Origin of the sequence: Rubrivivax gelatinosus IL144 (assembly GCF_000284255.1) — a bacterium.
Lineage (GTDB): Bacteria > Pseudomonadota > Gammaproteobacteria > Burkholderiales > Burkholderiaceae_C > Rubrivivax > Rubrivivax gelatinosus_A.
Genome location: NC_017075.1, coordinates 2558130 through 2668428 on the forward strand (window position 1 = coordinate 2558130; position 110299 = coordinate 2668428).

110 protein-coding genes, 1 tRNA gene and 1 riboswitch (2 of these 112 only partly in view) are annotated in these 110299 nt (G+C 72.7%); of the genes, 60 read left to right on the forward strand and 51 right to left on the reverse strand.

The window, feature by feature from the left end:
* Positions 1-562, forward strand: the end of a protein-coding gene (locus tag RGE_RS11815; protein ID WP_014428628.1) for a DEAD/DEAH box helicase. It extends 839 nt beyond the left edge of the window; the window shows 562 of its 1401 coding nt (coding positions 840-1401); the start codon falls outside the window, past its left edge; its stop codon occupies positions 560-562.
* Positions 563-666: 104 nt separating this feature from the next.
* Positions 667-3165: an ATP-binding protein gene (locus RGE_RS11820; protein ID WP_014428629.1), complete on the forward strand. Its 2499-nt coding sequence runs from the start codon at positions 667-669 to the stop codon at positions 3163-3165.
* A 55-nt stretch (positions 3166-3220) separates the two neighbouring features.
* On the opposite strand, the gene RGE_RS11825 is transcribed toward RGE_RS11820, so the two are convergent.
* The 5 genes from RGE_RS11825 to RGE_RS11845 form a co-directional block, all read right to left on the reverse strand.
* The gene (locus RGE_RS11825) at positions 3221-4033 is read right to left on the reverse strand and encodes a peptidylprolyl isomerase (RefSeq protein WP_014428630.1); all 813 of its coding nucleotides are present in this window, start codon (positions 4031-4033) and stop codon (positions 3221-3223) included.
* Positions 4034-4101: 68 nt separating this feature from the next.
* Complete coding sequence (locus tag RGE_RS11830) at positions 4102-4365, reverse strand: BolA family protein (RefSeq protein WP_014428631.1); 264 nt, start codon at positions 4363-4365, stop codon at positions 4102-4104.
* A complete protein-coding gene (locus RGE_RS11835; protein WP_014428632.1) occupies positions 4362-5003 on the reverse strand; it encodes a septation protein A in 642 nt (213 codons plus the stop codon). The genes RGE_RS11830 and RGE_RS11835 overlap by 4 nt, the downstream gene beginning before the upstream one ends.
* A gap of 96 nt (positions 5004-5099) precedes the next feature.
* Entirely contained in the window at positions 5100-5546 is a 447-nt protein-coding gene (gene msrB, locus RGE_RS11840) for a peptide-methionine (R)-S-oxide reductase MsrB (RefSeq protein ID WP_014428633.1), read from the reverse strand.
* Positions 5543-7036 carry a protein adenylyltransferase SelO gene (locus RGE_RS11845; RefSeq protein WP_014428634.1) on the reverse strand — a complete coding sequence of 498 codons (1494 nt, stop codon included), beginning with the start codon at positions 7034-7036 and terminating at the stop codon, positions 5543-5545. The genes msrB and RGE_RS11845 overlap by 4 nt, the downstream gene beginning before the upstream one ends.
* Positions 7037-7109: 73 nt before the next feature.
* Between RGE_RS11845 and RGE_RS11850 the strand changes: the two genes are divergently transcribed.
* The 4 genes from RGE_RS11850 to RGE_RS11865 are packed head-to-tail and all read left to right on the forward strand — an operon-like array spanning position 7110 to position 10820.
* Positions 7110-8135 carry a branched-chain amino acid ABC transporter permease gene (locus RGE_RS11850; protein ID WP_014428635.1) on the forward strand — a complete coding sequence of 342 codons (1026 nt, stop codon included), beginning with the start codon at positions 7110-7112 and terminating at the stop codon, positions 8133-8135.
* Positions 8132-9370, forward strand: a complete 1239-nt coding sequence (locus RGE_RS11855) for a branched-chain amino acid ABC transporter permease (RefSeq protein WP_014428636.1) — start codon at positions 8132-8134, stop codon at positions 9368-9370. The genes RGE_RS11850 and RGE_RS11855 overlap by 4 nt, the downstream gene beginning before the upstream one ends.
* Positions 9367-10131: an ABC transporter ATP-binding protein gene (locus tag RGE_RS11860; RefSeq protein WP_014428637.1), complete on the forward strand. Its 765-nt coding sequence runs from the start codon at positions 9367-9369 to the stop codon at positions 10129-10131. The genes RGE_RS11855 and RGE_RS11860 overlap by 4 nt, the downstream gene beginning before the upstream one ends.
* Positions 10125-10820 carry an ABC transporter ATP-binding protein gene (locus tag RGE_RS11865; protein ID WP_014428638.1) on the forward strand — a complete coding sequence of 232 codons (696 nt, stop codon included), beginning with the start codon at positions 10125-10127 and terminating at the stop codon, positions 10818-10820. The genes RGE_RS11860 and RGE_RS11865 overlap by 7 nt, the downstream gene beginning before the upstream one ends.
* A gap of 1 nt (position 10821) precedes the next feature.
* On the opposite strand, the gene ubiM is transcribed toward RGE_RS11865, so the two are convergent.
* Complete coding sequence (gene ubiM, locus RGE_RS11870) at positions 10822-12024, reverse strand: 5-demethoxyubiquinol-8 5-hydroxylase UbiM (protein ID WP_014428639.1); 1203 nt, start codon at positions 12022-12024, stop codon at positions 10822-10824.
* A gap of 218 nt (positions 12025-12242) precedes the next feature.
* On the opposite strand from ubiM, the gene RGE_RS11875 reads away from it, so the two are divergent.
* The 11 genes from RGE_RS11875 to RGE_RS11925 all read left to right on the forward strand — a co-directional run bounded on the left by RGE_RS11875 (position 12243) and on the right by RGE_RS11925 (position 25375).
* On the forward strand, positions 12243-14351 hold the full coding sequence (locus RGE_RS11875) for a 3-hydroxyacyl-CoA dehydrogenase NAD-binding domain-containing protein (protein ID WP_014428641.1): 2109 nt from the start codon (positions 12243-12245) through the stop codon (positions 14349-14351).
* A gap of 23 nt (positions 14352-14374) precedes the next feature.
* A complete protein-coding gene (locus RGE_RS11880; RefSeq protein WP_014428642.1) occupies positions 14375-15550 on the forward strand; it encodes an acetyl-CoA C-acyltransferase in 1176 nt (391 codons plus the stop codon).
* Entirely contained in the window at positions 15547-17328 is a 1782-nt protein-coding gene (locus RGE_RS11885; RefSeq protein ID WP_014428643.1) for an acyl-CoA dehydrogenase, read from the forward strand. Before RGE_RS11880 ends, RGE_RS11885 begins: the two co-directional genes overlap by 4 nt.
* Positions 17329-17342: 14 nt before the next feature.
* A complete protein-coding gene (locus tag RGE_RS11890; RefSeq protein WP_014428644.1) occupies positions 17343-17633 on the forward strand; it encodes a Dabb family protein in 291 nt (96 codons plus the stop codon).
* Positions 17633-18421 carry an SDR family oxidoreductase gene (locus RGE_RS11895; RefSeq protein WP_014428645.1) on the forward strand — a complete coding sequence of 263 codons (789 nt, stop codon included), beginning with the start codon at positions 17633-17635 and terminating at the stop codon, positions 18419-18421. The genes RGE_RS11890 and RGE_RS11895 overlap by 1 nt, the downstream gene beginning before the upstream one ends.
* A 16-nt stretch (positions 18422-18437) precedes the next feature.
* Positions 18438-19448 (forward strand): NADP-dependent oxidoreductase, encoded by a 1011-nt coding sequence (locus RGE_RS11900; protein ID WP_014428646.1) that lies wholly within the window; start codon positions 18438-18440, stop codon positions 19446-19448.
* Positions 19445-19897 (forward strand): GNAT family N-acetyltransferase, encoded by a 453-nt coding sequence (locus tag RGE_RS11905; RefSeq protein ID WP_014428647.1) that lies wholly within the window; start codon positions 19445-19447, stop codon positions 19895-19897. The genes RGE_RS11900 and RGE_RS11905 overlap by 4 nt, the downstream gene beginning before the upstream one ends.
* Positions 19894-20805 carry an SDR family oxidoreductase gene (locus tag RGE_RS11910; protein ID WP_014428648.1) on the forward strand — a complete coding sequence of 304 codons (912 nt, stop codon included), beginning with the start codon at positions 19894-19896 and terminating at the stop codon, positions 20803-20805. The genes RGE_RS11905 and RGE_RS11910 overlap by 4 nt, the downstream gene beginning before the upstream one ends.
* 40 nt (positions 20806-20845) lie before the next feature.
* A riboswitch (FMN riboswitch) is annotated at positions 20846-20990 on the forward strand.
* A 92-nt stretch (positions 20991-21082) separates the two neighbouring features.
* A complete protein-coding gene (gene ribB, locus RGE_RS11915; protein ID WP_014428649.1) occupies positions 21083-21745 on the forward strand; it encodes a 3,4-dihydroxy-2-butanone-4-phosphate synthase in 663 nt (220 codons plus the stop codon).
* Positions 21738-22949, forward strand: coding sequence for a TIGR03862 family flavoprotein (locus RGE_RS11920; RefSeq protein ID WP_014428650.1), 1212 nt, complete (start codon positions 21738-21740; stop codon positions 22947-22949). The genes ribB and RGE_RS11920 overlap by 8 nt, the downstream gene beginning before the upstream one ends.
* Positions 22950-23035: 86 nt before the next feature.
* Positions 23036-25375, forward strand: a complete 2340-nt coding sequence (locus tag RGE_RS11925) for a Tex family protein (protein WP_043784026.1) — start codon at positions 23036-23038, stop codon at positions 25373-25375.
* Here RGE_RS11925 and mdoH read toward each other — a convergent pair.
* Both mdoH and RGE_RS11935 read right to left on the reverse strand, forming a co-directional pair.
* On the reverse strand, positions 25324-27537 hold the full coding sequence (gene mdoH / locus RGE_RS11930; RefSeq protein ID WP_014428652.1) for a glucans biosynthesis glucosyltransferase MdoH: 2214 nt from the start codon (positions 27535-27537) through the stop codon (positions 25324-25326). The genes RGE_RS11925 and mdoH overlap by 52 nt on opposite strands.
* A complete protein-coding gene (locus RGE_RS11935; RefSeq protein ID WP_014428653.1) occupies positions 27534-29054 on the reverse strand; it encodes a glucan biosynthesis protein in 1521 nt (506 codons plus the stop codon). The genes mdoH and RGE_RS11935 overlap by 4 nt, the downstream gene beginning before the upstream one ends.
* A 121-nt stretch (positions 29055-29175) precedes the next feature.
* Here RGE_RS11935 and RGE_RS11940 point away from each other — a divergent pair, with 121 nt between their 5' ends.
* The 11 genes from RGE_RS11940 (at position 29176) to RGE_RS23700 (ending at position 38600) form a co-directional block, all read left to right on the forward strand.
* Positions 29176-30249: a phospholipase gene (locus RGE_RS11940; protein ID WP_043784028.1), complete on the forward strand. Its 1074-nt coding sequence runs from the start codon at positions 29176-29178 to the stop codon at positions 30247-30249.
* Between the two features lie 174 nt (positions 30250-30423).
* A complete protein-coding gene (gene thrS / locus RGE_RS11945) occupies positions 30424-32331 on the forward strand; it encodes a threonine--tRNA ligase (protein WP_014428655.1) in 1908 nt (635 codons plus the stop codon).
* A gap of 87 nt (positions 32332-32418) precedes the next feature.
* A complete protein-coding gene (gene infC, locus RGE_RS11950; protein WP_014428656.1) occupies positions 32419-32955 on the forward strand; it encodes a translation initiation factor IF-3 in 537 nt (178 codons plus the stop codon).
* 138 nt (positions 32956-33093) lie between these two features.
* A complete protein-coding gene (rpmI, locus tag RGE_RS11955) occupies positions 33094-33297 on the forward strand; it encodes a 50S ribosomal protein L35 (RefSeq protein ID WP_014428657.1) in 204 nt (67 codons plus the stop codon).
* Positions 33298-33327: 30 nt separating this feature from the next.
* Positions 33328-33684 (forward strand): 50S ribosomal protein L20, encoded by a 357-nt coding sequence (rplT, locus tag RGE_RS11960; protein ID WP_014428658.1) that lies wholly within the window; start codon positions 33328-33330, stop codon positions 33682-33684.
* 117 nt (positions 33685-33801) lie between these two features.
* Positions 33802-34857 carry a phenylalanine--tRNA ligase subunit alpha gene (gene pheS / locus RGE_RS11965; RefSeq protein ID WP_014428659.1) on the forward strand — a complete coding sequence of 352 codons (1056 nt, stop codon included), beginning with the start codon at positions 33802-33804 and terminating at the stop codon, positions 34855-34857.
* Positions 34858-34872: 15 nt separating this feature from the next.
* On the forward strand, positions 34873-37281 hold the full coding sequence (gene pheT / locus RGE_RS11970; RefSeq protein ID WP_014428660.1) for a phenylalanine--tRNA ligase subunit beta: 2409 nt from the start codon (positions 34873-34875) through the stop codon (positions 37279-37281).
* Positions 37282-37300: 19 nt separating this feature from the next.
* Entirely contained in the window at positions 37301-37660 is a 360-nt protein-coding gene (locus RGE_RS11975; RefSeq protein WP_014428661.1) for an integration host factor subunit alpha, read from the forward strand.
* 33 nt (positions 37661-37693) lie between these two features.
* Entirely contained in the window at positions 37694-38143 is a 450-nt protein-coding gene (locus tag RGE_RS11980; protein ID WP_014428662.1) for a MerR family transcriptional regulator, read from the forward strand.
* A 40-nt stretch (positions 38144-38183) separates the two neighbouring features.
* A tRNA-Pro gene (locus tag RGE_RS11985) sits at positions 38184-38260 on the forward strand.
* A gap of 124 nt (positions 38261-38384) precedes the next feature.
* Positions 38385-38600 carry an FmdB family zinc ribbon protein gene (locus RGE_RS23700; RefSeq protein WP_014428663.1) on the forward strand — a complete coding sequence of 72 codons (216 nt, stop codon included), beginning with the start codon at positions 38385-38387 and terminating at the stop codon, positions 38598-38600.
* Between the two features lie 587 nt (positions 38601-39187).
* Here RGE_RS23700 and RGE_RS11990 read toward each other — a convergent pair.
* Complete coding sequence (locus RGE_RS11990) at positions 39188-40042, reverse strand: helix-turn-helix transcriptional regulator (protein ID WP_232504922.1); 855 nt, start codon at positions 40040-40042, stop codon at positions 39188-39190.
* Positions 40043-40079: 37 nt separating this feature from the next.
* On the opposite strand from RGE_RS11990, the gene RGE_RS11995 reads away from it, so the two are divergent.
* Positions 40080-40439, forward strand: a complete 360-nt coding sequence (locus tag RGE_RS11995; RefSeq protein ID WP_014428666.1) for a hypothetical protein — start codon at positions 40080-40082, stop codon at positions 40437-40439.
* 36 nt (positions 40440-40475) lie between these two features.
* On the opposite strand, the gene RGE_RS12000 is transcribed toward RGE_RS11995, so the two are convergent.
* On the reverse strand, positions 40476-40730 hold the full coding sequence (locus RGE_RS12000; protein WP_014428667.1) for a hypothetical protein: 255 nt from the start codon (positions 40728-40730) through the stop codon (positions 40476-40478).
* 86 nt (positions 40731-40816) lie between these two features.
* Positions 40817-42211 (reverse strand): TAXI family TRAP transporter solute-binding subunit, encoded by a 1395-nt coding sequence (locus RGE_RS12005; RefSeq protein WP_014428668.1) that lies wholly within the window; start codon positions 42209-42211, stop codon positions 40817-40819.
* Positions 42212-42642: 431 nt separating this feature from the next.
* On the opposite strand from RGE_RS12005, the gene RGE_RS12010 reads away from it, so the two are divergent.
* Positions 42643-43401, forward strand: a complete 759-nt coding sequence (locus RGE_RS12010) for a cobalamin B12-binding domain-containing protein (protein WP_014428669.1) — start codon at positions 42643-42645, stop codon at positions 43399-43401.
* A gap of 18 nt (positions 43402-43419) precedes the next feature.
* On the opposite strand, the gene RGE_RS12015 is transcribed toward RGE_RS12010, so the two are convergent.
* From RGE_RS12015 to RGE_RS24070, 3 genes are all read right to left on the reverse strand, one after another.
* Positions 43420-43794, reverse strand: coding sequence for a hypothetical protein (locus tag RGE_RS12015; RefSeq protein ID WP_014428670.1), 375 nt, complete (start codon positions 43792-43794; stop codon positions 43420-43422).
* A 61-nt stretch (positions 43795-43855) separates the two neighbouring features.
* Positions 43856-44239 carry a NifB/NifX family molybdenum-iron cluster-binding protein gene (locus RGE_RS12020; protein WP_014428671.1) on the reverse strand — a complete coding sequence of 128 codons (384 nt, stop codon included), beginning with the start codon at positions 44237-44239 and terminating at the stop codon, positions 43856-43858.
* An 11-nt stretch (positions 44240-44250) separates the two neighbouring features.
* On the reverse strand, positions 44251-44481 hold the full coding sequence (locus tag RGE_RS24070) for a hypothetical protein (protein ID WP_014428672.1): 231 nt from the start codon (positions 44479-44481) through the stop codon (positions 44251-44253).
* Positions 44482-44773: 292 nt separating this feature from the next.
* On the opposite strand from RGE_RS24070, the gene RGE_RS23200 reads away from it, so the two are divergent.
* The 5 genes from RGE_RS23200 to RGE_RS12040 all read left to right on the forward strand — a co-directional run bounded on the left by RGE_RS23200 (position 44774) and on the right by RGE_RS12040 (position 48193).
* The gene (locus tag RGE_RS23200; RefSeq protein WP_014428673.1) at positions 44774-46567 is read left to right on the forward strand and encodes a sensor histidine kinase; all 1794 of its coding nucleotides are present in this window, start codon (positions 44774-44776) and stop codon (positions 46565-46567) included.
* Positions 46561-46935: a response regulator gene (locus tag RGE_RS23205; protein WP_014428674.1), complete on the forward strand. Its 375-nt coding sequence runs from the start codon at positions 46561-46563 to the stop codon at positions 46933-46935. Before RGE_RS23200 ends, RGE_RS23205 begins: the two co-directional genes overlap by 7 nt.
* A gap of 53 nt (positions 46936-46988) precedes the next feature.
* Positions 46989-47561: a DUF4142 domain-containing protein gene (locus RGE_RS12035; RefSeq protein ID WP_158443092.1), complete on the forward strand. Its 573-nt coding sequence runs from the start codon at positions 46989-46991 to the stop codon at positions 47559-47561.
* Between the two features lie 139 nt (positions 47562-47700).
* Complete coding sequence (locus RGE_RS24290) at positions 47701-47859, forward strand: hypothetical protein (protein ID WP_014428676.1); 159 nt, start codon at positions 47701-47703, stop codon at positions 47857-47859.
* 82 nt (positions 47860-47941) lie between these two features.
* On the forward strand, positions 47942-48193 hold the full coding sequence (locus tag RGE_RS12040; protein WP_014428677.1) for a hypothetical protein: 252 nt from the start codon (positions 47942-47944) through the stop codon (positions 48191-48193).
* A 14-nt stretch (positions 48194-48207) separates the two neighbouring features.
* Here the strand turns inward: RGE_RS12040 and RGE_RS12045 are convergent, their stop codons facing one another.
* Positions 48208-48399 (reverse strand): hypothetical protein, encoded by a 192-nt coding sequence (locus tag RGE_RS12045; RefSeq protein WP_014428678.1) that lies wholly within the window; start codon positions 48397-48399, stop codon positions 48208-48210.
* Positions 48400-48467: 68 nt separating this feature from the next.
* Here RGE_RS12045 and RGE_RS12050 point away from each other — a divergent pair, with 68 nt between their 5' ends.
* Both RGE_RS12050 and RGE_RS12055 read left to right on the forward strand, forming a co-directional pair.
* Positions 48468-48674, forward strand: a complete 207-nt coding sequence (locus RGE_RS12050) for a hypothetical protein (RefSeq protein WP_014428679.1) — start codon at positions 48468-48470, stop codon at positions 48672-48674.
* Between the two features lie 226 nt (positions 48675-48900).
* Complete coding sequence (locus tag RGE_RS12055) at positions 48901-50319, forward strand: sigma-54-dependent transcriptional regulator (RefSeq protein ID WP_043785275.1); 1419 nt, start codon at positions 48901-48903, stop codon at positions 50317-50319.
* Here RGE_RS12055 and RGE_RS12060 read toward each other — a convergent pair.
* From RGE_RS12060 to RGE_RS12070, 3 genes are read right to left on the reverse strand one after another with little or no spacing between them, the layout of a single operon-like run.
* The gene (locus RGE_RS12060) at positions 50271-51302 is read right to left on the reverse strand and encodes a UDP-glucuronic acid decarboxylase family protein (protein WP_014428681.1); all 1032 of its coding nucleotides are present in this window, start codon (positions 51300-51302) and stop codon (positions 50271-50273) included. The genes RGE_RS12055 and RGE_RS12060 overlap by 49 nt on opposite strands.
* Positions 51299-52099 (reverse strand): DUF2334 domain-containing protein, encoded by an 801-nt coding sequence (locus RGE_RS12065; protein WP_014428682.1) that lies wholly within the window; start codon positions 52097-52099, stop codon positions 51299-51301. Before RGE_RS12065 ends, RGE_RS12060 begins: the two co-directional genes overlap by 4 nt.
* Positions 52096-53241 carry a glycosyltransferase gene (locus tag RGE_RS12070; protein WP_014428683.1) on the reverse strand — a complete coding sequence of 382 codons (1146 nt, stop codon included), beginning with the start codon at positions 53239-53241 and terminating at the stop codon, positions 52096-52098. The genes RGE_RS12065 and RGE_RS12070 overlap by 4 nt, the downstream gene beginning before the upstream one ends.
* A gap of 111 nt (positions 53242-53352) precedes the next feature.
* Here RGE_RS12070 and RGE_RS12075 point away from each other — a divergent pair, with 111 nt between their 5' ends.
* Positions 53353-54423, forward strand: coding sequence for a DNA topoisomerase IB (locus tag RGE_RS12075; protein WP_014428684.1), 1071 nt, complete (start codon positions 53353-53355; stop codon positions 54421-54423).
* Between the two features lie 13 nt (positions 54424-54436).
* Here the strand turns inward: RGE_RS12075 and RGE_RS23210 are convergent, their stop codons facing one another.
* The 11 genes from RGE_RS23210 to RGE_RS12130 form a co-directional block, all read right to left on the reverse strand.
* Complete coding sequence (locus tag RGE_RS23210; RefSeq protein ID WP_014428685.1) at positions 54437-57652, reverse strand: response regulator; 3216 nt, start codon at positions 57650-57652, stop codon at positions 54437-54439.
* A 275-nt stretch (positions 57653-57927) separates the two neighbouring features.
* Positions 57928-58884 carry a glycosyltransferase family 4 protein gene (locus tag RGE_RS12085; RefSeq protein ID WP_014428686.1) on the reverse strand — a complete coding sequence of 319 codons (957 nt, stop codon included), beginning with the start codon at positions 58882-58884 and terminating at the stop codon, positions 57928-57930.
* Positions 58877-59920, reverse strand: coding sequence for a glycosyltransferase family 9 protein (locus tag RGE_RS12090; protein WP_014428687.1), 1044 nt, complete (start codon positions 59918-59920; stop codon positions 58877-58879). The genes RGE_RS12085 and RGE_RS12090 overlap by 8 nt, the downstream gene beginning before the upstream one ends.
* Before the next feature lie 2 nt (positions 59921-59922).
* The gene (locus RGE_RS12095; protein ID WP_014428688.1) at positions 59923-60948 is read right to left on the reverse strand and encodes a glycosyltransferase family 2 protein; all 1026 of its coding nucleotides are present in this window, start codon (positions 60946-60948) and stop codon (positions 59923-59925) included.
* Complete coding sequence (locus tag RGE_RS24575; protein ID WP_014428689.1) at positions 60945-62777, reverse strand: carbamoyltransferase family protein; 1833 nt, start codon at positions 62775-62777, stop codon at positions 60945-60947. Before RGE_RS24575 ends, RGE_RS12095 begins: the two co-directional genes overlap by 4 nt.
* On the reverse strand, positions 62774-63889 hold the full coding sequence (locus RGE_RS12105) for a glycosyltransferase family 9 protein (protein WP_014428690.1): 1116 nt from the start codon (positions 63887-63889) through the stop codon (positions 62774-62776). Before RGE_RS12105 ends, RGE_RS24575 begins: the two co-directional genes overlap by 4 nt.
* Positions 63886-64473 carry a D-glycero-alpha-D-manno-heptose-1,7-bisphosphate 7-phosphatase gene (locus RGE_RS12110; protein WP_014428691.1) on the reverse strand — a complete coding sequence of 196 codons (588 nt, stop codon included), beginning with the start codon at positions 64471-64473 and terminating at the stop codon, positions 63886-63888. The genes RGE_RS12105 and RGE_RS12110 overlap by 4 nt, the downstream gene beginning before the upstream one ends.
* On the reverse strand, positions 64470-65744 hold the full coding sequence (locus RGE_RS12115; RefSeq protein WP_014428692.1) for a glycosyltransferase: 1275 nt from the start codon (positions 65742-65744) through the stop codon (positions 64470-64472). Before RGE_RS12115 ends, RGE_RS12110 begins: the two co-directional genes overlap by 4 nt.
* 74 nt (positions 65745-65818) lie before the next feature.
* Positions 65819-66409, reverse strand: coding sequence for a cysteine hydrolase family protein (locus RGE_RS12120; RefSeq protein ID WP_014428693.1), 591 nt, complete (start codon positions 66407-66409; stop codon positions 65819-65821).
* Positions 66409-67176 (reverse strand): SDR family oxidoreductase, encoded by a 768-nt coding sequence (locus RGE_RS12125; protein WP_014428694.1) that lies wholly within the window; start codon positions 67174-67176, stop codon positions 66409-66411. The genes RGE_RS12120 and RGE_RS12125 overlap by 1 nt, the downstream gene beginning before the upstream one ends.
* Positions 67177-67275: 99 nt before the next feature.
* Complete coding sequence (locus RGE_RS12130; RefSeq protein ID WP_014428695.1) at positions 67276-67755, reverse strand: hypothetical protein; 480 nt, start codon at positions 67753-67755, stop codon at positions 67276-67278.
* 63 nt (positions 67756-67818) lie between these two features.
* Between RGE_RS12130 and RGE_RS12135 the strand changes: the two genes are divergently transcribed.
* Genes RGE_RS12135 through RGE_RS12150 form a run of 4 tightly spaced genes read left to right on the forward strand, consistent with a single transcriptional unit; the run spans position 67819 to position 71324 of the window.
* Positions 67819-68988, forward strand: coding sequence for a glycosyltransferase family 4 protein (locus tag RGE_RS12135; RefSeq protein WP_232504924.1), 1170 nt, complete (start codon positions 67819-67821; stop codon positions 68986-68988).
* The gene (locus RGE_RS12140) at positions 68972-69508 is read left to right on the forward strand and encodes a phosphatase PAP2 family protein (protein ID WP_014428697.1); all 537 of its coding nucleotides are present in this window, start codon (positions 68972-68974) and stop codon (positions 69506-69508) included. The genes RGE_RS12135 and RGE_RS12140 overlap by 17 nt, the downstream gene beginning before the upstream one ends.
* Positions 69509-69525: 17 nt before the next feature.
* Positions 69526-70707: a zinc-binding metallopeptidase family protein gene (locus RGE_RS12145; protein WP_014428698.1), complete on the forward strand. Its 1182-nt coding sequence runs from the start codon at positions 69526-69528 to the stop codon at positions 70705-70707.
* Positions 70704-71324, forward strand: a complete 621-nt coding sequence (locus RGE_RS12150; protein WP_014428699.1) for a hypothetical protein — start codon at positions 70704-70706, stop codon at positions 71322-71324. The genes RGE_RS12145 and RGE_RS12150 overlap by 4 nt, the downstream gene beginning before the upstream one ends.
* 51 nt (positions 71325-71375) lie before the next feature.
* On the opposite strand, the gene RGE_RS12155 is transcribed toward RGE_RS12150, so the two are convergent.
* A complete protein-coding gene (locus tag RGE_RS12155) occupies positions 71376-71762 on the reverse strand; it encodes a hypothetical protein (protein ID WP_014428700.1) in 387 nt (128 codons plus the stop codon).
* 99 nt (positions 71763-71861) lie between these two features.
* Positions 71862-72233 (reverse strand): response regulator, encoded by a 372-nt coding sequence (locus tag RGE_RS12160; RefSeq protein ID WP_014428701.1) that lies wholly within the window; start codon positions 72231-72233, stop codon positions 71862-71864.
* Between the two features lie 125 nt (positions 72234-72358).
* Here RGE_RS12160 and RGE_RS12165 point away from each other — a divergent pair, with 125 nt between their 5' ends.
* From RGE_RS12165 to RGE_RS12175, 3 genes are read left to right on the forward strand one after another with little or no spacing between them, the layout of a single operon-like run.
* Positions 72359-72862 (forward strand): hypothetical protein, encoded by a 504-nt coding sequence (locus RGE_RS12165; protein ID WP_014428702.1) that lies wholly within the window; start codon positions 72359-72361, stop codon positions 72860-72862.
* 14 nt (positions 72863-72876) lie between these two features.
* Complete coding sequence (locus RGE_RS12170) at positions 72877-73851, forward strand: SDR family oxidoreductase (RefSeq protein WP_014428703.1); 975 nt, start codon at positions 72877-72879, stop codon at positions 73849-73851.
* 19 nt (positions 73852-73870) lie between these two features.
* Complete coding sequence (locus RGE_RS12175; RefSeq protein ID WP_014428704.1) at positions 73871-74902, forward strand: NAD(P)H-dependent flavin oxidoreductase; 1032 nt, start codon at positions 73871-73873, stop codon at positions 74900-74902.
* A gap of 12 nt (positions 74903-74914) precedes the next feature.
* Here the strand turns inward: RGE_RS12175 and RGE_RS12180 are convergent, their stop codons facing one another.
* Positions 74915-75508, reverse strand: coding sequence for a hemerythrin domain-containing protein (locus tag RGE_RS12180; protein WP_014428705.1), 594 nt, complete (start codon positions 75506-75508; stop codon positions 74915-74917).
* A gap of 109 nt (positions 75509-75617) precedes the next feature.
* Here RGE_RS12180 and RGE_RS12185 point away from each other — a divergent pair, with 109 nt between their 5' ends.
* The 6 genes from RGE_RS12185 to RGE_RS24075 all read left to right on the forward strand — a co-directional run bounded on the left by RGE_RS12185 (position 75618) and on the right by RGE_RS24075 (position 78804).
* Positions 75618-75887, forward strand: coding sequence for a GlsB/YeaQ/YmgE family stress response membrane protein (locus tag RGE_RS12185; RefSeq protein WP_014428706.1), 270 nt, complete (start codon positions 75618-75620; stop codon positions 75885-75887).
* Between the two features lie 11 nt (positions 75888-75898).
* The gene (locus tag RGE_RS12190; protein WP_014428707.1) at positions 75899-76237 is read left to right on the forward strand and encodes a DUF883 family protein; all 339 of its coding nucleotides are present in this window, start codon (positions 75899-75901) and stop codon (positions 76235-76237) included.
* 9 nt (positions 76238-76246) lie between these two features.
* Complete coding sequence (locus RGE_RS12195; RefSeq protein ID WP_014428708.1) at positions 76247-76726, forward strand: phage holin family protein; 480 nt, start codon at positions 76247-76249, stop codon at positions 76724-76726.
* The gene (locus RGE_RS12200; protein WP_014428709.1) at positions 76701-77588 is read left to right on the forward strand and encodes a lipocalin family protein; all 888 of its coding nucleotides are present in this window, start codon (positions 76701-76703) and stop codon (positions 77586-77588) included. The genes RGE_RS12195 and RGE_RS12200 overlap by 26 nt, the downstream gene beginning before the upstream one ends.
* 6 nt (positions 77589-77594) lie before the next feature.
* A complete protein-coding gene (locus RGE_RS12205) occupies positions 77595-78134 on the forward strand; it encodes a DUF421 domain-containing protein (RefSeq protein WP_014428710.1) in 540 nt (179 codons plus the stop codon).
* A 73-nt stretch (positions 78135-78207) separates the two neighbouring features.
* A complete protein-coding gene (locus tag RGE_RS24075) occupies positions 78208-78804 on the forward strand; it encodes a hypothetical protein (RefSeq protein ID WP_014428711.1) in 597 nt (198 codons plus the stop codon).
* Between the two features lie 36 nt (positions 78805-78840).
* Here RGE_RS24075 and RGE_RS12215 read toward each other — a convergent pair whose 3' ends face one another.
* From RGE_RS12215 to RGE_RS12225, 3 genes are all read right to left on the reverse strand, one after another.
* Positions 78841-79299, reverse strand: coding sequence for a ferritin-like domain-containing protein (locus RGE_RS12215; RefSeq protein WP_014428712.1), 459 nt, complete (start codon positions 79297-79299; stop codon positions 78841-78843).
* Between the two features lie 88 nt (positions 79300-79387).
* Positions 79388-81598, reverse strand: coding sequence for a hybrid sensor histidine kinase/response regulator (locus tag RGE_RS23220; RefSeq protein ID WP_014428713.1), 2211 nt, complete (start codon positions 81596-81598; stop codon positions 79388-79390).
* A gap of 69 nt (positions 81599-81667) precedes the next feature.
* Positions 81668-82747, reverse strand: a complete 1080-nt coding sequence (locus tag RGE_RS12225; protein ID WP_014428714.1) for a phospholipase D-like domain-containing protein — start codon at positions 82745-82747, stop codon at positions 81668-81670.
* Between the two features lie 198 nt (positions 82748-82945).
* Here RGE_RS12225 and RGE_RS12230 point away from each other — a divergent pair, with 198 nt between their 5' ends.
* Positions 82946-83266: a hypothetical protein gene (locus tag RGE_RS12230; protein ID WP_043784035.1), complete on the forward strand. Its 321-nt coding sequence runs from the start codon at positions 82946-82948 to the stop codon at positions 83264-83266.
* Here RGE_RS12230 and RGE_RS12235 read toward each other — a convergent pair.
* A complete protein-coding gene (locus tag RGE_RS12235; RefSeq protein WP_014428716.1) occupies positions 83263-84366 on the reverse strand; it encodes an AI-2E family transporter in 1104 nt (367 codons plus the stop codon). The genes RGE_RS12230 and RGE_RS12235 overlap by 4 nt on opposite strands.
* 49 nt (positions 84367-84415) lie before the next feature.
* On the reverse strand, positions 84416-84739 hold the full coding sequence (locus tag RGE_RS12240) for a BON domain-containing protein (protein ID WP_043784037.1): 324 nt from the start codon (positions 84737-84739) through the stop codon (positions 84416-84418).
* Positions 84740-84844: 105 nt separating this feature from the next.
* On the opposite strand from RGE_RS12240, the gene RGE_RS12245 reads away from it, so the two are divergent.
* On the forward strand, positions 84845-85315 hold the full coding sequence (locus RGE_RS12245; RefSeq protein WP_014428718.1) for a hemerythrin domain-containing protein: 471 nt from the start codon (positions 84845-84847) through the stop codon (positions 85313-85315).
* Positions 85316-85346: 31 nt separating this feature from the next.
* On the opposite strand, the gene RGE_RS12250 is transcribed toward RGE_RS12245, so the two are convergent.
* Positions 85347-85925, reverse strand: a complete 579-nt coding sequence (locus RGE_RS12250; RefSeq protein WP_014428719.1) for a hemerythrin domain-containing protein — start codon at positions 85923-85925, stop codon at positions 85347-85349.
* A gap of 338 nt (positions 85926-86263) precedes the next feature.
* On the opposite strand from RGE_RS12250, the gene rpoN reads away from it, so the two are divergent.
* Positions 86264-87685, forward strand: coding sequence for an RNA polymerase factor sigma-54 (rpoN, locus tag RGE_RS12255; protein ID WP_231384681.1), 1422 nt, complete (start codon positions 86264-86266; stop codon positions 87683-87685).
* Positions 87686-87735: 50 nt separating this feature from the next.
* On the opposite strand, the gene RGE_RS12260 is transcribed toward rpoN, so the two are convergent.
* From RGE_RS12260 to xsc, 13 genes are all read right to left on the reverse strand, one after another.
* Positions 87736-88422 carry a CPBP family intramembrane glutamic endopeptidase gene (locus RGE_RS12260; RefSeq protein WP_043784038.1) on the reverse strand — a complete coding sequence of 229 codons (687 nt, stop codon included), beginning with the start codon at positions 88420-88422 and terminating at the stop codon, positions 87736-87738.
* Between the two features lie 175 nt (positions 88423-88597).
* The gene (locus RGE_RS12265) at positions 88598-89587 is read right to left on the reverse strand and encodes a Bug family tripartite tricarboxylate transporter substrate binding protein (RefSeq protein ID WP_043784040.1); all 990 of its coding nucleotides are present in this window, start codon (positions 89585-89587) and stop codon (positions 88598-88600) included.
* A gap of 106 nt (positions 89588-89693) precedes the next feature.
* Positions 89694-90755, reverse strand: coding sequence for an Ldh family oxidoreductase (locus RGE_RS12270; RefSeq protein ID WP_014428723.1), 1062 nt, complete (start codon positions 90753-90755; stop codon positions 89694-89696).
* The gene (locus RGE_RS12275) at positions 90752-91927 is read right to left on the reverse strand and encodes a UxaA family hydrolase (protein WP_014428724.1); all 1176 of its coding nucleotides are present in this window, start codon (positions 91925-91927) and stop codon (positions 90752-90754) included. The genes RGE_RS12270 and RGE_RS12275 overlap by 4 nt, the downstream gene beginning before the upstream one ends.
* Before the next feature lie 4 nt (positions 91928-91931).
* The gene (locus tag RGE_RS12280; RefSeq protein ID WP_014428725.1) at positions 91932-92213 is read right to left on the reverse strand and encodes a UxaA family hydrolase; all 282 of its coding nucleotides are present in this window, start codon (positions 92211-92213) and stop codon (positions 91932-91934) included.
* Between the two features lie 129 nt (positions 92214-92342).
* Entirely contained in the window at positions 92343-94709 is a 2367-nt protein-coding gene (locus tag RGE_RS12285) for a TonB-dependent receptor (RefSeq protein ID WP_014428726.1), read from the reverse strand.
* 16 nt (positions 94710-94725) lie between these two features.
* Positions 94726-96054, reverse strand: coding sequence for an LLM class flavin-dependent oxidoreductase (locus tag RGE_RS12290; protein ID WP_014428727.1), 1329 nt, complete (start codon positions 96052-96054; stop codon positions 94726-94728).
* Positions 96055-96218: 164 nt separating this feature from the next.
* Entirely contained in the window at positions 96219-97475 is a 1257-nt protein-coding gene (locus tag RGE_RS12295; protein WP_014428728.1) for an anaerobic sulfatase maturase, read from the reverse strand.
* Entirely contained in the window at positions 97472-99700 is a 2229-nt protein-coding gene (locus tag RGE_RS12300; RefSeq protein WP_014428729.1) for a sulfatase-like hydrolase/transferase, read from the reverse strand. Before RGE_RS12300 ends, RGE_RS12295 begins: the two co-directional genes overlap by 4 nt.
* A 271-nt stretch (positions 99701-99971) precedes the next feature.
* A complete protein-coding gene (locus RGE_RS12305; RefSeq protein ID WP_014428730.1) occupies positions 99972-100394 on the reverse strand; it encodes a DUF6691 family protein in 423 nt (140 codons plus the stop codon).
* A complete protein-coding gene (locus tag RGE_RS12310) occupies positions 100391-100816 on the reverse strand; it encodes a YeeE/YedE family protein (protein WP_232504925.1) in 426 nt (141 codons plus the stop codon). The genes RGE_RS12305 and RGE_RS12310 overlap by 4 nt, the downstream gene beginning before the upstream one ends.
* A 25-nt stretch (positions 100817-100841) precedes the next feature.
* A complete protein-coding gene (locus tag RGE_RS12315; protein ID WP_014428732.1) occupies positions 100842-102092 on the reverse strand; it encodes an OmpP1/FadL family transporter in 1251 nt (416 codons plus the stop codon).
* Positions 102093-102109: 17 nt separating this feature from the next.
* Positions 102110-103834 (reverse strand): sulfoacetaldehyde acetyltransferase, encoded by a 1725-nt coding sequence (gene xsc, locus RGE_RS12320; protein WP_043784042.1) that lies wholly within the window; start codon positions 103832-103834, stop codon positions 102110-102112.
* Positions 103835-104057: 223 nt separating this feature from the next.
* Here xsc and RGE_RS12325 point away from each other — a divergent pair, with 223 nt between their 5' ends.
* The 6 genes in view from RGE_RS12325 to RGE_RS12350 are tightly spaced (at most 46 nt apart) and all read left to right on the forward strand, a layout consistent with a single transcriptional unit that may run on beyond the window.
* On the forward strand, positions 104058-105386 hold the full coding sequence (locus tag RGE_RS12325) for an aminotransferase class III-fold pyridoxal phosphate-dependent enzyme (protein ID WP_014428734.1): 1329 nt from the start codon (positions 104058-104060) through the stop codon (positions 105384-105386).
* A 46-nt stretch (positions 105387-105432) separates the two neighbouring features.
* Positions 105433-106410 (forward strand): taurine ABC transporter substrate-binding protein, encoded by a 978-nt coding sequence (gene tauA / locus RGE_RS12330; RefSeq protein WP_014428735.1) that lies wholly within the window; start codon positions 105433-105435, stop codon positions 106408-106410.
* A 3-nt stretch (positions 106411-106413) separates the two neighbouring features.
* Positions 106414-107196, forward strand: a complete 783-nt coding sequence (gene tauB, locus RGE_RS12335) for a taurine ABC transporter ATP-binding subunit (RefSeq protein ID WP_014428736.1) — start codon at positions 106414-106416, stop codon at positions 107194-107196.
* Positions 107197-107207: 11 nt separating this feature from the next.
* A complete protein-coding gene (gene tauC, locus RGE_RS12340) occupies positions 107208-108041 on the forward strand; it encodes a taurine ABC transporter permease TauC (protein ID WP_043785317.1) in 834 nt (277 codons plus the stop codon).
* A gap of 8 nt (positions 108042-108049) precedes the next feature.
* On the forward strand, positions 108050-109720 hold the full coding sequence (locus RGE_RS12345; RefSeq protein ID WP_014428738.1) for a GMC family oxidoreductase: 1671 nt from the start codon (positions 108050-108052) through the stop codon (positions 109718-109720).
* A 33-nt stretch (positions 109721-109753) separates the two neighbouring features.
* On the forward strand, positions 109754-110299 hold the 5' portion of the coding sequence (locus RGE_RS12350; protein WP_014428739.1) for an aliphatic sulfonate ABC transporter substrate-binding protein. 414 nt of this gene lie beyond the right edge of the window; the window shows 546 of its 960 coding nt (coding positions 1-546); its start codon is at positions 109754-109756; its stop codon lies off the right edge, out of view.

Sequence of the window (110299 nt, forward strand, 5' to 3'; positions counted from 1 at the left end):
CAAGAGCCAGGGCGCACGCACCAAGGCGCTGGCCGAGTTCAAGGCCGGCACGCTGCAGGTGCTGGTGGCGACCGACATCGCCGCGCGCGGCATCGACATCGACCAGCTGCCGCACGTCGTCAACTACGAGCTGCCGAACGTGCCCGAGGACTACGTGCACCGCATCGGCCGCACCGGCCGTGCCGGCGCCAGCGGCGAGGCCGTTTCGCTCGTCTGCCTGGACGAGGAGATCTTCCTGCGCGACATCCAGCGCCTGATCAAGCGCGAGATCCCGGTCGAGGCGATGCCCGGCTTCGAACCCCCGCCGGGCGAGCGGGCCGAGCCCATCGTGCTCGGCCGCATGACGATCGGCGTCGGCGGCACGCGCCGCAATGCCGGCGGCGGCGGCGCGCCGTCGCGCGGCGGGCGCCCGGGTGGCGGCGGCCGACCGCAAGGCCATGCCGGTGGCCAGAGCGGCAACGGCCAGCGGGCCGGCGGTGGCGCTCGCGGCGGCGCGCCGACGGGCGGCCATGGCCACGGTGGCGGCCGCGCCGCACAAGGGCCGCGCGGCCCGCGCCGCTGAACGCAGGCTTGCTGCGGCGAGGTGGGTTTTCGCGCCGTTGATCGGCGCGCTCCCGCCCGCCTGCCGTATCCTCCCGGCCATTCAAAAGGCCTCGGGGGGAGGCGATGAGCCCACGGGTGCGCGTCGCGCACTGCACGGTCGATTTCGGATCGCACAGCGTCCGGCGTGACGGCGAAGCCGCCAGGCTGGGTTCGCGTGCATTCGACCTGCTCGCCACCCTGGTGGAAGGCCGCTCGCGCGTGATCTCGCGCGCCGAGCTGATCGAACGCGTCTGGCCCGGCCCGACGGTCGACGACCACGCTCTGTCGGCCCAGATCGCCGCGCTGCGCAAGCTGCTCGGCCCCGGGGCGATCAGCACCGTGCCCGGGCGCGGTTATCAGCTCGCTTGCGACGTCGAGGAACTGGCCGACGAGTCGCAGCGGGTCGCCGGCCCCTACCGCGTGGCCGAGCTGCCGGCCGGCCCGGCCGGCTTCGTCGGCCGCGAAACCGAGCTGCAGGCCTTGTCGGCGCTGGTCGACGGCAGACGGCTGACCAGCCTCTGCGGCCCCGCCGGGGTCGGCAAGACGGCGCTCGCGCTGCGCCTGGCGCAGGAGCGCCGGCGTGCCGGGCTGACGGTGGTCTGGGTCGAGATCGGTTGCCACTGCGGCGTCGACGAGATCGCGGCCTCGGTGGCCGACCGGCTGGGCGTGCCGCAGACCCGCCACGTCGGCCCGCTGCCGGCGGTGCTGGCGGCGCTGCGCCAGCATCCGGCGCTGCTGGTGCTCGATGGCGCCGAAGCCTGCGCCGCGAGCGTCTATTCGATCGTCGACCAGTTCGCCGGCGCGCCCGGCCTGCGCATCCTCGTCGGTTCGCAGGTGGCGCTGCACCATCCCCAGGAGCAGGTGCTGGCGCTGGACGGCCTCGCGCTGGCGGCCCCCGGCACGCCGCGCGAACGGCTGACGCGCTGCGACGCGATGCGGCTGTTCCTGGCCCGAGCCGGGCTCGGCGACGGGCGCGAGCTCGACACGCTGCAGCTCGAGCTGGCGTTGCGCGTGTGCCGCCAGGTCGGCGGCTCGCCGCTGGCGATCCGCCTGCTCGCCGCGCGCCTGCGCCGCCTCGGCGCCGAAGGCCTGATGGGGCTGCCCTACCTGAACGACAGCACCCAGCCGGCGCGCCGCCAGACGCTGCTCGCGACGCTGCAATGGAGCTACGGCCGGCTCTCGCCGCTGGGGCAGCTGCTGCTGCGCCGCCTGGCCTGGTGCGTGCGGGGCTTCTCGTTCGAGCTGGCGCTGGCGATCGGGCGCCAGGAGGTCGCCGAGGAAGCCGTCACCGAAGCGCTGGACGCGCTGATCGACTGCGGACTCGTCGGCGTCGAGCCGGGCGAGCCGCTGCGTTTCCGGCTGCCCGAGCCGATCCGCCAGTTCTCGCTGCTGCAGGAGCCGCAGCCGGCCCAGGCCGCCGCCGGGCATGCGCGTGCGGTGCGGGTGGTCTATGCCGACGCCGACAAGGCCCGGCTGGACTGCAGCGAGCGCGTCTGGCGGCACCGCTACGAGCCCGACCTGGACAACCTGCTGGCCGCCTTGCGCTGGGCGAGTAGCCACGACGCGGCGCTCGCCTACGCCCTGCTGGGCGAGACCACGCAGCTGTTCCTGATGACCTACCGGCAGCAGGAGTACCTGGACCTCGTCGCCCGCACCGAGGAGCTGGCGCCGTCGGCGGCGCTGGCGCCGGCCGAGCGTGCGCGCCACTGCCTCGCGCTGGCCCGCGTGCAGGCCATGACCCGGACCCCGAGCGCGCTGGCCGGCGCCCAGGAGGCCTTGGCGCTCTTCAGCGCCCTCGGCGACGCGCGTGGTGCTTTCGCCGCCCGGGTGCAGCTGGTCAGCGGCGTCGACGCCGAGCCGCAACGGCTGGCCGCCGCCGAGGCCGCGCTGCCCGAGCTGATCGCGGCCTGCGGCGAAGGCTTTCCGCCGCTGCTGCGGCGCCAGCGCTACCAGGCCGAGGCGATGGTCTGTTCGTTCCTCGGTCGTCCCGCCGACGCGCTGCTGGCCTGCCGGGCCAGCGTCGCCGCGGCGCGCGAGGCAGGTTGGGGCTTCTATCTGCGCATCGACCTTTCCAACCTGGCCTACCTGCACCTGGAAGTGGGCGACACCGCCGAGGCGATCCGCGTCGGCGAGGAGCTGGTGGCGCTGCACCGCGGGCGCATCGGCCCGCAGGCCTGCTTCGCGCTGGGCAACCACGCCCATGCGCTGCTGCACGGCGGCCGCCTGGCCGAGGCGCGCCAGGCGCTGCAGCGCTACGCCGATGTCGCACGCGCCAGCGACTGGGCGTCGTTCGAGGTGCTGAGCGCGCAGTTCGCGCTCTTCGCCGCGCGCGAGGGGCGGCTGCACGCGGCGGCCTTCCTGCTCGGTTATGCCGACCGCTGCGTCGAGCGCGGCGCACGGCGCTTCGCCGCCTACTCGCGCTCCTACGACGCCGCCGCCGACTGCGTGCGCCTCGGCCTGCCCGCCGCCGTGGCCACGAGCTGCCGCCAGGCCGGGCTGGCCGCCGACCCGCACCAGGTCGTCGTCGTCACGCTGGACGAGGCCGACTACGCGCCGTTCGTGCTGATGGCGGGCGGCGGCTGAGGCGAGCAAACAAAAAGGCCCCTCGCGGGGCCTCGTTCGTCGTGCGGCAGGGGGCTTATTCGCCGCCGAACTTGTAGTCGGTGCGCGCCTTCTTGCGCAGCTCTTCCTGGTACTGCTGCAGGCTGGCCTGTTCCATGCGCTGCTTGAGCTGGTCCTTGACTTCCTCGAAGGCCGGGAACTGCGCTTCGCGGGTGTCGTCGAGGCGGATGATGTGCCAGCCGAACTGGCTCTTCACCGGCGTCTCGGTCATCTCGCCCTTCTTCAGCGCGACCATCGCCTGGCTGAACTCGGGCACGTAGGCGTCGGGCTTGGCGAAGTCCAGGTCGCCGCCGTTCTCGCCGGAGCCCGGATCCTTGGAGTTCTTCTTGGCCAGTTCCTCGAAGCTGGCGCCGGCCTTGATCTGGGCGATCAGCGCCTTGGCCTGGTCCTCGGTCTCCACCAGGATGTGGCGGGCGTGGTACTCGGTGCCGGCGGCCGAGGCCTTGATCTTGTCGTACTCGGCCTGGGCGGTGGCGTCGGCCACCGGGTGCGTCTTGCGGAAGTTGTCGAACAGCTCGCGGATCAGGATGCTCTGGCGGGCGAGCTCCATCTGGGCCTTGTAGTCGGCGCTGGTGGCCAGGCCCTTCTTCTCGGCTTCCTGGACGAAGATCTCGCGCAGCACGACCTGGTCACGGGCCTGCTGCTGCAGTTCCGGGCTGATCTGCTGGCCGGCGCGCGCGGCCTGCTGCAGCAGGGTCTCGACGCGGGCCTTGGGCACGGGCTTGCCGTTGACGACGGCGATGTTCTGCGCCTGCGCGGCCAGCGGCATCAGCAGCGCGGCAGCAGCGGTGGCGAGCGCCGTGCGCACGGCAAAGGACTTCGAGCTCATGGATGGCACTTTCGGATGGGACGCGAGCCGCCCGCGGCGGACGCGACGATGGAGTTGTTCGAGGGGTGTCAGTCCTGCCGGGGCGGCTGCGCGTCGATCGCGAGTGCATGCACGCCCCGTTGGCCCAGAGGGCCGAGGGCATCATACACAAGGCGATGACGGGCCAATGGCGCCAGCCCGGCGAAGCGCGCACTGCGGATGCGCACCTGGAAATGACCGCCTTCGCGGGCGCCGGCATGGCCGGCGTGGCGGGCGCTGTCGTCGACGACTTCGAGCTCCACGGGCTCGAGCGCGGCGCGCAGCGCGGCCTCGATCTCGGCGGCGCGGCTCATCGTCCGCCCTCGTGCGGCGCGGCCGGTTCCTCGAGGTAGCGGCCGAGGTACAGGCCCTGGGCGATCGTGAAGGCGAACATCAGGCCGATGCCGCCGAAGAGCTTGAAGTTCACCCAGGCGTCGGTGCTGAAGCTGTAGGCCACCCAGATGTTGAGCAGGCCCATCGCGGCGAAGAACGCGACCCAGGCGAAGTTCAGCCGGTGCCAGACGCGTTCGGGCAGCACCATCTGCTCGCCCAGCATCAGCTTCAGCAGGTTCTTGCCGGCCAGCAGCGGCGCCAGCCAGAGCGCGGTGCCCATCGTCCAGTACAGCACGCTGGGCTTCCACTTGATGAAGGTCTCGTTGTGAAACCAGATGGTCAGGCCGCCGAAGACGACGACCAGCACCAGGCTGATCCACAGCATCGCGTCGATGCGCTTGCCGCGCAGCTTGAGCACCAGCACCTGGGCCAGCGTCGCGAGGATGACGACGAGGGTCGCCAGCAGCACCGGCGCCTCTTTCGGGCCGACGACGCCGCCGGAGACCAGCGAGCCGAAGTTGGCGGTGGCAAAGTCCGCCGCCCATTCCGGGCGGCCCTCGGCGAGCTTGAAGCAGGCGAAGAAAAGGACGATCGGCAGGAAGTCCAGCAACAGCTTCATGCAAGGCGGCGGGAACGGTTCATCCCGTGATTGTGCCGGCTGCGCCGCGGCCCGGCGGCGAAGCCGTGACGGCGGCGGGCCGATACGGGGCCGGGTTTACGCGGATTCGGGCTTGAAGTCGATGGCCGCCGAGTTGATGCAGTAGCGCTGGCCGGTCGGCGCCGGGCCGTCCTCGAAGACGTGGCCCAGGTGGGTGCCGCAGCGGCGGCAGCGCACCTCGACACGCACCATGCCGTGGCTGGTGTCGCGCACCTCCTCGATGACGTCGGCCTCCAGCGGCTGCCAGTAGCTCGGCCAGCCGCAGCCGGCGTCGAACTTGGTCTCGCTGGAGAACAGCGGCGCGCCGCAGCCGACGCAGTCGTAGCGGCCGCGGCCGGTGTGGTCCCAGTACTTGCCGGTGAAGGGGCGCTCGGTGGCGGCGTGGCGCGCGACCTGGTACTGCATCGGGTCCAGCTGGGCGCGCCATTCGGCGTCGCTCTTGCGGACCTCGTAGCGCGGGTCGTCGTGCGGGTGGGCGGCAGGTTTCTTGTCGAACAGGCTCATGACGAACAGGAGATCTCGAGCTGGCGCGCCCAGTCGGGCGGGAAACCGGCGAGCGCCTCGTGCTCGGGCTGCTCGTCGAACGGATGCTGCAGCACGGCCAGCAGCCGCGAGACCTCGCCGAAGTCGCCGGTTTCGGCTTGGCGGATCGCGGTTTCGGCGAGGTGGTTGCGCAGCACGTACTTGGGGTTGCTGCGCTCCATCCGCAAGCGGCGCTCGGCGTCGAGGCTGGATTCGGCACGCAGGCGCTCGGCGTAACGCAGCGCCCAGGCGTCGAAGGCCTCGCGGTCGAGGAACATGTCGCGCAGGGCATCGTTGCGCGCCCCGGGCGTGCTGTCGAAACGCGCCAGGCGGCGGAAGCTGATCGTGTAGTCGGCACCGTCGGCGGCCATGCGGCGCAGCAGGTCGTCGACCAGCGTGCCGTCTTCGGGGCGTTCGTCGCGCAGGCCGAGCTTGGCGCGCATCGCCGTCTGCAGCGCGGCCAGGAACTCGGTCTTGTAGGGCTCCAGTGCGGCGACGGCGGCGTCGCTGTCGACTATCAGCGGCAGCAGCGCCTGGGCCAGCGCGTGCAGGTTCCAGAACGCGACGTTGGGCTGGCGCGCGTAGGCGTAGCGGCCCTGGTGGTCAGAGTGGTTGCAGACGTGGCCGGGGTCGAAGGCATCGAGGAAACCGAAAGGCCCGTAGTCGATCGTCAGGCCGAGCAGCGACATGTTGTCGGTGTTCATCACGCCGTGGCAGAAGCCGACCGCCTGCCACTGCGCCACCAGACGCGCGGTGCGCCGCGCCACCTCCTCGAGCAGCGCGGCGTAGCGGTTGGCGGCCTCGGCCTGCGCCGGGAAATAGCGTTCGATCGTGTCGTCGGCCAGGCGGCGCAGCGCCGCTTCGTCGGCCGCGGTGTGGGCGAAGTGCTCGAAGTGGCCGAAACGCAGGAAGCTGGGCGCGACGCGGGTGACGACCGCGGCGGTCTCGACGCGCTCGCGGCGCACCGGCAGCGGCGAGCCGACCAGCGCCAGCGCGCGCGTCGTCGGAATGCCTAGCGCGTGCATCGCCTCGGAGCCCAGGTACTCGCGGATCGACGAGCGCAGCACGGCGCGGCCGTCGCCCATGCGCGAGTAGGGCGTCAGCCCGCTGCCCTTCAACTGCAGCTCCAGCGGCCCGAGCGGCGTGTCGGCCTCGCCGAGCAGCAGCGCACGGCCGTCGCCCAGCTGCCCGGCCCAGACGCCGAACTGGTGGCCCGAGTAGACCGTGGCCAGCGTGCCGCCGGCCGGCTGGGCGTTGCCGGCCAGCAGCGCCAGAGCTTCGTCGCGCTGCAGCCAGTCCCACCAGCCGAGTTCGCGTGCGTAGGCCTCGTTGCGCGCCACCCAGTGCGCCTCGGGCACCGGCTGCGGCGGCTGGACGACGGCCAGCGGAGCGCCGGCGCGGCGCACGAAGCCGTCGTCGCGCCAGCGCGGGCCGTCGGGGAAGATCCGGTCGGGGGCGTTCATCGCGACCATTGTCGGAAGCGGGCGCGCGCCACGCCGGCGCAGGGGCTTCATCGCCGCGGGCCGTTATCGTCACGGCTTCGTGATGGACGCCTCGCACTTCCTCGTTTCGCTGCTCAACGGGCTGTCCGTGGGGCTGCTGCTGTTCCTGCTGGCCTCGGGGCTGACGCTGATCTTCAGCCTGATGGGCGTGCTGAACTTCGCCCACGCCAGCTTCTACATGCTGGGCGCCTACGTCGGCGCCACCGTCGCGGCCGGCGCCGGGTTCTGGGTCGCGCTGGTGGTGGCGCCGCTGGTCGTCGGGCTGGCCGGCGCGGCCTTCGAGCGCTGGGTGCTGCGGCGCGTGCACGCGCAAGGCCACGTCGCCGAACTGCTGGTCACCTTCGGCCTGGCCTACGTCGTCGTCGAGGCGGTGCAGCTCGTCTGGGGCCGCCAGCCGCTGGCCTTCGAGCCGCCGCCGGCAGTTGCCGGGCCGCTTTTCACGCTGGTCCAGGCGCCGGCCGGGCTGACGCTGGCCTGGGGCGCGGCGCCCGAGGCCTGCCGTGGCGAGGCGGCGCTGGTCTGCACCCAGTTCCCGGCACTGCGCGCCTTCGCGATGGTGCTGGCGCTGGTGCTGCTGGCCGTGCTGGCGCTGGCACTGAGGGCGACGCGGCTGGGCCTGGTGATCCGCGCCGCGCTGACGCACCCGCAGATGGCGCAGGCGCTGGGCCACGACGTGCCGCGGGTGTTCATGCTGGTCTTCGGTGCCGGCACCGCGCTGGCGGCGCTGGCCGGCGTCGTCGGCGGCGCGATGCGGGTCACGGAGCCCTCGATGGCGCAGGCCGTCGGGCCGGTCGTCTTCGCGCTGATCGTCATCGGCGGGCTGGGCTCGCTGGCCGGGGCTTTCGTCGCCTCGCTGCTGCTGGGCGTGCTGGACTCGTTCGCGGTGGCCAGCGACCGTTCGCTCGCCGACCTAGCTGCCGCGCTGCACTGGACGCCGGCGCCCGAGACCGCGGCGCTGGCGCTGTGGAGCGTGAAGCTGTCGCAGGTGGCGGCGATCCTGCCGTACCTGCTGCTCGTGCTGGTGCTGGTGCTGCGCCCGCGCGGGCTGTTCGGCACGCGCGAAGGATGACGGGGCACCGGATCCGGGCCGCGCTCGTCTGGGGCGCCTACGCGCTGGCGCTGGCCGGCGCGCCCTGGCTGTTCGACAGCAGCCTGGCGCTGACGCTGCTGTCGCAGATCGGCATCGCCATCGTCGCCTGCCTGGCTTTCAACCTGCTGCTGGGGCAGGGCGGCATGCTGAGCTTCGGCCACGCGGTCTATTCGGGCCTCGGCGCCTACGCGGCGATCCACACGCTGCGCTGGATGGCGGCCGGCACGCTGGCCCTGCCGGTCAGCCTGGTGCCGCTGGTCGGCGGCCTCGGCGGGCTGGCCGGCGCGGCGACGCTGGGCTGGCTGACGACGCGCACGGCCGGAACGCCATTCGCGATGATCACGCTGGGCCTGGGCGAACTGGTCGCCGCGCTGGCGCTGATGTTCCCGACGGTCTTCGGCGGCGAAGGCGGCCTGAGCGCCGACCGCGTGATCGGCGAGCCCGTCTGGGGCATCAGCTTCGGTCCGGCCTGGCAGGTCTACGCGCTGATCGCCGTCTACTGCTTCGTCTGCACCGCGGCGATGTACGGCTTCACGCGCACCCCGCTGGGCCGCATGCTGAACGCCGTGCGCGACAACCCGCTGCGTGCCGAGTTCGTTGGCTACAGCGCACGCCGCGTGCGCTATCGCGCCTTCCTGGTCTCGGGTTTTTTCATGGGCGTGGCCGGCGGGCTGGCGGCACTGCATTTCGAGATCGTCAGCGCCGAGGTGCTGGGCTCGCTCAGGTCCGGCGCCTACCTGCTGTTCACGGTGCTGGGCGGCAGCGGCTATTTCGCCGGGCCGATGATCGGCGCGGTGCTGATGGTGCTGTCCGGCGTGCTGCTGTCGGCGCTGACGCGCGCCTGGCTGCTGTACCTGGGCCTGGCCTTCATCGCCGTCGTGATGATCGCACCCGGCGGCCTGGCCGGCGCGCTGGCGGGTTTGATGCGCGCCGCGGCCGCGGGGGGCCTGCGCCGGCTGTGGGCCGGGCTGGCGACGCTGGTCCTGCTCGCCGTCGCGGCGCTGGCCGGCCTCGCGGCGATGGTCGAGATGCTGTACCAGCGCCAGCTCGACGCGGCCTCGGGCCCGGCGCTGAACTTCGCCGGCCTGTCGCTGAACGCCGAATCGGCCGACGCCTGGGTCGGCGCGGCGCTGCTGCTGGCCACCGCGGCGGCGCTGTTCGCTCTCGCGCGGCGGCGGTTCGCGCCGCAATGGGCACAGGAGCTGGCGCGATGAGCGCGGCCTTGGAACTGCGCGCCGTGCACCGGCGCTTCGGCCGCACGGAGGTCGTGCGCGGCGCCAGCCTGGCGGTGCGCCAGGGCGAACGTGTCGCGCTGATCGGCCCCAACGGCGCCGGCAAGAGCACGCTGTTCAACCTGATCAGCGGCCAGCTCGCGCCCGACGCTGGCGAGATCCTGCTGAACGGCCAGGCGATCCAGGGCCTGCCGCCTTACGAGATCGTGCGCCGTGGGCTGGCGCGCAGCTTCCAGACCAGCCAGCTGTTCGCGCGCCTGTCGACGGCAGAGAACCTGCGCTGCGCGCTGCTGCACAGCGAGGGCGCCGGCTACGCCTTCTGGCGCCCGGCGCGTCGCCGCGGCCTCGACGAACGCGCCGACGCGCTGCTGGCGATGCTGCGCCTGGAGCACCGGCGCGACGTGCCGGCGGCCCAGCTCGCCTACGCCGAGCAGAGAGCGCTGGAGATCGGCCTGACGATCGCCGGCGGCGCGAACGTCGTGCTGCTGGACGAGCCGACCGCCGGCATGAGCCGTGAGGAGACGGCCAGGTTCGTCGCGCTGATCCGCCGCGCGACCGAAGGCCGCACGCTGCTCGTCGTCGAGCACGACATGGGCGTGGTCTTCGAGCTCGCCGACCGCATCGCGGTGCTGGTCGACGGCGAGGTCGTCGCTTTCGACACGCCCGCGGCGGTGCGCGCCGATCCGCGCGTGCAGCAGGCCTACCTCGGCGCGCTGCCGCCGGCCGGGGAGGGCGCATGCTGACGGTGCGCGGCCTCGAAGCCGGTTACGGCGTGCGCCCGGTGCTGCACGGCGTCGATCTGGACGTCGCGCCCGGCGAGATCGTCGCGCTGCTGGGCCGCAACGGCTCGGGCCGTTCGACGACGGCCAAGGCGCTGATGGGCCTGCTGCCGGCGCGCGGCTCGGTGCGCTGGCAAGGCGCCGAGCTGCTGGGACAGCCGGCGCACGAGATCGCGCGCGCCGGCCTGGGCTACGTGCCCGAGAGCCGCGACGTCTTCCCGACGCTCAGCGTCGCCGAGAACCTGCGCCTGGGCGAACGCCCACGCGCCGGGCCGGGCCGCTGGACGACGGCCGAACTGCTCGCCCGCTTCCCGCGACTGGCCGAGCGCGCGCAGGCGCCGGCCGGCGTGCTGTCCGGCGGCGAGCAGCAGATGCTGACGCTGGCGCGCACGCTGGTCGGCGACCCTGGGTTGCTGATCGTCGACGAGCCCACCGAAGGCCTGGCGCCGCAGGTCGTCGCCCAGGTGGCCGAGCTGCTGGCCGAAGCCCGCCGGCGCGGTGTCGGCGTGCTGTTGGTCGAGCAGAAACTGGCGATCGCGCTGCAGCTCGCCGACCGCTGCCTGGTGATGGGCCACGGCCGCATCGTCTTCGCCGGCACGCCGGCGGCGCTGGCGGCCGACGCCGGCGTGCGGCGGGAGTGGCTGGAGGTCTGACTCAGGCCGGCGCCGAGCGCCGCACGCCCCCGGTCAGCTGGCGCGCGATCAGCGTGCGCAGCGGCGCCGCGACGCTGGCCGCCTTCAGCACCGCACCACGCACCAGCTTGGCCGGCGGCGTGTCGTCGGTGAACAGGCGCACGATGGCGTTGGTGCCGAGGTAGATCGGCAGCGTGCGCATCCGGTGCTCGCGTTCGTAGCCGGCCAGCACCGCGGCGTCGCCGAGGTCGCGGCGGTCCCGCGCGGCGCGCGCCAGTTCACGAGCCAGCACCTCGACGCCGTAGAGGCCGAAGTTGTAGCCGTGCGCGGTGACCGGGTGCATGCCGACCGCGGCGTCGCCGACGAGCGCGAAACGCGGGCCGACGAAACGTGTCGCATAGGCCGCGACCAGCGGGTAGGCGTGACGCGGCGCGGCCACGTCCATGCGGCCCAGGCGGCGGTCGAAATGCTCCTCGACACGCAGCGCGAAGGCTTCGTCCGACAGCGCCATCCACTCCGGCGCCTGGTCGCTCTTCAGCGTCACGACGGCCGAACTCTGGCGCCCGGCCATCGGCAGGATGGCCAGCGTGTTGCCGTAGCGGAAGCACTCGTGCGCGGTGTTCTCGTGGTCTTCCTCGTGGCGCATGCGCACGACGATGCAGGTGCGGCCGAAGTCCAGCATGTGCGCGCCGATGCCGCCCAGGCGCCGCGTCGTCGAGAAGCGGCTGTCGGCGGCGACGACCAGCGGCGCACGCCAGGCGCGGCCGTCGGCCAGGCGTACGGTCGCGGCCTGTTCGTCGCGCTGCAGCGCGGTGACCCGCGCGTCGCCGACGATCTCGACGCCCGGCGTGGCGGCGGCCGCGGCGTAGGCGGCTTCGCGCAGGCGGTGGTTGGGCACCAGGAAACCCAACGCCTCGTGGCCGTCGGCCTGGCCATCGAAAGGCAGCACCAGCGGCGAGGCGCCGTTGCGCACCAGCGCACGCTTGAGCGGCGCGATCTCGTCGGCCGGCAGCCGGTCCCAGTGGCCCAGGCGCTCGAGGATGGCGCGCGCACGGTGCGTCAGCGCGATGTCGCGGCCGTCTTCCGGCGGCGCGACCAGCGACTCGGCGCTGTTCTGTTCGAGCACGGTGCAACGCAGGCCGGCCTGCGCGAGCGCCGCCGCCAGCGCCAGGCCCGCGGGGCCGGCGCCGACGATGGCGACGTCGGTGGTGTGGAGGTCGTTCACGGTCGTTTGAGGGGCATCAAGGCCCCGAGTGGCCGGCGCACGATATCGGCGCGTCGACGTCATGGGCTTGACTGAAGTCATGCACGAGGTGGCGCCGGCCTTTGTCGCCGCAGGGACAGCGCGCCCCGAAACCCGACTCCTAGAATGAAACGACCGTTCGAAACCGAGCCGAACCGAGGCCTTCCCGCCTCGGAAAACGGCCCCCAGAAGGAGACATCATGGCCGTCCGTTACGACCTCCACGGCGAGGTCGCCGTGCTCACGCTGGACAACCCGCCGGTCAACGGCCTGGGGCTGGCGACGCGGCGCGAACTGAGCGCCGGCCTGGAACGCGCGCTGGCCCACCCCGCCGTCGTCGCGATCGTCGTCACCGGCGCCGGCAAGGTGTTCTCGGGCGGCGCCGACATCAAGGAGTTCGGCACCGACCGGGCGATCGCCGAGCCCAACCTGCATTCGCTGATCCGCCAGGTGGAGCTGGCGGGCAAGCCGGTGGTCGCCGCGATGCACGGCACCTGCATGGGCGGCGGGCTGGAGCTGTCGCTGGCCTGCCATTACCGTGTCGCCGCGCCGGCCACCAAGGTCGCGCTGCCCGAGGTCAAGCTGGGCCTGCTGCCCGGCGCCGGCGGCACGCAGCGCCTGCCGCGTGTGCTCGACGTCGAGACCGCGCTGAACATGATCGTTTCCGGCGAACCGGTGGCCAGCGAGCTGCTGGCTTCGGTGCCGGGGCAGAAGCTGTTCGACCAGATCGTCGAAGGCGAGCTGCTGGCCGGCGCCGTGGCCTTCGCTGCCGCCAAGGGCCACGAACACGCCGGCGGCGCGCCGCTGCCACGCGTGCGCGACCTGAAGGCTCGCCACGCCAACCCCGACGCCTTCTTCCAGTTCGCGCGCAACACGGTGAAGGCGATGGCCAGGCACTTCCCGGCGCCGGCCAAGTGTGTCGACGCCGTCGAAGCCGCGGTCAAACGCGACATCGACGCCGGCCTGGCCTACGAGCGCGAACTGTTCATGGCGCTGATGTTCACGCCCGAGAGCCAGGCGCTGCGCCACGCCTTCTTCGCCGAACGCGCCGCCAGCAAGATCCCAGACGTCCCGGAGGACACGCAGCTGCGCCGCATCGCCAAGGTCGGCGTCGTCGGCGCCGGCACGATGGGCGGCGGCATCAGCATGAACTTCCTCAACGCCGGCCTGCCGGTGACGATCCTGGAGACGACGGCCGAGGCGCTGGAGCGTGGTGTCGCGACGATCCGCCGCAACTACGAAGCCCAGGTCAGGAAGGGCAAGCTGAAGGAGGACAAGTACCAGCAGCGGATGGCGCTGCTGACGACGACGCTGTCCTACGCCGACCTCGCCGACTGCGACCTCGTCATCGAGGCCGTCTACGAGGATCTGGGCGTCAAGCAGCAGGTCTTCGGCGCCTTGGACGAGGTCGTCAAGCCGGGCGCCATCCTCGCCAGCAACACCTCGACGCTGGACCTGAACCGCATCGCCGGCTTCACCAAGCGCCCGGCCGACGTGGTGGGAATGCACTTCTTCAGCCCGGCCAACGTGATGAAGCTGCTGGAGGTGGTGCGCGGCGAGAAGACGGCCAAGGACGTGCTGGCCACCGTGATGCAGCTCGCCAAGACGATCCGCAAGACGGCGGTGGTCTCGGGCGTCTGCGACGGCTTCATCGGCAACCGCATGATCGAGCAGTACAGCCGCCAGGCCGGTTTCCTGCTGGAAGAGGGCTGCACGCCGCAGCAGGTGGACAAGGCCGTCGAGGCCTTCGGCTTCGCGATGGGCCCGTTCCGCATGGGCGACCTGGCCGGCAACGACATCGGCTGGGCGATCCGCAAGCGCCGCTACGTCGAGCAGCCGCAGATGCGCTACAGCCAGACCGCCGACCTGCTCTGCGAGATGGGCCGCTACGGCCAGAAGACCGGCGCCGGCTGGTACGACTACGCGCCCGGCAAACGCGACGCGATCCCGTCGCCGGTGGTCGAGGAGATGGTCGCCCAGCACCGCGCCGGGCTCGGCATCACGGCGCGCACGATCTCCGACGACGAGATCGTGCACCGCCTGGTCTACGCGCTGGTCAACGAAGGCGCCAAGATCCTCGAGGACGGCATCGCCAGCAAGGCCAGCGACATCGACATGGTCTACCTCACCGGCTACGGCTTCCCGCTGTGGCGCGGCGGGCCGATGTGTTACGCCGACAGCCAGGGCCTCTTCAACGTCGTGCAGACGATGAAGGCCTTCGCGCGCAACCCGCTGGACGACGCCGGGTTCTGGGAGCCCGCGCCGCTGCTCGAGCGCCTGGCCGCCGAAGGCCGCCGCTTCACCGCCTGAAGCCCCGAACCCGAGGACCGACCATGAGCCAAGCCGTCATCGTCTCCACCGCACGCACGCCGCTGGCCAAGAGCTGGAAGGGTGCATTCAACATGACCCACGGCGCGACGCTGGGGGCTGCGGCGGTCGCCGCGGCCGTGCAGCGCGCCGGCATCGAACCCGCCGCCGTCGAGGACGTGCTGATGGGCTGCGCCAACCCCGAGGGCGCGACCGGCGCCAACATCGCGCGCCAGATCGCGCTGCGCGCCGGGCTGCCGGTCACGACGGCCGGCATGACGATCAACCGCTTCTGTTCCAGCGGCCTGCAGACCATCGCCAGCGCGGCGCAGCGCATCGTCGCCGGCGAAGGCGAGGTCTATGTCGCCGGCGGCGTCGAGAGCATTTCCTGCGTGCAGCAGGAGATGAACCAGCACATGCTCTTCGACCCGGCGCTGAAGAAGAGCAAGCCCGAGATCTACTGGACGATGCTGCAGACGGCCGAGAACGTCGCCCGGCGCTACGGCATCTCCAAGGAGCGCCAGGACCGCTACGGCGCGCAGAGCCAGCAGCGCGCCTGCGCGGCGCAGGAGCAGGGCCTGTTCGCCGAGGAGATCGTGCCGGTGACGACGGTGGCCGGCGTCGCCGACAAGGTGCTGGGGCTGCGCAGCCGCGAAGTGACGGTCAGCGTCGACGAAGGCCTGCGCCCGGGCACGACCTACGAAGGCATCCAGGGCATCCGCCCGGCGATGCCCGGCGGCGTGATCACCGCCGGCAACGCCAGCCAGTTCAGCGACGGGGCCGGCGCCTGCGTCGTCGTGCACGAGCGGTACGCCGAGCAGAAGGGGCTGAAGCCGCTGGGCCGTTTCCTCGGCTTCGCGGTCGCCGGCTGCGAGCCCGACGAGATGGGCATCGGCCCGGTGTTCGCGGTGCCCAAGGTGCTGCAGCGCCTGGGGCTGACGGTCGACGACATCGACCTCTGGGAACTCAACGAAGCCTTCGCGGTGCAGGTGCTGTACTGCGCCGATCGGCTCGGCATCCCGATGGAGCGGCTCAACGTCAACGGCGGCGCGATCGCGATCGGCCACCCCTACGGCGTCAGCGGCCAGCGCCTGACCGGCCACGCGCTGATCGAAGGCCGGCGCCGCGGCGCCAAACGTGTCTGCGTGACGATGTGCATCGGCGGCGGCATGGGCGCGGCCGGCGTGTTCGAGGTCTTGTGAGCCTGCGCGAGCACCTGGACGTCCTGCTGCACGACTGGCTGGACGTCGACACGCTGTTCACCCGCGAACGCCACGCCGAGCACTCGCGCGAGACCGTCGGCGCGGTGCTCGACCTGGCCGAGCGCATCGCCGCCGAACGGTTCGCGCCGGCCAACCGCCGCGCCGACGTCGAGGAGCCGCGTTTCGACGGCGAACGGGTGCACCTGCCCGAGAGCACCCGCGCCGCGGTCGCGGCCTACGTCGAATCCGGGCTGCTGGCGGCCTCGCAGGACGCCGAGTTCGGCGGCCTGCAACTGCCTTGTGTCGCCGAGATGGCGGCCAACGCCTTCTTCAGCCAGGCCAGCGTGGCGATCGCCGGCTACGCGATGCTGACCACCGGCAACGCCAACCTGATCGCCGCGCACGGCACGCCGGCGCAGCGCGAGACCTTCGCGCGCCGGCTGTTCGCCGGCGAGTGGTTCGGCACGATGTGCCTCAGCGAGCCGCAGGCCGGCTCGTCGCTGTCGGACGTCGCGACCCGCGCCGAGCCCGACGGCCCCGGCCACGAAGCCGATGCGCTGGGCCCACGCTACCGGCTGCGCGGCCACAAGATGTGGATCTCCGGCGGCGAGCACGAGCTGGCGGCCAACATCGTGCACCTGGTGCTGGCCAAGATCCCCGACGAAACCGGCCGCCTGCCGCCGGGCGTCAAAGGCCTGTCGCTGTTCATCTGCCCGAAGTTCCTGCCCGGGCCCGACGGCCGGCCGGGCCGGCGCAACGACGTCGCGCTCGCCGGGCTGAACCACAAGCTGGGCTACCGCGGCACGACGAACACGCTGCTGAACTTCGGCGAGCGCGACGGCGCCGTCGCCTGGCTCGTCGGCCGCCCCGGCGACGGCCTGCGCTGCATGTTCCACATGATGAACGAGGCGCGAATCGGCGTCGGCCTGGGCGCCGTGATGCTCGGCTGGGCGGGTTACGAGGCCAGCCTGGATTACGCACGCCAACGCCCCCAGGGCCGGCCGCTGGGCGCCAAGGACGCGGCGCAGCCGCAGGTGCCCATCCTGCGCCACGCCGACGTGCGGCGCATGCTGCTGGCGCAGAAGACTTATGTCGAAGGCGGGCTGGCGCTGTCGCTGTACTGCGCCCGCCTCGTCGACGAAGCGCGCACCGGCACGCCCGAAGCCGCGGCCGACGCGCGCCGGCTGCTGGAGCTGCTGACGCCGATCGCCAAGAGCTGGCCCAGCGAGTGGTGCCTGGAGGCCAACTCGCTGGCCATCCAGGTGCTGGGCGGCTGCGGCTACACACGCGACTTCCCGGTCGAGCAGTACTGGCGCGACAACCGCCTGAACATGATCCACGAAGGCACGCACGGCATCCAGGCGCTGGACCTGCTGGGCCGCAAGGTGCTGGCCGACGGCGGCGCGGCGCTGAAGCTGCTGGCGACCCGGATCGACACCACGGCGCAGCGTGCCGGTCAGGTCGCCGGCCTGGCCGAAGCCGGCGTCGCGCTGGCCGGGGCCTTGCAGCGCCTGGGAGCGGCCACGCGTTCGGCCTGGGCCACCGGCGACGCCGAGGCGGCGACGGCCAACGCGACGCCTTATCTGCAGGCCTTCGGCCACGTCGTCGTCGCCTGGCTGTGGCTGGATCTGGCGCTGGCGACGGGTGCTTCGCGGCCGGGCACACTGGCGGCCACGCGCTACTTCTACGCCTACGAGCTGCCCAAGATCGACGCCTGGCTGGCGCCGGTGGCGCGGCGCGAGGCGCTGGTGCGCGAACTGGACGATTCCTGTTTTTGACCGAGGACCGAACGATGGCTGTACGACACCTGGTGATGTGGACCCTGAAGGACAAGGCCGACGCGCCGCGCTTCAAGGCCGAACTCGACTCCTGCGCGGCGCTGGTGCCGGGCATGCTGCACTTCCGCGCCGCGATCGCCGAACCCGGCTGCGAGGCCAATGTCGACGTGCTGCTCGACTCGACCTTCGCCGACGCCGCCGCGCTGGACGCCTACCAGAACCACCCGCATCACCAGGCGGTGTCCAAGCTGCTGGGCACGCTGCGCCAGACGCGCCACGTGCTGGACTACACGACGGAGGGCTGATGAGCACGCCGGTGATGGACCTCTTCCGCCTGGACGGGCGTGTCGCGCTCGTCACCGGCGGCTCGCGCGGCCTGGGGCTGCAGATCGCCGAGGCGCTGGGCGAAGCCGGCGCCAAAGTCATGCTGACCTCGCGCAAGGCGGCCGACCTTGAGCAGGCCGTCGCCCACCTCGCCGAACGTGGCGTCGACGCCCGCTGGGTCGCCGGCGACGCCAGCCGGCCCGAGGACGTGCAGCGCATCGTCGACGAGACGCTGCAGCGCCTGGGGCCGATCGACATCCTCGTCAACAACGCCGGCGCCACCTGGGGCGCGCCGGCCGAGGACCACCCGCTGGACGCCTGGGACAAGGTCATGGACCTCAACGTGCGCAGCCTGTTCCTGTTCTCGCAGGCGGTGGCGCGCGCCAGCATGATCCCGCGCCGTTCGGGGCGCATCGTCAACGTCGCGTCGATTGCAGGGCTGGCCGGCAGCCTGAACATGCAGTTCATCGCCTACGGCACCAGCAAGGGCGCGGTGGTGAACTTCACGCGCACGCTGGCCGGCGAATGGGGCCGCCACGGCATCAACGTCAACGCGCTGGCGCCGGGTTTCTTCCCGAGCAAGATGACACGCGGCACGCTGGAAGCGGTGGGCGAACAGCGCCTGGCCGCCGCCGCGCCGCTGGGCCGCATCGGCGACGACGACGATCTCAAAGGCGCCGCGCTGCTGCTGTGCAGCCCGGCGGGCAAACACATCACCGGCCAGGTGCTGGCGGTGGACGGCGGTGTCAGCGCCGTGCACGCTGGCTAGGGCTCCAGGAGACGACATGAACAACCAGCAGATCGTGCTGGCCTCGCGACCGCAAGGCGAAGCGACGGCCGCCAACTTCCGCCTCGTCGAGGCGCCGCTGCCGGCGCTGGCCGAGGGCCAGGTGCTCGTGCGCCACCACTACCTGAGCCTGGACCCGTACATGCGCGGCCGCATGAACGACTCCAAGAGCTACGCCGCACCGCAACCGCTGGGCGAGGTGATGATCGGCGGCACGGTCGGCGAGGTCGTCGACTCGCGTCACCCGGGCTACGCCGCCGGCGACGCCGTCGTCGGCATGGGCGGCTGGCAGCTTTATTCGGTGGTCGACGGCGGCGCGGCCGGCATGCTGCGCAAGGTCGACACGCGGCTGCCGCTGTCGGCCTACCTGGGCGCCGTCGGCATGCCGGGCGTCACCGCCTGGTACGGGCTGGTGCGCATCATCGCGCCCCAGGCCGGGCAGACGGTGGTCGTCAGCGCGGCCAGCGGCGCCGTCGGCAGCGTCGTCGGCCAGCTCGCCAAGGCGCGCGGCTGCCGCGTCGTCGGGTATGCCGGCGGAGCGGCCAAATGCGCCTACGTCGTCGACGAACTGGGTTTCGACGCCTGCATCGACTACCGCGAACACGCCGACGCACGATCGCTGGCACGCGCGCTGCGCGACGCCGCACCCGACGGTGTCGACGGCTGCTTCGAGAACGTCGGCGGCGCGGTGATGGACGCGACCATGCTGCGCATGAACGCCTTCGGCCGCATCGCGCTGTGCGGGATGATCGCCGGCTACGACGGCCAGCCGATCCCGATGAGCTGGCCGCAGCTGATCCTGCAGTCGCGGCTGACGGTGCAGGGTTTCATCGTCAGCGAGCACATGGGCGACTGGCCCGAGGCGCTGCGCGAGCTGGCGGCGGGTGTGGCCGGCGGCACGATCAAGTACCGCGAGAGCGTCGCCGAAGGCCTCGCTGCCGCGCCCGAGGCCTTTCTCGGCATGCTCAAGGGCCGCAACTTCGGCAAACAACTGGTGAAACTCGTTTGATCCACTGGCACTGGCTGCGCTGGCACGACCTGCGCCTGGACGACCTCTACGACGCGCTGGCGCTGCGCTGCCGCGTCTTCATCCTCGAACAAGGGCCGTACCTGGACCCCGATGGCGTCGACCGGCACTGCTGGCATCTGCTCGGCCGTGACGAGGCCGGCGTGCTGCAGGCTTATCTGCGGGTCGTCGACCCGGGGCTGAAGTACGCCGAGCCCTCGATCGGCCGCGTCATCAGCTCGCCCGAGCGCCGCGGCACCGGGCTGGGCCGCGCGCTGGTCGCCGAAGGCGTTGAGCGAACCCTGGCGGCGTGGCCGGGCCAGGGCATCCGCATCAGCGCCCAGGCGCACCTCGATCGTTTCTACGCCGGCTTCGGCTTCGAGCCGGTCGGCGAGCCTTATCTCGAAGACGACATCCCCCACCTCGAAATGCGGCTGAGGAGCTCCCGATGAACACCGACTGGCAGGGCCGCGTCGCGGTCATCACCGGCGCCGCGAGCGGCTTCGGCCTGGAGACCGCGCGCATCGCCGCGGCCCGTGGCATGAAGATCGTCGCCGCCGACCTGCAGCCCGCCGCGCTGGAGGCCGCGGCCGAGGAGTTGCGCGGGCGCGGCGCCGAGGTGCTGCCGTTCCGGCTCGACGTCGCCAAGGCGGCCGAGGTCGAGGCGCTGGCGGCGGCCACCTTCGAGCGTTTCGGCACGCCGCACTTCGTCTTCAACAACGCCGGCGTCGGCGCCGGCGGGCTGATCTGGGAACAGTCGGCCAAGGACTGGGAGTGGGTGCTGGGCGTCAACCTGATGGGCGTCGCGCACGGCGTGCGGGTCTTCGTGCCGGCGATGCTGGCGGCGGCCCAGGCCGACCCCGGCTACCGCGGCCACGTCGTCAACACGGCCAGCATGGCCGGCCTCGTCAACATGCCCAACATGGGCGTCTACAACGTCAGCAAACACGCCGTAGTCGCGCTCAGCGAGACGCTCTATCAGGACCTGTCGCTGGTCGCCGAACACGTGCACGCCCACGTGCTGTGCCCGTTCTTCGTGCCCACCGGCATCCACGAGAGCGGCCGCCACCGGCCCGCCGAGCTGGCCGCCGACGGCCGGCCGACCCGCAGCCAGATGGTCGCCCAGGCGATGATGGAAAAGGCCGTCACCGGCGGCAAGGTCAGCGCTGCCGACGTCGCGCAGTGGGTCTTCGACGCGATGGACGAGAACCGCTTCTACGTCTTCAGCCACCCGCAGACGCTGGGCTCGGTGCGCCAGCGCATGGAAAACCTCGTCGCCGGCCGCAACCCCAGCGACGCCTTCGCCGACCGGCCCCAGGTCGGCGAGCAGTTGCGCGCGGCGCTGCGCGGCCGCGGCTGAGCGCCAGCGGTTACAGTCCTGGCGCCGGCATGGTGCCGGCACACGTCTTCAGGGCGGGGTGGAACTCCCCACCGGCGGTAGGCGGCTTCGGCCGCGAGCCCGCGAGCGCCCGGCGCGAGCCGGGGTCAGCAGATCTGGTGCGAAGCCAGGGCCGACGGTCACAGTCCGGATGAAAGAAGACGTGCCGCTTCGCCGCGCCCGGCTCCGGCTGGTCGCGGCGTGGCGGCGCGCATGCGTCCCTGGAACGTCTCCGTCCCACTCGAAGGAGCGTCTCCACATGAATCCAACTCTCCACACCCCGGCGCTGGCCGGTTCAACTGCCACCTTGCGCCAGCGGCTCGAAGCCGCCGCAGCGGCGATGCGCGCCGGACGCCCGGTGCTGCTCGTCGACGACGACGACCGCGAGAACGAGGCCGACCTGATCGTCGCCGCCGAGCACTTGAGCGAAGCGACGATGGCGATGCTGATCCGCGAAGGCAGCGGCATCGTCTGCCTTTGCCTGCCGCCCGACGCCATCGAGCGGCTGCGCCTGGCGCCGATGGTCGTGCACAACGGCAGCCGCCACCGCACCGCCTTCACCGTGTCGATCGAGGCGCGTGAAGGTGTGACCACCGGCGTCAGCGCCGCCGACCGGCTGACGACGGTGCGCGCCGCCACCGGCCCGGGCGCCTGTGCCGAGGCGCTGGTCAGCCCCGGCCACGTCTTTCCGCTGCGCGCCGAAGCCGGCGGCGTGCTGCAGCGCCGCGGCCATACCGAAGGCGCGATCGAACTCTGCGACCTGGCCGGCCTGCGACGCGCCGCGGTGCTTTGCGAGCTGATGAACCCCGACGGCAGCATGGCGCGAGGCGCCCAGATCGAGGCTTTCGCCGCGGCCCACGGTCTGCCGACGCTGTCCATCGAGGACCTCGTGCAGTGGCGACAGGGGAGGGCCGATGGCTGATCGCCTGGTCGTCGTCATCGGTGCCGGCCCGGCCGGGTTGATGGCCGCCGAACGCCTGGCCGCCGCCGGGCACCGCGTCGAGGTCTTCGACGCGATGCCCTCGGCGGGGCGCAAGTTCCTGCTCGCCGGCAAGGGCGGGCTGAACCTGACGCACTCCGAGCCCTTCGAGCGTTTCGTCGCGCGCTACGGCGCGGCGGCCGGCTGGATGGCGCCGCGGCTGCAGGCTTTCGGCGCCGACGCGCTGCGCGCCTGGGCCGCCGAACTCGGCGTGTCGACCTTCGTCGGCACCTCGGGCCGCGTCTTCCCGGCGGAGATGAAAGCTGCGCCGCTGCTGCGCGCCTGGCTGCACCGGCTGCGTGCGGCCGGTGTCGTCTTCCAGATGCGCCACCGCTGGACCGGCTGGACCGAGGACGGCGCGCTGGCCTTCGACGGCCCGGCCGGCCTGGTGACACGCCGTCCCGACGCGACGCTGCTCGCGCTGGGTGGCGCCAGCTGGCCGCGCCTGGGCAGCGACGGCGCCTGGTGGCCCTGGCTGGCGGCGCGTGGCGTCGAACTGGCGCCGCTGGCGCCGGCCAACTGCGGCTTCGACGTCGCCTGGAGCGAGTTCCTGCGCACGCGCCACGCCGGCGAGCCGCTGAAGTCGGTGGCCATCGCCTTCGGCGGCGACCGCCGTCCGGGCGAGTTCGTGCTGACCGAGACCGGCGTCGAGGGCAGCCTGGTCTATGCCTTCTCGGCGGCGCTGCGCGATGCGATCGCACGCGACGGGCGGGCGGTCTTCGAGCTCGACCTGCTGCCGGCGCGGCCGCTGGACTGGGTGCGGCGCGAACTCGCGCACCCGCGGGGCAGCCGCTCGCTGGCCTCGCACCTGAAGTCGCGGCTGAACCTGGGTGGCGTGAAGACCACGCTGCTCTGGGAGCTGGTGCCCAAGGCCGAGCAGCACGACGTCGACAAGCTGGCCGCGGCGATCAAGGCGCTGCCGGTGCCGGTTACGGCCCCGCGGCCGATCGCCGAGGCGATCAGCAGCGCCGGCGGCGTGCGCCTGGACGCCGTCGACGAGGGCCTGATGCTCAACGCGCTGCCGGGCGTCTTCGTCGCCGGCGAGATGCTCGACTGGGAGGCGCCGACCGGCGGTTATCTGCTGACCGGCTGCTTCTCGACCGGGCTCGCCGCGGGTGACGGCGCCGCACGCTGGCTGTCCCGCTGAGCGGCCGCACCGGCCGTGGGCGCACCCGAGTGGCGCCCGCGGCCGGCCTTTAAACTGCGCGCCTTTCGCATATCCGGACTTTGCTTTTGGACAAGATCGTTCTGCAGATCGCCGCCGAACTGAAGGTTCGCCCGGCGCAGGTGCTGGCCGCGGTCGAACTGCTCGACGGCGGCGCCACGGTGCCGTTCATCGCCCGTTACCGCAAGGAGGCGACCGACGGCCTCGACGACGTCCAGCTGCGTGAACTGGAGGCCCGCCTGGCCTATCTGCGCGAGCTGGAGGAGCGCCGCGCCGCGGTGCTCAAGAGCATCGACGAACAAGGCAAGCTGACGCCCGAACTGCGCGCCGCCATCGAGGCCGCGCCGACCAAGCAGGAACTGGAAGACCTGTACCTGCCGTACAAGCCGCGCCGCCGCACCAAGGGCATGATCGCGCGCGAAGCCGGGCTCGAACCGCTGGCCGACAAGCTCTTCGCCGACCCGACGCTGGAGCCGCTGGCCGAGGCCGTCGCCTTCATCAACGCCGATGGCGGTTTTGCCGACGCCCACGCGGTGCTCGACGGCGTGCGCGACCTGCTCGCCGAACGCTGGGCCGAAGACGCGGTGCTGGTCGGCCAGCTGCGCGAATGGCTCTGGGCCGAAGGCCTGTTCCAGAGCAAGCTGGTCGACGGCAAGGACGGCAATCACGCCGACGCCGCCAAGTTCCGCGACTACTTCGACTACGCCGAGCCGATCCGCACCGTGCCCAGCCACCGCGCGCTGGCCGTGTTCCGCGGCCGCACGCAGGAGTGGCTGGACGCCAAGCTGGTGCTCGACGAGGAGCTCGTGCCCGGCCAGCCCTCGCGCGCCGAAGGCCGCATCGCGCGCCACCTGGGCTGGAGCCACGCCAAGCGCCCGGCCGACGACCTGATCCGCAAGACCGTCGCCTGGACCTGGAAGGTCAAGCTCTCGCTGTCGCTGGAGCGCGACCTGTTCTCGCGCCTGCGCGAAGAAGCCGAGGCGGTGGCGATCAAGGTCTTCGCCGACAACCTGCGCGACCTGCTGCTGGCCGCGCCGGCCGGCAAGCGTGTCGTGATGGGGCTGGACCCGGGCATCCGCACCGGCGTCAAGGTGGCCGTGGTCAGCGACACCGGCAAGGTGCTGGACACTTCGACGGTCTACCCGCACGAGCCGCGCAACGACTGGGAAGGTTCGCTGCACGTGCTCGGCCGGCTGGTGGCGACGCACGGCGTCAACCTGATCGCGATCGGCAACGGCACCGCCAGCCGCGAGACCGACAAGCTGGCCGCCGACCTGATCAAGCGCATCCGCCAGATGGCGCCCGACGTCCAGATCGACAAGGTCGTCGTCAGCGAAGCCGGGGCTTCGGTCTATTCGGCCAGCGAGTACGCGAGCAAGGAACTGCCTGAACTGGACGTCAGCCTGCGCGGCGCGGTCAGCATCGCGCGCCGGCTGCAGGACCCGCTGGCCGAGCTGGTGAAGATCGATCCGAAGAGCATCGGCGTCGGCCAGTACCAGCACGACGTCAACCAGAGCGGGCTGGCGAAGTCGCTGGACGCGGTCGTCGAGGACTGCGTCAACGGCGTCGGCGTCGACTTGAACACCGCCTCGGCGCCGCTGCTGGCGCGCGTCTCGGGGCTGTCGCCGGCGGTGGCGGCGAGCATCGTGCGCTGGCGCGACGCCCACGGCGCCTTCCGCAACCGCCAGCAGCTGCTGGAGGTCTCGGGCCTGGGCCCGCGCACCTTCGAGCAGGCCGCCGGTTTCCTGCGCATCCGAGACGGCGACAACCCGCTGGACCTGACCGGGGTGCACCCGGAGACCTATCCGGTCGTGCAGAAGATGCTGGCCGCCACCGGCCGCCCGGTGCAGGAGTTGATGGGCCGCGCCGAAGTGCTGCGCACGCTCAAGCCCGAGCTCTTCGCCGACGACAAGTTCGGCGCCATCACCGTCAAGGACATCCTGGCCGAGCTGGAGAAGCCCGGGCGCGACCCGCGGCCCGACTTCACGGTGGCGCGCTTCAACGAAGGCGTCGAGGACATCAAGGACCTGCAGCCGGGCATGGTGCTCGAAGGCACGGTCAGCAACGTCGCCCAGTTCGGCGCCTTCGTCGACCTGGGCGTGCACCAGGACGGCCTGGTGCACGTCAGCCAGCTGTCGAACAAGTTCGTCAACGACGCGCGCGAGGTCGTGAAGACCGGCCAGACCGTCAAGGTGCGCGTGCTCGAGGTCGACCTGGCGCGCAAGCGCATCTCGCTGACGATGAAGCTGGACGCGGCCCCGCGCCCGGCCGGCGAGCGCGGCGGCAACGCCTACCGGCCCGCGGGGCGTGACGAGCGCGCTCGCGGCGGCGGCCAGGCCGCCGCGCAGCAACAGGGTCAGGGTGCGATGGCCGCGGCCTTCGCCAAGCTGTTGACCAAGCGCTCGTAGCTTTCCTGGCCCTCGGCGCGCTGGACGGCGTCCAGCGCGCGGCGGCGGATGTCGTCGTCGATGCGCGCCGCCGGGCGGTAGCTGGCGTCGAAACGCACGGCCACCGGACTCGGTTCCAGCCGCACCTGCGGCACGCTGATCGGCGAGGAGCGCATCAGCGCGAAGATCTCGCGCTCGGCCTGCATCGCCGGCGACAGTTGCGGCGTGATGCCGGTCTGCGGCAGCGTCACGAACACCGCCAGCGCGGCCATGCCCGCGGCCATCACCGCGCGCGGCCGGCCCATGGCCGCGGCAGCGCCACGGGCGGCGCTGACCACCGGCGGCGGCACGAGGTCGGCGAAGCCGCGGTTCTCGGCGGCGCGCGCCACCGGGCGCGGCGGTTCGCGATCCTCCGGCGTCACCAGCAGGCCGGCGCGCCGCACCGCGCGGCCGATGGCCTCGCTGCCGGTCAGCACCGTGAACGGCACTGCCAGCAGCAGCGGCAGCACGAGCGGCGCCAGATGCCAGACGCCGATCTCGCCGCTGCGCTGGCCCAGCACCGCCAGCGCCAGCAGCGGCAGCGACATCAGGCCGATGCTGACCGCGGCGTCGCGCCAGGCGACCGTGCCGGCCTGCCGCGGCGGCGACTTCCATTCCAGCTTCAGCCCGGTCAGCGCGCCGATGACGAAAGTCGTGTGCGCGAGCATGCGCAGCGGCGCCTGCACCGCCGAGGCCAGCAGTTCCAGCACCGAGCTGACGACGAGCGCGGCGGTGCCGCCGAAGCGGCGCTGGTCGCGCGCAGCCAGCACCGCGACGACGCCCAGCACGCGCGGCAGCAGCAGCAGCACCGCGGTCATCACCCACAGCGCGACGGCGCCTTCGTGGCTGGGCAGCGGCGCGTGCAGCAGCGTGCCGAGCACGACGAAGACCAGCCACAGCGGCGCGATCGCGTACGACAGCGCGCCGGTGACGAACATCGCGCGGTGCGCCGGGCGCCAGCCCGGTTCGGCCACCAGGCGGGCGTTCTGCAGATTGCCCTGGCACCAGCGGCGGTCACGCTGCAGCTCGGCCAGCAGGTTCGGCGGGTACTGCTCCCAGGAGCCGTCGAGCTGCGGCGCCAGCCAGACCTCGTAGCCGGCACGGCGCATCAGCGCCGCTTCGACGAAGTCGTGCGACAGGATCTCGCCGGCCAGTCCGCCGCGGCCCGGGATCGGCGCCAGCGCGCAGTGCGCCATGAAGGCCTCGACGCGAATGATCGCGTTGTGGCCCCAGTAGTGCGACTCGCCGAGCTGCCAGAAGGCCATGCCCAGCGCGAACAGCCGCCCGGTGACGCGGGTGGCGAACTGCTGCAGCTGCGAGTGCAGCGTGTCCTGCGCACGCGCCGTCGGCAGCGACTGCACGATGCCGGCACGCGGGTTCTCTTCCATCAGCCGCACCATGTCGACGAGCGTACGGCCGCTCATCGTGCTGTCGGCGTCGAGCACGACCATGTAGCGGTACTGCGAGCCCCAGCGGCGGCAGAAGTCGGCGACGTTGCCGGCCTTGCGCTTGGTGCGCCGGCGGCGCCAGCGGTAGAAGACGCGCGCGCCGCCGTCGACCTCGCCGTCGCCCAGCATCGTGCGCAGCCGCTCCCAGGCTGCGACTTCGGCTTCGCGCAGCTTGGGGTTGGCGGTGTCCGACAGCACGTAGATGTCGAACAGCGACAGCGCCCCGGTGGCGGCGAGCGACTCGCAGGTCGCACGCAGGCCGCCGTAGACGGTGGCGATGTCCTCGTTGCAGATCGGCATGATCACCGCGGTACGCGCGCCGCGGTCGATCGGGGCGTGCGGGCGCTTGAGCGTCAGCGCGTGCGGGTCGCCTCGCAGCATCACCCAGCCGCCCATCAGCGCGGTGACGAAGCCGATCGCCACCCAGGCGAAGAGCAGCGTCTGCAGCAAGGCCTGCGGCCACGGCGTGCCCTCGGGCGTCAGCGCCCAGGCGGCGACGGCGAAGGCCGCGACCAGCGCCAGCAGCAACCGGCGGCGCGCCATCGCGGCGGCCAGCCAGGGAGTGGCGCGCGGCCCGGCGCCGAAGCGCATGCCAGGCATCGCGGCGAACAGCAGGCCGCGGAGGAAACCGAACCAGGGGTGCGGCCGCATCGGCGAACGCACGACCGGCGGTGCGGTACGTAGATTGGTATTCATTGGGGTGCGAGGGCGTAAGACCAGGTTTCGGACAGCGTGCGGTCGCCCAGGCGCAGGAACGCACGCAGCTCGAGGGCGCGGCCGGCATCGGCGCGCTCGACATCGATCGAGACACGCCAGCCGCCGCGCGCCGGATTCGGATAAGCCACCGCGCGCAACGCGCGGGCGTTGTCATTGCCGCTGACGACCGCCTCGACCGCGGCGTCGGCGGGCAGTTCGGCCAGCGTCGGACCGTCGAAATCGAGGTGGAACTGCAGGCGCTGGGGCGGGATGGGCGTTTCGCGGTAACCGTGGCCCAGGCGTGTCTGCACGACACGGGCTCCGGGTGGCTGCGTCGCCGCGTCGGCCGCCCAGTGCATCCTCCAACCCAGGGCAATCGGCTGTCCCGGGGGCGGCACGTCGCGCGGCACCCAGTAGGCGGCGATGTTGTCGTGGGTCTCGTTGGGGGTGTGGAACTGCAGCAGTTCGACCCGGCCCGGCCCCCAGTCGCCCAGCGGTTCGATCCAGACGCTGGGGCGGCGCTCGTAGGCCGCTTCCAGGTCTTCGTAGCTCGTGAAGCTGCGGTCGCGCTGCTGCAGGCCGAAGCCGCGCGGCGACTTCAGGGCGAACGAGGTGACGAACGCGCTCTTCGGGTTGACCAGCGGGCGCCAGATCCATTCTCCATCGGCGGTGGCGATCTGCAGGCCGTCGGAGTCGTGCACCTCTGGGCGGTAGTCGTCGGCGACCGGCTGGTTCTCGCCGTGCAGGAACATGCTCGACAGGGGCGCGATGCCCAGCGTGGCGACCGGCGCACGCAGCCACAGCCGCGCCTGCACCTCGACGACGGTCGTCGGGCCGGGCTTGACGTCGAACCGGTAGGCGCCGGCGACCCGCGGGCCGTCGAGCAGGGCGTACAGACGCAGCGTCTGCGCGCCCGGGGCCGGGCGTTCGAGCCAGAAAGCGGTGAAGGCCGGGAACTCCTCGCCGTTGCCGCCGGCGGTGTCGACCGCCAGGCCCCGCGCCGAGACGCCGTAGCGCTGGCCGGCCCCCAGCGCACGGAAGTAGCTCGCGCCGAGGAAGACGATCAGCTCGTCCATCACCTTGGGCGTGTTCAGCGCGTGGTGCACTCGCAGCCCGGCGATGCCGGAGACGACTTCGGACGGCGGCAGCACGCCCTCGTCGCTGAAGGCCGAGCGCGGGATCTCCAGCGGCCGGGCCTGGCCGTCGACGATCTCCATCAGCTTCAGCGGCCGCGTGAAGCCGCGGCCGACGTGGAAGAACTGCAGCTCGAACGGCGCCGCTTCGGCGCGCCACAAACCTTGGTCGGGACGGAAGCGGACCTTGCGGTAGTCGTCGTAGCTGAGCTGCGCCAGCGCCGGCGGCAGCGGCGCCGGCTCCTGGTAGGGCCGGCGCGCCAGCGCCTCGGCTTCGCGGGCCACGTCGTCGAGACCGAAGGCCTTCGAGGCCGCAGTGGCGGAGAAGGTCGAGAAGGCGACCACGAGGGTCGTCAAGGCACGCAGCAGGCCGCTGCGGCGCATCAGGGGCGTCGCATCAATTCGCATTGCCTGGGAACATAGGGCCGCCGCGTTCGCGCGTCGCGGGGCAGGGGGGTATCGGGCAGTGAGCGTTGGCAACAAGACCTGGCCTAGCATCCCGGCCATGCGTGCTTTGCAACTCTTCGCCGGGCCACGGGCGCGGCGCGCGCTTCAGGAACAAGGCCTGCGCGCGGTCGACGTGCGGGTGGTGCCGGGAGCGGCGGGTGGACCCAAAGGGCTGGTGCTCAACCCGCTGGATCGTTTCATCTTCGGACATTGGTTGCGCGACGCGGGGCCGACGGTGCACCTTCTCGGCGCATCGATCGGCTCCTGGAGACTCGCTTCGGCCTGCCTGCCCGACGCCGACGCGGCGCTGGCGACACTGGCCGAGGACTACATCACTCAACACTACGAGCACGAACCGGGCCGACCTCCGACGAAGCGACAGGTCAGCGAAACATTCGGACATACGGTCAACGCACGACTGGGCGTTTGCGCTGACCAAGTTCTGTCACATCCGCGTTTTCGGCTGCACGTCTTCACGAGCCGGGGCCGCCATCTGCTCGGCAGGGAAGGGCGCTGGCGCACGCCGCTGGGCTATGCGGCGGCCTTCGTCGCCAACGCCGCCAGCCGGCGCGCGCTGGGCGGCTGGATCGAGCGCGTCGTGTTCAGCGACCCGCGCGACGCGCTGCCGTTCGCGCTGTCGGACTACCCGAGCCGCGTCTGCACGCTGACCCCGGCCAACCTCGCGCCGGCGGTGCTGGCGAGCTGCTCGATCCCGTTCTGGCTGGACGCCGTGCACGACGTGCCGGGCGGCCCGCGCGGCGCCTACTGGGACGGCGGCATCACCGACTACCACCTGCACCTGGGCTACGCGGCGATGAAGGACGGCCTGGTGCTGTACCCGCACTTCCAGCCGCAGGTCGTGCCGGGCTGGCTGGACAAGGCCTGGAAGCGCCGCCACCGCGCGACGCCGCTGCTGGACAACGTCGTCGTGCTGGCTCCGACGCCCGAGTGGGTGGCCTCGCTGCCGAACGGCAAGCTGCCCGACCGGGCCGACTTCAAGACCTATGGCGACGACCTCGCAGGGCGGGTGCGCGTCTGGCGCCGCGCGGTCGACGAGAGCCGCCGTCTGGCCGACGAGTTCGCCGAGTTGGTGACCTCGGGCCGCGGCGTGGATGCCGCTGCGCTGGCGTGAGGGCTAAAATGCCGGCTCCCATCAACCTTACAAGGGCGAGAAAGGCATGACGGTTATGACACCGCGGACTACCCCGTTCACCACCGAGGTCTGAGCCCCGCGCGTCCCGCGACTTCCCTTTCTCCGGACAAAGCGCGGCCTGGTTCCGTGCTTTTTCTTTTCCCGAGGTTGAACATGATCCAGATCACCCTGCCGGATGGTTCCCGGCGTGAGTACCCGGCGCCGCTGACGGTCGCCGACGTCGCCGCCTCGATCGGCGCCGGCCTGGCCAAGGCCGCGCTGGCCGGCCGTGTCGACGGCAAGCTGGTCGACACGAGCTTCACGATCGAGCGCGACGCGCAGCTCGCGATCGTCACCGAGAAGGACCCCGACGCGCTGGAGCTGATCCGCCACTCGACGGCCCACCTTCTGGCCTACGCCGTCAAGCAGCTGTTCCCCGAGGCCCAGGTGACGATCGGCCCGACCGTCGAGAACGGCTTCTATTACGACTTCGCCTACAAGCGCCCGTTCACGCCGGACGACCTGGCGGCGATCGAGAAGCGCATGGCCGAGCTCGCTGCGAAGAACGAGCCGGTCGTGCGCCGCGTGCTGCCGCGCGACGAGGCCGTGGCCTATTTCAAGGGCCTGGGCGAGGACTACAAGGCCGAGATCATCGGCAGCATTCCGAGCAACGAAGACGTCTCGCTGTACCGCGAAGGCGATTTCGAGGACCTGTGCCGCGGCCCGCACGTGCCGAGCACGGGCCGCCTGAAGCACTTCAAGCTGATGAAGGTGGCCGGCGCCTACTGGCGCGGCGACCAGGCCAACGAACAGCTGCAGCGCATCTACGGCACGGCCTGGGCCAGCAAGGACGAGCTGCAGGGCTATCTGCGCATGCTGGAGGAAGCCGAGAAGCGCGACCACCGCAAGCTCGGCCGCGAGCTCGACCTGTTCCACCTCGACGAGCACTCGCCGGGCACGGTGTTCTGGCACCCCAAGGGCTGGACCGTCTGGCAGGAGGTTGAGCAGTACATGCGCCGTGTCTACCGCGACAACGGCTACCAGGAGGTCAAGGGCCCGCAGATCCTGGACAAGGCGCTGTGGGAGAAGACCGGCCACTGGGACAAGTACCGCGAGAACATGTTCACGACGGAATCGGAGAAGCGCGACTACGCGCTGAAACCGATGAACTGTCCCGGCCACATCCTGATCTTCAAGCAGGGCATCAAGAGCTACCGCGACCTGCCGCTGCGCTATGGCGAGTTCGGCGCCTGCCACCGCAACGAACCCACCGGCGGCCTGCACGGCATCATGCGCGTGCGCGCTTTCACGCAGGACGACGGCCACATCTTCTGCACCGAGGACATGATCCTCGACGAGTGTGTCGCCTACACGGCGCTGCTGCAGAAGGTCTATGCCGACTTCGGCTTCACCGACATCCTCTACAAGGTCGCGACGCGCCCCGACAAGCGCATCGGCAGCGACGAGATCTGGGACAAGGCCGAGAACGCGCTGATCGAGAGCCTGAAGCGCTCGGGCTGCGACTACGTCATCGCCCCGGGCGACGGCGCCTTCTACGGCCCGAAGATCGAGTACACGCTGAAGGACGCGATCGGCCGCCAGTGGCAGTGCGGCACGATGCAGGTCGACTTCTCGATGGCCGAGCGCCTGGACGCCGAGTACGTCGCCGAGGACGGCTCGCGCCGCCACCCGGTGATGCTGCACCGGGCGATCGTCGGCAGCCTGGAGCGTTTCATCGGCATCCTGATCGAGCAGCACGCCGGCGCGCTGCCGGTCTGGCTGGCTCCGGTGCAGGCGGTCGTCGCCTCGATCACCGATGCGCAGGCCGAATATGCCGCCGAAGTGGCGAAATCGCTGCAGAAACAAGGTCTGCGGGTGCAGCTCGACCTGCGCAACGAGAAAATCAACTATAAAATCCGCGAGCACTCAGTGCAGAAGGCCCCGTTCATCCTGGTCGTCGGCGACAAGGAGAAGGCTAACGGGGCCGTTGCCGTGCGCGCGCGGGGCAACCTCGACCTGGGCGTGATGCCTCTCGCAGACTTCCAGCAGAAGATCGCCAGCGACATCGCCGCCAAGGTATGAGCCTTGCCAGCGCCGCCCGCACCCCTGTTTTGAATTGACGGCCCGCCGCCTTCGGGTCGCTCGAGGAGTTGACACATCGCTACGTTCATGGATCGCCGCACTCCCAACGCGGAGCGCAAGCACAGGCTGAATCGGGAGATCATGGCGCCGCAGGTGCGCTTGAACGGGGTCAATAACGAACCCCTGGGCATCGTCCCGACGATGGAGGCCCTGCGCATGGCTGGCGAGCTGGACGTCGATCTCGTCGAGATCGCGGCCACTGCGGATCCGCCGGTGTGTCGGCTGATGGACTACGGCAAGTTCAAGTACCAGGAGCAGAAGAAGGCTGCCGAGGCCAAGTCCAAGCAGAAGGTCATCGAGGTCAAGGAAGTCAAGTTCCGGCCCGGTACCGACGAAGGCGACTACGCGATCAAGATGCGCAACCTGCGCCGCTTCATCGCGGAGGACGGCGACAAGGGCAAGGTCACGCTGCGCTTCCGCGGCCGCGAAATCACGCACCAGGACATCGGCATGCGCCTCCTGGAGCGGATCCGCGACGAACTGGCGGACGTGGCGGTCGTCGAGCACATGCCCAAGCTCGAAGGCCGGCAGATGATCATGGTGCTGGCGCCCAAGCGGAAGTGAAGGCGCGGGCCGTTTGAGTTGCAGGAATTCCGCCGCCGCGGTCGGTCGCCGCGGTGGTGGAGCAGAAGCCGCTGCAGGCCGACAAGCGCGCCGGATTCTTCCGGCGACGCCTGCAGGGGTCACTTAGAAGGAGCAGTCATGCCCAAGATGAAGACCAAGAGCAGCGCCAAGAAGCGCTTCCGCGTGCGTCCGGGTGGCACCGTCAAGCGGGGCCAGGCGTTCAAGCGCCACATCCTGACGAAGAAGACCACGACCCGTAAGCGCCATCTGCGTGGCGCCGCGAACGTGCACGAGACCAACATGGGCCACATCGCCGCGATGCTGCCCTTCGCTGGTCTGTAATCTTCTTACGCACGCACAAGGAGCCACACAATGCCTCGCGTCAAACGCGGTGTCACCGCTCACGCCCGTCACAAGAAGATCCTGGCCCTGGCCAAGGGCTTCCGCGGCCGTCGCAAGAACGTCTTCCGCATCGCCAAGCAGGCGGTGATGAAGGCGGGCCAGTACGCCTACCGTGACCGTCGTACCCGCAAGCGGGTGTTCCGCCAGCTCTGGATCGCGCGTATCAACGCCGCGAGCCGTGAACTCGGCGTCACCTACAGCAAGTTCATGGCCGGCCTGAAGAAGGCCCAGATCGACATCGACCGCAAGGTCCTGGCCGATCTCGCCGTCAACGACCCGGCTGCCTTTGGCGCCATCGTCGCCAAGGTGAAGGCCCAGCTCGCTTGACCCGCAGGCCCCGGCATCGCCGGGGCATGAGCGTTCCAAAGGCCGTCACCTTCCAGGCGGCCTTTTTTGTTTTCTCGAGCCGTCGCGGCGCGACGGCTTTCGTAGACTGAAGCCGACATGAACGACCTCGAATCGCTGGTGCAGGCCGCCGTCGCCGATTTCGGCGCGGCGCCCAACCCGGCCGAACTGGAGAACGCCAAGGCGCGTTACCTCGGCAAGAGCGGCCGCGTGACCGAACTGCTGAAGGGCCTGGCCGCTTTGCCGCCCGAGCAGAAGAAGACCCGCGGCGCCGAGATCAACCAGGCCAAGGTCCGCATCGAAACCGAGCTCGGCGCCGCGCGCGAGCGCCTGGCCGAAGCCGAACTCGCCGTGCAGCTGCGCGCCGAGGCGCTGGACGTCACGCTGCCCGGCCGCGGCCGCTCGGTCGGCGGGCTGCACCCGGTGAGCCGCGTCATCGAGCGCATCGAGCAGATCTTCGGTTCGATGGGCTTCGATGTCGCCGAGGGCCCCGAGATCGAGACCGACTGGATGAGCTTCACGGCACTGAACAACCCGGAGAACCATCCGGCGCGTTCGATGCAGGACACCTTCTACGTCGACCTGAAGGACAGCGAAGGCCGGTGGCTCAACCTGCGTCCGCACACCAGCCCGATGCAGGTGCGCTACGCCCGCGCCCACGCCGCGAAGCACGCGGCCGACCTGGCCGCCGGCAAGACCATTCCCGAGATCCGCGTCGTCGCGCCGGGCCGCACCTACCGCGTCGACAGCGACGCCACGCACTCGCCGATGTTCCACCAGTGCGAAGGCCTGTGGATCGGCGAGAACGTCAGCTTCAAGGACCTGAAGTTCGTCTTCTCGGAGTTCATCCGCCAGTTCTTCGAGACCGACGACTTCGACGTGCGTTTCCGGCCGTCGTTCTTCCCGTTCACCGAACCCTCGGCCGAAATCGACATCGCCTTCCGCAGCGGCCCGCTGGCCGGGCGCTGGCTCGAGGTCGCCGGCTCCGGCCAGGTGCACCCGAACGTCGTGCGCAACTTCGGTCTCGACCCCGAGCGCCACATCGGCTTCGCCTTCGGCATGGGCCCGGACCGCCTGGCCATGCTGCGTTACGGCGTGCCCGACCTGCGCCTGTTCTTCGACAACGACCTGCGCTTCCTTTCCCAGTTCCGCTGACCCGACGAGAGCCGCATGCAGTTCCCAGAATCCTGGTTGCGCGAGTTCTGCAACCCCCCGCTCGGCACGCAACAGCTCGCTGACCTGCTGACCATGTCCGGCCTAGAGGTCGAGAGCCTGGAGCCGGTGGCGCCGCCGTTCACCGGCATCGTCGTCGCCGAGATCCTCGAAGCCGAACCGCATCCGCAGGCCGACCGCCTGCGCGTCTGCAAGGTGTCGATCGGTGCCGCCGAGCCGTTGCAGATCGTCTGCGGCGCGCCCAACGCCCGCGCCGGTCTGAAGGCACCGCTGGCCACCGTCGGCGCGGTGCTGCCGCCCGGCGAGGACGGCAAGCCGTTCAAGATCGGCGTCGGCAAGCTGCGCGGCGTTCAGAGCTTCGGCATGCTGTGCTCGGCGCGCGAGCTGAAGATCGCCGATGAACACGGCGGCCTGCTCGAACTGCCGGCCGACGCGCCGGTGGGCCAGAACATCCGCGAATACCTGAAGCTCGACGACACCGTCTTCACGCTCAAGCTCACGCCCAACCTGGCGCACGCACTGAGCGTCTACGGCATCGCGCGCGAGGTCTCGGCGCTGACCGGCACGCCGCTGGTGACGCCGGCCATCGCCCCCGTCGTGCCGGCGCACGACCAGCGCCTGCCGGTCGAGGTGCAGGCGGCCGACCTGTGCGGCCGCTTCTCCGGCCGCGTCGTGCGTGGCGTCGACACGAAGGCCAAGACGCCGCAGTGGATGGTCGACCGCCTGGCGCGTTGCGGCCAGCGCAGCGTCAGCGCGCTGGTCGACATCTCGAACTACGTGATGTTCGAGTTCGGCCGCCCGTCGCACATCTTCGACCTCGACAAGATCCACGAGAAGCTGGTCGTGCGCTGGGGCCGCGAAGGCGAGACGCTGAAGCTGCTCAACGGCAACACGATCACCGTGGACGCCAAGGTCGGCGTCATCGCCGACGCGGTGCAGGTCGAGTCGCTGGCCGGCATCATGGGCGGCGACGCCACCGCGGTGTCCGACGACACGAAGAACGTCTATGTCGAGGCCGCGTTCTGGTGGCCCGAGGCGGTGCAGGGCCGTTCGCGGCGCTACAACTTCAGCACCGACGCCGGCCACCGTTTCGAGCGTGGCGTCGACCCGGCGCTGACCGTCGAGCACATCGAGCGCATCACGCAGCTGATCATCGACATCTGCGGCGGCGAAGCCGGCCCGATGGACGACCAGACGCTGGCGCTGCCGAAGGCCGAGCCGGTGACGCTGCGTGTCGAGCGTGCCGCCAAGGTCACCGGCCTGCCGCTGACGCAGCCGCAGTGCGCCGAGGTCTTTCGCCGCCTGGGCCTGCAGTTCAGCGAGGAACCCGGCCGCCTGACCGTGACGCCGCCGAGCTGGCGCTTCGACCTGAAGATCGAGGAAGACCTGATCGAGGAGGTCGCGCGCGTCGTCGGCTACGACAAGCTGCCGGCGACGCCGCCGCTGGCGCCGGTGACGGCGCGCGTGCGCCCCGAGGCGCGCCGCAGCGCCTCGGCGCTGCAGCGGGCGGTCGCCGCGCTCGACTACCAGGAGACGATCAACTTCAGCTTCGTCGAGGAACGCTGGGAGCGCGAGCTGGCCGGCAACACCGACCCGATCAAGGTGCTGAACCCGATCGCCGCGCCGCTGGCCGTGATGCGATCCAGCCTCATAGGCAGCCTGGTCGCCGTGCTGCGCGGCAACCTGGCGCGCAAGGCGACGCGCGTGCGGGTCTTCGAGATCGGCCGCGTCTTCCGCCGCGACCCGACGGTGGTCGACGGCCCGCTGGCCGTGGCCGGCGTCGCCCAGCCGCTGCGTGTGGCCGGCCTGGCCTACGGCGGCGTCGCGCCGCTGCAATGGGGGCAGAAGGAGCGCCCGGTCGACTTCTTCGACGTCAAGGCCGATGTCGAGGCGCTGTTCGCGCCGCGCAAGCCGGTCTTCGTCGCCGCCGAGCACCCGGCGCTGCATCCGGGGCGCTGCGCGCGCGTCGAGGTCGACGGCCGTGCCGTCGGTTTCGTCGGCGAGCTGCATCCGAAGTGGCGCCAGGCGTACGAACTGCCGCAAGCCCCGGTGGTCTTCGAGTTCGAAGCCGCGGCGCTGCTCGAACGTCCTCTGCCGAACGTCGAGCCGCTATCGCGCCAGCAGTCCGTCTGGCGCGACCTGGCGCTGGTGGTGGGCGAGGGCGTGCGTCACGACGCGCTGATCGCCGCGCTGCGAGCCGACGCCCTGGTGCGCCAGGCGACGCTGTTCGATCTCTACAAGCCGGCGCAACCGGGTGGCGGTCTTGCCGCGGGTGAACGCAGCCTGGCCGTGCGCCTGGAACTGCTGGACCCGGCGGCGACCCTGACCGAGGAACGCATCGAAGCCGCCGTCGCCGCCGCCGTCGAACGCGTGCAGGCCGCCTGCGGCGCGCGCCTGCGCAGCTGAGCCCTAGCCGAGAATCGTCATGACCGACACCGCACCGAAGGAACGCGTGATCCTGCCGTCGCTGGAGACGCCGACCCTGACGAAGGCCGAGCTGGCCGACCTGCTGTTTGACCGGCTGGGCCTGAACAAGCGCGAGTCCAAGGACATGGTCGAAGCCTTCTTCGAGATCGTGCACGGCACGCTCGTCGAAGGCGACGACGTCAAGCTCTCGGGTTTCGGCAACTTCAACATCCGCCGCAAGGCGCCGCGCCCGGGCCGCAACCCGCGCACCGGCGAGCTCATCCCGATCAAGGCGCGCAACGTCGTCACCTTCCACGCCAGTCACAAGTTGAAGGCGATCGTGCAAGGCGACACGCCGGCCGAAGGGGACTTCGAGTAAAGTCTCGATCCCGCGTCGATCCTGTTGTTTTCAATGGAGAAAACGCTCCCCTCCATTCCCGCCAAGCGCTACTTCACCATCGGTGAGGTGAGCGAGCTCTGCGGCGTCAAGCCGTACGTGCTGCGGTACTGGGAACAGGAGTTCACGCAGCTCAAGCCGATGAAGCGGCGGGGCAACCGCCGCTATTACCAGCACCACGAGGTGCTGCTGATCCGGCGCATCCGCGAACTGCTCTACGACCAGGGCTTCACGATCAGCGGGGCGCGCAACCGCCTCGCCGAAGGGCATTCGGCCGCGCGTGCCGCGGCACTCGACGCCCAGGAGGCTGGCGCGGCAGCGGACCTGGACGAGGCCCTCGACGGTCTCGCAGAGTTGGCGGAAGCGCCGCCGGCGCCGCTGTGCGATGGGCTCGACCGCTGGCCGGACGGAGCCGAGCATCTGCGCGCCGAACTGCTGTCGATCCGCGAATTGCTCACGCCGTGATTCACAAGCGCTTGGTCTGATGTATACTGCAAGGCTTCGTCGGGGTGTAGCGCAGCCTGGTAGCGCACTTGCATGGGGTGCAAGGGGTCGCGAGTTCGAATCCCGCCACCCCGACCATTAAAAAGCCGAGGCCCGGTATCGCAAGATACCGGGCCTTTTGCTTTTTTCGGATCTTCGGCGCCACGGCACGCATCACAATAGAAGGCTTCGCAGTCTCAGCGCTGCGTCATCACATTTGACGATGCCACTCTACGAATACGCCTGCCAGGAATGCGGCCAGCACTTCGAGGCGCTGGTTCGCTCGGACACCATTCCCGAATGTCCGCACTGCCATTCCACGACGCTGGAAAAGCAGCTGTCGGTATTTGCCACCGGAAAGTCGGCCCCCGAAGCGCCGCCGAGCCCCTGCGCCGGCTGCGGCCGCGCCGGCGGCCCCGGCTCCTGCGCGTTCGGCTGATCGCCTGACGCTCCTCCAGCCGGCCGCCACGCCGGCTGCCGCGCGCCACCTCGGCGCGCGTTGCCCGCCCTGCAGCGCAGGTGCCGGGCTCTCGCCGCGGCTCTAGCGCCGGGAGACACCCTTCGATCTCCTTCCGAGCCTCCGGCGGCGCAAAGCCCCGCCGGGCTAGCCTGCGCCCGTCCGTGCGCGTCTGCACACGTTCGCCCCACGCCACCTGCAAAGGTTTGTAGGTCTCAAAACGGCGCTCGCCTGATGGAATTCGCTTCAACGAATTCTCCGCCAATTCGGCGGCTAATGGAGGCGATTATGTGGGACATCATTGCAGAACTCTTCGGCTTTCCGCGTACCGGCGGCCTTTGAATGACTGAACAAATTCCGGCGGAACCGTGAAGTCCTTCGATCTTCGCTCCGCTGGAATTCGACGCAGACGCGTCATGGTTTCTGCGCCCGGCAAGTGCTGGTGATCACGACCCGGGCCTTCGATGCGGGAGCGTTCGTCCCTCCAGCGCACTCGCATCAGGCGTCGCCCCCGGTGGGCGACGCCTCTTTTTTCATCCGGAGGGCGGCCTGTCGGCCCCGCAGCGGCGTCAGAGCAGGCCGAGTTCCATCGCCTTCAGCACGGCGCTGTGCTTGCTGGAGACCTCGAGCTTTGTCATCGCGTTGCGCAGGTGGAAGACGACCGTGTGTTCGCTCATGGACAGGATCTGGCCGATCGCCCAGGCAGACTTGCCTTCGCGCGTCCAGAGCAGCACCTCGCGCTCCCGCGGCGTGAGCTTGGGCACGCCCGACGTGCCGTAGGCGGAACGCGGAAGCATCACGCGAGCGGCGGTCTCCTGCGCGTGCACGGCCAGCAGTTGCAGGTCAGCCATCAGCCGCGTCAGGTCGCGATCGTCGGCTGGCAGCGGCTGGTCGCGGTCGACGCCGAACAGGAACTGCCGGCCACCGGGCATGTGCAGCGACATCGAGATGCCGGTGCGAAAACCGTGGAAGGCCTGGGTCTCCCACAGGTCGCCGGCACCGGCGTGCACGTAGGTCTCCTGGTCGTAGATGAACGGCAGGCTGGCGGTCAGCAGGCGCTGCAGGACGGGGTCGCGACGCGAGTCAGCCTCGTCCATCGACGCCTCCTGGAAGCTGCGCGGAAGGTTGCCGATGCGCGCCACCAGCGAAGGCTGCGACGGGCGCTTGACCATCAGCACGGCCTGGACGATCGGGAACTCGAGGTTCTGGGCAAAACGCACGAGGCGGGATTCGAACGTCGCACGATCGCCGGCGGTGCCAATGTCCAGGTAATCCTGGTATTTCATCGCGTTGACCAACAAGCCGGAGTCCTCGCCTATACGGGTTCGGGCACCGGCGAACTCCTTCGCGGACGGTGATGTAATGGGCTCGGTTTGCGTTGAACCCTGGATGATCCGGTTGTGGCCGGTTCGCGAATGGTACATGCCTGAGGACCCAGCCGAATGGCCGGCGTGGTGGCACATGGGCACACGCGTCGAACCGCCGTGCGAAAAGGCGGCTCACTGGAGCGGCGACACCGTCTGGGCGGCCACGGTCGACGGCGTCGAAGTCGCCGCGAGCTGGGCCTGGACCGAGGTGCGCCCGGGGGTGGTGGTGCTGAGCGATCCGAACGGGATCGCGTCGAACCTGCGTTGCCGCGGCGCATCGGCGCCCGAGGACGAGCGGCTGGCGGCCATCGTCGCGCTCAACCGGCTGACGCATGAACTCCCGTGGCGCGAGACCGTCTGCAGCATCCTGCGCATGCTGCGGCGCCACGCCGGGCTCGGCACGCCCGCCACGCCGCGGGTGCGGCGCACCAGGACGCCGTCGATGCCGTGCTGAAAGGCGCCGAAGGCGCCTGCAGGGCCCGGTGAATGCTCAGCAACGCTCGGATTTGGCCAGGCGGCCCCGGCGGCGCGCCCAGGCCAGCATCAACACCTGCACCCAGAGCGCCGATCGCCCCATCGGCTCGGCGCGCGGCGGGCGCTCGTAGCGCAGCCCGATCGCCACGCGCCCGGTCCACCAGACCTCACGGTTCGTGCCCGGCAGCAGCACCGGCCCCACGTGACCGGCCGGCAGGAAGATCGGCGGAGCGCTGGCGTGATGTCGGATCGGGTTCGATCGCTCGTCCATGGCGGCCTCGAAGCAGTGCGATGGCGGGTCCGGCATGGCGGAACGGCCGGGCCGTCCCATGGGCAATCGCGGTGCCCGGCTCGTGCTCAGCGATCGGCCGGTTCGGCGCAGGCCGCGGCTCGGGCGAGCAGACGCTTGCGCACCAGCTGCACGTGGCTTCGCAGGTCGTAGAGCTCGCCGGTGTAGGCCAGCGGCAGACCGATGCGCGCGATCTGGGCGTCGATGCGGTCGAGTTCGGCGTGCAGCCGGCCGAACTCGGCGTCGGGCCGTTCGATCGCCTGTTCGAGTTCACGCAGGTTGGCATACCAGCGGTACACCCGGGACCGAAAGCGCATCGTCAGCAGCGGCGGCAGCACGCGCGACAAGGGGATCAGCGCCGCCAGCAACGGCAGCAGCACGATCCACATCCGGTCGACGAAGTTCGCCAGCCAGAACGGCAGGTAGCGCTGCAGCCAGGGAGGGCCGTTGCGGGCGTAGCGGTCGGCTTCAGGCGACAAGGGCCATTCGGCGCTGACCGCCTGCGGGAAGTCGCCGGGCGAGTGCAGCCAGCCGGCACCGCCGTGGGCCTGGCGCTCGGCCTGGACCAGCAACTGCACCAGCGCCGGGTGCAGGTCCTCGCGTGCGACCAGCGAAGCGTTGGTGGCGACGAGATGAAGGTCCGCCGGCGGTTCGTCGCGCGCCAGGTCGACGACGCCGCGAGGCAGCACCAGCGCATGCAGGAAGGGGAAGCGGCGCGCATAGGCCTGGGCCTGGTCGAAGTCGAGCAGGCGGATGCCCGGCGCGCGCAGCAGGTACTGCACGAGCGGCGCGTCAGCGGCCGAAACCATGGCCAGCGCGTCGGCACGGCCTTCGACGAGTTCGACGACGCCGAACACCGTCGGCCGGTTGTCCAGGTGCATCGCCGCCGGATCGACGCCGTTGGCCGCGACGAGCTGGCGCCACAGCGGCGCGGTGCCGCCGCCGTCCGGGCCGATCTCGACTCGCCAGCCGCTCATCTGCGCGATCCGGCTCAGACCCTGCCGGCCGAAGGGACGGGCGCTCGCCTCGCGGTAGAAGACCCACAGCGGCTCGTGGGCGACGGTGCCCAGCGACATCAGCCCGTCGCCATCACCGGCGGCGCGCGGGTCCACGCCGCCCTGGACGAAGCCCACCTGCACGCCCGAGGCCGGGTCGCGCAGCAGCCGCAGGTTGTCGTCCGAGCCGCGCGTCGCGACGATGCGCAGATCCACGCCGTGCGCCTTCAGCAGGGGCACGTAGCGGCGAGCGAACTCGTCGTATGCCCCCTGGGCCGGACCGCTGGCCATCACGATGCGGCGTTCGGGCGTCGGGTCCAGCCAGCGGTAGGCGAACCAGGCCGCCGCCACCGCGGCCAGCGCCAGCGAGAGCGAAGCCCAGGCCGAGAGCTGCAGCAGGGTGTCGCGCCAGCGAAGCGCGGCCGGGCGCACGGCGGGAGAGCGGGGCTTGTCGGAGTCGGAAGGCACGACGGCGACGATAGCGGAGCCGATGGTTTTGCCGAAGCGGGCGAATCCCGTCCGACGGCATCACATTCCGTGTGCCGGGACGTGCCGCGCCTGCCTCTCAGGGAAAGTGATAAGTGTTTGCTTCAACCCCATGCCGGCTCGGCATTCCTGATTAGGATTGGGACATGACGGAACGCAGCACCGGACCTGCGCCCGCATTGGAGCCGTCACCGCAGAGACAGGCCCGCCGCCTGATATCGGCTCTGTGGCAAGGCGCCCAACGCGCGGCAAACTGGCTCGAAGGCCCAGCCGACCGCCTTGCGCGCGCCTGGTATCAGCTTCGCAGCAATGCGTCGCGCCGGCGCACCGCGGTGATCCCGCTGCCGATGGGCGTCTCGGCGTTCGCGGGCGGCCCCCTGGCCCTGACACCTTGCACTTCGCCGGCGATGCCGATGGCGGTCCGGCTCGGCGCGCCGTCGGCCGTCGGCCGCAGCCAGGCCGACGTGATGCGTTTGATCGAGTCGGTGCTGCTGCCCGGGCTGGTCGCCTGGCACCAGTCCTTGCCGGCCTGCGTCGACGAACGTCGCGCGGTCGAACTCGCGCGGCGCCTGATCGGCCCCACCGGCGCCGGCGTGCGCGAACTGCTGTGCGAGCACTACGCCGGCCACGGCTCGCTGCACCGGCTGTTCACCGACCTCGTCGAACCGGCGGCACGCCGCCTGGGCGACCGCTGGGCGGCCGACGACTGCAGCGAGGCCGACGTCACCATCGGCCTGTGCCGGCTGCTGTCCGAACTGCGCCAGATCGACGGCGCGGGCACGCGTGTCGCCGGCCATGCCGGCCGTGCCGCGCTGGTCGTGCCGCTGCCCGGTGAACCGCACATGCTGGGCGCGGCCCTCGATGCCGAGTCGCTGTGGCAGGCCGGCTGGCTGCCGCAGTCCGAGTACCCCGAGACCGACGCCGCACTGCAGTCGCTGGTGGCGGCGCGGCACTACGACGTGCTCTGCGTGTCGCTGAGTCCGTCGTTCCGGCGCTCGCACCGCCTCGACCGGCTGGCACAGGCCATCGCCCGCGCCCGCGCGGTGTCGCAGAACCCGAACCTGGTGGTGGTGGTCAGCGGCCGCGCGTTCCACGAGGATCGCAGCGCGGCACGCCGCGTCGGCGCCGACGGCCGCAGCCGCTGGGCCTCGCGTTTCGAGCTGCTGCACTGACGCCCGGCGGGCGTCGCCTCAGGCGCAGCGGTCGACCGTCGCGTCGGGCAGGTCGGCGAGCGGCCGCCAGCCCAGTTCCTTGGCCTTCACCAGCGCCGCGGCGGGCACGTCGACGACGAGGATGCGCCCGTCGGACATGCCGCACATCGCGGCACGGATGCGGCCGTCGTGGCCGCAGCGCGGCGCGCTCGCTTCGACGCCTGCCGCCGCGAGCCGCGCCAGGGCGGCAGGCATCGGGTCGGTGGCTGCCGGTTCGCACTGGCGCGTGCCGGCCGAGGTGTAGACGCTCACGCGAGCCTCGGCCGACGCGGCGGCGCAGCCGCCCAGCGGCACGGCGAGCGCGAACAGCGCGGCAAAACAGAACCGGGACAGGCCCGTCAGTGGCGTGCTCATCGTCTTGGCGCCCTCAAGGAGGTGGCCCGATGCTGAGCCGGCCCCGCGACCCGGTCAAGCCTCAGTGGCGCGAGAACAGGTCGCGCAGCTTGCAGAGCACCAGCGACAGGTCCGGCCGCGTGTCCGGCAAGGCCTCGCCGGCGATCAGCTGTTCGAGCGCACGACGCGGATCGCGTTCGCCGGTGCGTACCACCTCGGCGCCCCAAGCGGCCATGTGGCGCACGAAGCCCTCGCCGGCGCTGCCGACGACGAGGATCTCGCAGCCGCGCAGCGGGTGCGGCCCGTCGTCCTTGAAATGGTGCGGCAGCTGCTCGCGGGCGAGTTCGACCGCCTGCGGTTCGGGCAGCGCGGCGCCGGCCTGGCAGTCGTAGACCCACCAGTGACGGCACTGGCCGGCGTGGCCGGAGATCTGGCCCGATGGTTCGACAGCGACGGCGACGCGCACCGCGGCCCCGCTCAGTGCGCCTGGGGAGCCGAGGCCGGGGCCTGGGAGACCGTCGCCTGGGCGGCCTGGGGCGCCTGACCGGCGGCACCGCGCGCCGGATGGCCCGGGATGAAGGTCGAGGCGTCGATGCCGGCCGGCGTCGGACGCGTCTTGGACAGGGCAGGGTGGTAACCGAGGTCGGCGGCCTGGGCCGCGGCGATGGCCACGACGGAGGCGGCGAAGAGGAGCAGGGCGCGGTTCATGGTGGTGGTCCGGTTAAGGGTTAACCCTTTATACCAGAGTCATGCTGCGCTGCAGCATCGCGTGACCAAGCCCCTTCGCGAGCTTCCTGCAGCGGCCGGCCCACGAGGCAACCCCGCGCGACACCGGGACGGGCGGGGCGAGGCGGCCGCCGCTGCACGATACTCGTCAGTCCACGCTGTCCCGTCCGCAGCTGCTGCAGGAGGCTCTCGATGCGTCTGTCCGTTCGTCGCGCCTTCGCCGGCGAGGTCCTTGCCCCGTGCGGCCCGTGCCGCGCCCCGGGGCGCTGACGCGGTGCGCATCCGTTCGCAGCTGCTCGCGCTGGTCGTCGCCCTCGTCGTGCCGATCGCCCTGCTGGCCGGGGCGACGCTGGTTCAGCTGCAGTCGGTGCAGCGCCACGAACAGGAGGAGCGGCTGCGCGAACGCGTCACCGCCCTGAGGCTGGCGCTGGACTCCCAGGTGGAGTCCAGCCTCAGCGTGCTGGCGCGACTGGCGGAGGACCGAGGCGCAGGCGGCGAACTCGTCGACCGGTCCGACGCCGCGGCGCTCTTCGCCAGCCAGCCGCTTTGGCGCTCGATCACGCTGCTGGCGGCGCCCGGCGCGCCACCGCTGTGGCGCCTGAGCCGCGACGCCCACGACGAAGCACCGGTTCCGGCCACGGTCGTCGAAGGCGTGCGCGAGTCCGGCGCGGCCTTCGTCTCGGGCCTGCTCGGCGACGGCGAAACCGGCCATCGCAGCTACATCGCGGTGCCGGTCCAGCCCGGCGGCTCGGTGCTGGTGGTGACGGTCGGCGATCGGGAATGGATCGCCTTCCTGCGGCGCTACGCCGTGCCCGGGCCCGGCACGGTGACGCTCAGCGACCGTGACGGCCGCATCGTCGCGCGCACGCTGGACCATGAGGTCTGGGTGGGCGAGGCCTCGCCGCCGCAGTTCCGCCAGGCTACGCACGGCCAGGACGACGGCGTGCTCACCGGGCGCAGCCTCGACGGCACGCCTTACTTCAGCGCCTTCAGCCGGCTGCGCTCGACGGGCTGGGTGCTGGCCAGCGGCGCCCCGGTCGCGGTGCTCGACGGCACGGTGCGCAAGACGACCCTGGTCACCGTCGTTTCGCTGGCCGCGGCGACCGTGGCCGCGCTGCTGCTGGCGGCGGTCATCAGCAACCGCATCGCCGGCGCGATGAGCGGCGTGCTGGAGATGGCCGCCGGCATCGCCGGGGGCGATGACGACGCCGCCGATGCCCGCCTGTCGCAAGTCGATGCCGACACCGTTCGGCAGAAGGTGCAGGAGGCCGCCGAGGCGCGACGCGCACGCGACGAGGCCCAGGCGCGTGCGCTGGCCAGCGAGAGCCGCGCGCGCTCGATCGCCGAAGCGGCCAGCCGTTCCAAGGACCAGTACATCGCGATGCTCGGCCACGAGCTGCGCAATCCGCTGAGCGCCATCGCCTCGGCCGCCGAGGTGCTCGCCTGGCCGCACAGCGCGCCGGGGGACCGCGCCCGCGCCACCGAGGTCGTGCATCGCCAGACCCGGCATCTGCGCCGGATGGTCGACGACCTGCTCGACGCCACCCGCCTGGCCTCGGGCAAGCTCAGCATCGACCGCCGGCCGGTGGAGCTGTCGGCGCTCGCGCGTCACGTGCTGGACCACTTCGAGGCCGCCGGCCGCGGCAGCGAGCTGGCGATCGAGCTGCGCGCCGAGCCGGTGTGGGTCGAGGGCGACGAGGTGCGGCTGGAACAGGTCGTCGCCAACCTGCTGGACAACGCCTGCAAGTACACGCCGGCCGGCGGGCGCGTGCGGCTGGCGGTGCGGGCCGAAGCGGCGCAGGCGCTGATCGTCGTCGCCGACGACGGCCCGGGGCTCGAGCCCGAGCTGCTGCCGCGCGTCTTCGACTCCTTCTCCCAGGGCTCGCGGCCGATCGACCGGGCCTCCGGCGGCGTCGGCCTGGGCCTGGCGATCGTGCGCCAGATCGTCGCGCTGCACGGCGGCGAGGTCGACGCGGCCAACGGCGGCGAGCTCGGCGGCTCGGTGTTCACCGTGCGCCTGGCGCGCCGGCGCTCGCGGCCCCGGCCGGCCGGCCGCTGCGCGTGCTGATCGTCGAGGACAACAGCGACAGCCGCGAGATGCTGGCGGCGCTGCTGCAGCTCGAGGGCCACGCCGTCTCCACCGCAGCGGACGGCCCGTCGGGCCTGGAGGCGATCCGGCGCGAGGTGCCCGACCTGGCGCTGGTCGACCTCGGCCTGCCGGGCCTGGACGGCCATGCGCTGGCCGCCGCGGCCCGCGCCGGCGGCGCGACGACGCGGCTGTTCGCGCTGACCGGCTACAACACCGAAGCCGACCGCGACGCCGCCGCCCGAGCGGGTTTCGACGGCTACCTCGTCAAGCCGCTGGACCCGGCGACCCTGCAGGCGCTGCTCGTCGATCACGGTCTGGCGCCGCAGCCTGCGGCCCAGGAAAGCTGAGGCCGCGCACGGCGATTGCCTGCCCAGGGTCCGAACGACACGAGGACCCGATGATGAATGACACCCGCACGCTCCGCTTCGCCCTGATCGCCGCCGTCGCCGCCCTGGCCGGCACCGCCGGGGCCCAGACGGCGGCCCCGCCGGCGGCCACCGCCTCCGCGGCCGCGCCGGCCCACCGCGACGTCAGCCGCGGCGACCGCCATTTCCTGGAGAAGGCCGCCGCCGGCGGCATGGCCGAGGTGGCGCTGGGCAACATGGCGCGCGAACGCGGCGGCAGCGACGCCGTGCGCCAGTACGGCGAGCTCATGGTGCGCGACCACACCGGGGCCAACGAACAGGTCAACCGCCTGGCGGTGGCCCGCGGCGTCGGCACGCCGACCGAGTCCGACCGCCACCAGCGGCGCACGATGGAGCGCCTGGGCAAGCTCAAGGGCGCGGACTTCGACCAGGAGTTCGCCAAGGCGATGGTCGAGGACCACGAGAGCACCGTCGAGCTGTTCGAGAAGCAGAGCAAGCGCGGCGACGACGCCGAGCTGAAGGCCTTCGCGACGAAGACGCTGCCGACACTGCGCGAGCACCTGGAAGGCGCGCGGGCGCTGCGGCAGAAGGTGCAGGCGTCGCGCTGAACGCGCCGCGTTTGCAACCAGACCTCTGTGACGTGAGCGGAATCGACGCCGTGACACCTTGGCGGCCTCGCGTGCCGCTGGGCACGCGCGTTGCCGTCCTGGTGCATCGCGGCCACGGTCGGCCGTCAAGGAGTTCGACATGGACATGAACGGCAACTGGGGCGGCTTCCTGCCGCTTTGGATCATCGGCGCGCCCTGGCTGCTGGGGCTGCTGGAACTGGCACGCACGCCCAAGCCGCGTGTGCACGCTTCGGCGCCCCCCATCTCCACGGCCCCGGGCTACGCCCGCCCGGTCTGAGTTCGCCCGCTTCGCCGACGCCCGCCACCGGCGGGCGTCGTTCGCCGCTGCTCAGCGGCCATCACAACGACAGGAAATCCCGATGACGCTTCCCACGACCGCGCGCCGCATGGCGACGCTCTCCGCCCTGGCGGCCGCCGCCGTCCTCACGCTGACGGCCTGCGAACGCCGCACGCCGGAACCCACCACGCCGGCGACCGGCACGACGACGACGCCGGCCGGAACAGGCACCGGCACGACGACGATGCCGAGCAGCACCGCCGGCTCCGGCACGATGGGCTCGGACAGCACGGCCGGCTCCGCGATGGACCCGGCCTCCGCCGCCAGCCGCTGAACGACGCCGCGGCGTCAGGCCGCGCCCGGTGGGCGCGGCTTCGGTTCGACCGGCACGTCCGGCACCGGCGGACCAGCGGCGCCGTCGTCGACCGCCGCGCCGGGATCTTCTTCACCGGCCACCGAGGCATCGGCCTCGGCGAGGTCGGGGACATGGGCGGCCGGCAGCGATTCGCCGGGACGGAAGGGGCGCGAAGAGGTGTTCATGGCGACGACGGGCAATCGTCGCACCCGGCACAGCACTTGCCCTGCGACGGCTCCCATTGGAGACCCCGATGATCCCGTCCGCGTTCCAACCCGCCGCCGCGCTGCGGCTGCACGTTCCGCAGCCGCTTCCTGAGACCGTTCCGCCGCCGCCGGAAGCACCGCCGCCGCGTCCGGACGGCATCCCGCCGGAGATCATCGAGCCGCCGTCGCCGACCGAGCTGCCGCCGATCGAAGAACCCGGCGCACCGCCGCCGCCGATGCCGGCACGCCACTGAGTCCCCTCTGCGCCCTCAGCCCGCCGGCGGCGCGCTTGTCGCCGGCGCCCTGGCGAGATGCCGGTGAAACGCGATTCGCCAGCCTGCAGCGTGCCCGCGAGCGCCGCTGGACACAGTTCGATACAAGGCCGTCGGAGGGGCCACCGGCCTGGACGTCGCCGTCACCGATGATCGGGCGCTCCGCGACACCCCCACGGCGCTCACGAGGCGCCCGAACTCCATGCCGATGCACCATGCCCTGATCGTGGACGACGATGTCGATTCGGCCACGACCCTGCGCGAGCTCGTCGCCGGCGAGCGTTTCACGGTCGCCGTCGCGCACACCCTGCGCGACGCACGACGCCAGATCGCGATGCAGCAGCCCGACCTGGTGCTGCTGGACCTGCGCCTGCCCGACGGCAGCGGGATGGACCTGTTCGCCGACCCGCAGCTGATCGCCAACTCCGAGATCGTGCTGATCACCGGCCACGCCAGCCTCGACACCTCGATCGAGGCCCTGCGCCTGGGCGCCGCCGACTACCTCGTCAAACCGATCGCGATGCGCCAGCTCGAAGGCGTGCTCGCGCGCTTCATGAAGCCCTCGGCGCTGAAGGCCGAGGTCGAGACGCTGAACGCCGACCTCGCCACACGCGGGCGCTTCGGCCACCTCTGGGGCCAGTCGGCGCCGATGCTGCGCGTGTACCAGCAGATCTCGCGCGTCGCCGGCACCGCGGTCACCGTGTTCATCACCGGCGAGAGCGGCACCGGCAAGGAGGTCGTCGCGCAGACCGTGCACGACCTGTCGCGCCGCCGCCAGCGGCCGTTCCTGGCGGTCAACTGCGGCGCGATCTCGCCGAACCTGATCGAAAGCGAGATCTTCGGCCACGAGAAGGGCGCCTTCACCGGCGCCGACCGCCAGCACCTGGGCTTCTTCGAACGCGCCAACGGCGGCACGCTGTTCCTCGACGAGATCACCGAGATGCCGCTGGAGCTGCAGGTCAAGCTGCTGCGCGTGCTGGAGACCGGGCGCTTCATGCGCGTGGGCTCGACCGTCAGCCAGGAGGCCGACGTGCGCATCATCGCCGCGACCAACCGCCCGCCGTACCAGGCGGTGGCCGCCGGCCGGCTGCGCGAGGACCTGCTGTACCGGCTCAACGTCTTCCCGATCGAGCTGCCGCCGCTGCGCGAACGCCTGTCCGACGTCGGCCTGCTGGCGCAGCACTTCCTGGACGGCATCAACGAGCAGGAAGGGCGGCGGCGCGAACTCAGCGCCGAGGCCCTCGAGCAGCTCTCGGCCTACCACTGGCCGGGCAACGTGCGCGAGCTGCGCAACGCGGTGCAGCGCGCCTACGTGATGGCCGAAGGCGACGTGATCGACGAACAGTGGCTGCCGCGCGGCAGCGGCGCCGTGGCGTCGGAGCCGCCCGCCGCCGCGGCCCCGGCGGCGCCGGCCGAGGCCCGGCCGGCGACCTCGGTGCCGCAGATGGAGGTCGTCACGCTGCCCATCGGCACCTCGATGGCCCAGGCCGAGCGGGCGCTGATCGAGGCCACGCTGCGCCACTACAAGCACCAGAAGGAGCGCACGGCCGCCGTGCTGGGCATCAGCCTGAAGACGCTCTACAACCGGCTGAAGGAGTACGCCGCCGACGGCGAGACGCTGCCCTGAGCGGCGATGCGCGCGCCGGCCTCGGCCGACAGCGCGCGGAAGTACTCGATGGTGCGCGCCAGGCCGTCGTCGATCGCCACCTGCGGTGCCCAGCCCAGGCGCTGGCGCGCCAGCGTGATGTCGGGGCAGCGCCGCGTCGGGTCGTCGGCCGGCAGCGGCTCGAAGACCAGGCGCGAGCGGCTGCCGGTCAGGCGCAGCACGCGTTCGGCCAGGTCGAGCATCGTGCGCTCCTGCGGGTTGCCCAGGTTCACCGGGCCGCTGAAGCCGGCGTCCATCAGCCGCAGCAGGCCGTCGACGGTGTCGTCGACGTAGCAGAAGCTGCGGGTCTGGCGGCCGTCGCCGTAGACCGTCAGCGGCCGCCCGGCCAGCGCCTGGACGATGAAGTTGCTGACGACGCGGCCGTCACCCGGCCGCAGCCGCGGGCCGTAGCAGTTGAACAGCCGCGCCAGCCGCACCGCGACGCCGCGCTCGCTGGCGTAGGCCAGGCACATCGCCTCGGCGCAGCGCTTGCCTTCGTCGTAGCAGGCGCGCGGGCCGATCGGGTTCACGTGGCCCCAGTAGCCCTCGGACTGCGGATGCACCTGGGGGTCGCCGTAGACCTCGCTGGTGGAGACGTGCAGCAGCCGGGCGCCGGTCTGCTGCGCCACTTCCAGCAGCCGCCAGGCGCCGACCGCGCTGGACAGCACGGTGGCCACCGGGTGGCGCTGGTAGTACGCGGGGCTGGCAGGGCAGGCGAGGTTGAAGATGCGCTCGCAGTCGCGGGCCTCGGTGGGCAGCGGCTCGGTGATGTCGTGGCGCACGAAGCGGAACGCCGGGTGGCGGCGCAGGTGTTCGACGTGGCGCACGTCGCCCGAGGACAGGTCGTCCAGCGCGAGCACGCGGCAGCCGCGCTCGAGCAGGCGGTCGCAGAGATGGCTGCCGACGAAACCGGCGGCGCCGGCGACGAGCACGGCATGGGGCGAGGCGGGCGACGGGTTCTTCATCCTGCGGCCGTGGCAGGCCGCGTGCCGAGGCGGCGTGCGATGGCCGCGGCCTGGCCCAGCGTCACCGGATGGCGGCTGCGCAGCGCACTGCGCAGCAGATCGCTCCAGCAGCGGCTGACCGCGCCGGCGTCGCAGTCGGCGGGGTGCAGCTCGAAGCGCTGCAGCGGCCGCTGGCGCTGGGTGAGCCCGAGCAGCCGGTTCCAAGCCACCGAGGCGTGCACGCGCCAGGCCGCACGCGTGCTGAAGACGAAGCTCGGCGCCGCCAGCGCCTCGCCGCCGGGCAGCGCGACGACGCGGCCCAGCGTGCAGGTGTAGGCGAACGGGCCGGCACGCACCGCGTCCCAGCCACCGTCGCCCAGCAGCCAGGCCGGCGCGACGAAGCCGGCCATCGGCAGGCCTTCGCGCTCGGCCCATTGCAGGCCCAGCTGCAGCCGCTCGGCGGCCTGCTCGCGCCCGAGGGCGGCGAACTCGCCTTCGCCGGCGGTGTACCAGTGCCGCCGCCAGTGCTCCAGCGGGCCGGCCGCGGCCGGGCCGTCGTCGAGGTGGGTGTAGCCGTGCAGCGCCAGCTCGTGGCCGGCCTGCGCCTGCCGCCTCAGCCAGTGCAGGAACTCGGCCGAGGCCGGCTGGCCGTGCATGCGCGGCACCACCAGCAGCGTCAGCGGCAGCACGACGTCGCATTCGCGCGCGACGCGCTGGGCCTGGGCGAGCACCCGGGCGCAGCCGGCCCAGCGCGAGTCCGCCACGTCGTGCATCACGACGGCGACGTGGCGCCGCGGGCCGCGCGCGGTGAGCCTCACGATGGCTGCGGCGGCGCGTACAGCGCGCCGGGGGCGTGCGCGCGGCGGTGGTCGCGGATCGCCTGGCGGTAGCGCGCGGCGAACTGCTCGATGACGACCTCCCAGTCGTGCGCCCGGGCGCGGGCCAGCCCGGCCGAGGCCAGCGGCGACGCGCCGGCGCCGACCGCGGCGCGCAGCGCCTCGGCCCAGACGTCCACGCGCCGCGACGGCACCGTCAGCCCGACGCCGTGCACGAGTTCGCCCAGGCCGCCGGCGGCATGCACGACCACCGGCGTGCCGCAGGCCATCGCCTCCAGCGCGGCCAGGCCGAAGGTTTCCTGGTCGCCGGCGTGCACGAAGGCGTCGGCGCAGGCCAGCAAGCGTGCGATGCGCCGCGTGTCGCGCGTGCCCGGCAGGCGGCGCACGCGTTCGCCGCGCGGCGGCCGCGGCCCGTCACCCAGCGCGACCAGCACGTGGCCCGGGCCGAGGCGGTCGACGGCCTCGGCCAGCACGTCGAGGTTCTTCTCCGGCGAGAAGCGGCCGCTGTAGACGAAGAGCCGGGTCCGCGGCGCCAGCCCGAGCTGGGCGAGCAGCTGGGCGCGCCAGCGCGGCGAATGGGCCGCCGGCGTGAACCGCGTGCAGTCCACGCCCAGCGGCTGGTGCTGGGCACGATGCACGCCCAGCTCGTGCAGGCGGCGCGTCATCGCGCGGCTGGGCGCCAGCACGAGGTCGTAACGTTCGTAGAGCCGGGTCAGATAGGCCGCGGCATGGCGCTCGGCGTGGCGCGCCGGGGCCGCGTCCTGGCCGCCGGCGCCGCCGGCCAGCCGCGCCATCCAGCGCGGCAGGTCGCTGTGGCAGAAGGCCACGGCCGGCACCTTCAGCCGGGCCGCCGCGTCGAGCACGGCCCAGCCGAGCACGTAGGGGTCGGCGGCCTCGACGATGTCGGGTTCGGCGCCTTCGATCAGGCGCGCGGCATGGGCCCGGCGCAGCACGAAGCGGTAGCCGCCGGAGCCTGGGATCGGCAGGCCGCCGCAGTCGATCTCGCCGTCTTCGTGCGCTCCCGGCGCCAGCACCGTGTGGCGCCAGCCGCGCGCCGTAAGGCCCTCGTGTTTGGCACCGATGACACGCTGGACGCCGCTCGCGGCGCTCGGCGAGCGGAACATCGTGGCGTCCAGCAGATGCAGGCCGGCGGGGGCGGGGGTGGCAAGCGGTCGTCGCATGGGGGCCGGAGAGGGCAAGCCGCATACCCGGCATGCGCGTTGCCGACGGCCGCCATGCCCCTGGACGCGACACCGCCGCCGGGCCTGGTCAGCTCCGGTGCCGGCGATCCCGGCATCCGGCGCCTGCGCCGGCGCGGCGGCTTCGCCTACGTCGACGCCGACGGCCGCCCGGTGCGCGACGCGGCAACGCTGGAACGCATCCGCCGCCTCGTGCTGCCGCCGGCCTGGGAGGAGGTCTGGATCTGCGCCGACGCCCGCGGCCATCTGCAGGCCACCGGGCGCGACGCGCGCGGCCGCACGCAGTACCGCTACCACGCCGACTGGGCCGCGCATCGTGGGTTGACGAAGTTCGAGCGCCTGCGGGAGTTCGGTGCCCGGCTGCCGGTGCTGCGCGCGCGGATCGGCCGCGTGCTGGCCTCCGGCGACGAACCGACGCGCGAACGCGTTCTGGCGACGCTGGTGCGGCTGCTGGACACGACCTGGATGCGCATCGGCAACGACGAGTACGCGCGCCTGAACGGCTCGTTCGGCCTGAGCACGCTGCGCGACGAACACGCCCGCGTGCGCGGCGACTCGCTGCGCCTGTCCTTCGTCGGCAAGGGCGGGGTGCGCCACGAGGTCGCGCAGGCCGACCGGCGCGTCGCCCGTGTCGTGCGCCGCTGCCGCGAGCTGCCGGGGCAGGAGCTGTTCCAGTGGGTCGATGCCGACGGCAGCGTGCGGCGCGTCGGTTCGGGCGAGGTCAACGCCTGGCTGGCCGAAGCCGCCGGCGTGCCGCTGACGGCCAAGGACTTCCGCACCTGGCACGGCAGCGTCGCCGCGCTGGCGCTGACGCTGGAGGCTTGCGCCTCGACCTCGCCGGGCACGCCGGCGGCGGTCGTCAAGGCCGTCGCGCGCCGCCTGGGCAATACGCCGGCGGTCTGCCGCAAGGCCTACGTGCACCCGCGCGTGCTGGCGCTGGCCGACGCGCTCGCCGGCGATCTGGCCGACGGCGAGCGGCGCTGCGCGCTGCTGGAACGCGCCTGGGTCAAGCGCCCGGCACCGGTGGCCGGGCTGTCGACCACCGAGCGCCGGCTGCTCGCGCTGCTGGCGACGCCGCCGCGCCGGGCCGGGCGCCCCGCTCGCTGAGCCGCACGCAGCCTCAACCGGCCTGCGACTCGCCGGCCTCGATGGCGTCCAGCACGGCCTGCAAAGCCTGCTGCACCCGCTCCAGCGGGCCGTCGAGCCGGTCGCCGTCGGCGCGGTGGTGGATGGCGTGCTCCAGGTGCGCGGCGGCGTCGCGCAAGGGGCTCGCCCCGATCTGCGCCGCGGTGCCCTTCAGCGTGTGGGCGGTGCGTTCGGCCTCGACCCAGCGGTCCTCGTCCATCGCGGTGCGCACGCGGGCGCAGATGTCCTTCTGCGTGCGCGTGAAGACGCGCAGCAGGTTGCGGTACAGCGCCTGGCGGCCGCCGGCCAGCCGCAGCCCGGCCGCCGGGTCCAGCACCGCGGCGTCCTCGTCGGGCCGGGGGGCGGGATCGGGCTCGGGCGCCGCCCCGGCCGAGGCGCCGGCTTCGCGGCCCAGCCAGTGGCGCAGCCGCGCCGCCAGCACCGCCGGGTCGATCGGCTTGGCGACGTGGTCGTCCATGCCGGCGGCCAGGCAGCGCTCGCGGTCGGCCGGCAGCGCGTTGGCGGTCATCGCGACGATGGGCAGCGCGGTACCGCCGGGCAGCAGGCGGATCGCGCGGGTCGCGTCCAGCCCGTCCATCACCGGCATCTGCATGTCCATGAAGACGATGTCGTAATGCCGTTCGCGCACGCAGTGCACCGCCTCGCGGCCGTCGTGCGCGGTGTCGACCTCCAGGCCGTGTTCGCGCAGCAGCTCGACGCCGACCTCGCGGTTGATGTCGTTGTCCTCGACCAGCAGCGCCTGCAGGCCGTCGAAGCGCAGCGCCGCGCCCGACTCCGCGTGCACGCCGGCCCGCGGCGTGCCGCCCAGCACACGCGCCAGCGCGTCGTGCAGCGCGCTCGCGCTGACCGGCTTTTGCAGCACCTCGGGCGCGACGTCGGTGCCGGCCAGCCGGGCCAGTTCGGCCGGGTCGCCGTGCGTCATCAGCAGCACCTGCGGCCGCGGCGGCGGCGAACTGCGCAGCCGCAGCGCCAGGTCCAGGCCGTTGACGACCGGCATCTTCCAGTCGACGAGCGCGAGCGTGTACGGTGCCTCGGCGGCGAAGGCGCGCTCGACGGCGTCCAGCGCCGCCGCCGCGCTGTCGACGCTGTCGACGCTGAAGCCCTGGCGGCGCAGCAGCGACGCGGTGACCGCACGCGCCTGGCCGTGATCGTCGACGACGAGCAGCCGGCGGCCGGCGAAGGCGGCCGGCGGCGGCTCGGCGGCCGGTTCGGCGGCGATCGGCAGCGGCAGGCGCAGCCAGAAGGTCGAGCCGACGTCGACCTCGCTGTCGACGCCGACGTCGCCGCCCATCAGCGTCGCCAGCCGGCGGCAGATCGCCAGGCCCAGCCCGGTGCCGCCGAAACGCCGCGTCGTCGAGCTGTCGGCCTGCTGGAAGCTCTGGAACAGGCGCTGGCGCTGCTCCGGCGAGATGCCGATGCCGGTGTCGCGCACCGCCAGCTCGAGCATCGAGCGCGGCCCCAGCCGCGCCAGCTCGCGCACCTCGATGGCGATCTCGCCGTCGTCGGTGAACTTGACCGCGTTGTTGACGTAGTTGATCAGCACCTGGCCCAGGCGCAGCGGGTCGCCGACCAGGCGCGCCGGCACCTCGGGCGCGACGTCGATGACGAACTCCAGGTCCTTGGCCGCCGCGCGCTCGGCGACCTGGGCGCCGACGTGCTGCAGCAGCGCCTCGAGATCGAACTCGACCTGCTCGATGCGCAGCTTGCCCGCCTCCAGACGCGAGAAGTCGAGGATGTCGTCGACGACGGCCAGCAGGTGGTGGCTGGAGTCCTGGATCTTGGAGACGCAGTCCTGCTGGCGCGGCGACATCTCGGTGCGCGACAGGATGCGCGTCATGCCGATGACGGCGTTCAGCGGCGTGCGGATCTCGTGGCTCATGTTGGCCAGGAAGTCCGACTTGGTGCGCGCCGCGTCTTCGGCCAGCCGGCGCGCGCGCTCGCGGTCCTCGGCGGCGGCGTGTTCGGCCGAGACGTCGATGACCTGCACGACCAGGCCCTTGCCGGCGTCCTCGGGGTCGATCGCCGAGGTCGACACGCGCGCCCAGAAGGTGCTGCCGTCCTCGCGGCGCAGCAGGTGTTCGCGCGCGACGCCGGCGTCCGCGGCGAAGGCGCCGCCGTCGCCGGCGTCCAGCGCCGACACCGGCCGGCCCAGCAGCGCCAGCGCCGGCTGGCCGACGAGTTCGGCCAGGCGCCGGTTGCATTGCACGAAACGGCCGTCGCGCACCCAGGCGATGCCGGCGGCGGCGCCGTCGAGGATGGCGCGCAGGCGCTCGTTGGTCTCGCCGAGTTCGCGCGCGACGGCGTCGAGCTCGGCGGTGCGGTCGGCGACGCGGCGCTCCAGCCCGGCGCGGTAGGCGGCGAGCTCGCGGTCCAAGCGCTTCTGTTCGGTGACGTCGTTGAGCACGACGTGCAGCAGCGAACGCTCGTCGAAGCGGATCGAGGTGACGCGCATGCGCGCCGTGAACAGGCTGCCGTCCAGGCGCAGCAGGTCCCAGTCGAGCTCGGCCCAGCCGGTGGCGGCGATGCGCTCGCGCAGCAGCGCGGCAGCGGCGGCGGTCTCGCTGCCGTCGGCCTGGCGCTCGGGCCACAGCCGCTCGGGCAGGGTCTGCAGCAGCGCCTCGCGCGACGGCGCGGCGAACAGCGCCAGCGCCGCGGCGTTGGCATCGACGCAGTGCCGGCCTTCGACCAGCACCGTGGCCTGGCTGGAGCCTTCGAACAGGCGACGGAAACGCTCGCGCCCTTCGTGCAGCTCGGTGATGTCGCGCGCCACGCCGAGCACCCCTATCACCAGGCCCTGCGCGTCATGCACCCGGGTCTTGGTGAACTGGTAGAGACGGTGCTCGCCGCTCAGGTCCAGCCAGGCTTCGTAGCGCACCGGCTTGTCGCCGGCCATCGCCTGGGCGTCGGACAAGGCGCCCGAGGTCGCCGCCTCGATGCCGAAGACCTCGGCGGCGTGGCGCCCGATCAGCGCCTCGCGGCGCCGGCCGACCATCTGCTCGCACAGCGGGTTGCAGTCGATGAAGAGGCCGTCCTGGTCCTTCAGCCAGGCGGCCTCGGGCAGCAGCCGGAACAGCGTCGCGAAGCGCGCCCGTTCGGCTTCGAGCGCCTGGGTCTCGCGCTGCGCGCTGCGACGCAGCGACTGCAGGCCGATCCCCAGCACCAGCACCACCACCGAAAGCGCCGCGATCACGAAAGCGGCGCCGTCCGCGCCCCCGGCCGTTGCCGCCGTCTCTGCCTCGGCGGCTGCAGTGCCGGCCCCGAGGCACAGCGCGAAGAAAAACCTGCCCATCCACACGCCCAGCGACCCGGCCGACCGGTTCCGCAGCGCGCCTCCCTCTACAACTGATCGTGGCCCGACCGCAGAACCGCGGTGCCACCTGGCGTCGGGCCGCCCACCGGCCCGGCGGCAGTCTTGGGCCCGGCGGCCCGGGCGTCAAGTCGCCCGCAGCCCGCTGTCGCGTGAAATCAGCAGACGAGTTCGTCCAGCAGACGCAGCCAGTCGGCGACGAAACGCCCGATGCCGAAGCGTTCCTGCGCCGTGCGCCGGCCCGCACGACCCCATTCGAGCGCCAGGCCGCGGTCTTCGCGCAGCGCGTGCATCGCCGCTTCCAGGCGGTCCAGACGGGTGTCGATGAAGCCGTTGCGGCCGCTGTCGATGACGGTCACGAGTTCGGTCGTCGCCAGCCCGACCACCGGCGTGCCGGCCATCATCGCCTCGATGGCGGCCAGCCCCAGGCTGGTGTGGCGGATCGGGTGGAAGAAGAAGCGGTGCGCGGCCAGCGCCTCGGGCAAGTCGAGCTGGCTCAGCTCGCCGTCGCCGCCCACCGAGGCGCTGTCCATGCCGACCAGACGCAGCGGCACGCGCGCCGCGACGTCGCGGTAGATGTCCAGCCCCAGGCGGCGCCCGCGTTGGCGCAGGTTGTTGACGACGACGAGGCCGCGGCTGTCGTCGCCGCGCCACGGTGGCTCGGCCAGCGGCTTGACGCCGTGTTCGACGACGCGCACCGGCAGCCCGCCGTTGTCCCACATCAGCGCGTTGTACGGCGTCACGTGCACGAGCAGCGTGCCGGGGTCGGTGCACCAGTGGCGGGTGTCGGTCGGGCTGTCCTGCGGCGGGTCGTGTTCGAGCACGATGCGCGGCAGCGCGCGCTGCGCGGCGCTCAGCACGCGGTGCTGCTCGTGCTCCCAGGCCTCGCGCGACTGGAACAGCAGCACGTCGAAGGCCATCTCGCGCAGCCGCTCGACCGGCGCCTCGTGCACGTTGTCGCCCCAGGGCAGGGCGCCGCTGCGGCCGCTGTGGTGGGTGCTGCGTTCGGCGTCGACGACGAGGTAGAAGTCGTGCGGCACCTGCGTCAGGTTGTAGAGGTAGTTGCCGTGCACGTGCCAGGTGAGGATGCGCAGGCGGCGGCGGGGTTCAGGCATCGGCGTTCTCCAGCGTCGCCCGCGCCGCGTCGAGCACCATGTCGACGCGCACGCCGAGGGCGCACTCGTGCGCCGTGGGGCAGACGGCGTGCGCGCAGGGCCGGCAGGCCACCGGGTGCCAGAGCACGCGGTGGCGGCGGGTGTCGGCCGGCGCCCAGCGCGCCACGTCGCTGCCGCTGGCGACGACGACGCTGGGCGTGCCGAGCGCGGCGGCGACGTGCGACAGCCCGGTGTCGTTGCAGACGACGAGCGCCGCGCGCGCGACCAGCGCCCCCAGCGTCCACAGGTCGCTGCGGCCGGCCAGGTCCAGCGCCGGATGCCGCATCGCCGCGGCGACCGCGGCGACCAGCGCGCGTTCGCCCTCGGTGCCGGTCAGCGCGACGCGCCAGCCGCCTGCGGCCAGGCCGTCGGCCACGGCGGCGAAGCGCTCGGCCGGCCAGCGCCGCGAAGGCAGCTGCGCGCCGGCGTGCACCAGCACCCAGCGCCCGGGGCCGAGCAGGGCCGCGGCGCGCTCGTGGTCGCCGGGCCGCAGCGGGAAGTCCAGCGCGTCGCCCGCGCGCCGCAGCCCCAGCGCGTCGGTCAGCGCGAGCAGGCGCCCGGTCTCGCGCCCCTGCTCGGGCCAGGCGATGAAACGCCGCCGGTCGGCTCCCGGACGCGGCGCACCGGGCGCGGCGAAACCGGCGTTCAGCCGCGCGCCGAACGCCGCCAGCAGCGGGTTGACGACCTGGCCGCTGCCGTGCATCTGCACGGCCAGATGCCAGCGCCGCGCGCGCATCGCCGCGAGGAACGCGAGCTGCTCCGCGCGCGGCGCCGGTGCCCGCTCGGGCAGGCCGGGCCAGCCCGGCAGCTCGACGAACTCGTCGACGCTGGCCAGCCGCGACACGAACTCGCGCGCCCAGGGCAGGCCGACCAGCGTGATGCGCGCCTGCGGCAGTCCCGCCCGCAGCGCGCGCAGCGCCGGGGTCGCGCACAGCAGGTCGCCGAGCATCAGCGCGCGCAGCACGACGACCCGAGCGAGCCCCGGCGGCAAGGCCATGCTCACAGGAACCAGACGCGGAAGTGCCAGGCGCCGCGCAAGCGCCACCAGACGGCCAGGAAGGGAATCAGCAGCGAGGTCGCCAGCATCTCGGCGACGTGCGCCGGGCGGCGCGAGGTGGCCCGCAGCCGGCGTTCGGCGAAGGCCGCGACCAGGCCCAGCGCCACCAGCAGCGCCAGCACCGCGCTGCCGCTCGCACCGCCCAGCGCCAGCAGCGGCGCGGCCAGCACCAGGACGACGATCGCCAGGTAGTCCCAGGGCGGCATCGCGCGCACGCGTTCGCGGTAGCGCCGCGGGTGCTTGGCGTAGAGCAGGGCGTCGTAGAAGACGTTCTTCTGCTGGCGCAGCGACACGCCCCAGCGTTCCGGGCGCACCGGGTGCAGCACGACGGCGGCGTCGCAACGGCCGACTTCGCCGGCTTCGCTCTCGAGCCGGAACTGCAGGTCGGAGTCTTCGCGCCAGGCGCGGCGGAAACGCTCGTCGAAGCCGCCGATGCGCTCCAGCGCATCGCGCCGCACGAAGGCGTTGGCGGTGACGAACTCGGCCGTCTCCAGGCCGCGCGTCATCAGCTCGTGGTCGGTCGGGCGGTCGTCGGCGCCTTCGGGCCGCGGCACGACGACACGCCCGGCCACCGCGGCCCAGCGGCCGGTGGCCATCGCGCCCAGGCCGTAGTCCAGCCAGCCGGCGTCGGGCACGGTGTCGTCGTCGGTGAAGGCGACGATCTCGGCACGCGCGGCGCGCCAGCCGGCGTTGCGCGCCGCCGCCGGGCCGCGGCCCTGGTCGGCACGCAGGTAGCGCAGCAGTCCGGGCGGCCAGCCGGCGGCAAAGGCCTCGACCGCGGCGTGCGTGACGTCGCTGCGTTCGTCGTCGACGACGAGGATCTCGTAGTCCTCGTGCGCCAGGCTCTGCTCGGTCAGGGCCTGCAGGCAGCGCAGCAGCAGCGGCGGCCGGCCGTAGGTCGGCACGACGACGCTGATGCGCGGCTGGCGCGGCGCCGTCGCCGGCTCGCCGTCGAGCAGCGCGTTCACGGTGCGGGCACCTCGCGCGCGCGGCGCTTGGCGACGATGCAGCGGCCGATGACCAGCGCGTCCAGCGGCGTCGCGAAGAAGGCCTCCAGCGCGTCGTGCGGGCTGCAGACGATGGGCTGGCCGCGCACGTTGAACGAGGTGTTGACGAGCACCGGTACGCCGGTGCGCGCGGCAAACGCCGTCAGCAGGGCATGGAATCGCGGGTTGGACTCGGCGTGCACGGTCTGCACACGCGCGCTGCCGTCGGTGTGGCAGGCCGAGGGGATGCTCGCCAGCCGTTCGGGCCGGGCCTGGAAGGTGAACAGCATGAACGGCGACTCGCCGCCGTTGGCCTGGGCCGGCTCGAACCAGTCGCCGAAAGCCTCGTGCAGCACCGCCGGCGCGACCGGGCGGAAGTCCTCGCGGTCCTTCAGCTCGTTCAGGCGCTGCTGCATCTCGGGCGAGATCGGCGAGGCGAGGATCGAGCGCGCGCCGAGCGCACGCGGGCCCCATTCCATGCGCCCCTGGAACCAGCCGACGATGCAGTCGGCGGCCAGCAACGCCGCGGTGCGCTCGGCCAGCGCCGCCTCGTCGGGCACGAGCTCGACGTCCAGCCCGGCCCAGGCCAGCATCGTCTCGATCGCCTCGTCGGTCCAGCTCGGGCCGAGGTAGACGTGGGTCTGGGTCCATTCGCGAGGGGCCAGCGGCACCGCGCCGCGCGCGTCGGCCAGGGTGTCGCCGCCGTCGCGCAGCAGGCGTTCGCGGCCGTCGACCCACAGCGCTGCGCCGAGTGCGGTGCCGGCGTCGCCGGCCGCCGGCTGAACCCAGACGCGTTCGAACGGGCCTTCGTCGCGCAGCCGGGCGTTCATCAGGCAGTTCAGCGCCACGCCGCCGGCCATCGCCAGCCGGCGTTCGCCGCTGGCTTCGCGCAGCCAGCGCGCGAGTTCCAGCGCCTTGGCTTCCAGCACCGCCTGCAGCGAGGCCGCGAGATCCAGATGGCGCTGTTCCAGCGCCGCGCCGCGCACACGCGCCGGGCCGGCCAGGGCCTCGAAGTCCATCGCGCCGATCTCGAACTGGCCGTCGCCGAACAGGCGCACCGCGGCACCGATCTCGGGGGCCCAGCGCGGCGTGCCCATCGCCGCCAGCGCCATCACCTTGTACTCGTCGCTGGAGTGCAGGAAACCGAGGTAGGAGGTCGCACGCTCGTAGAGCAAGCCCAGCGAATGCGGCATGCGCACCTCGCCCAGCGGGCGGTAGCGGCCGTCGCGCCAGACACCGTAGCAGCTGGTCGCGCGTTCGCCGCGGCCGTCCAGCGTCATCACCGCGCAGTCGTCGAACGGTGCGGCCAGGAAGGCGCTGGCCTGGTGGCAGAGATGGTGCGGCACATGGTGGAAGCGCCAGCGCATCGCGTCCGGGCGGCTGCCGTACAGCCGCTGGCGCAGGTGGTGCGGCGCGCCGTCGCGCAGCTGGCGCGGCGCATTGACGACGTAGGACAGGAACAGCGGGTCCCAGGGGCTGTCCCAGGGCGCCAGCTGCGGGTCGCGTTCGGCCGAAGGTTCGAGCGGCAGCCTGATGTGCTCGCCGGCGGCCAGCTCGGGCCGGCCTTCGGCGAACAGCGCCGGGTCCAGGCTGTAGGCGACGTGGTCGACCGACTCCAGCGTGATGCCGGCCTGCTCCAGGCACCAGGCCGCGGCGTTGAACGGCAGCTCCCAGGCGGTGAAGGGCAGTGGCCGCTTGGCATGCTTGATGCGCGTGAAGCGCTCCTCCTCGGCGGCGGCGACCGGCACGCCGTCGACGACCAGCACCGCGGCGCTGTCGTGGAAGGCGGCGTTGAGTCCCAGCGTGATCATCTCGTTTCCAGCTCCAGGGTCTTCGGGTGATGGGCCAGGGCCAGCGCCGCCGCGGCGGCTTCGTCGGCGCCGACGCCGGCCAGGCATTCGTGGTGGACTTGCGGGCAGCGGCTCTTCAAGCACCAGCGGCAGGGCACGCTGCGGCTGAGCACGCGCGCGGGCACCTGCCAGGGCGTGTGCTGCGGGTTGGTCAGCGCGTACAGCACGACGACCGGCGTGCCCAGCGCCGCGGCCAGGTGCGCCGGGCCGCTGTTGTTGGCGACCAGCACCGCGGCGCCGCCGATCAGCGCCGCCAGTTCGCCCAGCGAGGTGGCGCCGACGTCCAGCGCCGGCCGCTGCATCGCCGCCAGGGCCTCGGCGCGCTGGGCGCCGTCGCCCGCGTCGCCGGCGACGACGACGGCAAAACCGGCGTCGGCCAGCGCCCGGCCGACGAGGCCGAAACGCTCCGCCGGCCAGCGCCGCGACGGCGCCGACGCGCCCGGGTGCAGCACCGCGTAGCGCGCCCCCGGCGCTAGGCCGGCGGCGGCCAGGCGTTCGGCGACCGCACGGCAGTCGGCTTCGTGCAGCCTGAAGCGCAGGCGCTCGTCGCGCGTGCGCCAGCCGACTGTCGCCACCAGGTCGAGCTGGCGCCGCACCTCGTGGCGCATGGTGTCGGCGACGGTGTCGGGCTCGGGGATCCAGTCGGTCAGCAAGGCATAGGGATTCTCGCGGCAGTACGCCAGGCGCAGCGGGATGCCGGCCATGCGGCACAGCAGCGCCGCCGGCAGCGGGCTCTGCGTGCAGACGCCGAAGATCACCGCGGCGTCGAAGCCGCCGTCGGCCAGGCGCACCAGCAGGCCCGCCTCGGCCAGCCCGGGCGAGGCTGCGTGCGCCCCGGCGCCGACCCAAGGCGCCTCGAAACGCCAGGCCTCGTCGACGAAGGGCAGGTGGGCCGCGGCGGCAGCCCCGGCCGGCGAGGCGAGCAGCGTCAGGTGGGCGTCGGGCCAAGTCTCCTTCAGCGCCGCCAGCGCCGGCGTCGTCATCAGCAGGTCGCCGAGGTTGTCCAGGCGCAGCGCGAGCACCCGGCGCGCACGGCGCCAGCCGCCCGGCCCGGCCGGCAGGCCGCGCGTCACGCCGGCGCTCCCGGGCGCTGCGCGAGCACGTGGTGCGCGACTTCGTCCCAATCCTGGTACCGGGCGTGCGGCGTGCGCATCGGCCCGGGGCGCCAGACGGTCTCGCCGCCCGAGTCGTAGAGGATCGCGCGGCAGCCCGCGCGGCGACCGGCTTCGACGTCGTCGAGCGTGTCGCCGACCATCCACGAGGCCGCGAGGTCCAGGCCGTGGCGCTCGGCGGCGTCGATCAGCAGCCCCGGCTCGGGCTTGCGGCAGCCGCAGACCGGCGCGCCGTCGGCACCGGGAGCGTGCGGGCAGAAGACGAAGTCGGTCAGCACGACACCGGCCTCGGCCTGCAGCCGCTCGGCGACGGCGCGGCGCAGGCGCTCGAACTCGGCGGCCGTGAAGCGCCCCAGCGCCAGGCCCGCCTGGTTGCTGACGACGACGATCGCCAGCCCCGCGCGCGCCACCGCCGCCAGCGCCTGCGGCGCCGCCGGCTGCCATTCGAGGCGCGCCGGGTCGGCGTTGTAGGGCACGTCGACGACCAGCGTGCCGTCCTTGTCGACGAACAGCGCCGGGCGCGCGGCGGCCGGTGCGCGGCTCATGAGGCGAAGCCCGCCGCGGGCAGGGCGACGGCGGCGGGCTGCCGCAGCGTGGTCTCGCGCCGGCGCACGCCGGCGTAGACGCGGGCCAGCTCCTGCGCGACCTTGTCCCAGGTGAACTCGGCGCGCACGCGGTGCACGCCGGCGGCACCGAAGCTGCGCGCCAGCGCCGGCTCGGCGCGCAGCACCGCCAGGTGCGAGGCCAGCGCGCCCGGGTCGCGCGGCGGCACCAGGAAGCCGGTGCGGCCGTCGATCACCGTGTGGCGGATGCCGCCGACGGCGCTGCCGACGACCGCCGTGCCGCAGGCCATCGCCTCCAGCGGCGTGATGCCGAAGGGCTCGTACCACGGCGTCGTGACGAAGACGTCGGCGGCGACGTACCAGTCGCGCAGCTCGTGGCGCTCGCGCCGGCCGGCGAAGTGCACACGCTCGGCGACGCCGTGCGCCTGGGCCAGCGCCTGCAAGCGCGCGATCTCGGGCGTCTGCGCCGGGTCGGGCTCGCGCGCCTCGCCGCCGACGACGACCAGCCTCGCCGGCATCGTGCGCGGCAGCCGCGCCACGGCCTCGACGACGGTGGCGATGCCTTTGCGCGGCACCAGCCGGCCGAGCTGCAGCACGATGAACTCGTGCGCCGCCAGCCCCAGCCGGGCGCGCGCGGCGGCGCGGTCGCCGGGCCGGAACGCGTTCGTGTCGACGCCGCAGGGCACGGACACGATGCGCCCCGGCGCCGCGCCGTACAGGCGCAGCAGGTCGGCGCGGTCCTGCGGGCACTCGGCGACGAGGCGCTCGGAGCGCCGCACCAGCGTGCGCTCGATCTCCACGCGCTCGGGCGGGAAGGTGTCGGCCGCGCCCTGGTGCTCGCGGCGCACCAGGCCCAGCGCGTGGAAGGTCGTGACCAGCGGCAGGCCCAGCCGGCGCTGCAGCGCCAGCCCGACCCAGCCGGACATGAAGAAGTTCGCGTGCACGACCTCGGCCGCGCGCACCGCCGCCAGCCGCTGCGCCGCCTGGGCGAAGGCCGGCATGTGCGGCAGCAGCGCTTCCTTGGGCACGAAACACGGCGGCCCGGCGTCGACGTGGTGCACGCGCAGGCGCGGCGCCATTTCGACGCAGGCGGCGAGCCCCGGGTCGTCGCGCCGGGTCAGCACGTCGACGCGGTGGCCGGCGGCGGCCAGGCCACGCGCGACGTGTTCGACGTAGACGTTCTGGCCGCCGGCATCGACGCCTCCGGCGGCCGCCAGCGGCGAGGCGTGTTCGCTGATCAGCACGACGTTCATCGGGGCAGGGGACATGGCGTCTGGAGGTAGGAGCCGGTGGCGCGGCGTTCGGCAAGCCGCATGCCCCGACGCGCTCAGCGCCACGCCGGCTGCACCCGGCAGCGCAGCGCCAGCGCCATCCAGTCGAGCGCGGCAGCGTGGCGTTCGGGCGCCTCGCCGGCGGCGCAGTCGCCGGGCACCCAGAGCTCGTAGCCGCGCACGAAGGCATCCATCGCGCTGAACTGCACGCACAAGTCGGTGGCGAAACCGGCGACGACCAGCCGGTCGGCGCCGATGCGGGTCAGCAGCAGCTCCAGCGGCGTCTGGTCGAAAGCCGAGTAGCGCGGCTTCAGCACCGTGAGGTCCTGCAACCCGGGCGCCAGCTGGCGCACCAGAGCCGCGGCAGCGCGCCGGCCCCGGCGGCAGCGCTGCACGATCTGGTGGAAGTCGCTGCGCCAGTGGCCGAAGTTGTCGTTGGCGTAGATGACCGGCACGCCGCGGCGCGCCATCTCGTGCTTGAGCGCGGCGATGCGCGGCGCGGCCACCAGCGCCGCCTCGGTCAGCGCCTCGGCACCGGGGAAGTCCAGCGGGTTGATGACGTCGACCAGCAGCAGCACCGTGCGCGCCTCGGGCGGGCCCGGGTCGGGCAGGCGCCGCCCGACGCGGCTGGCCTCCGCGCCGGCCATCAGGGCCAGGAGGTTTCGCGCACCGGCAGCACGGTGACCTCGGGGATCACGGTCTCCTCGGGTTGCAGCAGCACGAAGCGCACGACGCGCGCGACGTTCAGCGGGTCCTGCAGCAGGCCCGGATCCAGCTCCGGGAAGCGGTCGAGCAGGAAGGGCGTGCGCATGCCGCCAGCGACGATCGCGCAGACCTTGATGCCCTGCGGCCGCAGCTCGGCGTGCAGCGCGTGCGACAGGCCCAGCAGGCCCCACTTCGTCGCGTGATAGGCGCTGGCGTTGGGCCAGGCGCGCTTGGACGCGGTCGAGGCGATGTTGACGATGTGGCCGCCACCGGGCTGGCCGGCCATCAGCGCGGCACAGAGCTTGGCCATCACGAAGGGCCCGGCGAGGTTGGTCGCCAGCACCGAGTGGATCTGCTCGATCGTCAGCTCGGCCAGCGGCGCGGTGACGTCGATGGCGGCGTTGTTGACCAGCGCGTCGAGACGGCCGAAGCGGGCGCGGATCGTCTCCACCGTGCGTTCGCAGGCGGTGGCGTCGGTGACGTCCAGCGGCATCGCGATGGCGTCGATGTCGCGCTCGGCGAGCACCGCGGCGCGGTCCTGGGCGGCTTCGATCGCATGGTCGGCGAGCACGACGCGGGCGCCCGACTCGCCCAGCACCTGGGCGATCGCGGCGCCGAGGCCGCGGGCGCCGCCGGTGACGACGACGACGCGGCCACGCAGCGAGGCGGCGTCGGTCGATGGGGGAGCGAGCAGCGCGGGCAGGGACATGGGTTTCCTCCTGGATTCGGTCTCGGGTACGGGACGGGCGGCGCCGACGGCCGCGCCGCCCGAGGGCAGCCGGCGTGCCGAGGCCGCGTCGCTGCGGGCTTATTCGAGGGGGCGTGCGGCGCGTGCGCGCTCGTAGGCGATGGCGCGCAGCTGCCCGGCCACGGCCAGCGAGAAGGCCTCGTCCCAGGCCGGCATCGCGCCGCTGGCGGCGACGACGATGCCGTCGAGCCAGACCCCGCCCCAGACCAGCCGGTCGTGCTCGGCCAGGCGGTGCGGCGCGGCCAGCACGCGCCGGCTGTCGCAGCCGTGGCGCCAGGCTAAGAGCGCCTTGGCATGCGCGTAAGCGGCGTAGTCGACGTCCCACAGCGCCCGCTGGCCGATCGAGTGCTCGTGCAGCACGGCCTCGGCATAGGGACAGTCGGCGGGCGTCAGCCCGGGGTCCAGCACGACGAGGTGCAGCACGCCCAGGCCGCTCACGGCGGTGTCACGCAGCGCCGGCTCAATCAGCGGCAGGCTGCGTTCCACCGCCTCGCGCGCGGCGGACGCGTCGGCGAAACGGCTTCGGGACGGGTGGGCCATCCGGGACGCCGGGCAAGGCGCATGCCCGGCCGCGGGAACGGCCCTTGCCGCCAGCCGTCATCCATGCGAGGGACCGTGCAGATCGCCTACGTCACCGAAACCTATCCGCCCGAGGTCAACGGCGTCGCGCTGACGACCGCGCGCGCCGTCGAACACCTTCGGGCCGCCGGCCACCGGGTGCTGCTGGTGCGGCCACGCCAGCGCGGCGAAGCCGCACGCGACGACGCCGACGAGTGGCGTTGCGCCGGCGGCCCGATCCCGATGTACCCGGAGCTGCGCTACGGTCTGGCCACGCGCGCGGCGCTGCGCCGCCGCTGGCGCGCCGCGGCGCCGGCGCTGGTGCACGTCGCGACGCCCGGGCCGCTGGCCCTGGCCGCCTTGTCGGCAGCACGTGCCGAGGGCATCGCCACCAGCGCCGACTTCCGCACCAACTTCCACGCCTACAGCCGCCACTACCGGCTCGGCTGGCTGGAGCCGCTGGTGCTGCGCTGGCTGCGCCGGCTGCACGACCAGGCCGACTGCAACTTCGTGCCGACGGCGGCGCTGGCCGCCGAACTGGCCGCGGCCGGCTTCGCCCGCCTGAGCGTCAGCGGCCGCGGCGTCGACGCGCGGCTGTTCGACCCGGCGCGCCGCGACCCGGCGCTGCGCGCGCGCTGGGTCGCGGCCGAGGGCGACCCGGTGCTGCTGCACGTCGGCCGGCTGGCGCCGGAGAAGAACGTGGCGTTGGCCCTGGCCGCCTGGGAGCGGCTGCGTGCCACGCGGCCCGGGCTGCGCATGGTGGTCGTCGGCGACGGCCCGCAGCGCGCCGCGCTGCAGCGCCGCCACCCGCAGGCCTGCTTCGCAGGCGTGCACACCGGCGAGGCGCTGGCGCGGCACTACGCCAGCGCCGACGCCTTCGCCTTCCCCAGCCTGACCGACACCTTCGGCAACGTGACGCTGGAGGCGCTGGCCAGCGGCCTGGCCTATGCCGGCTTCGACACCGCGGCGGCGGCGGTGCACGTCGTCGACGGCGTCAACGGCTGCCTGGCCCGGCCGGGCGACGTGGCGGCGTTCGAGGCCACGCTGGCGGCGGCGCTGGCCCAGGCCGAGCCGGGCTCGGCGCTGCGGCGGCGGGCGCGCGAGACCGCGCTGTCGGCCGACTGGAGCGCCGTTCTGCAGCGCTTCGAGTCGACCTTGTGCGGCGTCGCCGAGCGCCGTGCCGCGGGCCCGATCGCCGATGCCGCGCTGGCTTGACGCTTCGCGCCTGCACGGCGTGGAACTCGATCGCCGCTGGGCGCTGGCGCTGCACCGAGGCACGGCGCGTCCGCTGCTGCTGCGCCTGCTGGTGGTCTGCAGCCGGCTCGGCGACGCCGGGCCCTGGCTCGCGCTCGGCGTGGCGCTGGCGGTCTTCGGCGGCCCCACCGGGCGCCATTGCTCGCTGCTCTTCGCCGAGCTGGGGCTGGCCAACCTCGCGATCTACTGGGTGCTCAAGCGCGGCACGCGGCGTTCGCGGCCCTTCGACCAGTGCCCCGGCATCCGCGCCTGCTGCACGGTGCCCGACCGCTTCAGCTTCCCCAGCGGCCACACGCTGCACGCGGTGGCTTTCGGGCTGCTGCTGGCCGCGTTCTACCCGGCCTGGGCGCCGCTGCTCGCGGCCTTCGCGCTGCTCGTGGCCCTGGCGCGCATCGTGCTCGGTCTGCACTATCCCAGCGACGTCGCCGCCGGCGCGGCGCTGGGCGCGATCACCGGCACGCTGGTGCTGCTGACGCGCTGAACGCTGGAGGACAAGCGATGGCTGCCGTTCCCGAGCCGATCACGCCGCGCAAGTTCGAGTGCCGCTGCGGGCGGCCGGTTTTCTTCCGCAACAGCGAGTGCCTGGTGTGCCACACGCCTTTGGGTTACGACCCCGAGCGCCGCCGCCTGCTGCCGCTGGAGCCGGTGCCGGGCACCGAGTTGTGGAAAGAGGCCCGGCCGCGCCGGCCGCGGCGCTACCGGCGCTGCACCAACCTCGACAGCGCTGCCGGCTGCAACTGGCTGGTCGACCCGGCCGACGCCGGCGCGCTCGACCCGCCGCAGTGCCGCGCCTGCCGCCTGACACGCACGCTGCCCGACTTGTCGCTGCCGGCCAACGGCGAACGCTGGGCGCGCATCGCGACGGCGCAGCGGCGCCTGGTCTCGCAGCTCGTCGGCCTCGGGCTGCCGGTCAAGAGCCGACTGTCCGAGGACCCGGAGCGCGGCCTCGCCTTCGACCTGCTGCAGGCCCCGGCCGGCGGCCCGGCGGTGGTCACCGGGCATGCCGACGGCGTCGTCACGATCGACGTCGAGGAGGCCGACGACCCGACCCGCGAGCACCGCCGCACGACGCTCGGCGAGCCGTACCGCACGCTGCTCGGCCACCTGCGCCACGAGGTCGGCCACTACTACTGGCAGCGCCTGGTCGACGGCGGCCCGTGGCTGGAGCCGTTTCGCCGCCTGTTCGGCGACGAGCGCGAGGACTACGCCGCGGCCTTGGCGCGCCACTACGCGCAGGGCGCGCCGGCGGACTGGGGCGCACGCCACGTCAGCGCCTACGCCAGCAGCCACCCGTGGGAGGACTGGGCCGAGACCTGGGCGCACTACCTGCACATGCTCGACACCCTGGACACCGCGCGCAGCTTCGGCCTGGACGGCGAGTCGGTCGAGCTCAGCTACGAGCGTTTCGGCAACGCCGCGCTGGCCGACAGCGGCGACCGCAACCCGGGGCCCTTCCTGGCCATCGTCAACGGCTGGATGGAGCTGACCGGCGTGCTCAACGAGCTGTCGCGCAGCATGGGCATGGCCGATTTCTATCCCTTCGTGCTGTCGGTGCCGGCGCTGCGCAAGCTGCACTTCGTGCACCGCGTCGTCGGCGTGCGCGTGCCCGTCGCGGCACCGGGACCGGAACGTGCGCTGGCTCCCTTCGGCGCGACGATGGCGTCGCGGGTCTTGGGATGAAGGCGCTGGCCGCGACCCTGCTGCTGGCGCCGGCCCTGGCCGCGGCGGCGCCGGCGCCGGCGCCGCTGTCGGAGGACGCACGCGAGCTGGTCGCCTCGGTGCGTGCCACGCGCGACCATGGCGCCCGGCCGTTCGCGGTCATCGACAAACGCCTGGCGCGGCTGTGGGTGCTCGACGCCGGCGCGCGTGTCGTCGGCAGCGCGCCGGTGCTGCTCGGTCTGGCCGCGGGCGACGACTCGGTGCCCGGCATCGGCGAACGCCCGCTGGCCCAGATCCGCCCGGAGGAACGCACGACGCCGGCCGGACGCTTCGAGCTCGAACCCGGGCGCAACACACGCGGCGACCGCATCCTCTGGGTCGACTACGAGGCGGCGGTGTCGATGCACCGCGTGCGGCCGACGGTGGCCGCCGAGCGCCGCCTGGAACGCCTGGCGACGCCGACGCCGGCCGACAACCGCATCTCCTTCGGCTGCATCAACGTGCCGGCCGAGTTCTACGAGCGGGTGGTCTGGCCGACCTTCTCGCGCCGGCCGGGCGTGGTCTACGTGCTGCCCGAACGGCGGGCGCCGTCGTCGGCCTTCCCGACGCTGTTTCTCAAGCCGCGCGCCGGCTCCTGAAGACGACGGGGCGCCGAAGCGCCCCGTCGTGCGGAAGGCAAAAGCCCGCCGTCAGTTGCGGTCGGTGCGCGGCGTGCGCGTCGTCGTCGAGCCGTCGGTGCTGCTGCCCGAGCCGCTGTCCATCGAGCCCGAGGACGTGCTGCCGTTGTTCGTCGCCCGGCTGCCGGTCCCGGTGGTGCCGGTCATCGAGCCGGCCGCGCCGCCGGTGGCGCCGCTGCTGTTGTCGCCGGTCACGCCGGTGCTGTTGGGGCTGCCGGCGGGCGTGCCGGTCTGCGAGCCGCTGTTGCTCGGGTAGGCGTCGGTGCCGCCGCCCTGGCCCTGGGTGCCGGACGACGAGCCCGTCCCGCCGCTGCCGCCCGTGCCCTGCGCGTAGGCGGCACCGGTGGCGAGCATCGCGCAGGCCGCGATCACCGTGAGTTGGGTCTTCAAGCTGTTCATGTCCGATCTCCTGTTCGTGGCAAGGGGAGAGGCCGCCGTCCCAAGGCGACGGGCCTCGCGTGAACAGGACACGGCAACGACTGTTCCCACCCGCCGGCCTCAGTCCGGCGGCAGCCACTCGTCCAGGCGCTGCAGCACGTGGTCCAGGTCCAGCGGCTTGTGCCAGACCTCGACGAAGGCGCCCGAGCCGCCGCCGAAACCGTGTTCGGCGGTCACCGCGACCGCCGGCACCTGGCGCCAGCCGAAGCGCAGGCGCAGCAAGGGCAGCAGCTCGCTGCCCAGGCAGTCGGGCAGGCGCAGGTCGACGAGCAGCAGCACCGGCCGGATCGTCGGGCCCAGCGCGAAGGCCTGCGCACCGTCGACCGCGATCACCAGATCGAGGTGCGGGCGCTGTTCGAACAGCGCCTGCATCAGCTCGGCGTTCAAGGGTTCGTCCTCGATGTAGAGGACCTGGCGGCGGGCAGTGCTCATTTCCCCGGCCCGATGCCCGTTGCACGCAAGCGCTGCGGCAAGCTTTGCCGCGCCCTCGGTCTCGAAGCGCTCATCGGGAACCCCTTTTGCCGTTCTGGCACACGAGCTGGACGAGGAAGCAAGACATGGACCGTGAAGAACGCAGCTTCGGCGTGTTCAAGCCCGAGGGGCACGTCGTCATCTCCTTCCCCTCGGCGGCCCAGGCCGACGCCGGGCGCGAGGCCCTGCGCACGCTGACGCTGGCCGACGCGGACGTGCGCCGCTTCAGCGACCGCGAGATGCTGGCCCGGCTCGACGACGACCTGGCGCACGCCGGGCTGCTGGCCTCGGTCGGCCAGGAGATGAACCTCGCGAAGGCCCAGCGCGAGCTGGCCGCACGAGGCTACCACTGGCTGGTCGTCAAGGCCGGCGACGACGAACTCGCCGGCCGCATCGCCGACGCGGTGCGGCCGCACGGCGCCGAACGCGCCCAGCTCTACGGCCGCTTCCTCATCGAGGAACTGATCGACCACCCCGGCGACCTGCCGCAGGTCGCCGAATCGCCCGACCGCGGGCTCGATGCCCAGACCCGCACCGGCGAGGAAGGCGAACGCGCCGACCTGCGCCCGCCCGACGAGCCCGCACGCTGATTCCAGGAGAACCCATGCCCCGAGACGACGACACGCTGCGCAGCCAGCGCGAGATCCAGCAGGACCAGGACCGCCGCGACGGCGACGGTTCCTCCGGTGCTTCCGGCGAGCACCCGGCGGTGCAGGCCGGCGCGCGCGAGCAGCCCGTCGAGCTGCCGGCGCAGCACCTGGACAAGCCGGGGCAGGAGGCCGACCTCGAGCTGCAGCCGCGTTTTCTCGCCCCCGACTACCGCGGCAGCGGCAAGCTCGAGGGCTTCGCCACGCTGATCACCGGTGCCGATTCGGGCATCGGCCGCGCCGTCGCCGTGCTCTTCGCGCGCGAGGGCGCCGACGTCGCGGTGGCCTATCACAGCTCCGACGACGACGCCCAGGAGACGAAGCGCCGCGTCGAGGCCGAAGGACGGCGCTGTCTGCTGCTCAAGGGCGACGTCAAGGACGAAGCCTGGTGCCGCGACGCGGTGGGACGCACGGTCCAGACCTTCGGCCGCCTGGACGTGCTGGTCAACAACGCCGCCTTCCAGGAGCACGCCGACGACCTGGAGGCGGTCGACGACCGGCGCCTGATGGAGACCCTGGACACCAACATCGGCGGTTATTTCCGCATGGCGCGCGCGGCGCTGCCGCACCTGAAGAACGGCGCCTCGATCATCAACACCGGCTCGGTCGTCGGCCTGCGCGGCAGCGCCAGGCTGCTGGACTACGCGGCCAGCAAGGGCGCGATCCACGCCTTCACCAAGTCGCTGGCCAGCAGCCTGCTGCCGCGTGGCATCCGCGTCAACGCGGTCGCGCCCGGGCCGGTGTGGACGCCGCTGAACCCGGCCGACAGCCCGGCCGACCAGGTGGCCGAGTTCGGCCGCCAGAGCGACATGCGGCGCGCGGCGCAGCCCGAGGAGCTGTCGCCGGCCTACGTCTTCCTCGCGGCGCCGGTCTGCGCCGGTTACATCACCGGCATCGTGATGCCGGTCACCGGCAGCGTCGGGGCCATTTGAAGCCACGCAGAATCGCCGCATGCGTCTACCGTTCCCGACCTTGCCCCTGATCCAGGCGCCGATGGCCGGCGTGCAGGACGAGCGCCTGGCGCTGGCCGTCGGCGCCGCCGGCGCCATCGGTTCGCTGCCGGCGGCGATGCTCGCGCCTGCCGCTTTGGAGCGTGCGCTGCACGCGCTGCGCGACGCCGGCCGGCCCTACAACGTCAACTTCTTCGCCCACGCGGCGCCGCCACCGGCGGCCGCGGCCGACCCGCGCTGGCTGGCGGCGCTGGCGCCGTACTACGCCGAACTGGGCCTGCCGCCGCCGCAGCCCGACACGGCCGCAGCGAGCCGCCAGCCTTTCGGCGCCGAGGCGGCCGAGCTGCTGGAGACGATCCGGCCGCCGATCGTCAGCTTCCACTTCGGCCTGCCCGAGCCGGCGCTGCTGGCGCGGGTGCACCGCTGGGGAGCCTTCGTGCTGGCCTCGGCGACCACGCTGGACGAGGCGCTGTGGCTGCAGGCGCGCGGCGCCGACGCCGTCATCGCCCAGGGCCTGGAGGCTGGCGGCCACCGCGGCCACTTCCTCGACCGCGACCCTGCGCGCCAGCTCGACACGGCGACGCTGGTCTCGGCGCTGGTCGCGCGGCTGGACGTGCCGGTCGTCGCCGCCGGCGGCATCGCCGACGCCGCCGGGGTGCGTGCGGCGCTGGAGCGCGGCGCGGCGGCGGTGCAGTGCGGCACCGTCTTCCTGCTCTGCGACGAGGCCGGCACCTCGGCGCTGCACCGCGCGCGGCTGCGCCAGCCGTCCGAGCCGACGGCGCTGACCAACCTGTTCTCCGGCGGCCTGGCGCGAGGCCTGGTCAACCGGGTGATGCGCGAGCTGGGGCCGGTCAGCGACGCGGCGCCGCCGTTTCCGCTGGCCTCGGCGGCCCTGGCGCCGCTGCGCGAACGCGCCGAGGCCCTGGGCCGCGACGACTTCACGCCGCTGTGGTCGGGCACGCGCCGCGACGGCTGCCTGGAGGCACCGGCGGCCGAGGTCGTGCGCGCCCTGGCCGCCGGCCTGGAGGTCTGACGCCGGCCGCGCTCAGGCGGGGTCCTTGTCCTTGCTGCGCTTGAGGCTGCCCAGCAGCAGCGCGCCGGCGGCCACGGCCCCGGCGACGACCAGCGCCGTCTTGCCCGGCGAGGACCGCACCGCGTCGGCGGCCATCTCGCCGGCCAGCGGCTTGGCGAGCTCCAGCCGGCGCTCGGTCATGCGCTGGCCGAGTTCGGACAGGCGCTCGCCCAGGCGCTCCTCGGCCGCCGGCAGCAGCGAGCTTTCCTCCTCGGCGACGTGGTGCATGACGGCGCGCATCAGGTCGCGCAGCGCCAGCGCCTGCGCATCGGGCTCGGCGTGCAGGCTGCGCACGCGTTCGATCTGGGTGCGCATCTCGTCGTGCTCGGGCTGGCTGCGTTCGAGCTGCGGCAGCTCGGCGCCGGTCTCGCGCAGCGCCGGGTAGAAGATCTCCTCCTCGAGCTGGGCGTGGATCTCCAGCGCCGCGCAGAGCTGGCGCACGGTGGCTTCGCGGGCGCTTGGCGACTGGCCCGGCTCGAGCTTGTGGAACAGCGTCAGCGCATGGCTGTGGTCCATGCGGATCATGCGGGTGGCCGTGGGCGAGATCTTGGCGAGCAGCGGGTTCATCGGGGGACTCCTGGCGTTGAACGCCCGCTGCGGCAAGTGCGATACCTGTGCGGCCGGCGGGCGAGGGCACGGCGTTTGCCGAAGCGACATCCGAAAGGAGTTGTCTCTCATGAACCTCATCATCTGGCTCGTCGTCGGTGGTCTGATCGGCTGGGTCGCCAGCAAGATCATGCGCACCGATGCCCAACAGGGCGTCATCCTCAACGTGGTCGTCGGCATCATCGGCGCGGCGCTGGGGGGCTGGCTGGTGTCGCCGCTGATCGGTGTGGGCACGATCAACCAAGGCGTCTTCAGCCTGGGTGCGCTCGTGGTCTCGCTGGTCGGCGCGATCATCCTGCTGGCCATCGTCAACCTGTTCCGCCGCGGCACGCCGCGCTGATCGGAGACCCCATGGCCTCGATTCCCGAAGACTTTCCCGGCGGCGTGACGCCGCCTGCACCGGCCGCGGCCGTCAACGGCGGCCCGCGCCAGGACGAGCTGCTGCAGCGCGTCGTGCAGGGCGCGCACGAGACGATCGACCGGCTCGCCGAACGCGCCGCGCCGCACGTCAGCCGGCTGCAGGACGGCGTGCACGACGCCAACGAGCGCCTGCACGCCAAGGCCGACGCTCTGCGCGAGACCGGCGACGAGTGGACCGAGAGCCTGCGCGACACGGTGCGCGAGCACCCGATCGCGGCGCTCGCCACGGCGCTGGCCGTGGGCGTGCTCATCGCGCGGCTGACGCGCTGAGCGCGGCCGATGGACCCCCGCACCGCGCCGCCCGTCGGCGAGGGCGAGGGTGGGGCCGCGCCCGCCGCGGCCCCGCCACCGCCGCAGGGCTGGCTCGACGCGCTGCAGTCGGTGCTGGGCGAACTGCCCGGCCTGGTCAGCGACCGGGTCGAGCTGTTCTCGCTGGAACTCGTGCGCGCCGGGCGCGCGCTGGCGCAGATCCTGATGCTGGTGGTCGCCGCGGCGGTGCTGGCGGTGACCGGCTGGCTGGCGCTGTGGGCCGGCGTCACCGTCGCGCTGCTCGAAACCGGCCTGCACTGGGCCGTGGCGCTGGCCATCGTGCTGGCGCTGAACCTGGCCGCGGCCCTGCTGGCGCTGCGCCGCGTGCGTGCCCTGGTGCCGCTGCTGCGCCTGCCGCGCACACGCCGTCACCTCACGCTGTCTCCCGGCGCCTCGGTGCGCCATGCGAACGAAGCTGCTGCCGATGAACGCGCCCGTGCCGCTGCCTGAAGACGATCTCGACACCCGCATCCGGGCCGCCGAAGAGGCGCTGGTGGCGCGCGAGCGCCGGCTGCTCGACGGCATCGACTCGCTGGGCCGGCGCGTGCGCCACGCCGCCAGCCCGTGGCGGCTGGCCGCTTCGGGCGTCGCCGTGTTGCTGGCCGGCACCACGCTGTGGCGCGTGATGCGTCCCGGCCCGTCGGCGCCGGTGCAAGTGCACGGCGTGCCGCCGGCGCACGGCGGCGTCGACGCCGGCGGGCTGCCCTGGGTCGGCCTGCTGGGCCTGCTGTGGCCGCTGCTGCCGGCCCGCTGGCGCAGCCGCACCAGCCCCGGCACGGTGGCCGCGGTGCTCGGTGTCGGCGTGCCGCTGCTGCAGAAATGGCTGCACAAGCCCGAAGGGCCGCCGCTGGCGACCGTCGAACACGTGGACCTGGCGCGCTACGCCGGCAGCTGGTACGAGGTCGCCCGACTGGGCGCGCCTTACGAAGCCGGCTGCGACGGCCAGCCGACGGCGCATTACACGCAGGCCGGCGCGCAGCTGAGGGTCGAGAACCGCTGCCTGGGCAGCGACGGCCGCGAACGCGTCGCCCGGGGTGTCGCCCGGGTCGTGCCCGGCAGCGGCAACGCGCGGCTCGAAGTGAACTTCCTGCCCGCCTGGCTGCACGCGCTGCCGATCGGCTGGGCCGACTACCAGATCCTCGCGCTGGACCGCGGCTACTCGGTGGCACTGGTCGGCCACCCCAGCCGCGAGTCGCTGTGGCTGCTGTCGCGCACGCCCACCGTCGACCCGGCCACGCTGCAGGCGCTGCTGGACATCGCGCAGGGCGAAGGCTTCCCGGTCGAGCGGCTGCACCGGCACGGCGCCGGCTGAACCCCGATGACGCTCGCCGATCTGGCCGCGCTCTGGCGTTTCGACGTCCCGCCGCTGGAGATCGTGCTGCGCGGCACGCTGATGTACTGGTTCCTGTTCCTGCTGTTCCGCTTCGCGCTGCGGCGCGACTCGGGCTCGATCGGCATCGCCGACATCCTGCTGCTGGTGCTGGTGGCCGACGCCTCGCAGAACGCGATGGCCGGCGGCTACGACTCGGTCTCCGAAGGCATGCTGCTGGTCGCCACGATCGCCGGCTGGAGCGCGCTGATGGACTGGGCCGGCTATCGCTACCCGCTGCTGCGCAAGCTGGTCGAGCCGCCGGCGGTCGTGCTGGTGCGCCACGGCAAGCTGGTGGCGCGCAACCTGCGCCGCGAGCTGATCACGGTGCCCGAGCTGATGTCGCGGCTGCGCGAGAACGGCATCGAGAAGCTCGCCGAGGTCAAGTACGCGCGCATCGAGAGCGACGGCGACATCAGCGTGATCCGCGTGCAGAGCGGCGGCGAGGACGGCCGCCGCGCCGGTCGCGACCGTCCCGGCGGCGGCTGAGCCGCGCTCGCCCGGGGGCACGGGGCTTGCCGTCCCGTGGCCGAGCCGCCGCGTCGGCGGCAGGAGACACGACATGGCCCACAGCCCCTTGCTCGGCATCGACCGCGCGCCCCCCGAGCCCGCCGGCCGCGACACCGACGCCCTCGGCCCCAGCGACAGCTCCGACAGCGGCAGCGACGTCGCCGGCCTGGACACCAGCCCCGGTGGCGACCCCGACGAACCGGTCGACAGCGCGCTCGCTGGCGAGCGCAGCCGGCCGGCCGGCGCCGACACCGCGTCCGCCGACGCCACCGATGCCGCCGGCACCGGCGAGCGCCGCAGCGCCGGGCTGGACGCCGGACGCGACGGCGCCGACATCGGCATCGACCGCATCGTCGACCCGGCCCACGAAGGCGCCGACCACGACGACGAGGATCCCGACCTGGACTTCATCGAAGCCGCGGCGCCCGACCCGCTGGACGAGGAAGCCGAGGTCGAGGACGAATCGGCCGACCCGGTCGGTGACGGCCGCTCCGACGCCGCGGCCGCCGCGACCCAGCCGCCGGTGCCGGGGCGCACGCCGCCGGTCTCGCCCGACGACCTGGATGCCGATCTGCCGGCGGAAAACGACCCGCCGACGACGGACGACCCGGACGCGGACGCCGAAGCGCGCGAACCGGGCCGGGGTTGAGAAAGAGGGCGGGGCGCCTCGGCGCCCCGCGGCCGTTCAGGCCGTGCGCGCGCGCGCCGCGTCGCGCAGCGTGCGGATCTGGGCGTGGTTGCGCCTGACGCCTTCGAACTGGCGTTCGACGACGCTGCGCGCGTCGCCCGGCAGGTCCTCGGCGAGCGCGGCACGGTAGCGCTCGAGCGCCGTGTCCTCGCCGCGCTCGCATTCCTCGAGCATCGCCAGGTCGCTGTAGCCGGCCAGCGTGCCCTTCACCGCGACCCAGCCGCGGTGCATGGCGCCGGTGGCCGAGCCGCCGTCCTCGGCCGTGCCGCCGTACTGCACGACCAGGGTCTGCAGTTCGGCCGCGCCCTGGCGGCACTCGTCGGCGCGGGCCAGGAAGACCTGCTTGAGCTGCGCGTCGCGCACGTGTTCGGCGCTGGTGCGAAAGCCGTATTCGCCGTCCTTGCTGGTCTCGATCAGCCGGTTCAGGCTGTCGACGACGTCCTTGCGGTCCATCATGGGAAGTCCTTTCGTTCGCGGTGAGCCGCGGCAACGGCCACGGCATCTCGCCAACGTCGGCAGGCCGCGTTCCCGCGGCCGCGAAAGGTCATGGACGACGGCCGTCGATCGCCTGGCGCAGCGCGCGCACCAGCTCCTCGGGTGTGCAGGGCTTGGCCAGCACCGGGAAACCGTGGCCGTCCTGCAGCGCGCTGCTGAAGCCGCTGATCAGCACCACCGGCAGCTGCGGCAGGCAGCGGCGCAGCTCGCGCGCCAGCGCGATGCCGTCCATGTCGCCCGGCATCACGACGTCCGAGAGCACGACGTCGAGCCGGCGGCCGTCGCCGACCAGGGCCAGCGCTTCCTCGGGGCTGCGTGCGCGCACGACGCGGCAGCCCAGCGAATCGAGCAGGCCGGCGGTGACGTCGGCCAGTTCGGGGTTGTCCTCGACCAGCAGCACGCGCACGCCGTACAGCCCGCCTTCGGGCAGCGGCGCCGGCGCCGGGCCGACGCCGGCCTCGTCCTCGCCGGCGGCCGGCAGCAGCAGCGTCACCGTCGTGCCCAGCCCTCGCGTGCTGGCGATCGCCGCGCGGCCGCCGGCCTGGGCGCAGAAGCCGTGCACCTGGATCAGGCCCAGCCCGGTGCCCTTGCCGACGCCCTTGGTCGTGAAGAAGGGCTCGAACACCCGGTGGGCGATGGCCTCGTCGATGCCGCTGCCGTCGTCGCTGACCATGATCTGCACGTAGGGCCCGGGTGGCAGCTCGGCGGCATCGCCTTCGGCGGCGTCGCGCGCCTCGATCCAGACGTGGCCGCCGGCGGGCAGGGCGTCGCGGGCGTTGAGCGCCAGGTTGATCAGCGCCAGCTCGAGCTCGCTGGAATCGACGTGGATGCCCGCGGTGCCCGGCGCCACCGTGACCGAGAGTTCGCAGCGTTTGCCCAGCACGACGCGGATCAGCTCCTGCGACTCGGCGAGATAGCGCGCGAGCTCGATGCGCGTCGGCCGCGTCGGGTGGCGGCCCGAGAAGCGCAGCAGGTGCTGGGTGAGCCGGCTGCCGACCTCGACCGCGCGCAGCGTCGCGGCCACTGGCGCCTGGATCTCGGGCGTGGTGGCGCGGCGCTGGATCAGGTGGGCGCTGTTGCTGATCACGCCCAGCAGGTTGTTGAAGTCGTGCGCGACGCCGCCGGTCAGCCGGCCCAGCGCCTCCACGCGCTGGCTCAGCGAGACACGCTGCTCGGCCTGGCGCGTGCGCGCCACCGCGTCGGCGACCTGGCGCTCGAGGTCGGCCTGGGCGTGCTGGATGGACTCGGCGGCCTCGGCCAGCGCGGCGGCGACGTCGTCGCACTCGGCCAGGCCGGTCGTGCGGTGGGCCACCGGCTGGCCGGCGCGCATGCGCGCCGCCGCCTCCTTCAGCGAGTTCACCGGGCCGACGATGCGCCGCGCGACGAAGAGCGCGCCGGCTACGGCCAGCCCCAGCAGCAGCAGCGCGCCGGCGCCCAGCTGCAGCACCGCCGGCGGCAGCGAGCCGGCGATCGCCGGCTGCGGCATCGCCGCCATGTAGGTCCAGCCTTGCACGGATTTGCTGAAAAAACCGCGCACCGGCACGCCGTCCAGCGACACCGAGTCGAAGAAGCCTTCGCGGTCGCGCGAGAGCCGCGCCAGGATGTCCGGCGTCGCCCGGCGTCCGGCGTGCTGGATGCCGCCCGGATGGCGCGCGACGACCGAGCCGTCGGCGTCGAGGATCGTGCCCAGCCAGCCCGGCGGCAGGCTCTGGCGGTCGATGATGCGCTGCAGCTCCTCGGGCAGGATCGTCATCTCGAGGTTGGCGACGACGCGGCCGTCGCGCACGACCGGCTGCACGACGCGGGCATGCGGGCCGGACGCCGCCGCGCTCGTCGCCAGCGGCCGCACCGCGGCGGCCTGGGCGAGGTCGGGGGCCGAGGCGCCGGAGGGCGGCGCATCGGGCGCGTCGCGCGTGCTCAGCACGACGTGCTCGCCGTCGGTCAGCTCGACCCAGCCGTCCATGCCGTCGATCGCGCGGCGCGCCTGGCGGTCGAAGACGCGCCGTTGTTCGGGCGTCAGGTAGGGCGCGTTCTCCAGCGAGCGGGCGGTGGCCAGCACGCGCACGATGGTCGCGCGCTGGTCGATCTCGCGATCGATCACCGTCGACAGCGCACGCGCCGTGTCGCGCAGGTTGCGCTCCAGCGCCGCGCGCTCGGCGGCCCAGGTACGCGCGATGACCAGGGCCGCAGCCGCCACCGCCGGCAGCAGCACCGCGAGGACCAGCAGCAGCAGACGCGAACGGATGGAGATCGACGGCATCGAAGGTCCAGTGTGTCGCAGCCTCCCGGCCGTGAACAGCAACCCCGCCTGTCCGCGGGGCGGGGGCGCTCAGCGGCGGCCGGCCGTGCCGCCAGGCGCCGCGTGGCGCCAGTGCTGCCCGGCCTGGGGCTGCGCCGCGCCGGCCCGCGCCTGCGACGCATCCTCCTCGAACACCCGCTCCAGCCGGCCGGCCAGGCCGGGATCGATGACGACGATGCCGGCCTCGCCGTCGCGCACGACGTTGCGCCAGTCCAGCCGGGTCGAGCCGATGCCGACCCATTCGCCGTCGACGACGCTCAGCCGTGCGTGCCAGCGGCCGGACTGCGCCTCGTGCACGACGACGCCGGCGGCCTGCAGCGTCTGGCGCATCGGCAGGCCGCGCAGCAGGCCGCGGCCGGCGCGCGGCACGATGACCTCGACGAAGACGCCGCGGGCACGCGCCTGCACCAGCGCCTGCACCAGGCGCCGCGGCGGCGCTTCGCAGGGGCTGGCCACCAGCACGCGGCGCGACGCGCTGGCGACGGCGCCCAGCAGCGCCTCGATGAAGGGGTTGTGCTGGCCGTTGTCGCCGACGGCGACCGCGACCCGCTGCACGCCGGCCGGCGCCTGGGCCGGAAAGTAGCGCGCCTGCTGCATCGGCCCGCGCGCGAAGCGCTGCCAGTGGGCGACGAAGACACGCTGCAGCCGCTGCAGCACCGGCCCCTGGATGCGCAGCCGCGGCCCCGGGCGCGCGCCGTCGGGGCGGCCTCGCCCCGCGGGCACGTCCAGGCCGCCGACGAAGGCGTCGCGGCCGTCGACGACCAGCAGTTCACGCGGCTCGCAGCGCCGCGGCGGGCCGGCGAAGAGGCTGCTCCAGGACGCGGTGTCGTGTTCGCCGAGGCTGACGCCGGCCAGACGCAACGGCTGCAGCGCCTCGCCGGCCCCGTCGCCCAGCGGCCCGCGGTCGACCAGCAGGTTGACGCGGATGCCCGCCCGTGCGCGCGCTGCCAGCCGCTGCAGCAGGGCCAGGCCGTGACCGTCGATGTCGACCAGGTTCTCGACGTTGACGTGGTCGCGCGCTGAGTCGACCGCCTCGAGCATCGCGGCGAAGCCGGTGTCGTCGTCGGCCAGCAGCGCGACGTGGTTGCCGCCGATCAGCGGCTCGGACAAGCCGCGGTCCCAGTCGGGACGGGGAGGCGCCGGCGAACCGGGGTATCGCGACGGAGGGGCGTTTGACTTGGACATTCGGTCCTGGAGCTCGTTCGCGTGGGCACGCGGCGGGCGCAGGGCAAGCGGCGTGCCGCGGCGCATCCCCCAATCCGCGGCACCGGTCTTGCCGCGCCGCCTCCTTGCCACCGGAGCACCACGATGCGAATCCTCCGTCCGTCCCCGCGCCACGCCTGGGCCGTGCTGCCGTTGCTGGCCGCCGGCTTCGTGTCGGCCCAGACCACCGACACCGACCCCAACGCCGTGCCGACGCTGCCGCCTCCGGCGCCCGCGGTGCCCGGCGCTCCCGCGGCCCGCCTACAGCCGCCACCGTTCCCGCTGCCACAGCACGCGCCTTCGGCCTCGCAGCCGGCCGGCCCGGGCCTGGCGCCGGGCTTGCGCGAGCCGCAGCCGGCCGAACCCGGGGCCCTCACGACCGAGCCGGCGGGCGTCCAGGACAGCGTCGGATCAAGACGGCCCTAGCCGTCGCCCGGCGCACGCGGCCGGGCCGCCAGCAGCGTGCGCAAGGACGGGGCCGTGCCGCGGCGACCGTCCAGCAGCACCCCCAGCCAGCGCAGCCGCGGCGTGCGGCGGCACACCGCCCGCAGGCCGATCAGCACCGGCACCGCCACCAGCGCCCCGGCGATGCCCCACAGCCAGCCCCAGAGCATCACCGAGAGGAAGACCGACACGGGGCTCAGCACCAGGCGCCGGCCGACGAACCAGGGCGCGATGAAATTCGCCTCGACGGCGTGCACGGCCAGGAACAGCGCCGGCGGCAGCAGCGGCATCCAGCCGGTCGGGAAGGCCAGCAGCCCGGCGACGCCGAGCAGCCCGACGATGGCCACCGGGCCGAGATAGGGGATGAAGTTCAGCACCCCGCTGACCACGCCCCACATCAAGGGGTTGGGCAACCCGGCCAGATGCAGGCCCAGGCCGACGGCGAGCGCGACGCCGGCGTTGATCATCGCCAGCGAGGACAGGAAGCGCCCGATGTCGCGCTGCGCGGCCAGCGCGCCCGCCAGCACCAGCGCCCGCTGGCGCGGCCGCGGCAGGGCCTGCACCGCCCGCGGCAGCAGCCAGTGCTCGCCGGCGAGCAGGAAGTACAGCAGGATGACGGTGGCCGCGGCCGACAGCGCGAACGCCAGGCTGCGGCCGAGCACCAGCCCGGTGAGCGCCATGCCTTCGGTGGCCAGGTGCTCGGCGATCGGCCCGGGCCCGCCGCCGGCAGTGTCCAGCCCCGGGATCGCCGCGCGCAGGCGCTGCAGCCGCACGGCGAGCTCGGCCAGCACCTCCGGCGCCCGCTGCCACCAGGCGGCGGCGGGTTCGGCCAGCGCCGCGGCCAGCGGCAGCACGCTGGCCAGCAGCGCGCCGACGACGAGCCCGGCGCCGACGTACTCCGGCACGCCGCGACGCCGCAGCGATTGCACCGCCGGCGCCAGCACGACGGCCAGCACCAGCGCGAACAGCACCGGTGCCAGCAGCGGCTGCGCCAGCTTGACGAAGGCCAGCACGGCGAGAACGAAAAGCCCCCGCAGCGCGATGCCCTGCTGGGGCCCGGTCGGGCGGGAGCCGTCGTGCACGGCCGGGCGCTTCAGCCCGGGCCGGGTGCCGGCGTGCAGGCCGCCTGGTTCACTGGCTGGCCGAGCGCACCGTGATGTTGTTGCGCACGTCCTTCACGTCGGGCACGCCGCGCGCGATCTGGGCCGCGTGGTCCTTCTCGTTCTGCGTCGTCGCGAAGCCCGACAGCTGCACCGTGCCGTTGAGCGTCTCGACGCTGATGCGCATCGCGCTCACCGTCGGGTCCTCGGCCATGCGCTTCTTCACGCGGGTGGTGATCGTCGAATCGTCGACGTACTGGCCGACGCTGCTCTGGCCGTCGGTCACCGCACAGCCGGTCGTCGCCAGCGTGCCCAGGCCGAGCACGGCGGCCAGCAGCAGGGAAGTGGTTTTCATCGTCGAGTTCTCCTGGCAAGTCATGGTGCGCCGCTCAGGGCAAGCGCTGTGCCCATGCCGGGCCTGCCGCTTGCCAGGGCCTGCGCCAGCTCAACGAGGAAACGTATGGATCCAGCCCGAAACGCCACCGCGGCCCCGCCGCGGACCCACGACGCGCGCGAACTGCTGCGCGAGGATCATCGCCGCCTGCAGCAGCTGTGCGAGGAGTACGCGAGCCTGGTCGAAGGCGACGCGAGCGCCGCCGATTGCAGCGGGCTGCTGGCGCGCATCGGCGGGCGTCTGCGCATCCATGCCCGCATCGAGGACGAGATCTTCTATCCGGCGCTGCCGGCCGGCGAGACGCTGACCCAGGCCCGTGCCGAGCACGAACGCCTGGACCGCCAGCTGCGCCGCCTGACCGAGTCGGCGCAGGCCGACGGCGGCGTCGCCGCGCTCGCCGAGGCCTTGCGCCGCCATGCCGCTTTCGAGGAGGAACGCCTGTTCCCGCTCGCCGAAGGGCTGGACCTCGCCGAACTCGGCAAACGCCTGCGCGCGCGCCGCGTCGAGCTGACCGGCGATTACGACCAGCCGTCCTGAGGCCGCAGCAACGCGGCCTCGGGACCCGTGCTCAGATCTTGCGCGAGTTCGCCAGGCCGTCGTCGGAGACGCCGTCGGCGGCCAGCAGGCTGCCGGCGGTCTGCCCCTCGCCGGTGGCGACGCTGGCGTCGTCGCTGGGGTCGGCGGTGAGTTCCTGGCGCCGGGCGCTCATCGCCTCGGCGATCTGCTCCCAGTCCAGGCGCGCCTGTTCGAGAGCCGGGAAGAGTTCGCCTTCCTCTTCCTTCACGTGGTGCAGCACGTACTCGCACAGCACGGTGAAGCGGGCGGCGTACTTCTCGTCCTCGGGGCCGAGGCTGCGCAGCTGGTCGATCAGCTGGTGGGCCGACTCGTGCTCGACCTCGGCCTCGTCGATGAGGTCGGCCTGCTCGAGCGCCTCGCGTGCGGCGGGGTAGAGCAGTTCTTCCTCGAGGGTGGCGTGGACCTGCAGTTCCAGCAGCACCTGCTCGACGATGGCCCGGCAGGCCTCGGGGTCGTCCGAGTCGAGCTTCTCGAAGTCCTTGTAGGCCTTCTTGACCCGCTTGTGGTCGTTCTTCAGGTCGGTGAGGACCTGTTCCCGGGCGGACTGGGCGGCGCGTGATGTACGGGGCATGGGATCTCCTTGAACGTTGCCCCGGGCCGGCAATCGCTGTGCCGCCGGGACCGGATCCCCGCCACGGCCGGCGTGCCCGCTGGCACGCTTTGCCGCAAAAGTGTTGCCGTTGCGCACATCCCATCGTTCATCCGCGCGTACGGGAGCAGGCGTCGTTGCAGCTGCTTACGTCCGCACGCCTGGGAACGCGAGGCGTTGCCGTGCAGTTGTATCGGTTTGCGACCGGCCCTCTCCCCCGGCACGGGGGTTGCGGCGAAGCCTCTTGCGCCCGCGGCGGCACGGCGAAGCCGGCGGACGGAGGCGCCCAACCAAAGAGGAGGCAGACACCGATGGCATCGATGGACCTGAGAGCGGAACACCGACAGACGCAGACGCTTTCGCCGCGCCTGCAGCACGCCGTGCGCCTGCTGCAGATGTCTTCGCTGGACTTTGCCGCGATGGTGCGCGACAAGATGGGCCAGAACCCCTTCCTCGAACCCGAGGAAGGCGAGGACGGCGAACCGTCGGCGGCGCCCGAAAGCGAGACCGCGGGCGAGGACGCGTCGCCCCCCGTGGGCGAGGCCGACAGCCTGTCGATGGAGCAGGGCGACGACCGCGACATGTGGCACGCCGACGGCCCGGGCTCGACCCGCCGCGCCGAGGACGGCGAGATCTCGGCGATGGAGATGATGGCCGTCGAGACGACGCTCAACATGCATCTGCACGAGCAGCTCAACGTGCTGCCGCTGGAGCCACGCGACCGGGCGCTGGCGCAGGCCATCGTCGAGTCGCTGGACGACGACGGCTACCTGCGCACGCCGCTGGAGGAGGTGGCCCAGGTGCTGCAGCTGGACCCGCCGCCGACGCCGACCGAACTGAACATCGCCTTGAAGCGTGTGCAGTCGCTGGACCCGGCCGGCATCGGCGCGCGCAGCGTCGCCGAGTGCCTGCAGCTGCAGCTGTCGAAGATCGATTGCGAAGCGACGCGGCTGCTGGCCGAGCGCATCGTCTCGCGCCACCTGCAGACGCTGGCGGCCAAGGACGTCAACGGCCTGGCCCACCAGCTCGGCGAGACGCCGGCGCGCGTCGAGGCGGTCTGCGACCGCATCCGCCGGCTCGACCCGCGCCCGGGCTGGCGCTTCGGGTCCTCGCACATCGCCTACGTCGTGCCCGACGTGCTGGTCAAGCGCGTGCGCGGGCAGTGGACGGTGCAGTTGAACCCGGCGATCGTGCCGCGCGTGCGCTTCAACCACGTCTACGCCGAGCTGTTCCAGCGCCACCGCAGCGCCCAGAACACCGAGATGGCCGGCCATCTGCAGGACGCGCGCTGGACGCTGCGCAACGTCGAGCAGCGCTTCTCGACCATCCTCGACGTCGCCCAGGCGATCGTGCGCCGCCAGCGCCACTTCCTCGAGTACGGCCCGATGGCGATGAAGCCGCTGGTGCTGCGCGAGATCGCCGACGAGGTCGGCATCCACGAGTCCACCGTGTCGCGGGTGACGAACAACAAGTACATGGCCACGCCGATCGGCGTCTTCGAGCTGAAGTACTTCTTCTCGCGGGCGATGATCAGCGCCAACGGCAGCGCCTGCTCGGCGACCGCGATCCGCGGCCTGATCAAGGACATCATCGAGGCCGAACGCCCGGATCGTCCGATGTCGGATGCGGAGATCACGCGCCAGCTCGCGCAGCAGGGCCTGGTCGTCGCCCGGCGCACGGTGACCAAGTACCGGCAGATGCTGCGCATCGAGTCGGTGGAGCGGCGGCGGCGGCATTCCTGAGGCGGTGGCGCTCGGCGCGCGGCGCGCCGGGCCCGCCGCCGACGCGCCGCTCAGACGCGGACCAACACGCCGAAGAAATACTTGTCGACGTAGACCAGCGAGTTGTGGACGACGTGGATCGCCGCGCAGGCGAGCAGCGAGCCCCCGCCGTGGCGATAGAGGCTGAGCACGAGGCCGAAGGCCACGGCGAAGACCATCGCGGTCCAGGAGCTCCAGTGTCCGAGGCTGAACAACAGGTTGACGCCGATCAGCGCCGCGGGAGCCCCTAGCGCGGCCAGCATGCGGCTCTGCAGGAAGCCACGAAAGAGCAGCTCTTCGCCCACCGGCTCGATCAGCGCATAGCTCAGCAGGTACAGAACGACGGCCGTGGCGCCCTGGTGCTGGAGCAAGGGCGACCACGTGCCCTGGGCAGGCACGATCATCACCTGCAGGAGCAGGAGGCCCAGACAGGCGAGGGCGGCGACGACGAAGGCCGCGCCTCCCTTCCCTGGCAAGCGCCATCGAGCGCCGGAGCCGGCGCGCCTATCCGGCATCGACTTCAGCAGCACGAAACCAGCGGCCAGCGTCAACGCACTGCCGAGCAGGGTGGCCACCGATCCATGCCAGCCGGCGGCCAAGGACAGCAGCGTCGCGGCGAGCTTCAATCCGAAGCACAGCAGGAAGACGGCCGCGATGTCGCGGAGCAACCCGCGCAGCGGAAGGGGGGCCTCGGCAGCGAGCAGTGGGGGAGTCGTCATCCAGCGTTCCGGATCCGGTGGCCCGCGCGACGCCGGCCGCGTGCCACACAGGGCCGCCGGCCGATTAGATCAGCCCGCCAGAGATCGGCGATCCTCATGCCGGCAGTTGACTCGGTGTCGCATGGCTGTCACTTACGAGTCGCCGCGAACGATGTCGGCAGACGGGATCTGGACCTCAATCTGGCTGAATCCTGGATGCCGAGATGATGCGCGCCCAGCGCTCGATCTCGGCGTTGAGGAAGCTGCCGAATTCGCGCGGCCCGCGCGCGTCGATGCGAAAGCCCTGGGCGCGCGCGCGTTCGGCGACCTCGGGGCTCTGGATGATAGCCACCGCCTCGGCACCGAGCTTGTCGACGATCGCGTCCGGCGTCGAGGCCGGTGCCAGGATGCCGGTCCAGTTCTCCACCTGCAGCTGCGCCAGCCCCAGTTCGGCCGTCGTCGGCACCTCCGGCACCTGCGGGTGACGGTGCGGGCTGGTGATCGCCAGCGCGCGCAGCTTGCCGGCCTTGACGTGGGCGATGCTCTCCGGGAAGTTGGAGAAGATGACGTCGAGCTGGCCGCCGATCAGGTCGGTCAGGCTGGGCGCGCCGCCCTTGTACGGGATGTGCTGCAGCGAGGTCTGCGTCAGGTCCGCGAACAGCTCGGCCGTCAGGTGCGGCGGCGTGCCGTTGCCTGAGGACCCGGTGTTCAGCGGCCGCTGGTGCGCCTGCGCCACCAGGTCCTTGAAGTCCTTGATCGGGCTGGCGGCGGGCACGACGACGAGCATCGGCGAACCTGCGAGCAAGGCCACCGGCCGCAGGTCGCGTTTCAGGTCGAACGGAGCACGCCCCTTGAACAGCGTGGCATTCGCGGCATGCGCCAGCGTGATTGCCAGCAGCGTGTAGCCGTCACCGGGTGACTTGGCCGCCGCGTCGGCGCCGATCTGCGCGCCGCCACCAGGCTTGTTGTCGATGACGACGTTGACGCCCCATCGCGCCCCGAGCTGTTGCCCGACGAGGCGGGCGACGACGTCGGTCAACCCGCCCGGCGGGAAGGGCACGATGTAGCGCAGCGTGGCTCCCGCCTTGGGGTAGCCGTTCACCGGGTTCTGGGCCAGCGCGGTGCTGCCCGCGCCGCCGCCGACCGCGCTCCACAGCGCCCAGCGCATCCAGTCTCGTCGTTGCATTGGCGTTCTCGAATGGAATGAATCGGAGAACGTCGATCGTGTTGTCCAGCCGGATTCGGCGCAACGCGGATGCTTATTCTGGAATTGCGCTTGACCCCGCTGTCTTTTATTTCGTGATGCCAATTCCCGGGTCGTCATGGGCTGATGCGGCCCACGCCGCGAGCAGCGCCTCGTCGACCTCGATGCCCTCGCTCGCCGCACGCCGGCGCAGCGCCTCGCGCCGCGCGCCGGGCAGGCGCACGCCCTCGTCGGCCAGCATCTCGGCGACCAGCACTTCGACACGATCCAGATAAAGCTCCCGCCCGGCCAAGGCGTCGGGATCGATGACCAGGAAGGCCTGTCCCAGCCCCGGCCGGTTGCCCTCGTCGACGAAGAAGCTCGAGGCCTCGAAGCCGAAGTTGGCGCCGATCAGTGCGCTCGCCAGCAGTTCGACGACCAGTGCCAGCATCGCGCCCTTGGTCCCGGTGGACGAGCCGATCGGCAGCATCGAGCCCGCCAGCCCGGCGCGCGCGTCCGTGGTGGGCCGACCCTCGGCGTCGAGTGCCCAGCCCTCCGGGATCGGCCGGCCGGCCTGCGCGGCGACGAGCAGCTTGCCGCGCGCGACTTCGCTCAGGCTCAGGTCGATGATCAGCGGATCGCGCCCGCCGTCCGGCAGCGCGGCCAGGGGACGGCGCGGGAACACCGCCGCCACCGGGTTGGTGCCGAACACCGCGTGCCGGCCGCCGGCCGCCGGCATCGCGGCCGGAGAACTCGTGAAGGCCAGACCCACCATGCCCGCGGCCGCCACCGGCCGCAGGTGGTCGGCGAGCACGCCAGCGTGATGGCTGCGCACGACGCCGGCGAACGCCAGGCCGTGCTCGCGCGCGGCGGCCTCGGCTTCGCGCAGCGCAAGTTCGCAGGCCGGGAAGGCGAGGCCGCCGCCGGCGTCGACGAGGATCGCGCCGCCACGCCGCCGCTGCAGCCGGGCCTTGGCGCTGCCGTCGACGCGGCCGTTGCGAAGATGCGTGGCGTACTGGGCGACACGCGACAAGCCGTGCGAGGCCAGCCCCTGAGCCTCGGCCAGCACCAGGGCGCGCGCGGTGGATTCGGCCATCGCGGCACCGGCCCCGGCCGCGCGCAGCACGGCGGCGACGCGCGCCTGGGCTTCGGCCAGCGACAGCCGCGTCATGCCGATTCGTAGAGCCGCGTCAGCACGAACTCGCGGTGCCCCAGCGCCTCGGCTGCGGTGAGGCGGCCGTTGGCGGTGCGCAGCAGCATCTCCAGCGCGCGGTCGCCGGCAGCGTCCAGCGTCAGCTCGTTCTGCAGCAGCCCGGTCACGTCGACGTCGATATGCTCGCTCATCGTGCGCACCGTGCGCGGGTTGGCGCAGAGCTTGATGACCGGCAGGATCGGGTTGCCGATGACGTTGCCCTGGCCGGTCGGGAAGAAGTGCACGGCGAAGCCCGCGGCCGCGCACAGCGTCACCATCTCGGCCGCGGCCGACGAGGAGTCCATGAACCACAGCCCCGGGTGCGTCGGCACTTCGGCCTTGTCGAGCACGCCGTCGACGGTGCAGCGTTTGCCGATCTTCTGGATGTTGCCCAACGCTTTCTCCTCGATCGTCGTCAGCCCGCCGGCGATGTTGCCCTTGGTCGGCTGGCTCTCGGACAGGTCGCTGGTCTTGTGGCGCTCGATGACCGCCTGGTAGCGGTCGAACATGAAGCGAAAGCGCGCGCGCACCGCGTCGTTGGCGCAGCGCGACTCGACGATGTGCTCGCCGCCGGTCAGCTCGGTGGTCTCGCCGAAGCACAGCGTGCTGCCGATCGTGTGCAGCTTGTCGAAGGCGTTGCCGACGGTCGGGTTGGCGCCGCAGCCGCTCGTCGTGTCGCTCTCGCCGCACTTGGTGCTGACCCAGAGCTCGTGCAGCGCGCAGGACTCGCGCTGCTTCTCGCTGGCCCACTGCAGGTACTCGCGCGCGGCGCGGCTGGCGTTCAGGATCGTCTGGTGGTCGCCGTGCAGCTCGATGCCGAAACCGGTGACCGGCTTGCCGCTGGCGGCGATGCCGTCGACGACGCGGCGTGTCCAGCCGTCCTCGATGCCGATGACGACGACCGCGGCGACGTTCGGGTTGCAGCCGGTGCCGATCAGGGTGCGGAAGTGCAAGTCGAGGTCGGCACCGAACTGCAGCCGGCCGTAGGGATGCGGGATCGCCAGCGTGCCGGGGATCGCGTGCGCCACGGCCTCGGCGGCGGCGTTGGACAGGTCGTCGACGGGCAGGATCAGGACGTGGTTGCGCACGCCGACGCGGCCGTTCTCGCGCCGGTAGCCCAGGAATCGGGTGTTCGAGTCGATCAGGGACATGGGCTCACCAGCGCTTGGTCTTGATGTTGTGCACGTGGGCGTGCTCGCCGGCGCGGATAGTCGCCACCACGCGGCCGATGTCCAGGCCGTACTTCAGCACCGTGTCGCCGGGCTGCAGGTCGACCAGCGCGACCTTGTGGCCGATCGGGATGTCCTGGCGCGCGACGACGCCGGTGCCGCGGTCCTCGTCGAGGATCCAGCCTTCCAGCGCCATGCCGGCCTTGACGCCTTCGACGACCACGACGCCGACGCTGTCGCCCGGGTCGTGCAGAACGAAATGGATCACGCGCTCTTCTCCTGGCCGGCGGTGGGCCGGCAACGCCAAAACGCGAGAGGCTAGTGGCGGCAGGCAGGCGCCGGCCACTGCGCGCGACGCATATCGACATGCGTCGTCCGCAGGGCCGGCCGGCCCCGATCAGAAGAAGTCGTAGCGCAGCGTCGCCCCCAGCGTGCGCGGCTGGCCGGCCGAGGCGAAGTAGGCGTTGTTGCCGACGCTCGTCAGGCCCAGGTAGTGGTGCTTGTCGAAGGCGTTCCTGACCCACAGCGAGAGGTCCCAGCCGCCGCCGTCGGCCGCGGCCAGGCGCCAGCCGGCGGCCAGGTTGACCAGCGCGTACGACGGGATGCGCGAGTACACCGAGTTGTTCAGGTCGCCGTAGGTCGACGAGCGCCAGGCGTAGTGGCCGTTGGCGTAGAACTCGACGCCGTCGGCCACGAAGTGGCGGTACTGGGCGCCGAGATTGGCGGTCCACTTCGGCGCGCCGTTGACCTCGTTGCCGGCGATGCTCTGCGAGCCGCGGCCGTAGCCGCCGTTGTAGACCTCGAACGGCGTCGGCCCGCTGCCGTTGTCGAAGGTGGCGCGGGTGTAGGCGCCGTTGAAGCTCAGCGACAGCGCGCGTGTCAGCTGACCCTTGACGTCGAACTCCACGCCTTTGCTGGTGACGTCGCCGACGTTGGTCAGCACCTGCAGGAAGCCGTTGGTCGGGGCGTAGAACTGCGTCGTCACCGCCTGGTAGTCGCGCACCTTGGTGACGAAGAGGTTGGCGTTGACCTGCAGCCGGTTGTCCAGCAGCGCGCTCTTGAAGCCCAGCTCCAGGTTGTTCGCCTTCTCGGGCTCGACGGTGATCGCGTCGGGGCCGAAGGCCGAGCCCGGCGAGGCGACGCTGTTGACGTTGTAGCCGCCGGACTTCTCGCCGTGCGACAGCGTGGCGTAGACCAGCGAACGCGCCGACAGCTTGCCGCTGGCCGTCAGCAGCGCGGCCAGGCTGTCGTCGCGGCGTTCGAGTTCGCCCGAATCCCAGGCGGCGAAGATCGGCAGCGCGGAGTAGGGCGAGGCGGCTTCGAGGTCGTTCTGGCGCACCCGGCCCTGCTTCTTCTCGGTCGTCGCGCGCAGGCCGCCGGTGAGGTTCAGCCCCGACTCGAAATGCAGCGTGCCCTGGCCGAACAGCGCGAAGCTGTCGGTCGTCGCCTCGCCGCGCCCGCTGAGCGCGTTGTTCGCCGGGTAGCCGCCGCCGGACAGCGTCGCAGCCGCGGCCCCGGTGTCGTAGCGGTTGAGGCTGTAGATGTTCTGGTGGTAGTAGTAGGCGCCGACGACGTAGTCGAAGAAGCGGTCGGCCGGCGAGGCCAGCCGCAGCTCCTGCGAGAACTGCTTCTCGCGCGTCGTGAAGCCGCCGGTGATGCCGGGCAGCGAAGTGCCGTCGATGTCGTTGCGCGGGTCGAAGCGCCAGTTGCGCCAGGCGGTGATCGAGGTCAGCCGGTGCTCGCCGAGCTGCCAGTTGGCTTCGGCCGACAGCGCGTTCTGGATCGCGTCGGCGCGCTGCTCGTCGTTCAGCGCCACCTCGTACTTGTCGGGGTCGGTGACCACCGGGGTGGCGCCCAGGCGCCGCGCCCAGTCGGCGTAGTTCGTGTAGTTGCTCTGGCTGTTGAAGGCGCCGCGGTTGAGCGGCCCGAAGGCGTAAGGCACCAGCGTGCCGGTGCTCGAGCGCTCCTGGTTGTGCTCGGCGATGAGGCGCAGGCTGAAGCCTTCGTCGGGCTTGAGCAGCAGCTGCGTGCGTAGGCCCTTGCGGTTGATCTCGTCCAGCGTTTCGTGGCGCACGACGTTTTCCAGCCAGCCGTCGTCGTGCGTGCCGTAGGCGGCGACACGGAAGGCCACGGTGTCGGCGAGCGGCCCCGAGTAGCTGGCCTTGAGCTGCGTGTAGTGGCGGTTGCCCAGCGAGGCCTCGACCGCGGCCTCGGGCTGGAAGGTCGGCGCGCGCGTCGTGATGTTCAGCACCCCGGCGGTCGTGTTCTTGCCGAACAGCGTGCCTTGCGGGCCGCGCAGCAGGTCGATCTGCTCGACGTCGAGCAGGTCGAATACCGCCTGCCCCGGGCGGCCGAGGAAGACGTTGTCGAGGTAGATGCCGGCGCTGCCTTCCAGGCCTTCGTTGGCGGTGTTGTTGCCGATGCCGCGCACCGAGACGCTGGACTGGCGCGCGTGCAGGAACTGCGCCGTCACGTTGGGCAGCGCTTGCTGCAGGTCCTGCACCTGGTACAGGCGCTGGGCCTCCAGGTCGCGCGCGCTGAGCACGCTGATCGGTGCCGGCACGTCCTGCGCGTCCTCGCTGCGCCGGCGCGCGGTGACGGTGATCGACTCGACGCCGACGGGCTCGTCGGCACGACGGCCGGCGGCAGCCAGGACTTCGTCGCCTGCGGCGGCGCTGACCAGCGTGTCTTCGGCATGGGCCGGCCAGGCCGAGGCGACGAGCAGCGCGCCGGCGGCGAAGGGCAGGGAGCGGGTGCGTTTCATGGCGGTGATGGCGAGGTCAGTGGGAAGACGGCGGCCGCGGCAGCCCCAGGTGTTCGCGCAGGGTGCGGCCGGTGTAGGCGGTGCGGAACAGGCCGCGGCGCTGCAGCTCCGGGATCACCTGGTCGACGAAGTCGCGCAGGCCGTGGGGGAGCGTCGGGGCGAGCACGTTGAAGCCGTCGGCGGCTTCGTTGCGGAACCAGCTCTCCAGCTCGTCGGCGACCTGGGTGGCGGTGCCGACGACGACGCGGTGGCCGCGTGCGCCGGCGGCGCGTTCGTAGACCTGGCGGATCGTCAGCTTCTCGCGGCGCGCCAGGTCGACGAAGAGCTGCACGCGGCTGTGCCAGCCTTCGCCGGCGGAGATCTCGGGGAAGGGCGCGTCCAGCGGGTAACGCGTGAGGTCGGTGTTGCCCAGCAGCGCCGACAGCAGCCCCAGGCCGATCGCCGGGTCGATCAGCGACTGCAGCTGCTCGAACTTCTCGCGGGCCTCGGCCTCGCTGGCGCCGAGCACCGGCAGCACGCCGGGCAGCACCTTCAGCGCGTCGCGCGGGCGCCCGTGGGCCTCCAGCCGATCTTTCAGCCCGCGGTAGAAACGCTGCGCGTCGGCGAGCGTCTGCTGGGCCGTGAAGACGAGCTCGGCGGTGGCGGCGGCGAGTTCCTGCCCGTCGTCCGAGGAGCCCGCCTGGACGAGCACCGGATACCCTTGCGGCGGGCGCGCCGACTGCAGCGCGGCACGCAGCCGGAAAAACTCGCCGCGGTGGTCGAGGAAATTCAGCCGGGCGGCGTCGAAGTAATTCCCGGAATCCTTGTCGAAGAGATACGGATCGTCGCCCAGGCTGTCCCACAGGCCTTTCACGACGTCGACGTATTCGCGCGCCCGGCGGTAACGCTCGGCATGCGGCGTCTGCTGCTCCAGGCCAAAGGCGCGTGCCTCCCAGTCGGTGCCCGAGGTGACGAGGTTCCAGCCCGCGCGCCCGCCGCTCAGGTGGTCCAGCGACGCGAACTTGCGCGCCAGGTGGAAGGGCGCCAGGTAGCTGGTCGACACCGTCGCGACGAGGCCGATGCGTTCGGTGTCGCCGGCCAGCGCCGAGAGCAGCGTCAGCGGCTCGAAGCCATAGGGCAGCGCGCCCTTGGCCAGCACCTCCGGCGGGCCGTCGGGCACGCCCAGCGTGTCGGCGAAGAAGACGGCGTCGAAGAGCCCGCGCTCGGCCAGCCGGGCCTGCTCGCGGATCGCGCCGTAGCGCGTCGCGTCGGCCGGATCGACGTCCGGATGGCGCCACGCGGCGATGTGGTGGCCGACACCCTGGAGAAATGCGCCGAGATGCAATTGGCGGCGTTCGTTAGCCATTCGGGAGCCTTTTTCGTAATTCCCTGCGAAGCGTAAGAAATTGGTTCCCGGGGGCGAACGAAGGAAATACACCGTCCTTATCTGCGGGCGGCATGTCGAAAACGTCGGAAACCCTTCGCCGGACGGCGCTGGCGACGCGCCGTCGGAATTTCAGAGCGCCGCTCTCAGGCGGCGGAGGCCGCCGGCCGCAGAATGGCCACCGGGCCGCGGATCGCGTCCATCACGCGCGCCGCCGGTTCGCCCAGCGCGATCAGCCTGGCCATCGCGTTGAGGTAGGGCGCGGCGTGGCGGAAGTAACGCTTGTAGGCCGGACACAGGTAGTTGAGCCCGGCCTCGCCGTCGGCCGAGGTCACGAAGCGGTTCTTCGGGCACTCGCCGTGGCAGGCGCCCAGCCAGGTGCAGCGCCGGCATTCGGCCGGCAGCGCCGACTTGGCCTGGCCGAAGGCACGCTGGCGCGGCGACTCCGCCAGCGCCGTCACCTCGTCGTCGAGCAGATGGCCCAGCCGGTGCGACGGGTAGACGTAGTGGTCGCAGGAGAACACCGAGCCGTCGTGCTCGACCACCAGCGCGCGGCCGCAGTCGGCCGCGAACAGGCACACCGTCGCCGGCAGGCCCATGAAGGCGGCCAGCGCCCATTCGAAGTTCATCACGTGCACGCGGCCGACGTCGCGCCGCACCCAGCGGTCGAAGACCGTGACCAGGAACTCGCCGTAGCGCTGCGGCTCGACGCTGTCGGGCGTCGTCTCCAGCCGCTCGGGCGTGCGTGTGCCGCCCGGCGGCTGCGCGAAGCTGAGGCCGAGGGCGCGGTCGGCGGCGGCCGGCCGGCGCTCGACGACCGGGTTGAACTGCAGGTGGTCGAAGCCTTCGCCGACGAGGAAGTCGTAGACCGCCGCGGGCTGGCGCGAGACCGCGTCGCTGACCGTGACGAGCACGTTGAACGGAACGCCGTGCTCGCGCAGCCGGGCGATGCCGGCCATCACGCGCGCGAAGCTGCCGCGGCCCTGCTTGTCGACGCGCGCGGCGTCGTGCAGCGCCTCGGGGCCGTCCAGACTGACGCCGAGCTCGAAGCCGGCTTCGGCGAAGAAGGCGCACCAGCCGTCGTCGAGCAGCACACCGTTGGTCTGCAGCGTGTTGCGCACCCGCTTGCCGCCGGCCAGCTCGCGCTGCCAGGCGAGGGCCTGGCGGTAGAAGTCCAGGCCGCGCAGCAGTGGCTCGCCGCCCTGCCAGGTGAACAGCACTTCCGGCCCCGGCGTCGCGCGGATCGTCTGCTCGACGTAGGCGCGCAGCACCTCGGGCGCCATCAGGAAACGCTCGCGCGGCGGGAACAGCCGCTCCTTCTCCAGGTAGAAGCAGTAGCGGCAGTCCAGGTTGCACAGCGGCCCGGCGGGCTTGGCCATCAGGTGCACGGCGGCCCCGCTCATTGCGGATAGCGGATCGTCACCTTGTCCAGCCGGCCGTCGAAGGCGAACGGCGCCGCGTAGTCGGGCGTCACCGGGGTCTGCAGGTCGCGGCCGACGTCGAAGCTCTCGTCGTAGCTGAAGTAGGCCAGCCCGAAGTTCAGCGGCACCGTGCCTTCGCCGATGGCGCGATCGCCCTGGAAGAGCTGGACCCGCGCCTTGTCGCGCGCCAGCGTGCGGAACACCAGCCGCAGCGTCGAGCGGCCGGGGGCCAGCGGCTCGCTGGACACGGTGCTCACGCCGCGGCCGTTGTTCTGCGCGTAGTGCAGGCGCCCGGCCTGGACGTAGAAGCTGCCGCCGCCGAAGCGGCCGCCGTTGGCCAGCAGCACGCCCTGCGCGCCGCGCTCGGGGATCTCGACCTGGGCAGCGATCTCGAAGGCGCCCGAGGCGACGTTGGGCGCGGTGCTCGAGAACAGCGGGTCCAGCCCCGGCAGCAGCTCGATCGTCTTGCGCTGGCCGAAGACGCTGCGGCGCGAGGCGAAGTCGGTGAACAGCGTGTCCTTCAGCGGGTAGACCTGGTACTTGCGTGCCTCGGCGTCGAACAGCGCCTTCAGCTCGGCGAGCTTGTCCGGATGGCGCGCCGCCAGGTCGCGCAGCTCGGTCGGGTCTTCGCGCAGGTCGTACAGCTCCCAGGCGTCCTGCTCGAACGGCGTGCCCGGCGTGTGCAGCGTCGAAGCCTTCCAGCCGTCGGCATAGATCGCACGCGTGCCGTTGATCTCGAAGTACTGCACGTGGTGCGGCGACGGCGCCTTGCGGTCGGTGACGCTGGCGGCCAGGCTCACGCCTTCGAACGGTGCCTGCTCGACGCCGGCGATCGTGCGCGGCGCCGGCAGCCGCGCCAGCTCCAGCGTCGTCGGCAGCAGGTCGATGACGTGGCCGAACTGCTCGCGCACCGTGCCGCGCTCGCGCAGCCCCGGCGCGACGAGGATCAGCGGGTTGCGCGTGCCGCCTTCGGCGTTGGCGTCCTGCTTCCACTGGCGGTACGGCGTGTTCGTCGCCTGCGCCCAGCCCAGCGGGTAGTTCGGCGAGCTGGTCTTCGACCCGATCTCGTCGATGCGCGCCAGCTCGCCGGCGATGCCGCTCGGCGGCGCCAGCAGGTCGCCCAGGCCGTTGAGCGTGCCGAGGTCGGTGCCTTCCTTGCTGGCGCCGTTGTCGCCGACGACGACGGCGAAGATCGTGTTCTCGTACTGCCCGCTGCGCTTGAGGTAGTCGACCAGGCGGCCGATCTCGGCGTCGGTGTACGACAGGAAGCCGGCGTAGGTCTCGAAGTAGCGGGCGTACAGCCGCTGGTGGTCGGCGTCCAGCGTGTCCCAGGCCGGCACACGCGGATGCCGCGGCGGCAGCTTGGCGTTGGCCGGCACCACGCCCAGCTCGCGCTGGCGCGCGAAGGTGCGTTCTCGGTAGGCGTCCCAGCCGGCGTCGAAACGGCCGCGGTAGCGTTGGATCCACTCCGGCGCCACCTGGTGCGGCGCATGCGTGGCCCCGGGCGCGTAGTACAGGAAGAAGGGTTGGTCGGGGCGCAGCGAGCGCGCGTTGGCGACGTAGCGGATGGCGCGGTCGGTCAGCAGTTCGTTGAGGTGGCGGCCGGCCGGGTCGACGTCGGCGACGTGGGTGTCCTCCACCAGCTGCGGCGCCCACTGGTCGGTCTCGCCGTAGAGGAAGCCGAAATAGCGGTCGAAGCCCTTGCCGGTGGGCCAGCCGGTGAACGGGCCGGCGGCGCTGGCTTCGGCGACCGGCGCCAGATGCCATTTGCCGACCGCGATCGTGCTGTAGCCGGCGTTACGCAGCACCTCGGCCACCGTGCCTTTGCTCGGCGGGATGTGGCCGTTGTAGCCGGGCTGCTCGTTGGCGGTCTCGGGGAACAGGCCCAGGCCGACGCTGTGGTGGTTGCGCCCGGTCAGCAGCGCGGCGCGTGTCGGCGAGCTGATCGCCGTGGTGTGGAAGTTGGTGTAGCGCAGGCCTTGCGCGGCCAGCGCCTCGAGGTTGGGCGTGTCGATCAGGCCGCCGAAGGCCGAACTGGCGCCGAAGCCGACGTCGTCGAGCAGGATCCAGACGACGTTGGGCGCGTTGGCCGGGCGTTCGGCGGGTTGCGGCGCGGCCGGAGCCGGCGCGGCGACGGCCGGCGGGACGCTGGCCACCGTGCCCAGGGCGCCGCCGACGAGCGCGGCGGTGTGGAGGATCGTTTTCATGGTCTCGGCGTTCGAATGGAAGCCGCCGTGACGGGCGGCGGGCCGCAGCAGAGGCGGGACGCCTTGCATGGTGGCGACGCACGCGCCGAGACCGAACACATGTTTGGGCGCTTGCAAATGACGGCAGGCGATAAGCCCCTGGTCAACCTGCGGTCTTGCTCCGGCCCCAGGTGGCCGCCGCGTCAGGAGGGCCTCGATGCGCAGCACAACGCAACGCAACGCAGCGCTGCGCATCAGCTCTTGACGATCCTGCGATCCAGGCCCGAAGGGCTCAGCGCGACGGGCGGGCCGCCCAGCGCCGCTGCAGCCCGCCGCCCAGCGCCAGCGCCGGCAGGAACCAGAGCACGTCGTGGTTGCCGCTGGCCAGGCTGGCGATCGCGGGCCCCGGGCAGTAGCCGCTCAGCCCCCAGCCGATGCCGAAGAGCGCGCTGCCGACGAGCAGCGTCTTGTCGATGCCCAGGCGCGGCGAAGCTTCGGCCGGCGGGGGGGCGGCGCCGCGGCGCGCCCAGGCCAGGCCCGGGGCCGCGACGGCCAGCGCGGCGGCCATCACCAGCGCCAGGCTCGGGTCCCAGTCGCCTGCGAAGTCGAGGAAGCCGAGCACCTTGCGCGGGTCGGTCATGCCGGCGACGACCAGCCCGGCGCCGAACACCGCGCCGCAGAACAGGCCGGTGGCGAAACGGCGGGCCGCGCTCATGCCGGCAGGCCGTGACGCAGCCACCAGACGGCGAGCGCGCCGGTGGCCATGAACACCGCTGTCGCCGCCAGCGAACGCTTGGAGCCCCGCGCCAGCCCGCAGACCCCGTGGCCGCTGGTGCAGCCGCGGGCCTGCGCGGTGCCCCAGCCGACGAGCAGCCCGGCGACGACGAGACCCGCGGGCGCCAGCCCCGACGGCGCGGCGGGCAGGGTGCCCGGGCGCAAGGCGGCGACGAGGCCGCCGGCGACGACAAGACCCAGCAGGAAGCCGGGCCGCCACAGCCAGTCGGCGGTGCGTTCGTCGGTGCCGGGGCCGTCGACGCTGCGGTGCAGGATGCCGCTGATGCCGGCGACACGGCCCAGCAGCCGCATCGTCAGCACGACGGCGACGCCGATCAGCGCGCCGCCGGCGAGGGCGGACACGGGAGTGAAGTTCGAGATCACGAAGTCAGAAACGCCAGGTCCAGGAGGCGCCCAGTATGTCCTCGGACAGGCGGACGTCGGCCTCGCCGCCGCCGAAGCCCGCAGGTACGGACTGGCGGCCGCGCACCGTCTTGCCGAAGGCGTGGGCGTAGAAGGCGCTCCATTCGGTGCGCTCGCCGGTGGCCCAGCTGAAGCCGGCCGTCAGGTGGTTCTGCACCACACCCGGGGCGAGCACGTTGAAGAAGGTCTGGCTGGCCGGCACGGCCTGCGTCGCGCGGCTGAAGCCAGCGCGCAGCGTCAGCGCCGGACTCCAGCGCTGCACGATGCCGGCTTTCAGCACCTTGACGTCGCGCCAGCCGAAGCCCGGGCCGCCGTCGCTGCCCAGCGGCCGGCCGGCGGCCAGGCGCTCGATCGGGTTGGCCACCGCACCGACGCCGCTGTATTCGATGACCTGGTAGTCCGCGGCCAGCGTCCAGCCCGGCGCCGGGTCGAAGGCGACGCCCAGGCCCCAGTTGGCCGGGATGTAGAAGCGGCCCTCGTCGGCGAACAGGCCGCGGTACTTGTCGAAGCGGCCGTGGATCCTGGACGACCAGGTCGCGCCCAGGCGCCACTCCGGCGCCGGTTGCCACAGCCAGCCCAGGCGCAGCCCGGCGCCGGTGCTGGTGTCGGTGCCACGCCCGCTGACGTTCGCCGGCGACGACGACGCGGCGGTGAACGGCCCCAGCCCGTCGGCCGAGAAGCGCTGGTAGGCCAGGTTCACGGCGACGCCCAGGGTCTGCGTCGGCGTCGCGCGCCAGGCCAGCGAGGGCGAGACGAAGAGCTGCTCGAGATTCACGCCCGAGCGGCCCGTGACGCCGAAGGCCGAGTACGGGCTGCGGTCGTAGCTGGTGTTCATGCCGCCGTTGCCGTAGACAGCGACCCCGGCACTCCAGCGCTCGTCCAGGCGCTGCACCCAGCCGATCGAGGGGATCGCGAACAGCCTGCGGCCGTCGCCGTCGTAGCGGCCGTCCAGTCCGGCGCCGTTGCCTTCGATCGTCGCACCGCGGCGCGGGCGGAAGAGGTCGAGGCCGACATCCAGCCGGTCGTCCAGCAGCGCGGTGCCTGCGGGGTTGGCGGCGCCGGCCAGCCCGTCCTGGGGCAGCGCGATGCCGACGCCGGCGACGCCTTCGGAGCGCGCGCCGTAGCCGTGCGAGAAATAGCCGTTGGTGGCGTGGGCGGCCAGCGGGAAAGCGGCGGCCAGCAGCGGCAGCAGGGGAGAGAACAGGTGACGGGTCATCGGGTGGTCCGGTGGGTTCAGGCCTTGGCGCTGTGGGCGCGGTACTTCTCCAGCAGCCGGCGCGGGGGCTGGAAGGCGTCGCGGCGGAAGGGCTCGGCCAGCGCCTGCGTCAGCACGAGGTTGATGACCGTCGGCCGGCCCGAGGCCAGCGCGGCACGCAGCGCCGGGCCGATGTCGGCCTCGCGCGTGACCGTCACGCCGTCGGCGCCCATTGCGCGCGCGAGTTCGGCCCAGTCGGGGTTGCGCAGCTCGCTGCCGAGGAAGCGACTGTCGAAGTAGTCGATCTGGTTGCGCTTCTCGGCGCCCCACTGGCCGTTGTTGAAGACCACGGCGACGACGGCGATGTTCTCGCGCACGGCGGTCAGCACCTCGGCCAGGCTCATGCCCCAGGCGCCGTCGCCGACGTAGGCCACGACCGGACGCTGCGGCGCGCCGACCTTGGCGCCCAGCGCTGTCGGGTAGGCGTAGCCGCAGTTGCCGAAGGGCCCGGCGGCGAGGAAGGAGTCGGGCTGCGCGAAGGCCAGGTAGCTGTTGGCGACCGAGCAGACGTTGCCGATGTCGGTGCTGACGATGGCGTCCGGCGGCAGCGCCGCGGCCAGCGCCGCCAGCGCCCGCCGCGGGTCGACGCGCTCGGCCTCGTTCTGCCCGGCGCGCTCGGCGAGCTCGGCCGCCCAGGCGCGGCGCTCCGCCGCGACGAGCGCGATGCGGCCCGCGTCCGCCGTGCGCGGGCCCTGCGTCGCCTGCAGCTTCTCCAGCAGCACCGCGGCCGCCAGCCGGGCGTCGCCCTGCACGGCGACGTCGACCGGCTTGACCAGGCCGAGCACGCGGCCGTCGACGTCGACCTGGATCACCTTGGCGCCGCGCGGCCAGTAGTCGAAGCCGTACTGCGGCAGCGTGCCGAACGGCCCCAGCCGGGTGCCCAGCGCGAGCACGACGTCGGCGCGGTGGATCAGGTTCATCGCCGCGCGCGAGCCCTGGTAGCCCAGCGGCCCGGCGGCCAGCGGGTGCTCGTCGGGGAAGCTGTCGTTGTGCAGGTAGGAGTTGACGACCGGCGCGCCGAGTTGCTCGGCCAGCGCGATCAGCTCGGCACGGCCGCCGGCGGCGTTGACGCCGGCACCGGCGACGATGACCGGGAACTTGGCAGCCGCCAGCAGCTCGGCGGCGCGCGTCAGCGCGGCGAGGTCGCCGGCGCCGCGGCGGATGGGCAGCGGCGTCGGCAGCACGGTCTCGAACTCGCCGTAGAAGTGGTCGCGCGGGATGTTGAGCTGGGTCGGGCCGCGTTCGAGCTGGGCGAGCTGAAACGCGCGGTGCGTCAGCTCGGCGATGCGCGAAGGCGCGTTGACGTGCGCCTGGTACTTGGTGATCTTCGAGAAGATCGGCAGCTGCTCGGTCTCCTGGAAGCCGCCCAGCCCGGAGGTCTTCGACGCCGCCTCGGGCGTGATGACGACCAGCGGCGTGTGGCCCCAGTACGCCGCCGCGACCGCGGTGACGAAGTTGGTGACCCCGGGCCCGTTCTGCGCGATGCACACGCCGGTGCGGCCGGTGACCCGGGCGTAGCCGTCGGCCATGTGCGCGGCGTTCTGCTCGTGCGCGGTCGAGATGAAGCGGATGCCGGCCAGCGGAAACAGGTCGTGGGCGTCCATGTAGGCCGAGCCGACGATGCCGAAGACCTCGGTCACGCCGTGGGCGGCCAGGGTCTCGACGAAGGCCTCGGAAGCGGAGATTCGCACAGGGGTTGGCATGGGGACGATGCGGTTGGAGCTGCGGCGCGGGCCGCGGCGGGCCGCTGATCTTCCCGGCGCGCGGGCGGCTCCGGTTCTGCGTTATGCGAGCAAGCGAATGCGCGCCGCGCCTACGGCGCAAAGCGACTGAAGAGCGTCGTTTCGCGTCGTTGCCGGTGGGGCAGAGCGGGCCGTCCAATGCCGACGGGCACCCCGCCCGACCGCCCCGCTTGCGAGAACCGCCTTGCCGTCCGATCCGACGTCCGCTGCCGTCCTGAGCCCCCATCTCTGGTTGCCGTTCACGCCCAACCGCGACTTCGCGCGCCAGCCGAAGATCCTCGCCGCCGCCAGCGGCGTGCACTACCGCGACACGGCGGGGCGGCCGATCCTCGACGGCTCCTCGGGCCTGTTCTCGGTGGCCGCCGGCCACGGCCGCGAGGAGATCGTGCGCGCCGTCGCGACCCAGCTCGAGCAGCTCGACTTCGCGCCGACCTTCTACCGCGCGCACCCGCCGGGTTTCGAGGCCGCACGCCGCCTCGCGTCCATCCTGCCCGAGGGCCTGGACCGCGTGTTCTTCGTCAACTCGGGCTCCGAGGCGGTGGACAGCGCGATGAAGATCGCGCTGGCCTACCACCGCGCCCGCGGCGAGGCCCGGCGCACGATCTTCGTCTCGCGCGAACGCGCCTATCACGGCGTCAACCTCGGCGGCCTGTCGCTGGCGGGCATCGTCAACAACCGGCGCGCCTTCGCCGGCGCGCTGCCGGGCGTGCCGCTGCTGCGCCACACGCTGCTGCCGGGCCAGCGCTTCGTGCTCGGCGAGCCGGCCGAAGGCGCCGAACTGGCCGACGACCTGCTGCGCATCATCGCCAGCCACGGCGCCGAGAACATCGCCGCCGTCTTCGTCGAGCCGATCGCCGGCTCCACCGGCGTCATCGTGCCGCCGCGCGGCTATCTGCAGCGGCTGCGCGAGATCACGCGTGCGCACGGCATCCTCCTCGTCTTCGACGAGGTCATCACCGGCTTCGGCCGCACCGGCCAGGCCTTCGCCTCGCAGAGCTTCGGCGTCGTGCCCGACCTGCTGACGATGGCCAAGGCGATCACCAACGGCGTCATCCCCGCCGGTGCCGTGGCGGTCGACCGGCGCATCCAGCAGACGATCTTCGACGCCGCGCCCGAGCAGCAGATCGAGTTCTTCCACGGCTACACGACCGGCGGCCATCCGGTGGCCGCCGCGGCGGCGATCGCGACGCTGGCGCTGTACGAGCGCGAGAAGCTGTTCGAGCGCGGCCGGGCGCTGGCGCCGTACTTCCTGGAGCGCCTGGCGACGCTGCGCGAGCTGCCGGTGGTCGCCGACCTGCGCGGCTACGGCCTGCTGGCCGGCGTCGAGTTCGCGCCCGACGGCGCGCCCGGCGCACGCGGCTACCGCTTGCAGCAAACGCTGTTCGACGCCGGGCTGCACCTCAAGACCACCGGCGACACCGCGATCCTGGCGCCGCCCCTGGTCGCCACGCCGGCCCACGTCGACGAGATCGTCTCGATCCTGCGCCGCGTGCTCGCCGCCGAGCGCGTCTGAGGCCGGCGGCCGCTGTTTCCCATCACCACCACCCTGAGGACACCCGATGAAACTCACCCGCCGCGCCCTGGCCACCGCCGCTCTGGCCGCGCTCGCGTGCACGCCCGCCGCCTGGGCCGCCGACACCGTGACGATCGCCTACCAGACCGGCGTCGACCCGTCGAAGGTGGCGCAGGCCGACGGCGCCTACGAGAAGGCCACCGGGGCCAGGATCGACTGGCGCAAGTTCGACGCCGGCGCCGAAGTCATCACCGCGGTCGCGTCGGGTGACGTGCAGATCGGCTACGTCGGCTCCAGCCCGATCGCCGCCGCCGCCAGCCGCGGCGTGCCGGCGCAGACCTTCCTCGTCGCCGCCCAGCTGGGCGCGTCGGAGGCGCTGGTCGTGCGCAACGGCAGCGGCATCACCAAGCCGGCCGACCTGGCGGGCAAGAAGGTCGCGGTGCCTTTCGTGTCCACCGGCCACTACAGCCTGCTGGCTGCGCTCAAGCACTGGAAGATCGACCCGTCCAAGGTCCAGATCCTGAACCTGCGTCCGCCCGAGATCACCGCCGCCTGGCAGCGCGGCGACATCGACGCCACCTACGTCTGGGACCCGGCGCTGGGCAACGCCAAGGCCAGCGGCAAGGTGCTGGCGACCTCGGCCGACCTCGCCAAGTGGGGCGCGCCGACCTTCGACGGCTGGATCGTGCGCAAGGACTTCGCCGAGAAGAACCCCGAGTTCGTCGCCCGCTTCGCGCGCGTGACGCTGGACGCCTACGCCGCCTTCCGCGCCGACCCCAAGGGCTGGATCGCCAAGAGCGAGCACATCGACAAGATCGCCCGCATCACCGGCGCGAAGAAGGAGGACATCCCGGGCCTGCTCGAAGGCAACGTCTTCCCGACCGCCAAGGAGCAGCAGGCGCTGCTCGCGTCGTCGACCGCCAAGGCGCTGGCCGCGACCTCGGCCTTCCTGAAGGAGCAGGGCAAGGTCGACAGCGTGCAGCCCGACTACGCGCCCTTCGTCACCGCCGCCTTCGTCAAGTAAGCCGTGTCGCGGCTCGTCGTCGACCGCGTGACGGTGCGCTATCCCGGCGCATCGCACGCCGCGCTGCAGGACGTCTCGCTGGCCATCGGGCCGGGCGAGCTGGTCGTCGCGCTGGGGCCTTCGGGCTGCGGCAAGACGACGCTGCTGAACCTGATGGCCGGCTTCCTCGCGCCCGACGCGGGGCGGGTGCTGCTCGACGAGGTGCCGGTCACCGGCCCCGGTGCCGAGCGCGGCGTCGTCTTCCAGGACGACGCCTTGCTGCCCTGGCTGGACGTGCTGGACAACGTCGCCTTCGGGCTGCAGCTGCGCGGCGTGCCGGCCGACGAGCGCCGCCGGCGTGTCGCCGAGATCCTGGCGCTGGTGGACCTGCACGGTTTCGAGCGCCACGCGCTGTGGCAGCTGTCGGGCGGCATGCGCCAGCGTGTCGGCCTGGCGCGCGGGCTGGCCGCCGACCCGCGCGTGCTGCTGCTCGACGAGCCCTTCGCCGCACTCGACGCCTTCACGCGCGAGCAGATGCAGGAGCTGCTGCTGCGCGTCTGGAGCCGCACCGACAAGCAGATCTTCCTGATCACCCACGATCTGGAGGAAGCCGTGTTCCTGGCCACCGAGCTGGTGCTGCTGTCGCCGCGCCCGGGCCGCATCGTCGAGCGCCTGGCGCTGGACTTCGGCCGGCGCTACGCCGGCGGCGAGCCGGCGCGCGCGATCAAGTCCGACCCGGAGTTCATCCGCACCCGCGAACATGTGCTGCAGCGTGTGTTCGCCCAGCGCGAGGCGGTCCATCTGTGAGCGCGCCGGAGATGGTCGTCGTCGTGCTGCCGCCGCGCACCGAGGCCGCGCCGCCGGCACGCTCGCGCCGGGCGGCGCTGTCGGTCGGCACGATCAGCGCGATCACGCTCGGCACGCTGCTGGCGCTGTGGTGGGCGGTGACGGCGGCGGGCTGGATCGCGCCGCTGTTCCTGCCGTCGCCGGTGGCCGTGGCGCGCAAGGCCTGGCTGCTGGCGACTCAGGGTTTCATGGACGCCACGCTGTGGCAGCACCTGGGCGCGAGCCTGGGGCGCGTGATGAGCGCGCTGCTGGCGGCCATCGTGCTGGGCGTGCCGGTCGGCGTGGCCACCGGCTTGTCGCGTGTCGCACGCGGCGTGCTGGACCCGCTGATCGAGCTCTATCGCCCGGTGCCGCCGCTGGCCTATCTGCCGCTGATCGTCATCTGGTTCGGCATCGGCGAGCTGTCCAAGGTGCTGCTGATCTTCCTGGCGATCTTCGCGCCGATCGCCATCGCCACCTCGGTCGGCGTGCGCCAGGTCTCCGAGAACCGGCTGCGCGCCGCGCAGTCGCTGGGCGCCACGCGCGTGCAGCTGGTGCGCCATGTCATCCTGCCCAGCGCCTTGCCCGACATCCTGACCGGCATCCGCATCGGCCTGGGCACCGGCTGGTCGACGCTGGTCGCTGCCGAACTGGTGGCCGCCACCAGCGGCCTGGGCTTCATGGTGCAGTCGGCGGCGCAGTTTCTCGTCACCGACGTCGTCGTGCTCGGCATCCTGATCATCGCGGCGATCGCCTTCGCGCTGGAGTTCGCGCTGCGCGCCGCCGAGCGCCGTCTCGCGCCGTGGCGGCGCCAGGCGCGAGGCTGACGCGGCCGATGTCCGTCGAGACCTGGGACTACATCGTCGTCGGCGCCGGCTCGGCCGGCTGCGCGCTGGCCGCGCGGCTGAGCGAGGACCCGGCGGTGCGCGTGCTGCTGCTCGAGGCCGGGCCGCGCGACCGTTCGCCGTGGATCCACCTGCCGATCGGCTACGGCAAGACGATGTGGAGCGAGCGCCTGAACTGGCGCTTCCACACCGAGCCGCAGCGCGAGATGGACGGCCGGCGCCTGTACTGGCCGCGCGGCCGCACGCTGGGCGGCAGCAGCTCGATCAACGGCCTGATCTACATCCGCGGCCAGCGCGAGGACTACGACGGCTGGGCCGCGCTCGGCAACCCCGGCTGGAGCTGGGACGAGGTGCTGCCGTACTTCGTGCGCAGCGAATGCAACGAGCGCGGCGCCAGCGCGCTGCACGGCGACGCCGGGCCGCTGCGCGTCTCGGACATCGGCGCCGCGCATCCGCTGGTGGAGAGCTTCATCGACGGTGCACGCGCGATCGGCCTGCCGCGCAACGACGACTTCAACGGCCCGTCGCAGGAGGGTGCGGGCTACTACCAGCTCACCACCTGGCGCGGCTGGCGCTGGAGCGCGGCGCGCGCCTACCTGCAGCCGGCGCGGCGGCGGCACAACCTGCATGTGCTGACCGGGGCCCAGGCCACCGGCCTGGTGTTCGAGGGCCGGCGTGCGGTCGGCGTGCGCTGGCGGCGCGGCGAGCGCACGCACGAAGCGCGCGCCACGGCCGAGGTGCTGCTGTGCGCCGGCGCCGTGCAGTCGCCGCAGCTGCTGCAGGTCTCCGGCGTCGGCGACCCGGAACATCTGCAGTCGATCGGCGTGCCGCTGCGCCACGCGCTGCCCGGCGTCGGCCGCAACCTGCAGGACCATCTGCAGCTGCGCCTGATCTACGAATGCACGCGGCCGATCACGACCAACGACCAGCTGCGCAGCTGGCGCGGGCGCGCGGCGATCGCGCTGCAGTGGGCGCTGCACCGCAGCGGGCCGCTGGCCGTCGGCATCAACCAGGGCGGGGCCTTCGTGCGTGCGCTGCCCGAGTCGACGCGCCCGGACACCCAGTTCCACGTCGCGACGCTGTCGGCCGACATGGCCGGCGGCAAGGTCCACCCGTTTTCCGGCTTCACGGTCTCGGTGTGCCAGCTGCGGCCGGCCTCGCGCGGCTGGGTGCTGGCGGCCTCGCCCGACGCGCTGCAGGCGCCGCGCATCCAGCCGCGTTACCTCAGCGCCCCCGAGGACCGCCGCGCCGCCGTCGCCGCGCTGCATGCGGCGCGCGCCATCGTCGCGACACCGCCGATGCGTGCGCTGGTGCACCACGAGCACAAGCCCGGCCTGGCGGCGCACGAGGGCGACGACTCGCTGCTGGCCTTCGCGCGGCGCGAGGGCGCGACGATCTTCCACCCGGTCGGCACCTGCCGCATGGGGCCGGACGAGGGTGCCGTCGTCGACGCCGCGCTGCGTGTGCGCGGGCTGCAAGGGCTGCGCGTCGTCGACGCCTCGGTGATGCCGACGCTGGTCTCGGGCAACACGCACGCGGCGGCGGTGATGATCGCCGAGAAGGCCGCCGACCTGATCCGCCACGAGCGCCGCGGCACGGCGGCAGCGGCCGGATATCGGTCGTCGGATTTCGCAGTCGACGCCGCCGGGGCCGCTTCCTAGGCTGGGCGCTTCCTCCACTGCCGCGAACCCGCCATGACCGTTTCCCGCCTCCGCCGCGCGCTGCTGGCCGCCTCGGCCGCCGCCGTCGCGCTGCCCGTGCTCGCCCAGCCCGCCGCCGCACCGGCCGAAGTGCGCATCGGCTTCCAGAAGGGCACCGCGATCCTCGTGCTGGCGCGCAAGCAGCAGCTGATCGAGCAGCGCCTGAAGGCCCTGGGCGTCGGCAGCGTCAAGTGGGTCGAGTTCTCGTTCGGGCCGCCGATGCTCGAGGCGATGGGCGCCGGCGCGGTCGACCTGGGCTCGGTCGGCGACACGCCGCCGATCTTCGCCCAGGCTGGCGGCTCGCCGCTCGTCTACGTCGCCGCGACGCCGTCGTCGCAGCACGCGGTGCTGGTGCCGCCGGGCTCGACGATCCGCACGCTGGCCGATCTGAAGGGCAAGCGTGTCGCCTTCGGCAAGGGGTCGAGCGCACACAACGTCGCCGTCAAGGCGCTGGCGCTGGCCGGCCTGACGCTGAAGGACGTCGAGCCGCTGTACCTGTCGCCGGCCGACGCGACGGCGGCCTTCAACGGCGGCAAGCTC

Coding starts and splice junctions, on each gene's coding strand:
- RGE_RS11820 (WP_014428629.1), top strand. CDS start 667: ATGAGCCCACGGGTGCGCGTCGCGCACTGCACGGTCGATTTCGGATCG.
- RGE_RS11825 (WP_014428630.1), bottom strand. CDS start 4,033: ATGAGCTCGAAGTCCTTTGCCGTGCGCACGGCGCTCGCCACCGCTGCT.
- RGE_RS11830 (WP_014428631.1), bottom strand. CDS start 4,365: ATGAGCCGCGCCGCCGAGATCGAGGCCGCGCTGCGCGCCGCGCTCGAG.
- RGE_RS11835 (WP_014428632.1), bottom strand. CDS start 5,003: ATGAAGCTGTTGCTGGACTTCCTGCCGATCGTCCTTTTCTTCGCCTGC.
- msrB (WP_014428633.1), bottom strand. CDS start 5,546: ATGAGCCTGTTCGACAAGAAACCTGCCGCCCACCCGCACGACGACCCG.
- RGE_RS11845 (WP_014428634.1), bottom strand. CDS start 7,036: ATGGTCGCGATGAACGCCCCCGACCGGATCTTCCCCGACGGCCCGCGC.
- RGE_RS11850 (WP_014428635.1), top strand. CDS start 7,110: ATGGACGCCTCGCACTTCCTCGTTTCGCTGCTCAACGGGCTGTCCGTG.
- RGE_RS11855 (WP_014428636.1), top strand. CDS start 8,132: ATGACGGGGCACCGGATCCGGGCCGCGCTCGTCTGGGGCGCCTACGCG.
- RGE_RS11860 (WP_014428637.1), top strand. CDS start 9,367: ATGAGCGCGGCCTTGGAACTGCGCGCCGTGCACCGGCGCTTCGGCCGC.
- RGE_RS11865 (WP_014428638.1), top strand. CDS start 10,125: ATGCTGACGGTGCGCGGCCTCGAAGCCGGTTACGGCGTGCGCCCGGTG.
- RGE_RS11875 (WP_014428641.1), top strand. CDS start 12,243: ATGGCCGTCCGTTACGACCTCCACGGCGAGGTCGCCGTGCTCACGCTG.
- RGE_RS11880 (WP_014428642.1), top strand. CDS start 14,375: ATGAGCCAAGCCGTCATCGTCTCCACCGCACGCACGCCGCTGGCCAAG.
- RGE_RS11890 (WP_014428644.1), top strand. CDS start 17,343: ATGGCTGTACGACACCTGGTGATGTGGACCCTGAAGGACAAGGCCGAC.
- RGE_RS11895 (WP_014428645.1), top strand. CDS start 17,633: ATGAGCACGCCGGTGATGGACCTCTTCCGCCTGGACGGGCGTGTCGCG.
- RGE_RS11900 (WP_014428646.1), top strand. CDS start 18,438: ATGAACAACCAGCAGATCGTGCTGGCCTCGCGACCGCAAGGCGAAGCG.
- RGE_RS11910 (WP_014428648.1), top strand. CDS start 19,894: ATGAACACCGACTGGCAGGGCCGCGTCGCGGTCATCACCGGCGCCGCG.
- ribB (WP_014428649.1), top strand. CDS start 21,083: ATGAATCCAACTCTCCACACCCCGGCGCTGGCCGGTTCAACTGCCACC.
- RGE_RS11920 (WP_014428650.1), top strand. CDS start 21,738: ATGGCTGATCGCCTGGTCGTCGTCATCGGTGCCGGCCCGGCCGGGTTG.
- mdoH (WP_014428652.1), bottom strand. CDS start 27,537: ATGAATACCAATCTACGTACCGCACCGCCGGTCGTGCGTTCGCCGATG.
- RGE_RS11935 (WP_014428653.1), bottom strand. CDS start 29,054: ATGCGCCGCAGCGGCCTGCTGCGTGCCTTGACGACCCTCGTGGTCGCC.
- RGE_RS11940 (WP_043784028.1), top strand. CDS start 29,176: ATGCGTGCTTTGCAACTCTTCGCCGGGCCACGGGCGCGGCGCGCGCTT.
- thrS (WP_014428655.1), top strand. CDS start 30,424: ATGATCCAGATCACCCTGCCGGATGGTTCCCGGCGTGAGTACCCGGCG.
- infC (WP_014428656.1), top strand. CDS start 32,419: ATGGATCGCCGCACTCCCAACGCGGAGCGCAAGCACAGGCTGAATCGG.
- rpmI (WP_014428657.1), top strand. CDS start 33,094: ATGCCCAAGATGAAGACCAAGAGCAGCGCCAAGAAGCGCTTCCGCGTG.
- rplT (WP_014428658.1), top strand. CDS start 33,328: ATGCCTCGCGTCAAACGCGGTGTCACCGCTCACGCCCGTCACAAGAAG.
- pheS (WP_014428659.1), top strand. CDS start 33,802: ATGAACGACCTCGAATCGCTGGTGCAGGCCGCCGTCGCCGATTTCGGC.
- pheT (WP_014428660.1), top strand. CDS start 34,873: ATGCAGTTCCCAGAATCCTGGTTGCGCGAGTTCTGCAACCCCCCGCTC.
- RGE_RS11975 (WP_014428661.1), top strand. CDS start 37,301: ATGACCGACACCGCACCGAAGGAACGCGTGATCCTGCCGTCGCTGGAG.
- RGE_RS11980 (WP_014428662.1), top strand. CDS start 37,694: ATGGAGAAAACGCTCCCCTCCATTCCCGCCAAGCGCTACTTCACCATC.
- RGE_RS23700 (WP_014428663.1), top strand. CDS start 38,385: ATGCCACTCTACGAATACGCCTGCCAGGAATGCGGCCAGCACTTCGAG.
- RGE_RS11990 (WP_232504922.1), bottom strand. CDS start 40,042: ATGTACCATTCGCGAACCGGCCACAACCGGATCATCCAGGGTTCAACG.
- RGE_RS11995 (WP_014428666.1), top strand. CDS start 40,080: ATGGGCACACGCGTCGAACCGCCGTGCGAAAAGGCGGCTCACTGGAGC.
- RGE_RS12000 (WP_014428667.1), bottom strand. CDS start 40,730: ATGGACGAGCGATCGAACCCGATCCGACATCACGCCAGCGCTCCGCCG.
- RGE_RS12010 (WP_014428669.1), top strand. CDS start 42,643: ATGGCGGTCCGGCTCGGCGCGCCGTCGGCCGTCGGCCGCAGCCAGGCC.
- RGE_RS12015 (WP_014428670.1), bottom strand. CDS start 43,794: ATGAGCACGCCACTGACGGGCCTGTCCCGGTTCTGTTTTGCCGCGCTG.
- RGE_RS24070 (WP_014428672.1), bottom strand. CDS start 44,481: ATGAACCGCGCCCTGCTCCTCTTCGCCGCCTCCGTCGTGGCCATCGCC.
- RGE_RS12035 (WP_158443092.1), top strand. CDS start 46,989: ATGAATGACACCCGCACGCTCCGCTTCGCCCTGATCGCCGCCGTCGCC.
- RGE_RS24290 (WP_014428676.1), top strand. CDS start 47,701: ATGGACATGAACGGCAACTGGGGCGGCTTCCTGCCGCTTTGGATCATC.
- RGE_RS12040 (WP_014428677.1), top strand. CDS start 47,942: ATGACGCTTCCCACGACCGCGCGCCGCATGGCGACGCTCTCCGCCCTG.
- RGE_RS12045 (WP_014428678.1), bottom strand. CDS start 48,399: ATGAACACCTCTTCGCGCCCCTTCCGTCCCGGCGAATCGCTGCCGGCC.
- RGE_RS12050 (WP_014428679.1), top strand. CDS start 48,468: ATGATCCCGTCCGCGTTCCAACCCGCCGCCGCGCTGCGGCTGCACGTT.
- RGE_RS12055 (WP_043785275.1), top strand. CDS start 48,901: ATGCACCATGCCCTGATCGTGGACGACGATGTCGATTCGGCCACGACC.
- RGE_RS12060 (WP_014428681.1), bottom strand. CDS start 51,302: ATGAAGAACCCGTCGCCCGCCTCGCCCCATGCCGTGCTCGTCGCCGGC.
- RGE_RS12070 (WP_014428683.1), bottom strand. CDS start 53,241: ATGTTCCGCTCGCCGAGCGCCGCGAGCGGCGTCCAGCGTGTCATCGGT.
- RGE_RS12075 (WP_014428684.1), top strand. CDS start 53,353: ATGCCCCTGGACGCGACACCGCCGCCGGGCCTGGTCAGCTCCGGTGCC.
- RGE_RS12085 (WP_014428686.1), bottom strand. CDS start 58,884: ATGCCTGAACCCCGCCGCCGCCTGCGCATCCTCACCTGGCACGTGCAC.
- RGE_RS12090 (WP_014428687.1), bottom strand. CDS start 59,920: ATGGCCTTGCCGCCGGGGCTCGCTCGGGTCGTCGTGCTGCGCGCGCTG.
- RGE_RS24575 (WP_014428689.1), bottom strand. CDS start 62,777: ATGATCACGCTGGGACTCAACGCCGCCTTCCACGACAGCGCCGCGGTG.
- RGE_RS12110 (WP_014428691.1), bottom strand. CDS start 64,473: ATGAGCCGCGCACCGGCCGCCGCGCGCCCGGCGCTGTTCGTCGACAAG.
- RGE_RS12115 (WP_014428692.1), bottom strand. CDS start 65,744: ATGAACGTCGTGCTGATCAGCGAACACGCCTCGCCGCTGGCGGCCGCC.
- RGE_RS12120 (WP_014428693.1), bottom strand. CDS start 66,409: ATGGCCGGCGCGGAGGCCAGCCGCGTCGGGCGGCGCCTGCCCGACCCG.
- RGE_RS12125 (WP_014428694.1), bottom strand. CDS start 67,176: ATGTCCCTGCCCGCGCTGCTCGCTCCCCCATCGACCGACGCCGCCTCG.
- RGE_RS12130 (WP_014428695.1), bottom strand. CDS start 67,755: ATGGCCCACCCGTCCCGAAGCCGTTTCGCCGACGCGTCCGCCGCGCGC.
- RGE_RS12135 (WP_232504924.1), top strand. CDS start 67,819: ATGCGAGGGACCGTGCAGATCGCCTACGTCACCGAAACCTATCCGCCC.
- RGE_RS12140 (WP_014428697.1), top strand. CDS start 68,972: ATGCCGCGCTGGCTTGACGCTTCGCGCCTGCACGGCGTGGAACTCGAT.
- RGE_RS12145 (WP_014428698.1), top strand. CDS start 69,526: ATGGCTGCCGTTCCCGAGCCGATCACGCCGCGCAAGTTCGAGTGCCGC.
- RGE_RS12150 (WP_014428699.1), top strand. CDS start 70,704: ATGAAGGCGCTGGCCGCGACCCTGCTGCTGGCGCCGGCCCTGGCCGCG.
- RGE_RS12155 (WP_014428700.1), bottom strand. CDS start 71,762: ATGAACAGCTTGAAGACCCAACTCACGGTGATCGCGGCCTGCGCGATG.
- RGE_RS12160 (WP_014428701.1), bottom strand. CDS start 72,233: ATGAGCACTGCCCGCCGCCAGGTCCTCTACATCGAGGACGAACCCTTG.
- RGE_RS12165 (WP_014428702.1), top strand. CDS start 72,359: ATGGACCGTGAAGAACGCAGCTTCGGCGTGTTCAAGCCCGAGGGGCAC.
- RGE_RS12170 (WP_014428703.1), top strand. CDS start 72,877: ATGCCCCGAGACGACGACACGCTGCGCAGCCAGCGCGAGATCCAGCAG.
- RGE_RS12175 (WP_014428704.1), top strand. CDS start 73,871: ATGCGTCTACCGTTCCCGACCTTGCCCCTGATCCAGGCGCCGATGGCC.
- RGE_RS12180 (WP_014428705.1), bottom strand. CDS start 75,508: ATGAACCCGCTGCTCGCCAAGATCTCGCCCACGGCCACCCGCATGATC.
- RGE_RS12185 (WP_014428706.1), top strand. CDS start 75,618: ATGAACCTCATCATCTGGCTCGTCGTCGGTGGTCTGATCGGCTGGGTC.
- RGE_RS12190 (WP_014428707.1), top strand. CDS start 75,899: ATGGCCTCGATTCCCGAAGACTTTCCCGGCGGCGTGACGCCGCCTGCA.
- RGE_RS12195 (WP_014428708.1), top strand. CDS start 76,247: ATGGACCCCCGCACCGCGCCGCCCGTCGGCGAGGGCGAGGGTGGGGCC.
- RGE_RS12200 (WP_014428709.1), top strand. CDS start 76,701: ATGAACGCGCCCGTGCCGCTGCCTGAAGACGATCTCGACACCCGCATC.
- RGE_RS12205 (WP_014428710.1), top strand. CDS start 77,595: ATGACGCTCGCCGATCTGGCCGCGCTCTGGCGTTTCGACGTCCCGCCG.
- RGE_RS24075 (WP_014428711.1), top strand. CDS start 78,208: ATGGCCCACAGCCCCTTGCTCGGCATCGACCGCGCGCCCCCCGAGCCC.
- RGE_RS12215 (WP_014428712.1), bottom strand. CDS start 79,299: ATGATGGACCGCAAGGACGTCGTCGACAGCCTGAACCGGCTGATCGAG.
- RGE_RS23220 (WP_014428713.1), bottom strand. CDS start 81,598: ATGCCGTCGATCTCCATCCGTTCGCGTCTGCTGCTGCTGGTCCTCGCG.
- RGE_RS12230 (WP_043784035.1), top strand. CDS start 82,946: ATGCGAATCCTCCGTCCGTCCCCGCGCCACGCCTGGGCCGTGCTGCCG.
- RGE_RS12240 (WP_043784037.1), bottom strand. CDS start 84,739: ATGAAAACCACTTCCCTGCTGCTGGCCGCCGTGCTCGGCCTGGGCACG.
- RGE_RS12245 (WP_014428718.1), top strand. CDS start 84,845: ATGGATCCAGCCCGAAACGCCACCGCGGCCCCGCCGCGGACCCACGAC.
- RGE_RS12250 (WP_014428719.1), bottom strand. CDS start 85,925: ATGCCCCGTACATCACGCGCCGCCCAGTCCGCCCGGGAACAGGTCCTC.
- rpoN (WP_231384681.1), top strand. CDS start 86,264: ATGGACCTGAGAGCGGAACACCGACAGACGCAGACGCTTTCGCCGCGC.
- RGE_RS12260 (WP_043784038.1), bottom strand. CDS start 88,422: ATGACGACTCCCCCACTGCTCGCTGCCGAGGCCCCCCTTCCGCTGCGC.
- RGE_RS12265 (WP_043784040.1), bottom strand. CDS start 89,587: ATGCAACGACGAGACTGGATGCGCTGGGCGCTGTGGAGCGCGGTCGGC.
- RGE_RS12270 (WP_014428723.1), bottom strand. CDS start 90,755: ATGACGCGGCTGTCGCTGGCCGAAGCCCAGGCGCGCGTCGCCGCCGTG.
- RGE_RS12275 (WP_014428724.1), bottom strand. CDS start 91,927: ATGTCCCTGATCGACTCGAACACCCGATTCCTGGGCTACCGGCGCGAG.
- RGE_RS12285 (WP_014428726.1), bottom strand. CDS start 94,709: ATGAAACGCACCCGCTCCCTGCCCTTCGCCGCCGGCGCGCTGCTCGTC.
- RGE_RS12290 (WP_014428727.1), bottom strand. CDS start 96,054: ATGGCTAACGAACGCCGCCAATTGCATCTCGGCGCATTTCTCCAGGGT.
- RGE_RS12295 (WP_014428728.1), bottom strand. CDS start 97,475: ATGAGCGGGGCCGCCGTGCACCTGATGGCCAAGCCCGCCGGGCCGCTG.
- RGE_RS12300 (WP_014428729.1), bottom strand. CDS start 99,700: ATGAAAACGATCCTCCACACCGCCGCGCTCGTCGGCGGCGCCCTGGGC.
- RGE_RS12305 (WP_014428730.1), bottom strand. CDS start 100,394: ATGAGCGCGGCCCGCCGTTTCGCCACCGGCCTGTTCTGCGGCGCGGTG.
- RGE_RS12315 (WP_014428732.1), bottom strand. CDS start 102,092: ATGACCCGTCACCTGTTCTCTCCCCTGCTGCCGCTGCTGGCCGCCGCT.
- xsc (WP_043784042.1), bottom strand. CDS start 103,834: ATGCCAACCCCTGTGCGAATCTCCGCTTCCGAGGCCTTCGTCGAGACC.
- tauA (WP_014428735.1), top strand. CDS start 105,433: ATGAAACTCACCCGCCGCGCCCTGGCCACCGCCGCTCTGGCCGCGCTC.
- tauC (WP_043785317.1), top strand. CDS start 107,208: ATGGTCGTCGTCGTGCTGCCGCCGCGCACCGAGGCCGCGCCGCCGGCA.
- RGE_RS12345 (WP_014428738.1), top strand. CDS start 108,050: ATGTCCGTCGAGACCTGGGACTACATCGTCGTCGGCGCCGGCTCGGCC.